Consider the following 115,343-nt stretch of genomic DNA (forward strand, 5'->3'; position numbering starts at 1 on the left):
AAAGAGTCCCTCTAAATAGACACGGTTATCGATGGGTAAATTAAACCACATTAACCAATAAAATCATTACTATTTAATAAGGAGAGAGGAATTTGGAAGGCTGGTGCTGATAGGCGGATTTGAACCGCCGACCTCACCCTTACCAAGGGTGCGCTCTACCAACTGAGCTATATCAGCGTTTGGAGCGGGCAGCGGGAATCGAACCCGCATCATTAGCTTGGAAGGCTAAGGTAATAGCCATTATACGATGCCCGCAGTCCTAAATTCATCTGTCCCATCAGAATTCATTTAGAAAATGGTGGAGGGAGAAGGATTCGAACCTTCGAAGGCTGAGCCAACAGATTTACAGTCTGCCCCCTTTGGCCGCTCGGGAACCCCTCCACGCTAAATGAATACTTGTTTACTAAAGGATGGTGCCGACTACCGGAATCGAACTGGTGACCTACTGATTACAAGTCAGTTGCTCTACCTACTGAGCTAAGTCGGCGTGTTGTAAGCAAGTGAGGCGTATTATATGGAAAATTTTATGCCTGACAAGTTTTTTTTATGAAAAATACGTTTTTTTTAACTATTCGTCTAATTTACAAGCAAAAAACCACATTCTTGATTTAAAACTCACCACTTTTAATAAAAAACGATGATCACAACTCATTTATAGGGTATATTTTGTCCAATTTTTTCACTCTAGATATAAAGCATCGTGGAAATTACCGAACAACTAACGCCCTTTCTAAACTTTAGTCGTCAGCAGTGGGCTGAATTAAGAAAATCTGTTCCGCTAAAATTAACGGAGCAAGATCTCAAACCGCTTTTAGGTTTTAATGAAGAGCTTTCTCTCGATGAAGTGAGCACCATTTACCTGCCACTTGCACGTCTCATCAACTACTATATTGATGAAAACCTTCGTCGCCAAACCGTTTTAAATCGTTTTCTTGGCGGACAAAGCCCTAAAGTTCCTTACATCATTAGTATCGCTGGCAGTGTGGCTGTTGGGAAAAGTACATCAGCACGTATTTTGCAATCGCTACTAACTCATTGGCCTACCGAACGAAAAGTTGATTTAATCACTACCGATGGTTTCCTGTACCCATTAGAAAAACTAAAAAAAGATGATTTGCTACAAAAAAAAGGCTTCCCTATTTCTTATGATACGGCCAAATTAATTCGTTTTTTAGCTGATATCAAATCAGGCAAGCCATCTGTAAAATCGCCTATTTACTCTCATCTGACTTACGATATCGTTCCTGATAAATTTGATATTGTCGATCAACCGGATATTCTAATTTTAGAAGGGTTAAACGTCCTTCAAACAGGTTCAAATAAAGCCAATCAAACCTTCGTGTCTGATTTTGTGGATTTCTCCATTTACGTTGATGCAGACGAAAACTTGCTCAAAGAATGGTACATCAAACGATTCTTAAAATTCCGTCAAAGTGCTTTCACCAATCCGGATTCCTATTTTAAACATTATGCTAATCTCTCGGAGCAAGAAGCTATTGAAACGGCCAGCAACATTTGGGATAACATTAACGGATTGAATTTAAAACAAAACATTCTGCCGACTCGTGAGCGCGCCAATCTGATTCTTAGAAAAGGTGAAAATCACGAAGTTGAATTAGTGAAATTAAGAAAATAAAAAAGAGCGGTCAATTTGATCGCTCTTTTTCTCACCTACCTTACGACATCCTTCCATTCTCAATACCAATCACCTGATCACAAATAGCCATGGTGGATTGGCGATGACTCACGAGAATAATCAATTTTTCTGCTTTCACATTCAACAATGATTTCAAAATCATCGCTTCGTTTAAGCTGTCCAAATTACTGGTCGGTTCATCGAGTAAAATAATCGGTGCCTTGTGTAGGAATGCTCGAGCAATACCGATACGTTGTTTTTCACCATCAGAGAGATTGCCACCCAATTCGGTCATTTTCGTTTGATAGCCTTCTGGCAAACTCAAAATGAAATCATGAATTGAGGCTTTCTTCGCTGCTTCCATAATTTCTTCTAATGTTGCATCACGGCGAGCAAGGCGAATATTTTCCTCGATAGTTTCGTTGAAAATATAGGTTTGCTGGGTAATGTACGCCATATTGTCACGCAAACTACGGGTATTGATATTCGGCAAAGTTTCACCGTTAATTTTAATGCTACCCGATTTAGGATCGTAAAAACGCATCAGCAGTTTTAACAGGGTACTTTTACCACTGCCGCTTCTGCCATGAATCCCTAAGATTTCACCCTTTTTCACAGACAAGCTAACATCCGATAAAATTTGTTCTTCACCGTAGGCAAAGTTTACGTTCTCAACATCAATACGAGAAACCTCTTTCAAATCGATCGCACTTTCTACGTCTTTTAATTCGGGTTCTTCCGCTAGCAAGCTCAATACACGCTCACCAGAAGCCAAGGTTTGTAACAAGTTGCTTGAAAGGTTACTTAACGCAATAACCGGGCCATAGCTCGACATCAATAAAATCACGCCAATTAAAAAGGCAGAAAAATCAATTTTATCTAGGCTAAACAAAATTAAACCCGTGAATAACATAATGATGTTAAACGCCGATACCGCCACTTCAGTGTAAACACGTACTTTCGCTTCTTGGTCTTTAATACGTTCAAAAGCCGTATCAATTTTTTGGCTGCGTTGCTGAATTTCATCTAACCGTTGTTTCGCATAACCGAACAGCTGAATTTCTTTCATACCTCGCACACTGTCGAGGAAGAAATCATTCATTTCGCCTACTAATTCACGATAGCGTCTGCCATCTTCACGCGCCAATTTGGTGGTGATAATGGGTAGAATTACACCCACCGTTAAATACGCAGACAATGCCACAAGTACAAACCAGCCAGAAAGATGCCCAAAGACCAACAATAAAATCGCAGAGGTAAAAAACGCGATCATAATTGGCGCGATAGTATGTGCATAGAATACTTCGAGCAATTCAATATCATTGGTGACTAATGACACTAATTGCCCCGCTTGTTTGTCTTGCAACTTCACAAAAGCCAAGCGACGTAAAGAAGAAAACACTTTATCGCGCAATAATGCCAATAATTTAAAAGCAATATAGTGCCCGGACATTTGCTCTAAATAACGCAACGCACCACGAGCTACCGCCAACACGATAAGTGCGGTCAAAATTCCAGAAAAACTTAAATGGGTGTCAAAGTTGAGAAGGTTCACTAAACCCATCGCACCAAGCACCATAATAAAAATAGCGGCAAGGAAACCGAGCGTTCCCATGGTGATAGTAAACGCCATGATATGCGCCAGTGGAGTCACTAATTTCAACAAATGCCCCATCACAACAAAACCATTTTTACGCATTTGCCACCTCTCTAATTTGTTCTAAATCTTTTTGTTGTTGGAACATTTCAGCATACGCACCTTGTTTTGCCATGAGCTCTTTATGCGTGCCTTGCTCAATCAATTTGCCTTGCTTAAGTACATTAATGCAATCAGCATTCACGGCATTCGCCAAGCGGTGAGAAATCATCACAATGGTTTTTTGTTGTTTAAATTGCTGAATGAACTGCAAAATAATTTCTTCGCTTTCCACGTCAATGTTACTGGTCGCTTCATCAAAAATATAAAGCGCTGCATTATGTAATAACGCGCGTGCTAAAGCTAAACGTTGAATTTGACCGCCAGATAAATTCGCGCCACGGCTTAATAGCTGCATATCTAATCCACCATTATCTCGAACGAATTGCGCCAGATTGACTTGCTCTAAACACGCATAAATTTTCTCATCTGTGGCATCAATTTTCGCCATCTTCATGTTTTCACGTAGCGTACCTTTAAACACATAACTGCTATGGCTCACCAAAGAGACTTTTTCGTAAAACGAATGACGATCAATCTCTTGAATTTCTTGGCCGTTGAATAGAATTTTGCCTTGTTGCGCTTTATTAAAGCCCATTAGCAATGAAACCAAGGTAGATTTACCACAACCACTTTTACCCACAAATACCGTAAGTTGATTTGGTAAGATGCTTAAATCTAAGCCTGTAATCGCTGGTTTCTCTTCGCTGTAAGCAAAATGCAGATCTTGAATATCCACTTGAATGGCATTTTTCGCTGCAAAATCGACCGCTTGAGCTTGAGTTTCCACTGGCGTATCTAACAATGTAAAGATCTTATCTGATGCCGCTTTACCATTCATCGCCACATGGAAGAAAGAACCCAATAAACGAAGCGGAATAAAGAATTCAGAAGAAAGCAGAATAAATAAAATAACACCTAATACGGTTAATTGATCAGCTTGAAATTGCAACAAAGCCGTTAAAATCCCGATTGCCGCACCTCCGTAAGCCAGTAAATCCATCAGTGATACCGAGTTAAGCTGCATGGTAAGTACTCTCATAGTGATTTTGCGGAAATGTTCTGCTTCTTCATCCATCGCTTTCGCTTTATAAGCATCATCTTGGTAAATTTTTAGCGTGATTAAACCTTGTAGGTTATCTAAAAAACTGCTCCCTAACCCCACATAAATGGACCAATATTTTGCCAAGAGTTTTTTCGCAATTTTATTCACTGCAATAATAGACATTGGAATAAGCGGCACGCAAATCAGCAAAATCACGGCTGTTTTAAAGCTGAAAAAGATCAGAAAAGCGAAGAGTGTGAGCGGGGCAAGCAAGCTATAAAAAAGCTGTGGCAAATAACGTCCGAAATAGATTTCAAGTTGTTCTACGCCTTCTGAAGCCACTTGGATAATACTTGAAGTAGATTGTTGATTCACTTGGTTAAGTGGCATGGAAGCCAATTTACGATAGATGAGGCTACGCAGCTCATGTTTTACTTTCGTACTGGCAAAATAAGAGGCCTGCACCGATTTTTTACCCGCAAAGGCACGCAATGCCAAAGCGGCAATTAAAACAATGCCCAAAATGACCGCACTTAGTGGGCCCAATTCGTTAAAATAAGCCGCCTGTAAAATATAAGAAAACACGACGGCACTGATAATCCCGCCAATTAACGCCACCCAGTTCCATAACACCGTAATGCCAATCCATTTTTTACTGTCGGCCACCGTGTTAATTAGGCGTTTATCTATCATCATAATATTGCTCCTAAAAACAAAAAGAAGTACGCACATTACTATGCGTACTTTGCTATAAACAATTTAATAATTAAAAACGAATTTCAACAGATGCTGCGAAGTTACGGCCTGGTGCATAGAAGCGTTCAAGACCAGGATAACCACCATATGTAAAATTAGGGTACAACCCTACAGAGTTTATTTTACCCCCTGTATTATTTAATCCACGCAAAGCATCCCAAGTGTGATATTTACGATTAAATACATTGTAAACACCCGCACGTAGAGTAATATCATCTGTTGGTTTATAGAAACCAAACATATCAAATACAAAGGCCTTCCCATTTAGATGTTTCCATGTTTCGATTGATACATCCTCGGAATATTGCTGACACTCTGTTCCTGTTATTTGAGATCCAGACCAAGGATCAGTAGACACTACTGTTTTTTCTTTCAAACAACGCTGTGTTGAGTCTGCTTTGACATATTTGGCATCCTTCGCTTTTTTTCCGGCAAGATAAGTCAGACGAGAAAAAATTCCCCACTTGCCATCTGGATGTTCATAATCAAGTCCAATAATAACCTTAATTGGTTGAAGCGACATTAAGCTAGCCCCGTTAGACATACTCCCTTTACTGTAACCTAACGAACCAAATAATTTCCAACCATTTGGTATTGGTGTAACTTCATTTAAGTTAAGCTTACCTGTAAATTCAACACCATAAATTTTTGCAGAATCAATATTTTGCATTTGTTGAACTGGACGCCACCAAGGTCTGCCGTAAGATATGTAATTTTCCACTGTTTCTTGTTCATACAAAAAATCTTTGTAATTTGTATGATGTAAATTAACTGTGAGGTAACCTAAGTTACCATTACCTTGCAATATTAAATTTTGGGTTAAACTACGTTCTGCTTTTAAATTAGGATTTGACATCCAAGCACCAGCTGGATTATTTCGATAATCAAAATACATTTCAGATGCATTTGGTATACGGAAACCTGTTCCAAGGTTGTAACCTAATTTCCAATCATCATTGATTGTTTTTTCAATACCAACTGTCCAACTAATATTATGAAATTTAGCATTATCAACTTTTCGGCAAGGCTTACAAGCTAATCCATTCAAACTTTGCTGTTCGTGCTTGGCCCAGTCATATCGTAAACCTAAATGACCTTTCCACTCTGGAGTAAATTCAACATTATCTTTTAAAGACATAAAGTGATGGTGAGTTTTCACTGGCATCATCATCGTTTCAAGAAACTCTTGTCCATAAGACCAAGTTTTTTCATCAAAATAAGAGTCCTTATGTAGCACATCAAATTCTCTTTCTGAAAATGATGTTTTAAACGATAACGTATGAGTTGTATTACGTAAAATTAATGGTTGGCTGTCAATACGAAAATTAATACGCTTAAATTTTGTATTAAATATTCTGATATTTCTATCATTTGGTGTTTTAACATCCTTATAGAATGGCCCTCCATCATCTTTAGATCGAAAACCTTCATCATTAATAGCTGAAGTTTCTGTTTTTTGATAATCTAAGTCCGTTTTGACTAATGCAATAATTTTTGAATCTGGCATATATTCATAAAAAATATTGATGGTATCACGTTTAGCACGATCATCTGCCTCACGCCAAGCTGACGGAGTAGTAGTTGCTGAATCTTCAATAACATAATTTTTATTACGTGAACCACTATAAGAAACCCCAACTCGATGGCTATCATTAAAACGATATGCAAATTTAGCTAAATAACTATGATTATTATGCGTTGAGTCATCTGGAGTTTGTTTACTATAGCCGCGAGAACGCGTATAAAGTGAGTCTTCAGGAATAGTATAGCCACCCGCACTTTTCATCTCATGCCCGTGACGATTGGAATAAAGTAATAATGCTTCCGCTTTTTCGCCTGCATAAGCCATACCTAAAGTATTAGTCCACTCATTATTACGAGATGCATAACCAGTACGATACAACGCACCAAATTTTCGACCGTTTCTTACAATATCAAAGGGTTCAAGAGTACGATAATTAACCCCCCCACCAATATTACCACTCCCCTGGTTGAAAGAATCAGCACCTTTAGCAATATCAATGGTTCGAGCTAATTCAGGGTCGATACTTTGACGAGAAGTATTCAAGTTACCATAACGCTTGTAAAGCGAGTTTTCTTCTGAATCAGGTAACGCAATTCCATCAATACTAATACCTACGCGGTTATCCTCTACACCACGAATAGCGAAACCTTTTTGATGACGACCTTGATCAACAACCCCAACATCAGGACTATAACGTACAAGATCTTTGTTATTTTGAATGAGTTCTTGTTGAATAATCTTTGCCGTTTTCTTTTCAGAATGATTGGCTTTTGTCGAATCATCCAATTCTGTAGAAACATTAATCGTTTCTAATTGTTCCTCAGCAAAGGAAGATTGAGAAATGGATACTGCAGCAACAGGCAAAATCCCGTAAGTCACTGCTAAAAATGTATTCTTTTTCATATTGTTATCCTTAAATACCAAAATTGGCAGAATTATAAAAAAGAATAAAATAAAAAAACAGATACAATTGAGAATTATTTTTATTTTTGTGATCTAACTCAAAAAAATACCGCACTTGGTTTCCCTAAGTGCGGTCATTTTTAGTGATATTTTTGAGTGTTAGACTAAACGTCTAGATTTGCTCTCAATGCATTCATTTCAATGAATTCACGACGTGGCTCAACTTCATCACCCATCAATGTGGTGAAGAGTTGGTCTGCTGCAACTGCATCTTTAATTGATACTTTTAACATACGGCGAGCATTTGGATCCATAGTGGTTTCCCAAAGTTGCTCAGCGTTCATTTCACCTAACCCTTTATAACGTTGGATTTCTAGGCCACGGCGAGATTCTTTCATCAACCATTCAACAGCTTGTTCAAATGATTGAACGGGTTGAGTTTTTTCACCACGAGTAACGTAAGCGCCCTCTTCTAGCAAGCCATTCACTTGCTGACCGAATGCGGTAATCTTTGCAAATTCATTTCCCGTTACAAAATCAAAGTTGATGAAGTAATCGGTATCAATACCATGTTTACGAACAGTAATGACTGCTTCATATACTTGGCGTTCGCTGTTAAATTGCGTTCTTGCTGAATATAAATGTGCTTCCGTTTCTTTTACGGTTAAGTACGCAACAAAAGAATTTGCCCAATTTTCGACTGCACTTTCATTACGCATTAACTCAACGGTTAATTGTGGTTGATAAACCAAACCTTGTAATAATGGCTCAGGATAGTAACGACTTAAACGAGTAATTAATTTCTGAACATTGTTATATTCGCCTACTAATTTCTCAAACACTAAATCATTCATTGCTGGCGCATTAGCACTGATATGCAACGCTGCACCATCTAACGCAAGCATTAACTCATATTGCACCATTTCGTCGTTATCTTTGATGTAACGCTCTTGTTTACCTTTTTTCACTTTATAAAGTGGCGGCTGAGCAATATACACGTAACCACGCTCAATTAATTCCGGCATTTGACGATAGAAGAAGGTCAACAATAAAGTGCGAATGTGTGAACCGTCCACGTCCGCATCAGTCATGATAATGATGTGATGATAACGTAATTTATCCGGATTATATTCATCGCGGCCAATACCACAGCCTAGCGCCGTAATTAATGTACCCACTTCTTGAGAAGAAAGCATTTTGTCAAAACGTGCTTTTTCAACGTTAAGAATCTTCCCTTTTAACGGTAAAATTGCTTGAGTTTTACGATCACGACCAGATTTTGCAGAACCGCCTGCTGAATCCCCCTCCACGAGGTAAAGTTCTGAAAGAGCTGGGTCTTTTTCTTGGCAGTCTGCTAATTTTCCTGGAAGCCCAGCAATATCTAATGCGCCTTTACGACGGGTCATTTCGCGAGCTTTACGTGCGGCTTCACGCGCACGTGCAGCTGTAATAATTTGATTTACAATGATTTTCGCATCGGCTGGATTTTCTAATAGATATTCCTGCATACGCTCATTCATGGCAGATTCAACCGCACTTTTCACTTCAGAAGACACTAATTTGTCTTTTGTTTGTGAAGAGAATTTAGGATCGGGCACTTTCACCGAAATAATCGCCACCAAACCTTCACGTGCATCGTCACCTGAAGTACTTACTTTCTCTTTTTTCAGTAACCCTTCGCTTTCCATATAGTTATTTAAGCTACGCGTTAACGCACCACGGAAACCGGCTAAGTGAGTACCACCATCACGTTGTGGAATGTTATTGGTAAAGCAATAAACATTTTCGTTTACGCCATCATTCCATTGCAATGCAACTTCCACGCCAATGCCGTCTTTTTCCGCTGAAAAATAGAATGGTTTTGGATGAATTGGATTTTTATTTTTATTTAAATATTCAACGAATGCCTGAATACCACCTTCGTAATGGAAGTGATCTTCCGTGCCATCACGTTTATCGATTAAACGAATCGATACACCAGAATTTAAGAATGAAAGCTCACGTAAGCGTTTTGCTAAAATTTTGTAATCGAAAGTTGTAATTGCAAAGATTTCTGGACTTGGCCAGAAACGCACGGTTGTACCCGTTGCTTGAGTTTCACCAATAACGGTTAAAGGTCCTTGAGGCTCACCCAAGTGATAAAATTGCTCATGCACATGACCTTGACGACGAATGGTTAATTGCAATTTATCAGAAAGTGCATTTACTACCGAAACACCCACGCCATGTAAACCACCTGATACTTTATAGGAGTTATCATCGAATTTACCGCCTGCGTGAAGTACTGTCATGATTACTTCTGCTGCAGAAACACCTTCTTCTGGGTGAATATCTACTGGAATGCCACGACCGTCATCTTGTACGGAAACAGAATTATCATCATGAATAGTGACGATAATATCGGAACAATAACCCGCAAGGGCTTCATCGATCGCGTTATCCACCACCTCAAACACCATATGGTGTAGGCCTGTTCCATCATCGGTATCCCCAATATACATGCCTGGACGTTTCCGAACCGCATCAAGCCCTTTTAAGACTTTAATACTTGATGCACCATAAGCATTTTCTGTAACCGGTGTTTCTGACATAGTTTTTCTCTATTTTGTAATGAAAATCGTGCGGAATTATAGCAAAAAACTGACTATTTTGCGAAATAAAAGTGCGGTCAAAATTTTCGTTATTTTTTATTTACTATTTGACATCTCTATTTTTCCCCTTATATTGACCACCTCATTTTGTTGTATAGAAATGAGTTTTGTTGTATTAAAAATTTAAGGACATTCAATGATTTCATTCCTAAAATCTAATCCAGGTACGCCTGTTCCTGATGCGGAAATTAGAGAACGTTATAATCGCTTAAGATGGCATGCATTATTTGGCATCTTTATCGGTTATGCGGCATTCTATATTTTACGTAATAACTTCCTTCTTTCTTCTCCTGAATTAATTAGCGATTTTGGTTTCACCAAAAAAGATATCGGTTTTATTTCCGGTACCATGTTAATTGTTTATGGTTTAAGTAAAGGTTTCATGTCTGCAATCGCAGATAAATCAAATCCGAAACACTTTATGATTTTCGGCTTAATGATGTCGGCAGCAGTAAACTTAATGATGGGCTTTAGTGCATCATTCTGGGCATTCTTATTCCTTTGTGTACTTAATGGTATCTTCCAAGGGATGGGGGCTGGTCCAGCTTACATCGTACTAGCAAGCTGGTTCCCGCGTAAATCTCGTGGTGTAACAACAGCTATCTTCAATATCTCTCACAACGTAGGTGGTGGTTTAGTTGCACCAATTGCGGGTGCAAGTATCGCTTGGTTAGGTCAAGAGCATTGGCAAGCCGCACACTTTGTTGTACCTGTAGCAATTGCTACTATTGTTGCGATTATTTTCTACATTTTCGGTGCGGGTCGTACTTACAACGAAGGTTTACCACCAGTTGGTAAAATTCTTGAAAATGAGAATGAAGAGTTAGTTGTCACAAAAGAAGAAAACGTCAACTTAACCACATGGGAAATCTTCCGTGATTACATTATGAAAGACATTAATGTATGGTTTGTTTCTTTCATTGACGTATTCACTTACATGATCCGTTTTGGTGTATTAACCTGGCTACCACTTTATTTATTAGAAACTAAAGGTTTCACTAAAGCTCAAATGGGGACAGCATTTGCTATCTTTGAATGGGCAGCCATTCCTTCTACGCTATTAGCAGGTTGGTTAACTGATACTTATTTCAAAGGTCGCCGTATGCCACTTGCTATCATCACCTTATTCGGTGTGGGCGCAGCAATGTTTGTTTACTGGGGTGGTAGTGACTTAATAACTGTAACCATCGGTGCAGGTATTATTGGATGCTTAATTTATGTTCCAATGTTCTTATCTTCACTTCAAACTATCGAGCTAGTTCCTTCTTTCGCAGCAGGTTCAGCAACGGGTTTACGTGGTTTATTAAGTTACATTTTAGGTAGTTTCTCTGGTACTGCATTATTTGGTATTTTGGCTGATAAATTCGGTTGGGATGCAGGTTTCTACCTATTATTATTCGCTGTAGCAGGCTGTATTTTTTGTTGCTATATGACACATTTAGGTGTGTTACGTTTAGAGCATAAAAAAGCACAAGCAGCAAACAACGCCTAAAAACTCATTAGATAAAAAAAGACGAGTTTATTATTTAAACTCGTCTTTTTTATTACATTAACACTTATTTCCAAATATGGTTATTTAACCCGAGTTCTTTCACCATATCTGTAAAGCCTTTGATACTCGAAATATAATCACGAATCGTATTGTTTTCTAGCAATGACTTTTCAAAGGACGGTTCAAAACTATTCTTTCCTAAATTAAGTGCAATAATCACTTCTCGGTTACGAAGCACCATCGAAACAGGGCAATTAAATTTCTCTTTCAATCCACAAAAACGTTCCATTAACTTAGGCGATAAGGCATATCTGGCTAAGATTTGATCTTCAGTAAAGACATCAAAGTAACGATTAAAAGACGGATTATCCATCAATGCAATCTCACCTTCTTTTCTTAACCCAGCTTCTTTCTTATCGCAAACATAAACCCAGTGAGCCAGTTCTTTAGGGAAAGTGGCTTTAAATAAAATGCCTTGGAAATTCTGAGCACCTAATGCCTTAACGGATTTCTCTTTCAACGACATATTAAATGCTGAAAAATCACAGATTTCAACTTCAGTTTGATTAAACTCACCAAAGATTAAATCCTCACTACGGAATGTCGCGGGACCACTATCATAAACAGAGAGAAAATCAGCAATACTCAGGCCTCTATCCGCGTTAAAGTGAAAACCAAATTCCTGGACAATCGTATTAATCACGCGAGTTTTAAATTCTGCGATAAAACGCTTATATTTAAAAAATAAATGACGAAAAGAATAAATGAGCACACCAAGGATTAAAGCTGTACTTAATAGATACCCATTCCCTATCGTTCCGATGAGGAAAAATAACCCAACGCATAGCATAATAATCCATTTATTGATGAGCGATTTTATGGCTAAACGTTCCTCATCTAACTTTTCCAATCCAAGAAAACGAATCCCTTCAATCTCTTTCGCTGTATTCATGTTTTTTCCACTTATTGTTTAAATAAATTACCCACATTAGGCACTTGAGCTTCATTCTGAGGAATATCAAAAAATGTTCCTTTCTGGAAATTAAACAAGTTTGCAATTAAATTTGACGGGAACATTTCCACAGCATTGTTATACTCTTCAACTGCTGAATTATAAGTACGTCTTGCTGCAGAAATTTGCTCTTCCACGTCACTAAGTGTGGTCTGAATTTGCAAAAGATTTTGATTGGCTTTCAGATCCGGATAATTTTCTAGACGAACCTGTAAATGACGCAATAAACCCGAAATCTCATTATTGAGTTGGAATTTTTCACTTGTAGAATGGGCTGATTTAGCACTTTCACGTAACGTCACGATACGCTCAAGCAGGCTACGCTCATGCGACATATATTCCTTGGCGGTGGCGACAAGGTTTGGCAATAAATCATAACGACGTTTCAACTGAACATCTACACTGGCTTCAACACTACTCACCTGATTACGTTTTCTAATCAATTTGTTATACATTGAAATAGTGAAAGCTAAACCGAGAAGGACAATACCTACAACTATATTCATCATTATTTCTCCATAGAAAATTTCCCCTACTCAGTATAGGGAAAAGCACAATAAAATCTATTCACTTAGACAATATTTTGTTGATAAAAATCAATAAAACCAAGAATTTAGTTTTATTCACTTCCCCCATTCATATCACCCAAAAGTGCGGTCAATATTCACGAAGTTTTTCTGAGCCCAAATCCTTACTTTATTATTATGATTTAGTGTACAAAAAATGGACTCCAAGTGAAGGTGGCGTCAATAAATAACAATCATTCTCAATAACCAAGTAAAAACAATCACTTACCCACTTATTTTGTAAGGAAAATAAGGGTATTTTTGATTACGATCAAATAAATTTCCCGCATCAAGGCATATCATAGCTAGATTAACCATACAAGTAACGTGCCAATTGGAGTGATTATATGCAACGAAGTGATGGATTATTTTCTGCTTTAGCAGAAGTTTCCCGTCGGGATTTTATGAAGTTATGTACCGCGCTTGCGGCGACTATGGGGTTAAGTTCAAAAGCGGGGGCAGAAATGACCGCTGCTTTAACCGAACCTAAACGTCCACCAGTATTATGGATTGGTGCGCAAGAATGTACGGGTTGTACTGAATCCTTGCTACGCGCGACCCACCCAACAGTAGAAAACTTGGTATTGGAAATGATTTCCTTAGAATACCACGAAACTCTTTCTGCAGCCTTTGGGGAACAAGCTGAAGATAACAAACACAATGCAATTAAACAGTATTATGGAAAATATGTTTTAGTCGTAGATGGATCTATTCCGGTGAAAGACGGCGGCGTCTATTGTATGGTAGCAGGCAAACCGATTGTAGAACACATCCAAGAAGCAGCTAAAGGTGCTGCAGCGATTATTGCAATCGGTTCTTGTGCAGCATGGGGCGGCGTACCTTCTAGCGGTGGCAACCCAACTGGTGCAAGCAGCTTGTCTGAAGTATTACCAAAAGGTACCCCAGTGATTAATATTCCAGGTTGTCCACCAAATCCACACAACTTCCTTGCAACTGTCGCTTATATTCTTACTTATAAGAAACTACCGGCAATGGACAAATTAAATCGTCCATTATTCGCCTACGATCGCTTAATTCACGAAAACTGCTATCGTCGTCCGCACTTTGATGCTGGTCGCTTCGCTAAAGAATACGGTGATTATGGTCACCGCAACGGTTGGTGTTTGTATCATCTTGGTTGTAAAGGACCTGAAACTTACGGCAACTGCTCTACTTTAGAATTCTGTGATGTCGGCGGTAATAACTGGCCGGTCGGTATCGGACATCCTTGCTATGGTTGTAATGAAAAAGGCGTCGGCTTTACCAAAGGTATTTTCCAATTAGCAGGTGTCGAAAACCCAACACCACGCGTTGAAAAACCAGATGTCAACAACACTGAAGGTTCAGGTGCAACCATGACGGCTATTGGTTTATTAGGCGGTGCAGCTGCAATCTTAGCTGGTGTGAGTGTTGTAACCTTACGCGAATTAAGCGCTCAACATAAAGCCCGTTCTGAAGCTAAAGCCGCAGAAAAAGAACAACATACAGGTAAATAACAATGGATAGACGAAAATTTCTAAAAGCGGGTATGCTTGGCGGAATCGCATCTACTTTGCCTGTGCCAAATGTACAGGCATCAGAAGCGGTTGAGCCTATTCCCGGCGCACTAGGAATGCTTTACGACTCTACCCTTTGTGTAGGTTGTCAAGCATGCGTGGCTGAATGTCAAAACGTAAACCATACACCAGTAAATCCGAAAGGTGATCAAACTTGGTCAAATAACGATAAACTCACTCCATTTACTCGTAACATTATTCAAGTATGGAGTGATGGCGACGGCACAAATAAAGACAAAACAGAAAACGGCTATGCTTATGTGAAAAAACAATGTATGCATTGCGTTGATCCTAACTGCGTTGCCGTTTGCCCTGTTCAAGCACTTACCAAAGATCCCAAAACCGGTATCGTAAAATACGATCCGGATATTTGTACCGGTTGCCGTTATTGTATGGTGGGTTGTCCATTTGATGTACCAAAATACGACTACGACAATCCATTCGGTGAAATCAGCAAATGTGAACTCTGTAACCAAAAAGGCGTTGAACGCTTAGATAAAGGTGAATTACCTGGTTGCTGTCATGTTTGTCCGACTGGTGCCATTATTTTTGGTACACGTGAAGAATTATTGGCGGAAGCAAAACGTCGTTTAAGCTTATTACGTGGTACTGAATATGATTACCCACGTCAACACGTCAATAGCACAGATAAATACCGTGCAACCGTGCCGGCATATCAATATCATATCTACGGTGAAAAAGAAGGTGGTGGTACACAGGTGCTCGCCTTAAGTGGTGTACCTTTTGCTAACCTTGGTTTACCAGACTTAGATGAAGTCGCGACAGGTTCTCGTGCGGCGCATTTACAACACTTCTTGTATCGCGGTTTAGCATTGCCATTAGTCGCACTTGCCGGTTTAACCTTTATGACTTACAAAAATATGCATGGCGATAAAATCGCTGAGCGTATTGCAGCACAAAAAGAAGCCATGCGTCAGGCACGCAAGGAAATCGAAGAAGCGGAGGATGAGCATCATGAGTAATCCACGTCCGGTAGGCGGTCGCCTTGTTTCTGCCGCAATTCTCTTTTTTGCACCACTTGCTGTGCTTTGCGTTTTATTAATTTTAAAACGTTTGGTTTTCGGTATTGGTTCTGTGACCGCACTTAATGGCGGTTATCCTTGGGGTTTATGGATTGCCTTTGACTTACTTGTCGGTACAGGATTTGCCTGTGGCGGTTGGGCCCTCGCTTGGACCGTGTATATTTTCAATAAAGGGAAATATCACGCTCTTGTTCGCCCAGCATTGCTTGCAAGTTTATTCGGCTATTCCCTTGGTGGTTTATCTATCACCATTGATATGGGACGTTATTGGCATTTACCGTATTTCTACATTCCAGGCCAGTTCAACACGAATTCCGTTCTATTTGAAACGGCATTTTGTATGACAGTGTATATCATCGTGGTGACCCTAGAATTTGCCCCTGTATGGCTTGGTTTCTTCGGCTTGAAAAAATGGTTTAATAAACTGAATAAAATCATGTTTTTCATTATCGCCTTAGGTGCCTTGTTACCAATGATGCACCAATCTTCAATGGGTTCCTTGATGATTGTAGCTGGTCACAAAGTCCATCCGGTATGGCAAAGCTATGAAGCGCTACCAATTCTCTCCTTGCTGACTGCTTTCATTATGGGCTTCTCTATTGTGATTTTTGAAGGTTCTTTAGTTAAAGCGGGTCTTGCAGGAAAAACACCAGATGAACGTCATTTATTTACTCAATTGGCTCGCGTTACCGCAGGATTAATTTTCTGTTTCTTAGCGGTGCGTTTTGGTGAGTTGATTTATCACGACAAACTGCAAATGGTTGTAGGTTTCGATAAATTAACTAAATTTGAAGCATGGATGTTCTGGATGGAAGTCTGGTTGATGGTATTACCATTACTAACACTCTTCCTTGGGGAGAAAAAATCAGATTCCCGTTGGTTATTTATTTCGGCATTAAGCATGTTACTCGGTGCAGCATTATGGCGTATGAACTACTCGCTTATCATGTATAATCCTGGCAACGGCTATCAATATTTCCCATCTGCGGAAGAATTGCTTATTTCAATCGGTTTCGTTTCGATTGAAGTATGTGCCTATATTTTAATCATTCGTTTATTCCCTGTATTACCGGTATTTAAAGAAAAACATACTGAAGACTCAGAAAAAATTATTGCCGAAAAAGCGGCATTCAGCAAAAAAGTTAGCGGAGCAGAATAATGTCAGAAAAAAAACGTATCTCAATTGACCCAATTACCCGTATTGAGGGGCATTTACGTATTGATTGCGAAATTGAAAACGGTGTTGTCACCAATGCTTGGTCATCAGGTACCATGTGGCGCGGTATGGAAAATATCGTAAAAGGTGCCGACCCACGTGATGCATGGATGATTATGCAACGTATCTGTGGCGTATGTACTACAGTTCACGCGATTATCAGCGTACGAGCCGTAGAAGATGCTATCGGTGCTAAAGTCCCCGTCAATGCACAGTACATTCGTAACATGATTCTTGCTGCACACAGCATTCACGACCATATCGTGCATTTCTATCAACTCTCTGCGATGGACTGGGTGGATATCACCGCTGCGCTAAAAGCTGATCCTGAAAAAGCGGCAGATATGCTAAAAGGTGTCTCTACATGGTCATTAAACAGTGCTAACGAATTCCGCAACGTACAGAAAAAAATCCAAGCATTAGTGGATAGCGGACAACTTGGTATTTTCGCTAACGGTTACTTCGGTCATGCTGCAATGAAACTTCCACCAGAAGTCAACCTCATTGCCGTCGCACACTATTTGCAAGCTCTTGAATGTCAACGTGATGCTAACCGCGTAGTGGCATTACTCGGTAGTAAAACACCACATATTCAAAACTTGGCGATTGGTGGCGTAGCAAACCCAATTAACTTAGATTCCCAAGCGGTACTAAACCAAGAACGTCTCATGTTCGTGAAAGCTTGTATCGATCGCTTAACTGACTTCATTAACCAAGTGTATAAAGTAGATGCGGCAGTATTTGCGGCCTACTATCCTGAATGGTTAAGTCTTGGTAAAACATCAGGTAACTACTTATCTGTGCCAGAATACCCAATTGATGCAGATAACTCTAAATTCATGTTGAAAGGTGGTTATATCGAAAACGGCGATTTATCCATTTTCCGTGCAATCGACCAACAAAAAGATGAGTTCGTTGTAAAAGGTATTAAAGAAAGTGGTAAACACGCTTGGTACGAAGATGATGAGCCATTAGAACCTTGGGCTGGCTTAACTCGTCCGAAATATACCGGCTGGCAAGATGACGGTAAATACTCTTGGGTAAAAGCACCAACCTTCTACGGTAAAGTTGTCGAAGTAGGCCCTCTCGCCTATTTAATGTGTGGTTTGGCTTCGAATGACACACCAACTGTCAACCACTTCAATGAATTAAAAGGCATTTATGAAAAATTGACTGGTAACACGTTAACTACCGATCAATTACATTCTACCCTTGGACGTATTATCGGTCGTACCGTGCATTGCTGTGCGATCAATGATATTTTAAGTGCTCAATGGCAAATGCTCATTGATAATATCGCTAAAGGTGATATGACGGCGTATATCAAAACAGATATTCCAGCAAACGGTGAATTCCGTGGTGTTGGTTTCGGTGAAGTACCACGTGGTATGCTTTCTCACTGGGTTGTCATCAAAGACGGTCGCATTGAAAACTATCAAGCGGTTGTACCATCCACATGGAATGCTGGCCCGCGTAATGAACAAGACCAAATGGGCCCTTATGAGCTTTCCATTATTGGTACACCGGTGGCAGATCCAACTAAACCGTTAGAAGTGGTCAGAACCATTCACTCTTTCGACCCTTGTATGTCCTGTGCCGTGCACGTAGTTAATACCGAAAACGGCGAAGTGACTGAAGTGAAGGTGTTGTAATGAAGCCGTTAATTCTTGGCGTCGGCAATATTTTGTTAAGCGATGAAGGTGTCGGTGTGCGCGTGGTGCAGGAGCTTGAAAAACGCCCTGAAATTCAACCGCACTTTGACATCATCGATGGTGGTACTTGTGGCATGGAATTACTGGATGCGATGGCAAATCGCGAGCATTTGATTATTGTCGATGCCGTGCTTGCTAATAAACAGCCAGGCGAGATTATCGTGTTGCATGACGAGCAAGTGCCCACCTTTTTCTCTCGCAAAATTTCGCCACACCAACTCGGCATTTGTGATGTACTTTCTGCAATGAAATTAACGGACGAATTCCCAAAATACCTTTGTCTCATCGGTATCCAACCAGAATCGCTAGAATCTGGAATTGGCTTGACGGAAACAATACAAAACGTATTGCCAAAGGTTTTTGAAACGTTAAATCAAGTCATTAAGGAATACGGCTTAAATCTAGACTCCCCTCTTTAGAAAAGAGGAGCAGGGGAGATTTGACTTAATTAATAGAGACAAGAGTTAAATCTCCCCTAACCCCTCTTTACGAAAGAGGGGAACTTTCTTTAAGATTTCACCTGCTATGCTTTAATCTTATTAATATTGAAAAATAAACCATGTATCGACACGAAAAAACACCTGAAAACTCTACCGCACTTTTAACCTCTGTCACTGGCTTTGAAGAAAACCCAACGGAGATTTTCCTTGCCGAAATGCAAAATATTGTACCTGAAATGCAAGATCTTCCTTTCTTTCATAAAGGCATCGAGTGTTTCTGCCCTAAATTTGTTTTATTTGAAGACCAATGGATCGGCACAGTATTAACGCCATGGATGATGAGTGTGGTGATTCTACCTGGCCCTCAACAACAATGGGAACCGCGTGAATTAGGTGATAAACTCACCGTACAACTGCCTTATAAGGCGCTCACTTTCACCGTCAGTAGCGTTGAAAATGTACCGCAATATTTAAGTTGTTCCTTACATTCACCACTCGACCCGAACCTAACTAACGAGCAAGCGGTTCAGCTGACGCAAGACTGTTTGCGTATGATTTTATCCATACCAACCGCACAGCCGACATTTAATTCTGATCGCCGCAATCTATTTAAAGCCATGATAAAATAAATGTAGGCCGCAAACAGTTAATAAAAATGGGCAAAGTAAGATAACCTACTTTGCCCATTTTGTGTCCTATCCCACACAAAGTGCGGTCAGTTTTCACTTAATTTTTCAAATTAATACAACACACGTGCTTTAATTGTGCCTTCAATTTCACGAAGTTTAGCCAATAACGGGGATGCATCATCTGTTTCGATATCAACGACGACATAACCAATTTTTGGATCGGTTTGTAAAAATTGCGCCGCAATATTGAGATTAGCTTCAACGAAAATTTGGTTCAATTTGTTTAATACACCCGGACGGTTTTCGTGAATATGAAGTAAACGTTTTGTACCAACGTGTTCTGGTAAAGATACTTCTGGGAAATTCACGGAAGAAAGGGTTGAACCGTTATCAGAATATTTCACAAATTTACCCGCGACTTCAAAACCAATGTTTTCTTGGGCTTCTGCAGTTGAACCACCGATATGCGGGGTTAAAATCACATTATCAAATTTGCGTAGTGGAGAAACAAACTCTTCATTGATTGACGCTGGTTCAACAGGGAATACGTCAACTGCCGCACCACGAACTTTACCTTGTTCAAGCGCTGCTGCTAAAGCATCAATATCCACCACCGTGCCACGTGCTGCATTGATTAAAATAGAATCTTGTTTTAACTGTGCAATACGTTCAGCACTCATTAAATTACGGGTTGAAGGTAAATCAGGTACATGAAGCGAAATCACATCACAAGAACCCAATAACTCTTCAAGTGTGTGTAATTGTTTTGCATTACCTAATGGTAATTTATTTTCAATATCGTAGAAATATACTTCCATCCCTAGAGATTCCGCAATAATACTTAATTGCGAACCGATATGGCCGTACCCCACGATACCGAGTTTTTTGCCGCGCACTTCATGAGAACCCACTGCCGATTTATTCCATAAACCGCGATGCACATCTGCATTCGCTTGAGGAATATTGCGCATTAAGAGCAAAATCTCACCCAACACTAATTCAGCAACAGAACGGGTATTAGAGAACGGTGCATTAAATACTGGAATCCCACGCATTTTGGCTGCATTAAGATCCACTTGGTTGGTTCCGATACAGAAACAGCCAATAGCAATAAGCTTCGGTGCAGCTTCAATCATTTCAGCAGTTAATTGGGTACGCGAACGTAAGCCGATAAAATGCGCATCTTTAATGGCTTCTTTTAGCTCATCACCATCTAAAGCTTTTTTGTAAAAGTCAATGTTGGTGTAGCCCGCCGCATGTAAGGTATCTAATGCACTTTGGTGCACGCCCTCTAATAGCACAAATTTAATTTTTGATTTGTCGAGTGAGACTTTGTTTGTCATGTTTGCTTCCTTATTTTTATTAATCAATAATTTTTGCGCCGTCTGGTGTACCAACAATCACAATATCCGCCCCACGTAAGGCAAAAATACCATTTGTTACTACACCTGCGACATTATTCAGTTCTTTTTCCATTTCCACTGGATTTAAAATAGCGAAGTTATGTACATCTAAAATCACGTTGCCGTTATCAGTCACCACGCCTTCACGATATTCAGGTGCACCACCAAGAGAGACTAATTTACGACCGACTTGTGAGCGAGCCATTGGAATCACTTCTACTGGCAATGGGAATGTGCTGCCTAACACATCCACTTGTTTACTAGAATCCACGATACAAATAAATTTTTTCGCTAAAGCGGCCACAATTTTTTCGCGAGTCAGTGCCGCACCGCCGCCTTTGATCATCATTTTTTGTGGATTGATTTCATCTGCGCCATCCACATAAATATCTAAACTGGATACATCATTAGCACTAAACACTTCAATGCCCTGTTTACGTAATAATTCTTCTGAGGCTTTAGATGCCGCTACCGCGCCTTGAATTTGATCTTTTAATTCTCCTAAGGCTTCAATAAAACAATTCACTGTTGAACCACTTCCCACGCCAACAATGGTATCGGGCTTAACATATTTTAACGCCGCACGTGCCGCTAATTTTTTCATTTCTAATTGGTCCATTTTTCTCTCCCTTTTAAATCGTGGATACAACGTAAACGTTTGCTTTACTTTAATACGACACTATTAAATAAACAAGTGTAAAAATTTATTCATGATGATGAAAAAATTTTATTCATCTAAAAAAAGCGCTAACAGCTCATTCAAAAACAATTTGCCGTGTTCGGTGATCTGCCAATAATCAGGTGTTTCCACGATATAATTTTGTTGAATGGCAAAATCAATTTGATTTTTGACCGCACTTTGCGAAAGCCCCGTGTAATACTCAAACTCTTGTTTAGGCACCGCTTCCAATAAACGAAAACGATTCATAAAGAACTCAAAAGCGCGGTCATTTTTTTCCACATTTTTTTCTTCATAAAGATATTCACCACGCAAGTAGCCTTTTGGATGCTTCGTTTTAGAAAAACGTAAAATATCGCCATCAAGAAAAGTCAGTTTTCCATGTGCACCACAGCCTATCGCCAAATAGTCCCCGAATCGCCAATAATTCAAATTATGCTGACATTGAAAACCCGGTTTTGCATAAGCAGATGTTTCATATTGTTGATAACCGGCTTCGGTTAAAAGCTGGTGGCCTTGCTCAAAAATATCCCAAAGCTCATCATCATCCGGCAATGTAGGCGGACGATAAGCAAACATGGTATTGGGTTCAATGGTGAGCTGATACCAAGAAAGGTGTGGCGGAGCAAGCTCAATGGCTTGTCGCAAATCATCTAGAGCTTCCTCAAGCGTTTGATTTGGCAAGCCGTGCATTAAATCCAGATTGAAACTTTTCAAGCCCGAAACTTTCGCCAAACTGACCGCACTTTTAGCTTCCGCCGCATTATGAATGCGCCCTAAACGTTGTAATTTATCGTCATTAAAACTTTGGATGCCCATGGAAATACGTGTGACACCAGCATCCACATAGCCTTTAAAACGCTCCGCTTCGACAGTGCCAGGATTAGCTTCCATGGTAATTTCAATATTCTCTGAAAAAGGAATGCGACGTTGAATTTCTGCCAATAACAACTTGATACTTTCCGATGAAAATAAACTCGGCGTGCCCCCACCAATAAAAATTGAATGAAGTGGACGATTTTGAATACTAGCCTGATATTTCTCTAAGTCTGCCTCAAGATCGGCTATCAGATGTTGCACATATTCTTGTTCAGGAATTGTGCCTTTTTGTGCATGCGAATTGAAATCACAATAAGGGCATTTCTGCACACACCAAGGAATATGTACATAAAGGGAAAGAGGGGGAAATTTTTGCATAATTAAAAGTCAAAAGGGCTTGTTTTCACAAGCCCTAAAAATGAGTCATTAATTGACCGCTCTTGCTGTTTTAGTCGCAGCTTTACGGCGTGGTGTTTTCGCTTTCGTTTCCACTTTCACGAATTCAATGCCTTCTGGTGGATTTTCTAACGCTAAGCCTAACACTTCATCAATGGTTTCAACCGCATGAATCGCAAGATTTTCTTTTACGTTATCTGGAATTTCTTCCAAATCTTTCACGTTATCTTTTGGAATCAATACGGTTTTAATGCCACCACGATGTGCCGCAAGTAATTTTTCTTTCAATCCGCCAATTGGTAATACTTTACCGCGTAGGCTGATTTCACCAGTCATCGCAACATCGGCACGCACAGGGTTACCTGTTAAGCAAGAAACCAACGCCGTACACATTGCGATACCTGCACTTGGACCATCTTTTGGTGTGGCGCCGTCTGGTACGTGAATGTGAATATCACGTTTTTCATGAAATTCAGAATTGATACCCAATTTCTCCGCACGCGCACGGACTACGGTCATCGCTGCTTGGATAGATTCTTTCATCACATCGCCTAATGAACCAGTGAAGGTTAATTTACCTTTGCCCACCACTGACGCAGTTTCAATAGTCAGTAAGTCACCGCCCACTTCTGTCCACGCAAGGCCAGTTACTTCGCCTACACGGTTTTGGGTATCCGCTTTACCAAATTCAAAACGTTTCACACCAAGATAGTCATGCAAGTTGTCTGAATTAACGGTAATGGATTTCACTTTTGGGTTGATCAATAGATTCTTCACCGCTTTACGACAAATTTTAGAAATTTCGCGCTCTAATCCACGCACACCGGCTTCACGGGTGTAATAACGGATAATATCTAAAATCGCGTTTTCTTCGATGGTTAATTCACCTTTTTTCAATCCATTACGTTCAATTTGTTTTTGTAACAAATGTTGCATCGCAATATTGAGTTTTTCATCTTCGGTATAACCAGAAAGACGAATGACTTCCATACGATCTAGCAATGGACCTGGAATATTCATGGAATTTGAGGTTGCTACAAACATCACGTCAGACAAATCGTAATCTACTTCAAGATAATGATCGTTGAAGGTGGTATTTTGTTCAGGATCAAGCACTTCTAACAAGGCTGATGCTGGATCACCACGCATATCCGAAGACATTTTATCAATTTCATCAAGCAAGAAGAGTGGGTTTTTCACGCCAACTTTTGCCATTTTTTGAATCAATTTACCCGGTAATGCACCAATATAGGTTTTACGGTGGCCACGGATTTCCGCCTCATCACGTACCCCACCTAATGCCATGCGTACATATTTACGACCTGTTGCATTGGCAATAGATTGACCTAGTGAGGTTTTACCTACCCCTGGTGGTCCTACTAAGCAAAGGATTGGACCTTTGATTTTGTTTAAACGCGCTTGCACCGCAAGGTATTCTAAAATACGTTCTTTCACTCGTTCTAAACCGTAGTGATCCGCATCCAAGACTTGTTGTGCTTTTGCGATATCTTTCTTCACTTTGGTACGTTTATGCCATGGCACTTGAAGCATCCACTCAACATAACTGCGCACCACCGTTGCTTCCGCAGACATCGCTGACATCATTTTAAGTTTTTGTAACTCACTCTCTACTTTTTCGCGCACATCTGCCGGCATACCAGCTGCCTCAACCTTTTGACGAAGCTGTTCAACTTCATCAATGGTATCTTCGCTCTCGCCTTCGTCCATTTCTTTGCGAATCGCTTTAATTTGTTCGCTAAGATAATAGTTACGCTGGCTTTTCTCCATTTGTTTTTTCACACGGCCACGGATGCGTTTTTCAACTTGAAGAATATCCGCCTCTGATTCCATCATGCCGAGCAAGTATTCCAAACGCTCTTGCACATCTGCCAGTTCTAACACGCTTTGTTTATGACGAACGGTCACTGGAATATGCGCAGCCATGGTATCCGCTAAACGATCGGCATCATCAATGCGTTGAAGCGCACTTAAAACATCTGCAGGGATTTTTTTATTGAGTTGCAGATAGCTTTCAAATTCATTTAAAACGGCTGCCTTCACCACATCTAATTCTTTTTCATCGCCAAACGTGGTTTCAATCGGCGTGATTTCCGCAGAAAAATGGTCTTCACCATCATTTAATTGATTAATTTTTGCGCGCTGTTGCCCTTCCACCAACACTTTCACTGTGCCGTCTGGCAATTTTAATAATTGAATAATATTCGCAATCGTCCCGACATCGAATACATCATCAACGGTAGGTTCTTCTAAATCAGCTTGCTTTTGTGACACCAATAATAATTGTTTGCCCTCATTCATGGCTTCATCAAGGGCACTAATCGATTTTGCGCGCCCAACAAAAAGTGGCATCACCATATAAGGGAAAACGACAACATCCCGTAATGGCAATACAGGAAGTGTACGTTGTTGAGTTCTTTTGGCGTTCATAATTATCTCTCTTACATCAATTCTATAATTTTATTGAATATGGGGATGAGTTGCATAAATTCAAGGTAGGATTTGGCATATTAAGGAGAAATCGAAAAATAGGCAAGTAAAGAACCTCCTTTATTGTTGCTTAATTGGAAAAACCATGGAATACAGGTACAATAAGTGCGGTCAAAAATCAGCATGATTTTACTTAATAAAAACGTTTGAAAAAATAACCGCACTTTATCCATTATGACAGCAAAACAAACTATTACTTTCGCGACCTTTCAAGAATTACTGCCTGATTCTTGCAATCACCCATTAAAAAAACAATTAAGGGATAAAGCCCGTTATTACGGACGAAAATTTTTATTTAAAAAACAATGTGATGCACTGGTTGATTTCTTGAATACTAATCAAACCTGGATTCCACTTTTTCAACAAAATCCATACCGTTTTAATGCATTGCTCGCCACCTATTGCGACAAACGTTTTTCTGCCACAGAGCGACTCAATGCCATTACCAATAATCTGCTAATGCTTGAAGAAAAAATGGGCGTGGAATTTTGTAAGAAATTGCTACAAGAAAAATCCCTTTTATTAGCGCAATTAACGGATCAACTTGGTATTTATTTCAATATCAATCAGATTGACCCTTTCGAAGGGTATTTTTCTATTAACTTAAAAGATAATAATGGACGTAGTATCTATGATGCTTCTTTTACCTTCTTAAAGCCAAATAAGTTACTTATTGCCTCAATTCAAGGCCCTTCTTATGAAGAAGCGCAAGAAGCGGTAAAACAAGCCACAAAAGAATTACACGGTGTTCGCCCGATGTTTATGTTGATGAATGTTTTCCGCTTGTTAGCTGAAAAATGGCAATGTGATTTAATCGGTATCCCTCACACTTCACAAGGTAAATACCGTTTATCTGCGCGCAGTAAAATCCTATTCAACTACGATGAATTTTGGCAGGAAAACCAAGGGCAATTAAAAGGTCAATATTGGCAATTACCGCTTGAAAGTGCTCGAAAACCACTCGAAGAAATCGCCAGCAAAAAACGCTCCATGTACCGAAAACGTTATGAAATGTTGGATGATTTGAGTGAAAAAATTGCTCAATTTTCCTAAATAAAATAGCCTTAAACCAGGCTTACTCACAACAAGACCTGGTTTAGGTAAACGATTGCTCACCCCGTTATTATTGCATTCTCTCAAAAATCACACTTTGCTTTTTTGCTCATTTTGTGTAGAATACGCGCTCGGCTTATTGATTAATCCGAACACAAGGAGTTCTCCATAATGGAAGCATCAAAGAAAAAGATGAAATTCCCTTCCGCATTTAGCATTCTCTTTATTATTCTTCTTATTGCTATTGGTCTTACTTGGCTTATTCCCTCAGGGTCCTACTCTAAACTTTCCTACGACACCACCGAAAATCATTTTATTGTCAAAACTCACGGAATTCCCGATCAAAGCTATCCAGCAACAGAACAAACCCTTAATCAACTCAATATCAAAATTCAACTTTCTAATTTCACCAACGGCATTATCAAAAAGCCGATTGCTATCCCAAATACCTATCAACGCATTGAACAACACGAAAAAGGCATTACCGATATGATTCACGCCATGGTAGATGGCACCATTGAAGTCGCGGATATTATGATTTTTATCTTCATACTCGGTGGAATGATTGGTGTGATAAACAAAACAGGAGCATTCAATGCCGGATTAATGTCTCTCACCAAAAAAACGAAAGGAAATGAATTCTCCGTTGTCTTTGCTGTCTGTGTGTTAATGCTGTTAGGCGGTACGGCTTGTGGTATTGAGGAAGAAGCGGTAGCCTTCTACCCAATTCTTGTTCCTGTCTTTTTAGCCTTAGGCTATGATTCTATTGTCTGTGTTGGTGCCATATTCCTCGCCGCCTCAATGGGAACGGCATTCTCTACAATCAACCCCTTCTCCGTTGTCATTGCCTCAAATGCTGCGGGCATTCCATTCACGGAAGGAATGGGATTTCGTACACTGGGACTTATTCTTGGTGGAACCTGTGTAATTGCCTATATGTATTGGTACTGTAAAAAACTGCGTGCTAATCCTGAATTTTCTTATACCTATGACGATCGCCAAGCCTTCTATGATCTCTATATGAAAGATATTGATCCGAATGCAACCGTTGAATTTACCTTTAGAAGAAAACTGATTCTGATTCTATTTAGTGGCGCCTTTCCTCTCATGGTATGGGGGGTGATGTTTGGTGGTTGGTGGTTCCCTCAAATGGCGGCTTCCTTCCTAGCTATTACCATCATTATTATGTTTATCAGTGGATTGCCTGAAAAAGATGTCGTAAATGGATTTACTCATGGTGCTTCTGAATTAGTCGGCGTCGCATTGATTATCGGACTTGCTCGAGCAGTTAATATCATTCTAGAGCAAGGAATGATTTCAGACACGATTCTCGATTATATGACTCATCTTGTTGGAGGAATGAATGGCGGCGTCTTTATTATTGGTCAGCTCATTGTCTTCATTTTCTTAGGATTGGTTGTACCTTCCTCTTCAGGCCTTGCCGTACTCGCTATGCCAATTATGGCACCGCTGGCTGATACTGTTGGTATTCCAAGAGATATCGTGGTATCGGCTTACAACTGGGGACAATATATTATGTTATTCCTTGCGCCAACAGGATTGGTCCTTGTCACGCTACAAATGCTTGGTATTCCATTCAACAAATGGTTGAAATTTGTCATGCCAATCGTAGGCTGTCAGTTTGTTATCTCATCGATACTTCTCCTCGTTCAAGTATTTATGTATGCACAATAAGCAATAAAATAAAAAGCCACGCAATCTCTAGCGTGGCTTCTTTTTATCATCTTATGTTATTTGACAAACTCATCAAACTCTAACTCATAATCATCACCATCTCTGGTGTATTTGATATAACGTGGAAATTGTTCACCTGAGAATTTCTTCACCATAATATCTTTATTACCTGTTTTAAATGAATAAGTTATTTCAGTGACAGTTTGCTTGTTATATTGGATCTGTTTTTCCACTTTCTTCACATTCACATTTTCCATTGGGTAAAGTTTTTTACCGTTTGTAATTTGGAAACTGGTTGGCAATTTATCGTAATAGCTCAACTGAAATGCCATGGTGAATAAGTCAAAAGTCGGTAATATTAATGGTTCGGTTTCTAACCCATTTTTCACTTTACCGTATTCAATTGTTGTTGGCGAAATTTTAGAAATGGCATAAGGCTTACCATTACGCACATCTTGATAATTCACCATTTTAAATTGGCTCGCAGTTTGCGAACCACGAGAAGTAAACACAATGTTGTACAACGGAATATTAATTTTCGCATTGACTGAATACTGTGAACCATCAGCTTTAAAATGCACATACGCCGGCATTAAATAATTGGAACTGTATTTAATATTATAATCCACCGCAGACCATGCTGTTGGCACATAAGCAATTAATGCGGCAAAAAGGATTTTAAATAACTTCATTGGTTTTCCTTATATATAAAAATAGGTTGCCCTTTAGAGTATCACAGCGAGAAGAAGTTCCCCATTAAAAAAACCATCTTATCTGCAGACAAGATGGTTTTCATTTATGTTAGCTTAATGGGAGATTATAAAACTGCACCCGCCATTAAGAAACCGAATAATACAGATAAACTGATTGCAATCACACCCGGCACTAAGAATGGGTGGTTGAATACATATTTACCGATACGAGTTGAACCAGTGTCATCCATTTCTACTGCCGCAATTAAGGTTGGGTACGTAGGAAGGATAAATAATGCTGATACTGCGGCAAATGCTGCAATCGCGGCTTCCGGAGAAACACCTAATAAAATTGCAGTTGGATATAATGCTTTTGCAGTTGCAGCTTGTGAGTAAAGTAAGGTACTTGCGAAGAACAAGATTACCGCTAAACTCCAAGGATATTGTTGTAAAAACTCAGCTGATACCGCTTTGATTTGATCGATATGACCTTCAACGAAAGTATTACCTAACCATGCTACGCCAAGCACACAAATTACTGCTGACATACCTGATTTAAAGGTTGCTGCATTGGTAATTTTTGCGGTATCCACTTTACATGCCATAGTGATAATGGCTGCAGTTGCAAGCATGAAAGAGATAATGGCGTTATCACGAGAAAGAATTGGGTTTTGAATTAAACCAACTGTTTTACTGATTGCAGTTGCATAAAGCATGACCACTAAAATCGCGATAAGGAAAATTGCAACAGAACGTTTTGCATAAGGTTTGATCTCAATTTGCATTTCACCACGCATAGTAATTAAACCTTTTGCTAGACGATCTTGGTAAACTTCATCATCTTTCAAATCTTTACCAAGGAAGTTGCAAATCACCGCAGTAATCATACATGCCGCGTAAGTAGTTGGGATCCAAATACCTAATAATTGTAAGTAACTTAAACCAAAGTTTTTCTCTAATTCAGCAGAAAGGAATACCACCGCAGCAGAAATTGGAGACGCTGTAATTGCAATTTGTGAAGCGATAACCGCAATAGAAAGTGGACGTGAAGGACGAATACCTTGTTCTTTTGCCACTTCAGCAATCACTGGAAGTGTTGAGAACGCTGTGTGACCAGTACCCGCAAGTACAGTCATAAAATAAGTCACAGTTGGCGCAAGGAAAGTGATGTATTTTGGATTTTTACGTAGGATTTTTTCAGCCATTTTTACTAAGAAATCCATACCACCCGCAACTTGCATTGCCGCAATCGCCATGATTACAGACATGATAACTGAAATTACATCAAACGGAATGGCACCCGGTTTTAAGCCAAGTAGTGAAAGTGCCACAACACCCATACCACCCATGAAACCGATACCAATACCGCCTAATCTAGCCCCTAGGTAAATAAAGAGTAGGACGACTAAAAGTTGAGCCCAAATCATAATATTTTCTCCATATTAATTTTAAAAATAATTCCGGAACATATATTAACAACAAACTAGTGCATTATCTATATTTATTACTTGGATTAGTCTATTTTATCCGAAAGTGCGGTTAAAATTTGATTCAAATTCTGACCGCACTTTCAATGACTTTCCTAGAAATCCTCAAAGTATTGTTGAATCACTTTTGGATCTTTTGTTTGTGTTAAGGCTAATTGCAATAACACACGTGCTTTTTGTGGATTCAATGTACCTGAAGCCACAAAACCATATTTAGAATCATCTACTTCCGCATCACGTGTGGTGTAACCGGTTGGCACACGAGATGAACGTACTACTACCACACCATCTTTCGCTGCTTTTTCTAAACGTTCTAAATGGGCTGCATTCACGTTACCATTACCCACACCAGCAGAAACAATACCTTGATAACCCGCATCCAGTAATGAATTTAACGGTTCAATTGGTGCATTAGAATAAGCATAAATAATGCCCACTTTCGGTAAGCTATCTAATTTATCTACGTTGAATGGTGTGTTCACCGTATGTTTGCTCTCAGGTGAGCGCTCGTAATCTACTTTACTGTTATGGATGTAACCCAAGGTACCATAGTTTGGAGAATGGAACGTTTGTACTGCAGTAGTACTCATTTTGGTCACATCACGTGCGCCTAATACTTCCCCATTCATCGCTACTAATACGCCACGACCTGATGATTTTTTATCGGTTGCTACGACAACTGCGTTATAAAGGTTTAACGGACCATCCGCACTTTTTTCTGTCGCTGGACGCATTGCACCCACTAATACAATTGGTTTTTCACATTTCGCTGTAAGATCTAAGAAATAAGCAGTTTCCTCCATGGTATCGGTACCATGAGTAATCACAAAACCATCAGTGTCTTTACATTGTGCATTAATCGCTTTCGCTAATTTTAACCACACATCATCACTCATATCTTGTGAACCAATTTTTACAATTTGCTCACCTTTTACATTTGCGAGTTGCTTAATTTCAGGCACCGCATCAATTAATGCGTCAACATTGAGTTGCCCCGCTTTATAAGCAGAAGAAACTGCGGTATCACCGCTTCCGGCAATCGTGCCGCCCGTTGCTAAAATTGTAATATTAGGTAATTCCGCAGCTTGTGCGACCGAAAAACCGAATCCGAGCATCATAAGTGCCGTTAATTTTTTTAATTTCATGTGCGTCTCCTTTCACGTTTAATCATCTAAGTTTGGCTATTCTCTACTTAATTAGGCGTAGAATAAACACAAAGATAATATATTTATGATCCCGATCACATTTTTATTGATCCGATTGTATAAGCTTTCACCAACGTTGCGTTTCCTTGATAATTTTTTTGAAAGATAACCAAAGTGCGGTTATACTTAAAGCCTTATTTCATCTGAAGATAAACTCTTATTCATTATCAAAATTAAGTTGAGAACAACATGCAAGAATTTATGCCTCAAGCAATTGAATTTGCTCAAAAACACACTTTTTTAACGATCGCATGGTTTGCTGTCCTTTTTATGACACTTTTCACCTTTTTTAAAAGTGCGACACAAAAATATCGCGTTATCACCAATCCTGAAGCGGTTCGCTTAATGAATGACGAAGAAGCCGTGGTGATTGATTTACGCCCTATTGATGAATTCCAACGCGGCCATATCATTGGTAGCGTAAACTTGCTTCCAACTGAAATTAAAAATCAAAATGTAGGCAAAATTGAACATCACAAAGAAAAACCGCTTATCATTGTGGATGTTAACGGTGTTTCTTCTGCTACGTCCGCTGAACTTTTAACCAAACAAGGCTTTGAAAAAGTTTATGTGTTAAAAGACGGTTTAGCGGCTTGGGCGGGTGCAAATTTACCATTAGTAAAAAAACATAAGTAAGGATCCTCTATGTCTGAACAAAATCAACAACCTGAAGTAGCAGCTGAAGAGCAACAAGAAGCGGTACTTCAAATTCAACGTATTTATGTAAAAGATGTTTCTTTTGAAGCACCAAATCTTCCTCATATTTTCCACCAAGAATGGAAACCTAAACTCGGCTTCGACTTAAGCACTGAAGCGGTTCAAGTAGGTGAAGATTTATACGAAGTCACTTTAAACATCAACGTAGAAACCACCATGGAAGATTCTGGTGATGTAGCATTTATTTGTGAAGTGAAACAAGCTGGCGTATTTACAATCAGCGGTTTAGAAGATGTTCAAATGGCACACTGCTTAACATCTCAATGCCCAAATATGCTTTTCCCTTATGCACGTGAATTGATTTCTAACTTAGTGAATCGTGGTACATTCCCGGCATTAAACCTTTCTCCGGTAAACTTCGATGCGTTGTTCATTGATTACATGAACAAGCAGCAAGCAGCAGCGGAAGCGGAAGAAAATCAGGAAACCCAACATTAATTGTGATGAGGGCAGGCGATATCGTCTGCCCTTTTATTTTAAAGGTGATTGAAATGAACGCATCCCAATCTCCAATTACCATTCTTGGTTGCGGTTCTTATGGAACAGCGCTCGCTATCTCATTTTCTCGCAATGGTTCTCCAACCTATCTTTGGGGGCACAATCCCGATCACATTCATCAAATGCAACAGGAGCGTCAAAATCGCCGTTTTCTGCCTGATATTGAATTTCCAGAAAGTTTGCATTTAGAATTAGATTTGAAAACTGCACTTGACCACTCGAAAGATATTTTAATTGTGGTGCCAAGCCATGCTTTTGGTGAAATTCTGTTAAAAATTCGACCGCACTTAAAACCAGATCATCGTTTAATTTGGGCAACCAAAGGATTAGAACGCAACACTGGCCGATTACTACAAGAAGTAGTGGAAGAAACCTTAGGCAAAGGAATTCCGACAGCAGTGCTTTCAGGTCCCACTTTTGCGAAAGAATTGGCTCAAGGTTTGCCTACGGCGATTACCCTTGCCTCTCGTAATGAAAAGTTTGCCTTAGAATTTCAAGCTCGGATTCATTGCAGTCAGCATTTTCGGGTGTATGTAAACCAAGATATGATTGGCGTTCAATTAGGAGGCGCCATTAAAAATGTGATTGCAATTGGTGCGGGTATTTCGGATGGTATGGGATTTGGTGCCAATGCAAGAACCGCATTAATTACCCGTGGGATTGCGGAAATTACTCGCTTAGGTGTAGCCATGGGAGCGAATACACAAACCTTTATGGGCATGTCTGGTTTAGGAGATTTAGTGCTCACTTGTACTGATAACCAATCCCGTAACCGTCGATTTGGTTTAATGCTTGGTAAAGGGACTGATAGCCAACAAGCCATGGATGAAATTGGCCAGGTGGTGGAAGGGTTTTATAACACCAAAGAAACTTATTTATTAGCACAACGACAAGGCGTGGAAATGCCGATTACAGAACAGATTTACCAAATGCTCTTTTGTGGTAAAAGTGCACAAGAAGTCGCACTGAGCTTATTAGGTCGTGAACGAAAAGGCGAATAAGGAGAAAAAATGACGTTAGAAGTATGGCAACACATTCGCCAAGAGGCAAAAGAATTAGCAGAATGCGAACCAATGCTCGCAAGCTTTTTCCATTCCACCATTTTAAAACATCAAAATCTTGGCAGTGCCTTGAGTTATTTACTTGCAAATAAACTGGCTAACCCGATCATGCCGGCAATTTCGCTACGTGAAATTATTGAAGAAGCCTATCAGGCCGAGCCCAATATCATTGACTGTGCTGCTTGTGATATTAAAGCTGTGCGCCACCGCGATCCTGCTGTGGAATTGTGGTCCACACCATTGCTTTATCTAAAAGGTTTTCACGCTATTCAGAGCTATCGAATTACCCATTATTTGTGGAACCAAAATCGAAAAGCACTCGCACTTTATTTACAAAATCAAATTTCAGTGGCTTTCGATGTGGATATTCATCCTGCGGCCAAAATTGGGCACGGCATTATGTTTGACCACGCTACCGGTATTGTTGTCGGCGAAACTTCGGTAATTGAAAATGATGTGTCTATCTTACAAGGTGTTACCCTCGGTGGTACAGGTAAAGAATCCGGCGATCGCCATCCAAAAGTACGAGAAGGTGTGATGATTGGAGCAGGGGCAAAAATTCTCGGTAATATCGAAGTGGGCAAATATGCCAAAATTGGTGCCAACTCTGTTGTACTTCAACCTGTGCCTGAATATGCCACCGCTGCAGGTGTGCCTGCTCGTATTGTCGGCAAAGACAAAGCGGCGAAGCCAGCCTTTGAAATGAATCAATATTTTATCGATGATGATATAAATTTGAATATTTAAAAATATTTGCAAAAAGGAAAACATATGACTGAGGAAAAAAAGTATCCACAACTTTCGATGAATGAGTTTTTTTTTACGTATAGCTTCATATTTGTTTTGCTATTATTCATATCTGTAATTATTTTTTTTAACGATGTTCCAATAACTAACTTTGAAATATTTATCGATAAATATTTAGTCAAGGGGAGAGGAGTATATTCTCATATATACTCCTTTCAATCTGAAATAATCTCAAATTTGTCGATGATTATTGCTCCACTGTTTGCTATTTATCTAGCATTAACTTTGAAGCTCACTTACTCGTCGGAAAATGAAATTATTAATAGTGGAAGGGTAATAGAGAAAAGTGTAAAAAAAACTATATTAATGAAATTTTGCTTTATTATATCAGCACTGCTTCTTGTAACGATGTGTATGTTTTTAACATACATATATAATTGGGATCTTGAAGAATCTAAAACTAATACATTATTTGTTAGGGATAATGTAATATGGTTGCTATCCTTAACTTATATAATTTATACAGGGACATTCTTTACACTTTTTGTGCTGTTTAGCGTAATACGTCACCCAGTATCTTCATTAAAGTATCATATATACCGACCAAATTGAAATAAACCAATATCTTATCGATGATTATATAAATTTGAATATTTAAAAGGTTAATATACTTACAAATACTTAAAATTATTGTAATAAATTTTAAAAAATTTCATTTTGACTTTAAATGATGAATTCTTAGACAATTAACATATAAAAATGTAGCATCAAACTAAGTTTAACCGCTTTTAGCAATTTATTGAGGGAAATAATATGTCTAGTTTTGCTATGCGTGTTAATAACGGTAATTTAAGTATAGCAGATTATCTTGAAAAACTTAATAAGATGGGATCTATATGAACGGAGATAAAAAATATCCAAAATTTTTGATAAATGAGGATTTTTTAGTATATGGTAGTGTTTTTATATCAGTATTGTTTGTTCTCGTAGTCATTTTTTTTAATAATATTCCAATAACTGATTTTGAAGTATTCATTGATACGTATTTAATAAAAGGGAATGGAGTATACTCTCATATATACTCCTTTCAATCTGAAGTAATTTCAAATTTATCAATGATAATAGCCCCTTTGTTTGCTATTTATACTGTATTGACTTCAAAGTTTACTTATTTATCTGAACGTGAAATGATTGATTCTGGTATTACAATAGAGAAAAGTATAATAAAAACCATACAGAGAAAACTAGTCTTCATCATATCATTACTGCTTCTTGTAGCAACATTTATATTTTTGACATACATCGATAGCTGGGATCTTCAAGCTGTAGAAACTAATACATTATTTATTACCGATAATGTTGTATGTTTATTGTTCTTAAATTGTGTATTTTGCATCGGAACGCTTTTCGCTCTTACTTTTCTATTTAGTGTAGTATTACACCCTATAACTTTTTTAAGATATCATTACCAATCTAATTAAAGACAAAGCGGCAAAACCAGCTTTTGAAATGAATCAATATTTTATTGATGATGATATAAATTTGAATATTTAAGACCAAAATATGATTAACAAAGACACCCAACTTTGCATGTCTCTTTCTGGCAGACCGGGCAATTTTGGCACAACATTCCATAACTATCTATATCAAAAACTCGGGCTTAATTTTATCTATAAAGCCTTTACTACCACGGATATTGAAAGCGCCGTCAAAGGCATTCGTGCACTTGGTATTCGAGGTTGTGCCGTTTCAATGCCTTTTAAAGAAAGCTGCATGCCATTTTTAGATGAAATCTCCCCTTCTGCACAAGCCATTCAGTCTGTGAATACCATTGTGAATGATCAAGGTTTTCTTCGTGCTTACAACACCGACTATATTGCCATTGTTAAACTTATCGAAGAATATCAATTAGATAAAAAGAGTAGAGTGATTGTACAAGGCAGTGGTGGTATGACAAAAGCCGTCGTCGCAGCCTTTAAAAACAGTGGATTTGAGCATCTTAAGATTTTTGCTCGAAATGAAAAAACAGGTAAAAATTTAGCCGCACTTTATGACTATGAATATATCCCATCTTTAGGCAATCAATCGGCAGACATTTTAGTCAACGTTACGCCAATTGGGATGAAAGGTGGAAAAGAAGAATTTAATCTCGCCTTTCCTGAAAATCTTATTCAACAAGCTCAAACCGCTTTTGATGTGGTGGCGATTCCTGCTGAAACACCATTTATCCAATTTGCTCAACAGCAAGGGAAACAAACGATTTCTGGTGCAGAAGTGATTGTGCTACAAGCTGTTGAACAATTTGAGCTCTACACAGGCATTCGACCTGATGACCAATTAATCGCCGAAGCCGCCGCTTTTGCTCGAAAAAATAGTTAAAAAATAAACCGCACTTCTAAAAAGTGCGGTTCTTTTTATCTGAGTTTTACGCTAACAATTTTCTTGCTGCTTCCACCACCACAGATACTGCTTTATCTTCCGTATCTTTCATGGTGGCTTCATTTGGAATTTCTTGTTGTGTACGGTTTACAATCACACCAGCTACCATACCTGCTCGTAAGCCAAGGGCATTACACATGGTAAATAATGTGGCTGATTCCATCTCATAGTTCATCACATTGAGATCTTGCCATTGTTTTAACAAGCCTTGGTAATCACGATACACTTTGCCGCTGTAGGTATCGTAACGTTCTTGACCTGGATAGAACGTATCTGAAGAAGCTGTAATTCCTACAAATGGCTCAATGCCTTTTTCTTTAGCTGCATTGTAAAGTGCCGTGGTACATTCAAAATTTGCCACTGCTGGATATTCAATTGGCGCAAAGTGACGGCTTGCACCATCAAGGCGGACTGCGCCCGTTGTAACAAGAACATCACCTACATTGATATGTGGTTGAATTGCGCCTGTTGTACCAATACGTAAGAATGTACGCACGCCAAGCTGAGCCAGTTCTTCCACACAGATAGACGTAGAAGGGCCACCAATACCGGTTGAACACACCACCAGCGGTTGACCATTTAAATAGCCTAACCAAGAAGTGAACTCACGTGTACTTGCAAGAAACTCAGGATTATCAAGTTTTTTAGCAATACGCTCACTACGCGCAGGATCACCTGGCACGATAGCTAATGTGGCACCTTTCAGTTGTGCTTTAGTCAGGTTTAAGTGAAATACATCAGACATAACAATCTCCTTTTTATCATTCTTGCCGCAAAGTGCGGTCAAATTTTCGTTATTTTTTCAATGCCCCTAAGATACCACGCATGATTTGTTTGGTCACTTCATTACGAATATTGCGACCCACTGATTTTGCCACGCTATTCACAATTTGTTCTGTCGGAGAAAGTTTATCCCCACGCTTTTGCGTACCAAAAATCATACGACTTAAGCTACCAAATAAACCGCTTTCTTCCTCTTGCTGAGCTTGCTCGGCTTGTTTTTGTTGCACTGCTGCTAAATCCGCTTGAGCATTTAATACTTCGAAAGCGGATTCATTATCCACGTAATCTTTATAGAATGCATAAAGATCATCGTCTTTCACCCAAGCAGCTCGCTCTTCTTCAGTTATCGGGGCAAGTTGGCTTTTCGGCGGGTAAACATACGCCACTTCAACAGGCGTTGGCATACCTTTTTCATCTAAGAATGAAATCAATGCTTGGCCCACACCTAAAGTTGAAATGGTTTCAACCACATTGACAGCAGGGTTAGAACGAAATGTTTCTGCCGCAGATTTCACAGCTTTTTGATCGCGTGGTGTAAAAGCACGTAACGCGTGTTGAACACGGTTACCTAATTGCCCTAACACGGTATCCGGTAAATCTAATGGGTTTTGGGTCACAAAATAAATCCCTACACCTTTAGAACGAATCAAGCGAACCACTTGTTCCACTTTATCCACCAACACACTAGGTGCACCATCAAAGAGTAAATGCGCTTCATCGAAGAACATCACAAATTTTGGTTTATCCGGATCGCCAACTTCCGGCAATTGTTCAAATAATTCAGACATCAACCAAAGCAAGAATGCGCTATACATTCTTGGGGAATTAATTAATTTTTCAGAATTTAAAACATTGATCACGCCACGACCATCACGGGTTTGTAACCAATCTTCAAGATTTAATGCTGGCTCACCAAAAAGATTTGTTGCCCCTTCATTTTCAAGGGTCAATAAAGCACGCTGAATCGCGCCCACACTCGCAGCTGATACGTTGCCATATTCTACTTGGAACGATTTCGCATTCTCTGCTACAAATTTAAGCATGGCACGCAAGTCTTTCAGATCGATAAGCAATAAACCTCTATCATCGGCCACACGGAATACAAGGTTTAATAAGCCTTCTTGGGTTGCATTTAAATTTAATAAACGGGAAAGTAATAATGGTCCCATTTCAGAAATCGTGGTGCGAAGCGGAATACCGGTTTCACCGAATACATCCCAAAATGACACAGGATAGCCATTTAAATAACTCTCGCCACCTAAATCAAATTGTTCAATGCGTTCTGCTACTTTGCCACTAAATGTGCCCGCTTTTACTAAACCGGACAAATCGCCTTTTACATCCACTAAAAAAACCGGCACACCATCATCACTGAACGCCTCTGCCATTTTACGTAATGTCACGGTTTTCCCTGTCCCTGTTGCCCCTGCGATCAGGCCATGACGGTTTGCCATTTTTGCGGTAATACCAAGGGTTTGACCTTGTTCGGTACGCGCGAGAGAATATTGCATAAAGATTCCTTTGTTTTGTTGGTTTTATTTAAACGAATAATAAGGAAAAAACGAAGTGCGGTCAAAATTAAAGTGATTTTACGGTATAATTTATCAAAACTAACTCAAAGCAGGAAAAATAGATGTCAAACGCAAAAATTCTTATTATTAAAACAGGATTGATCGAAACCTTAACATTCCCTGATGGTAGCTCATATGAAAGTGCCATCCGTAAAAAACCAGTACCTATGGTAAAAGTGCACACGCTGGGTGCTGAAGGTAACGATGTGGGTTTAAAAGCCCATCACGGTGGTGTAGATAAAGCATTGTTTTTTATGTCTGATGTGTCTTTCCCTGCTTTAAACGAGCTACTTGGTGAAAAGTTTGATTTTCACGGTAGCGCGATTTATGGTGAAAACTTCGTGGTATCTGGCTTACATGAAGATAATGTCTGCATAGGTGATCGTTACAAAATTGGTTCTACCCTTTTAGAAGTATCTCAGCCACGTAAACCTTGCGAGCGTTTATCTCATAATACCAAGAATGAGAATACAAGAGAGGTAATTCGTCAGTCAGGCTGGACAGGTTGGTATGTTCGCGTGATCGAAGAAGGTGAAATTCATCAAGGCGATGAACTCATCTTGCAACATCGTCCTTATCCAGAATGGACAATTCGTCGTTTAAACACGCTACTTTCTACCCCTTCAAGTGTGGCAGAATTAGAAGAGGCCTTAGCCATTGAGGAATTAGCGCCAGCGTTTAAACGTTCTGTTAACTCACAATTACGTAATTTACAGCAGGCGGCCTAAAATGTCGGCTAAAACGACCGCACTTTGTCCGTGCCAATCTTCGCTTTCTTACGAAGATTGTTGCGGACGCTTTCATTCACGCAATATGTTTCCAAAAACAGCGGAACAACTCATGCGTTCCCGCTATTCAGCGTTTGTGCTCAAAAATATTCCCTATATTGTGCAAACCACGGTACCAAGCCAACAAACCTTATTAGATGAAAAAGCCCTGCAAGATTGGGCTGATGAAACGCAATGGCTTGGTTTAGACATTGTCAAAACAGAAACCTTAACCAAAACACAAAGTGCGGTTGAATTTAAAGCACATTTTCAAGGCAGCGAACAGCCGCAAGTGCATCACGAACATTCTATTTTTGTAAAAATCGATGGTCGTTGGTATTTTGTTGACCCCACTGTGCCACTCCCAAGTAATAAACAACCTTGTGTTTGTGGTTCAGGGAAGAAATTTAAACATTGTTGCGGAGGCTTGCTCTAATGACCTTAACGTCTTTTCTCGCATTATTCTGGCAGCGTTCTCAAGAAAACAAATTAACGCAAGCTGCTGGTTCACTCACCTACAGCACCATGCTCGCCATTGTGCCATTAATTATGGTGGTGTTTTCGATTTTCTCCGCCTTTCCTGTTTTTAACGAAGTAACCGGGGCATTGAAAGAATTCATCTTCACCAATTTTGCCCCTTCCGCAAGTGATGTTGTGGGGCAATATATTGATGAATTCGTCCATAACTCTAAGCAAATGAGCGCCGTGGGGATTGTGAGTTTGATTTTAGTTGCATTAATGCTCATTAACTCCATCGACCGTACACTTAATGGCATTTGGCAAGATACCAGTAATCGCCCAATTTTTACTTCATTTGCTATTTATTGGCTCATTTTAACGCTCGGTCCACTTTTAATCGGTACCAGCATTGCCGCAAGTTCCTATGTCAAAGCCATGTTTGAGCAATCCGAATCGCTTTCTTTTGGCTTAAAACTCCTCAGCTTTGTGCCATTTCTTTCTACTTGGTTTATCTTCACGCTCATTTATATGGTCGTGCCAAATAAGAAAGTCAGCATCAAACACTCTGCAGCAGGCGCATTAATTGCGGCGATTTTCTTTACCTTAGGGAAACAGGCCTTTGCTTGGTACATTACGACATTCCCGTCTTACCAATTAATTTACGGTGCTATGGCAACACTACCCATTATGTTATTGTGGATTCAAATCAGCTGGACAGTGGTGTTATTCGGCGCACAATTAGCCGCAGTACTTGCAGAAGAGCGGTCAATGGAGCAAACGAATTTAGAGGAAGTAAAATGATTGCGTTAATTCAGCGTGTTACGCAGGCTAAAGTGGAAGTTGAAGGTCAAATTGTGGGGCAAATCGGCAAAGGATTATTGGTTTTATTAGGCGTAGAAAAAGAAGATGATCAAGCCAAAGCGGATAAACTCGCCGAGAAAGTCTTAAATTACCGTATTTTCAGCGATGAAAATGACAAAATGAATTTAAACGTGCAGCAAATCGGTGGCGAAGTGCTTGTGGTATCGCAATTTACTTTAGCCGCTGACACGCAAAAAGGCTTACGACCAAGTTTCTCAAAAGGTGCGGCACCTGCATTAGCTAACGAATTGTATGGCTATTTTTCGCAAAAATGTGCAGAAAAAGTCACTGTTGCCAACGGACAATTTGCGGCTGATATGCAAGTGAGCCTCACCAATGATGGTCCAGTTACATTTTGGTTAAATGTCTGAATAAAGACCAAAATCGCTATTTTTTTTCAAAGCAAAGGAAACTCTTTCTTTGATCGCATTGTCGTATTAACGCTCAAACGCATATAACAATTTCAAATCCCATCCATAATTGCATTGGTAATCCCCTTATTTTATAGGTAAACTAAGGCGGTTTGATGTGGATCTTCTTAAAGTTTAGCTTGTAATAAAATGAAAAAAATTTCGTTAAAAACAACCGCTCTTTTGCTTGGATGGATGAGTTTTTCAGCCCTTGCAGAACAAACCGTGGATATTGAGATCCGCGGTATCAAGGGTGAACGTGCCATTCGCAATACTGATATGAATGTCAAACTCATTGATAAAGGTGAGATGGACGGCTCAGATCGGTATAAACAATTAGTTTCAGATGCTGTCGATAAAGGCCTTCGAGTCTTCGGTTATTATGGTTCTTCAGTCACCTTTGAATTGAAAAAACGCAAAGGTCAACGAGATTTGCTCATTGCTAATGTAAAACCCGGTGAACCAAGCAAAATTGCGGGAACAGAAGTTGAAATTACAGGCGAAGCGGCAGAAGACGAAAATTTCACAGCACTCCGTAAAAACTTGCCAAAACAAGGTGAGTTAGTTGAGCATCAAAAATACGATGACTATAAAAGCAGCATTTCAAACCTTGCCCTTGCTCGTGGTTATCTTGACGGAAAATTCCAAATTTCTCGCTTAGAAATCAGCCCTGAAACCCATGAAGCATGGTGGCGTATGCTGTTTGATAGTGGCGTGCGTTATCATTACGGCAACATCACATTCAACCATTCCCAAATTCGCGAAGACTATTTGCAAAATATGCTCAACATTAAATCGGGCGATCCTTATTTAGTCAGCGATTTATCTGAATTAACTAACGATTTTTCTTCTACCAACTGGTTTAGCTCAGTGCTTTTACAGCCTCATGTCCGCGAAGAAGAAAAATTAGTGGATATCGAACTGTTGCTTTATCCACGCAAGAAAAACGCAATGGAGCTCGGGGTCGGTTTTGCAACCGATACGGGTCCTCATGTCCAAATTGGTTGGACAAAACCTTGGATTAATAGTCAAGGCCATAGTTTCCGTACAAATCTTTACGTCTCTGCGCCAAAGCAAAACTTTGAAGCCACCTATAAAATGCCATTGTTGAAAAATCCATTAAATTATTATTATGAATTTTCAACAGGTTATGAAAAAGAAAATAAAAACGATACGGATACCAAAGCCCTCACCTTCGCTGCATTACGTTATTGGAATAATAGAGAGGGTTGGCAATATTTTGCAGGTCTTCGTGTCCGTTATGACAGCTACACACAAGCTGATTTCACCGATAAAACCTTCCTGGTTTACCCAACTGGGGGCTTTAGCCGGACCCGTTTAAGAGGTGGTCAATTCCCAACATGGGGAGATACCCAAAAAATCACGGTTGATTTAGGAAATAAGCTTTGGATGTCAGAAGCCAATTTCTTTAAAGTTCAAGCTTCCACCGCATGGATTCGTACTTATGCAGAAAATCACCGTTTTATTACCCGTGCCGAAATTGGCTATTTGAATACTGCGGATATTCGTAAAATTCCACCAGCATTACGTTTCTTTGCGGGGGGCGATCGCAGCGTGCGAGGTTATGGTTATAAGAAAATTTCGCCGAAAAATAAAGAGGGGAAATTAGTCGGCGGTTCTCGATTAGTAACAGGTAGCCTTGAATATCAATATCAAGTTTACCCAAATTGGTGGGGAGCGGTATTTGCGGATACCGGCTTGGCAGCTAACTCTTACAAAGCCACCGAATTGCGCTATGGTGCGGGTGTCGGTGTGCGTTGGGCATCGCCAGTTGGCGCCATCAAATTTGATATTGCGACGCCAATTCGAGATAAAGATAACAGCAAAAACATTCAATTTTACATTGGCTTAGGGGCTGAAATTTAGGGTATGACTATGTCTGAACAAGAAAAACAACCAGATAACCAAACCACACAACCAATTAAAAAGAAAAAGACCTGCCGTAAAATTTTATGTGTCGGAAGTGCGGTCATTTTTATTCCTGTTTTAGGCTTAGTCACAGCACTTTCTTTTGATAGTGGGCAACGTGCAATTATTCAACTCGCCGATAAAATGCTCGATAGCTTATCTATTGGGCAAGTCAGCGGTGGCTTACAAGATGGTTTAGTCTTAGAAAATTTACGTTTTCAAACAACCGGTGTCGATGTAGCCCTTCCTAAAACGCGCTTACAGCTGAATTTAGCTCGTTTACTTTCGGGTGATATTATTGTTGATGATCTCAGCTTAACACAGCCGAAAATTGCTATTGATACTAGTGTTATGCCGCCTTCTGAAGAGAAACAGACTGAAAGTGGTCCAATGGAAAAAATCCATTTACCGGTTTCTGTGCAAGTAAAAAATGTGGCGATTACTGACTTTGATATGAAACTCGATCAAAGCAATATTACCTTTTCGTCCTTTCAAAGTGCGGTCAGTTTAAACAATGAATCAGGCCTTACTCTTGAGCCCACCACGCTTTCAGATGTGCTTTTCTCAACGGTCTCCCAAACTCAACCGAATCCCCCTCAGCCAGAGCAAAAAGAACCAGCTAAACCCGTTGATTGGGCGCAAATTGAGCAAACACTCACACCCGCTTTTTTAGGTAATTTAAATACGGTGAACTTGCCTTTTGATATGCACATTCCAAGTGTTTTGGGTACAAACTGGCAATATCAATCGCTCAATGAAAAAGGCGAAGAAACACAAAAAATCACCGTGCCTAAAGTAGAATTGCAAGCGGATGCCACCGATCATTTAGTGAAATTACAAAAACTCGACATTAACAGCTCTCTCGGTACACTTTCTAGCCAAGGACAACTCCAGCTCAATGAAGATTTTCCTGTTGATCTCACATTAAAATCTGATCTCCAAGCCTTTAAATCAAAAGATAAAACTATTCTGCCAGCCAGCAAAGTTGATCTCAATTTATCGGGTTCATTGAAAAAAACGACCGCACTTTCGTTAACCACACAAGGCGTACTTGATGCGACCTTAACGGGTGATGTGAAACTGGCTGAAGATAAAATGCCATTAAATCTGCAGTTAAAAGCGAAAAAAGGTCAATACGCTTTTGCAGATAGCCTTGCACCGCTCAAAATTAACGATGTCGATATCAAGCTCACGGGCGATTTATTGAATTATCACGCAGAGGTTGTCGGTGGCTTGGACGGTATGGATCATATCCCTCACACCCATATTGATTTGAATGCAGACGGTAAACTCTATGAAGTTACCCTCAACGAATTAAAACTTGCTGCCCTAGATGGTACGGCTCGTTTAACAGGTTCATCAAACTGGAAAGATGGCGCGCAATGGGATGTAACTGCTGATTTAAACAAAATGAACATTCGCCCTTATGTGCCAGCCATGCCAGCCGTATTATCAGGCAAAGTGAGCTCAAAAGGTTCCGCTGATTCCAATCATTGGAAAGTAGATGTGCCAGCCGTGGATTTAACGGGTAGTCTCTCTTCTCGCCCATTAAGTTTAAAAGGAAGTGCCTTTTTAAGTAATGAAACCTTATTAAACATTCCTGATTTATTGCTGAACTATGGCGAAAACCGCATTGCGGCAAAAGGTATATTAGGTGATAAATCAAACCTAGATTTAGATATCAACGTACCAAGCTTGCGTGGTCTGTGGCAAGATTTAGCGGGCTCCGTCGTCGGCAAAGCACAAATCTTAGGCAAACTTACTGCACCAACCATTAATACCGATTTAACGGCACAGAGCTTGCACTTCCAAGGGTTAAACTTATCTAAAGCCTTAATTAAAGGTAATGTTGTGAGTGAACCGCAAGTGAAAGGTGAACTTACCGTCAAAGCGGAAAACTTCCGCTATGGCGACAGCATCAAATTACATAATATTGATTTGAATGTATCAGGTGATGAAAAACATCATACGCTTAACTTAAAATCCAAAGGTGAACCTGTTGCAGCTGATTTACAAATCACCGGTAATTTTGACCGCACTTCTCAGCAGTGGAAAGGTAATTTAAGCAAAGTGAGCCTAAACTCACCTATCGGTGATTTTAAAGTAAACCAAACCATTCCGGTGACTTATGATAATAAAAAAATCCAAGCCACCATTGGTTCACACTGCTGGATTAACCAAGACTTAGATCTGTGTTTCCCACAACAATTTACGGCAGGAAAAAACGGCGAAGTCCCTTTTGAGCTTAAACGCATTAATTTAGATTTAGTGAATAAATTGATGGGTCAAGATACGCTCAAAGGCCAATTAAAAAGTCGAGGTAAAGTGGCGTGGTTCAGCGATAAACCGTTACAACTGAATGTGGCAGTAGAAGGTAATAACATTAGTGTGGCACAAAAATTAGACTACCGTACCTTTAAACTAGATATTCCTAAATTAAGTGTGAATGCCGATATTCAAAATAACAATTTAACCCTGAAATCAGACATTAACGTTCAGAATCAAGGTCGAATCGGCACAGACTTAAAAATTAATGATTTAAGTAAAGGTCGACAATTAGGCGGTACCTTTACCATTGAAGGGTTACGTTTATCCTTAGCGAATCAACTTTTCTCTAGCGGTGAAAGCATGGATGGTGAAGTGGTTTCTCGCTTAAGTTTCGGTGGCAATTTAGAAAAACCATTATTAAACGGTAATTTCGATATCCGCAATGTAAAAACAAAACTGAAAAGCCTGCCTTTTGATGTAACTGATGGTCAAGTAGCAATCCGCTTTAATGGTACCTCTTCAACCTTAAATGGCCATGTTCAAACACCAGATAGTAAGCTGAATATTAATGGGCAAGCTAACTGGGCTAACATGAATAACTGGACGGCAGAAGTTAGAGCGCAAGCGGATAACTTCAAAGTCGATATTCCGTCTATGGCGAAATTAAAAGTCAGCCCGAATGTGGTTGTCAAAGCCTCGCCAAAACTCTTAGATTTGAGCGGAAACGTGGATATTCCATGGGCAAGAATTGCCATTGAAAGCTTGCCGGATAATGCCGAGCCTGTGAGTGAAGACGAAGTGATTTTAAATGGCCCGAGAAAAAGTAAAGAAGAACTCATCAATCGCCAATTTGCAACCGAAACTAAATCGGGCATGCAAATTCAATCTGATTTAAAAATTAAAATCGGCGACGATGTGCATTTAGATGCCTATGGTTTAAAAACCAATTTGAACGGCTTACTTTCTGTGAAACAGGATAAAGGCAAATTAGGTTTATTTGGTCAAATTAACCTGAAAAATGGTCGTTATGCTTCTTTTGGACAGGATTTATTAATTCGTAAAGGGCAAATCAGCTTCGCTGGTTTACCTTCACAACCGATGTTAAACATTGAAGCAATTCGTAACCCAGAAGCCATGGAAGACAGTAAAGTGACCGCAGGAGTAAAAGTGATTGGTATGGCATCTAGCCCACAAGTCACGATTTTCTCTGACCCAGCCAAATCTCAAGACCAGGCGCTTTCTTATTTATTAACCGGTCGCTCATTAGAAAACAGCGGTGAAGCAGGCTCTAGTGGTTCTGTCGGTGCGGCATTACTTGGCTTAGGTTTAGCGAAAAGTGGTAAAGTCGTCGGCGGTATTGGCGAAGCCTTTGGTATTCAAGACTTAAACTTAGGCACTGCCGGTGTTGGGGATAGCTCCAAAGTACAAGTTAGTGGTAATATTGGTAAACGCTTACAAGTGAAATACGGTGTGGGATTGTTTGATGGATTAGCTGAAGTGACCTTGCGTTACCGCTTGATGCCACAACTTTATTTCCAATCGGTTTCCAGTACAAACCAAGTTTTTGATTTATTGTATCAATTTGAATTTTAGGAAAGGACATGCATAACGACAAGCAACTGGCTCAACTCGCAGAACCTCATCACCGAGGTGAGGCCCGGGAGATTGCCGCCATTGATTTAGGCTCAAACAGCTTCCACATGATTGTGGCGCGGATTATCAATGGCTCGATTCAGGTGCTTTCTCGTTTAAAACAAAAGGTGAGACTCGCTGACGGCTTAGATGAGCACAATGTACTAAGCCAAGAAGCCATTGAGCGCGGTGTAAATTGCCTTGCGCTTTTTGCTGAACGCTTACAAGGCTTTGAGCCGAAAAATGTGAATGTCGTAGGCACTTATACCTTACGAAGAGCGGTCAATAATGACGAATTTTTACGTCAGGCTGCCACTGTCTTTCCTTATCCCATTCATATCATCAGCGGTCAAACGGAAGCCAAAACCATTTATGCTGGTGTTTGCCACACTCAACCTGAAAGCGGACGTAAACTGATCATTGATATTGGTGGTGGCTCGACCGAAATGATCATCGGTGATGATTTCACCCCCTTAGTGGCAGAAAGTCGTCATATGGGTTGTGTGAGCTTTGCCAAAAAATTCTTCCCGAATGGCGAAATTTCAAAAGAAAACTTCGAGCAAGCTCGCCAAAGTGCGGTCAATAAAATTGAAGATTTAAGCTGGGAATATCGCAAGCTCGGGTGGCAATCAGTGTTAGGCTCATCAGGCACCATCAAAACCGTCTATCAAGTGATTACCGCAACGCTTGATCCGAACGGCATCATCACCGCTGAGCGCTTACAAAATTTAATTGAACGAACCTTACAAGCATCCCATTTTGAAGAGCTTAATATTGCGGGATTAAACCCTGATCGCGTGGATGTCTTTGTGCCAGGCTTAGCCATTTTAAGTGCCGTTTTTGACGTTTTTGGCTTAGAAAATATGCGCTATTCTGACGGCGCTTTGCGTGAGGGGGTGATTTACAGCTTGGAACAAAACTTCCAAGTTTCAGATATCCGCACACGCACCGCATTAGGACTTGCCGAACAATTTAACTTAGATTTAGCGCAAGCTGATCGCGTGGCAAATAGTGCGAAAACCTTAATTGAGCAATACACCCATTGGCAAAAACCGCATCTTGCTGATGAAATGAAAAACCTGTTGATTTGGGCAGCTCGTTTATTGGAAGTCGGCATTGTGATCAATCATCGCAATGTGCAAAAACATTCCGCTTATATTCTGCAAAATATGGAATTACCGGGTTTTGATCGTGAGCAGCAACGCTTATTGGTGAATTTGGTTCGTTATCATACGAGTGCATTTAAAAAGAATGATTTACCGATTTTTGCTCGTTATGCGGATGAGGATGTCCTTGTTTTACTGCTTCTTTTACGCATTTCGGTGATTTTAAATAAATCTCGTCAGGCAACAGATAGCACCGATAAAATCAATCTCAGAATTGACCGCTCTTTGCAGACTTGGGAACTGACTTTTGAGAAACATTATTTGGATAACAATCCGTTAGTGTGGAATGAATTGCGCTTAGAAAGCAATTTACTCAAAGATTTAGAACTCAGTTTGATTTTTAACTGATAAAATAGGGGCTTTCGTGCCCTTATTTTTTATCTTGCTCCAACAGCAAGCTATAAATATTAGCGAGATAATAGCTCTGCTCGGCTTCGGGAATTTCTTGCGGAATAAAAGAAAGCAAATCGTGGTGAATTTCCAAAACATCGGGGAAAATGACCGCACTTTGCATTTCATCATAAAAAGGCTGATGAAGCGGAGAAACACAACCGCCTCGTTTTAAGCGAGCAAGGCTGTTGGCAATATGCAATAAGAGTGTGATGACGGTCGGAATCGACACATCAATGCGCCAATGATGCTCTAGGCGACTTTGCAAAGTCAGAATAATATCAATAACGTCCTGATCAATCTGACCGCGAATTTTCCAACGGGTTAATTGTTTGAGTAACGACATAACATTCCTCTTTGAGATAGGATAACTTTACCGCTATTTCATAAAATTACCAGTGCACAGATCACAAAATTGAAACAAAGTGAAAAAATTTACTAAATAGGAAAGCAATAAATGATAGATAACAGACTTTTTGAAAAATATGATGGCCTAATTTTTGATATGGATGGCACCTTAATCGATACCATGCCAGTACACGCCCGTGCGTGGAACATGGTGGGAGAACAATTTGGTTATCGTTTTAACAGCCAAATTATGTATGATTTAGGTGGGGCAACCGTGAGCACAATCGCCTCAGCCATTATGCAAGATGCCGGTATGCCACAAGAACGTTTAAATGAAGTGATACAAGCAAAACGCAAACTTTCCTATGAATTGATTCCAACAGAATCAAAATTACTCCCAACCTTTGACGTGGTGCGTCATTACTATCAACAAAAGCCGATTGCGCTCGGTTCAGGCTCGAACCGCCAAATGATTGATATGTTAATGCAAAAATTAGATATCAAACATTACTTTAACGCCATTGTCAGCGCTGATGATGTGAAAGAACATAAACCGCATCCAGAAACCTTTTTACGTTGCGCAGAACTGGCAAAAGCCGAACCATCACGTTGTATCGTCTTTGAAGATGCCGATCTCGGCGTAAAAGCGGGATTAAATGCAGGGATGGATGTGTTTGATGTCAGAACGCGCGAGATTATTAGAGCCTAATGTGGGACATTTTCTCTTTCAGCTTTTGGGCTGATTTTTGGCAAACCCATGGCTTGTGGCTGATGTTTTTCAGCGCTTTCTTAAGTGCCACCATCTTGCCGGGTAATTCAGAAATTGTGTTTGTCTCCCTGGCTGCGCCAAAAGTATTGGTCGGATCATTATTAAGTGCGGATATTTTCTGGCTTGTTTTTCTGGCAACCGCAGGTAATACGCTCGGTAGTCTCACCACTTACTGGATTGGGCGATGGTTTCCGAAAATTGACAGCAAAAATGACCGCACTTTATGGGCAATAAACAAAATACAACGCTATGGCGCCATCACTCTATTATTGAGCTGGTTGCCTATTATCGGGGATGTGTTTTGTGCGGTAGCCGGTTGGCTTCGATTGAATTGGCTCAGTTGTTTGATTTTTATGACGATTGGAAAAGGACTGCGTTATATTGCCTTGCTCTTTTTCAGTTTACCTTTCGTGTCATAGCCGAGAATAGCCTTTGTACATAATGTGGTTGTGGGCTAGAATAAAGACGAATTGATATTCAACAGATAAAAAAACGCCCCTTATCGAGTAAGGGGCAAATAACCTAAGGAACCAATTTTATTAAAACAACTGCAAGTTGCTTGTTCTATAAGACCGACACTAAAAAGAAAAGTTCAAAGAAATTGTAAAAAAATGTAAAAAAATTTACAAAAACTTGCAATTAATTTACAAATCACTGATTTTCAAGGAAATAAATATGCCATTACTCGACAGTTTTAAAGTAGATCACACCCGAATGAACGCACCTGCCGTGCGCGTTGCCAAAACGATGCGTACCCCAAAGGGCGATGACATCACTGTTTTTGATCTTCGTTTTTGCATTCCAAACAAAGAAATTCTCCCACCAAAAGGGATTCACACCCTTGAGCATTTATTTGCAGGCTTCATGCGTGACCATTTAAACAATGACAATGTAGAAATCATCGATATTTCCCCAATGGGTTGCCGCACAGGTTTTTACATGTCATTAATCGGCACACCCAACGAGCAACAAGTGGCTGATGCATGGCTAGCTTCCATGAAAGATATTTTAACCGTGCAAGATCAAAACCAAATTCCTGAATTGAACGAATACCAATGCGGAACTTACACCGAGCATTCTTTAGAAGAAGCACATGAAATTGCTAAAAATGTGATTGCTCGCGGTGTGGGGATTAATAAAAATGACGATTTAGCGCTTGATGAATCTTTCTTAAAATAAGGACACAACATGACAACCTTAGGTACAGCATTAACCCCGAATGCTATCAAAGTGATGATGCTTGGCTCTGGTGAACTGGGCAAAGAGGTGGTGATTGAATTACAACGTTTAGGCGTGGAAGTGATTGCCGTCGATCGTTATGAAAACGCCCCAGCACAACAAGTGGCACATCGTGCTTATACGATTTCTATGCTAGATGGTGCAGCACTTAAAGCCCTTGTGGAAAAAGAGCGCCCAGATTACATCGTGCCGGAAGTGGAAGCCATCGCGACTGATACGCTGATTGAATTAGAACAAGCGGGTTTTAATGTTGTACCTACCGCCAAAGCCACCAAGCTGACGATGAATCGTGAAGGCATTCGCCGCTTGGCTGCCGAAGAGCTTGGCCTACCAACCTCACCTTATCAATTTATCGATAACTTTGCTGACTTCCAAAGTGCGGTTGAAAAAATCGGTATTCCTTGCGTGGTGAAACCGATTATGTCTTCTTCTGGCCACGGTCAAAGTATTTTAAAATCCCAAGACGACTTACAAAAAGCCTGGGATTACACTCAACAAGGTGGTCGCGCAGGCGCAGGACGCGTGATTGTAGAAGGGTTTGTTAAATTCGATTATGAAATCACCTTACTCACCGTTCGCCACATCAACGGCACGAGCTTCTTAGCGCCAATCGGCCATCGTCAAGAAGATGGCGACTATCGCGAATCTTGGCAACCACAAGCCATGTCTGATGCAGCGTTGAAAAAAGCACAAGAGGTGGCAGAGAAAATTACCACTGCATTAGGTGGTCGCGGTATTTTCGGGGTGGAAATGTTTGTGTGTGGTGATGAAGTTATCTTCAATGAAGTTTCCCCACGCCCACATGATACCGGCATGGTCACACTAATTTCTCAAGAATTATCCGAGTTCGCCTTACACGCCCGTGCGATTTTAGGCTTACCTATTCCAGAAATCACTCTCATTAGCCCATCGGCTTCAAAAGCGATTGTGGTGGAAGGGCAATCGAAAAACGTACAATTTGGCAATATCGCCGAAGTGTTAGCTGAACCAAACACCAATATTCGTATTTTCGGCAAAGGCGAAGTCAATGGTCATCGCCGTTTAGGTGTCTTACTCGCTCGTGATATTTCCGTGGAAAAAGCATTAGAAAAAGTAGAACGTGCTTACGCGAAGTTGAATGTGAAATTATAAGATTTGCTTAACATAAGCATCTTTGAAAATACAAAAAGCGCGGTTAATTTTTGAGAGGTTTTAAAACTCTTTGAAATTGACAGCACTTTATATCTCCAGGCTATAAAAGCAAACTTTCGCTAATTACCATTAAATAAAACCTCCATAAATTCAAAAAAATCTTTTTCTGATACTTCCTCAGGAGAAATCATTTTGTTATATATAATATCTATATCTCTATTTTATATATTTCCAACCCTACCCAATGACTACTCCAGAGCTCAATAGTTGCTGTTTTTTTATTTGAATATAAGTCAAATCTAGTTAAATAACCAAAATCTCCCTCTTTCTCAAAATCAACTTTAACAACTCCGAATTTTTCAATCACCCTAGAGTAAACAATATTTTCAAAAAAATTAAATATATCCATTATTTTCTCATAGCACTCTTATATTATTAATTTACCTATTAAAAATAGACAAAAATTTTGACTTTTATTTCATCTTTGATGATTCCCAGTTGTTTAAAATATCATAAATAAACTCTACATATTCTTTTTCAGGATGTAATTCCAAAAAACGTTCACATGCTTTTTTAAAATACATAAAGCAGGTTTCTTCAGATACATGAACCTGATATCTAGGATCACATAAGCCTCCAATCTCAAACCTTACCCCTTCAAAGTGATCTTCTGGAAACGGACTATTCATATCAGGGTAATAGCAATCTGCTCCCTCCTCACAGAATCCATCCTTTTCTATCAGAACAGAATAAATAGCTTTTAAAAAAAGCTCCCTCATAATAAACAATATTAAAGTAGGTTTTTATACTAAACTCAGGTTCATCTAAGCCACCTGTTCCACCATAAAAAAAATTTAAAGGACTACGAGAATCTTCTCCTTTGGCTGTATATAAGGGAATACTATTCTGGGTGTACATTTGTTACTCCTTTAGTATCTTTATCAATATAATAATGAAATGATACCTTTCTCAAGACTGATAATAAAATAAAAGTGCAGTCAATTTTTGAGAGGTTTTAAAACTCTTTGAAAATTGACCGCACTTTATAGGTTTACGCTATCTTTAAAAAGAAATTCACATACCATTTTAACGTTATTTTGAACACTATCATTTTTTCATGGTGTGCATACAATCCATAACTTTCAAACTTATGACCTCTCGTTCCTCATTTGTCTTATCTGGAAGATTTTTATATTTCTCATAACATAATTCAAAAGTCTTTTGTTCCTCATATGGCCTTTTAGGTATCACATCCCCATTCCAAAAACTAACAAAATAGCTATCAGAAGAAACACATGCAGTCAAAATACTACAAAGCAAAAAGATACAGAGATTTATCTTACTCATGTTTTCATCTCACAATATTACTTTCATCATTCATGTACCATGTCTAGTTTTCTACCTACTATTTTTTAGAAAACGACTAAGATAAAAGCCAACCAATACACAAATAAATGATGCTGGATACCACTTTAATATAGATAAAATTTTAACTTTAGAAAAATCAAAGTTAAATTTATATAGAGAGTATAAAGTTGCCATAATAATTAGAAATATTGACATTTTTATAATCTCAATAAATTCATTTTTTTCATGATTTCTTTTCATCCTTAGATAGTGGTTTATTAGCCAATGAAGGCGCATTTTGATCAAAAATTCAGCCTTAAATCAAAACATTAATTCGAAGATCTAATTCCCCACCTTGTTATTTTACTCTTACATCCTCATCAGTAAGCCATTCATACTTTTTAGGAGAATCTTTATATAACAGCGTTCCATTTACTCTCATACAATGAACAAAAATATCACTCATATTAACTCTATAAGTATCACCATATTTATGTTTTTTCTCATAAAACAATGATTTAGTTAGTTTTTTTCAGTGTTGTTCATTTTTAATCCTCAATAACTTTGTTTCTTGAGGTTCGTTTTCATAAAATATTCGTCTTTCTTTATCAAACTCAGCGGCATTATTCCTTACAGAATAATCTCCATTCCAAAACCTAACTATGGGATCATTGACATCTGAAGTACAAGAAGTCAGTAGTGTAAATAAAGGTATTAGTATATTTTTTTCATTTTCTTACTAATTATTTTATTACTTGAGACTTAACTTCAATTAGTGAAAATAGATTTTACACAATCCTATTTAATCACTAATTAAACCTCTCAACAATCATACCAAAAATTGTTCATTCTTAAACCAATTGAACGAGCCGTTTGAACTTACTAATTTTCCTCATAGTCAAAGCAATCGTAAAAGGAATGCTTTTACACGCCGGATTGCATAAGAGCTTAGGCTGCAATCCCGACAAAAATAGAGGAGTAGATTTATGAAATCTAAATTGATGAAAGGGTTAGTGATTGTTGCATTAGCAGGAAGCTTAACCGCTTGTGAAATGGACAGACAACAACGTCATACTGCAACAGGTGCAGCAATCGGTGGCGTAGCCGGTGGTTTATTAGGTGGTGATATTGCCACAACACTCGGCGGTGCAGCATTAGGTGGCGTAATCGGTAGTCAAGTGAACAAAGGCGGAGACTATGATGACAGAGAATATCGCCATCATAAAAAACATAAAAAACATCACCATCACAGAAGACATCGTGATTGGGATGACGACTGGGATGATTAATTCAAAATACAGATAAAAATGACCGCACTTTTGAGATACAAATCAAAGTGCGGTCGTTTTTTTAGGGATTATTTATGAATTAATAAGGATTACCACCAGCCAAGGAGTTTCATCCATAATCCCCCTACACCAAACCAAATCACTAATGAAAGGATGGAAACAATAAAGCTCACGCCCCACCATTGACCGGTTGAGTTATAACCTGAACCGTATAGAGCAGGGCCAGGACCACCTGCATATTGCGTTAAACTCATGGATAATGTTGAGGTGTAACCTAAACCAATTGCAGCAATGATTGGTGGTGTACCCACAGCAATAGCCGCAGCCACGAAAGCGAGATACATGGCGGAAATATGCGCCATGGCTGAAGCAAAGAAATAGCGGGTATAGAAATACACCAAAACTAAAATAGTAAAGGCAATTGGCCAGCTGAAACCACCCACAGATGAAGAAATGTGGGTAGAAATCCAAGTGATTGCACCGTATTTGTTAAGTGCATTTGCCATCATCACCAATACCGCAAACCAGAACATCGTATCCCATGCGGTGGTTTCTGCTACGATATTTTTCCAGCTCATAATATTGGTTAATAATAAAATCACTAAACCGATAAACGCTGAAATTGTTGCAGGGATATGGAAGACTAAATCACCCACCGTCCAAAGGAATAAAAGAAGGATAAAGTCTAGGGCAAGAATCCATTCCGCTTTGCTCATTGGGCCCATGCTTTTTAATTCTTCACGTGCCATTTCTGCCATTTTAGGCGTATCTTTTAATTCTGGCGGATAAATTAAATACACGAAATAAGGCAAGACGATTAGGCTCACAATACCTGGTACGATCGCCCCTAAGAACCATGTCATCCAAGTGATTTCTACACCTTGGCTTTTCGCGAGTTCTGCAATTAACGGGTTACCCGCCATGGCGGTTAAGAACATGGTACAAATAATGGTATCGATTTGAGAGACAGCAATCGCTAAGAAAGCACCTGCACGACGAGCAGTTGGACCCGGTTTGGACTCATATGCATCAGCAATAGATTGCATAATAGGGTACATAATACCGCCCCCACGCGCAGAAGCCGAAGGAATACCAGGACCGATAACAACATCAGCCAACGCCATACCATAGGCCACGCCCATCATTTTTTTTCCAAAACGACCAACGAAGTACAGCGCGATACGTTTACCTAAACCGGTTTTAATCACCGCTCGAGATAAAAACATAGCAATAGCAATCAACCAAATTGTGCCGTTTGCAAAACCGGATAACATGCCGACATCACCTTGTTTTGGCGAAATTGGCGTAAGCCCAGTCAAGCCACTAATCACTAAGGCAACTAGCGTTGCAGCACCCATAGGCATTGCTTTAGCGATAATAGCCACAATGGTTGCCACAAACAGTGCTAGCATTCCCCATGCTTTTGCGGATAAGCCTTCTGGCGTTGGGATTAACCAAATCCCTAAACCAACGATGACTGCAATCAGCAGCCCTTGCCATTTAAAGCCTAGTTTGACTTCTACTGCTGGAATTTTACTTTCCATAGGATAACTCCTAGATAAATGAACAAAAAATAATTCATCACGTATAACGGCAGTGACGCAATCGATTAAATAAACGAGTACAAAGATACCACTTATTTAGTACGAGTAAAGATTTAAGCGCATTTTTTTAACAGAATTGAGTAAAAATTTGATATAAATAAAAAATAAACCGCACTTTGATGGATAAAATCAAAGTGCGGTCGTTTTTTAGGTTAGAAAGTGAATGATTAATACATGCCTTCGCGCTCTTCACGGGTGCTGATGAAGATATTTTTCACCTGTGTATAAGCGTCAAGCATCATTTTATGGGTTTCACGACCTATACCAGAGGTTTTATAACCACCGAAAGGAGCTCCAGCTGGTAAACGGTTATAACAGTTCACCCAAACTCGACCAGTTTCAAGTGCTCGTGCAACTCGTAGCGCACGGTTAATGTTATATGTCCACACCGCACCACCTAGGCCATAATCACTGTCATTTGCCATTTTAATTACATCTGCTTCATCCTTGAATTTGATTACCACAGCAACCGGACCAAAAATTTCTTCTTGTGCCACGCGTTTTTTGTTATCAGGCGCTAAAATTAAGGTTGGTTGGAAAAATTCGCCTCGAGCCAATGCCGGGTCGGTTGATTTACCTCCACCAACGACGATTTGACACCCTTCTTCTTTAGCAATATCAACATACTTGCTAATAACCTTAACTTGATTTCCGTTTACTTGCGCCCCCATTTGCGTGTCATCTTCCCAAGGTAAGCCGACTTTAACTTTCTTAAATTCTTCTTTTAGTGCCGCGATAAATTTATCGTAAACGCTTTCTTGTACGAAAATACGTGAACCGGCACAACACACTTGCCCTTGGTTGAAGAGAATTCCTTTTTGTGCGCCCTCCAATGCTTTATCAAATGGCATATCGTCAAAGAAAATATTGGCTGATTTACCACCCAATTCCAAGGTGGATGGAATCAACATTTCAGCAGCAGCCACACCAATTTTTCTACCGATTTCGGTGGAACCGGTGAATGCCAGTTTGTTAAATCCAGTATGGTGCAACATGTATTCGCCAGATTTAGAACCCTTACCAGTAATAACATTGAAGACACCTTTCGGTAATAAATGATTAATTTTTTGAGCTAAGGAAAGTAAGCTCAATGAAGTAGAGGAAGATGGGTGAATCACGACGGTACAACCTGCTGCCAATGCAGGTGCTATTTTCCATGCAGCCATTAAGAACGGAAAGTTCCATGGAATAATTTGACCAACAACGCCAATAGGCTCGCGTAAAATCAACGACAAATCTTCGCTATCCAGTTGGTTTGCGACACCTTCTTCGGCGCGAATAACACTGGCAAAATAACGGAAATGATCTGATGCCAACGGAATATCTGCTGCGCGTGTTTCGCGAATCGGTTTACCGTTATCCAACGTTTCTTGTAAAGCGAATAATTCGGTATTTTCGTCAATAATATCTGCAATTTTATTCAAAATTGTAGCTCGTTCCGCTGCGCTCGTATTTTTCCAGGTTTTAAAGGCCTCTTTCGCAGCATTCACTGCAGCATCGACATCTGCATCCGTAGCGTCAATAAAGGTGGCTAAGGCTTCACCATTTGCAGGGTTATATGCTGTTAAGGTATTACCCTCAGAGCCATTTGTCCATTCGCCGTTGATCAATAAACCATAGTGTTTATCAAAGACATTAAGATCTTTTGTCATCTGTTTTCTCCTTTTTTCTACGTTGTGAATCAAAGTAATACCTGATCTTTTTACACCATCAGGTCTTTAATATTTTGTCCGTAAAAGAGGACTATGGGTTGATTTTAGTACAAGACAAGACTTAAAACTGGGAGACAGATCACATTTTGGTGGTCAGAAGGAAAGGTAGAGAAAATTGATTTGATAGGTGAAAAAAAACAAAGTACAGAAAAACTTATTGAAAAAGACCGCACCTGAATGGATAAAATCAAAGTGCGGTCGTTTTTTATTGGTTTTACACAGCGTGTTTCGGTTGTTTAAACACGGTGACTTCAGGTGCATTACCTGTAAATTTTTCAACCTGAACAATACAGGTATTTGGTGAGTTACCTTGTGCAAGTTTTGATGTGCCTTCATCGCGTGTTAATACATTCGGGCAACCATTTTTACACAACGGTTTTTCACTTTCACCTAAATCCATTGGGTCATACCATGCACCTTCATGAAGAGCGACAGTACCTTTGATGATATTTTCTGTCACAACCGCACCTGCAAGCACTTGACCGCGTTTGCTATGAACACGAACAATATCACCATCTTTAATACCGCGAGCAGCCGCATCTTTAGGATGAATCATCACAGGCTCACGATCGTTTATCGCATATTTTTGACGTAATGAAGTATGCGCCAATTGGCTGTGTAAACGATAGTAAGGATGTGGCGTTACTAAAGCTAACGGATATTCTTCTGTCACATTACCCGCAAATTCTTCTGGCTCCATCCAGCTTGGGTGACCTTTACAGTCGTTATAATGCATTTTCTCGATAACATCAGAGAAAATCTCAATTTTGCCTGACGGCGTGCCAAGAGTATTGAGTAATGGATCTTCACGGAATTCACCATAACGTACCCATTTCTTCGCGGCTTCACCCGCTTCAAAGCTTAACGGTTTATTTTCTGCCCAGAATTTATCAAAACGAGGCATTGCAACACGGTTTGCACGTGCGGCAGTAAAGGCTGCATTGTAGAATTCTTCCAGCCATTCCATTTCCGTTTTACCTTCAGTGTATTGTTCTTCCACACCTGCTCGTTTTGCGAGTTCAACGAAAATATCGTAGTCATTTTTCGCTTCAAATTGCGGCGGGACCACTTGTTTCATCGGGTAAATGCTCATCATGGAGTAGTCGCCAGCCATGGTTAAGTCATTACGTTCATAACTGGTAGTTGCGGGCAATACAATATCTGCCATGCGCGCAGTTGGTGTCCAGTTCACTTCATTCACAATCACCACTTCCGGTTGTTGGAAAGCTTTCACTAAGGTATTGGTATCTTGATGGTGAACAAACGGATTACCGCCTGCCCAATATACTGCTTTGATATTTGGGTAAGTAATTTCAGTACCGTTATACTGAATTTTTTTGCCTGGATTGAGCAACACATCTGAAATACGCGCCAATGGGAAAGCAGATTTAGAGGTATCATCTAACCATGTTTTTGCTCCCGCTTTGCCTGATGGACTAGCGGTAATAGAGCCGATAATACCCCCTGTCGCCGTTGGCACCCCACCATTTGAATAGTGATAACTTAAACCGAAACCACCACCTGGCAAGCCAATTTGTCCTAACATTGACGCTAGAGTGACTAACATCCAGTGGGTTTGTTCACCATGGCGTTGGCGTTGCATACCCCAACCACCCATTAACATGGTTCGTTTGCTAGAGAAATCTGCTGCAAGCTGTTTAATCCTTTCTGCCGGTACACCACAAATTTTTGATGCCCATTCTGCTGTTTTTGGTTGGCCATCGGTTTTACCTAATAAATATTCTTCAAACTTAGCGTAACCCGACGTATATTTTTTCAAGAAATCTTTATCGTGCTTACCTTGTTCAACTAAAGTATGCGCAATACCAAGCATTAACGGCACATCCGTTGCTGTATTCACCGGAATCCATTCTGCGTTCAGCATTTGGCAAGTCTCGCTTTTTTGCGGATCGATACAAATAATGCGTTTACCACTCGCTTGGAATTTTTTGAAATATTCAATCCCTTTTTGGTCGGTAGACATCCAAGCAATACGCATGGTTGTGAGTGGGTTTGCAGACCAAAGCACAATAATATCGCTGTTTTCTAACACTGATTCCCAGCTGGTTTGTTGTTCATAGACTTCAATAGTACCGAGTACGTGTGGCATGATGACTTGCGCAGCACCCGTAGAGTAATCCCCTTTATGCCCTACAAAACCACCGGTAGCGTTCATATAGCGCTGTAATAACGTACGAGAAGCATGTAATGAACCACAACTAAACCAACCATAAGAACCAGCAAAAATGCCTGTTGGACCATGTTCGTCACGAACACGTTTAAGTTGATTGTGTACTAAATCTAACGCTTCATCCCAAGAAACACGCACCCATTCATCACGACCACGCATTGTGGTATCACTTTTTCCTGGGTTAGCTAAAAAGCCTTTACGCACCATTGGATATTTCACGCGAGTTTCACTGTATAGCTGATCGGCAACAACTGTTTGTAATTCGTTCGGTACAGCGGGCTCAATAGCTGGACCGGATTTCACAACTTTACCATCTTCCACAACCACACCAAGCGGTCCCCAGTGAGCCGCAGTAACCACTGTTTTCATTTCAGCTTCTTTTGCGACCACACTTTTTGATACAACGCCCACCATACCACCAGAAAGGGCACTACCTGCCACTCCTAAAGATGTTTTTTTCAGAAAATCACGACGTTGTTCATTTACGTTATTCTTTTTCATTTCAGCCTCGTTTTAGATAGTTGGTTATTATTGTTTTGCCATATCTTTGGCATTGCGTTGCAGATAAATAGTTAATGCACGTACTTCATCTTTGTTCATTGATGTTCGGTCTTTCATAGAGTTCACCACACCAATCCATTGGTTAGCCGTGTAATGATCCGCACCAATTGCCGCGTGACAACCACTACATTGAGTTTGATTTAACTGATTGCCATATTGATTAAGTGCGGCCAGATCTGATGACATTTTTTCTTTTGCGACATTCACCACAACATTGATTTCTTTCCAGTCAGAATCCGTTACTGCATCATGTACTATTTTTACGACTTGAACATGGTTACGTGCATCTTCATCCAGTAAAGCAAGCGTGATACGTTTGCCTAATTCTTGATAAACAACCGCTTCAGCTCCTACTTGTTGCCAACCATGTAAAGTACCTTGAACTTGATCACCATTTACTTTCCATTGCATTAATTCTGCATAAGGCATTAAGCGAACCTCACTGCCTTTATCATTGGTCGCTTTCACCATTTCAGTAGCGAAAATAGTAGAACCATCTGATATTGCACCTCCTTTTGCTTCAGAGGATTTTTGTGCATTTTGATCGCCATGCACTTCAGGAAGGAAGTGAACAATACCCTTATGACAATCAATACAGGTTTGGCCATTTGTTTGAGCATCTGTATGAGTTTGTTTTGCTAATTTAGTTTGTTTTGAAAGCTCCATTGCATCAAAACTGTGACAGCTACGACAGGTTTCTGAATCGTTGGCTTTCATATCATTCCATACCATTTGAGCAAGCTCTGCACGGTGGACTTCATATTTTTCTTTATTCTCAATCTTGCCTTGTGCTTCATACCACAAGTCTTTTAAAGCAATAAATTTAGCTTTGACATAATGCCAACCTTCTTTTGGAATATGGCAGTCTGAACATTGTGCTCGCACACCTTTTGCATTAGCAAAGTGACTAGAGCCTTCCCATTCTTCTTTTGGATAGCTCATTGAATGACAACTGACACAAAACTCCGGTGTACTGGTTTTATGCATAACCCACTGCGTTCCCCACAATGCCACAGCGCCGACACCAGCCAAGTAAAGTGTGGTCACGATTTTCTTCATTTTTGACATAGACACTCCAACGATACAAACGACAAAAATATAACTATAAATAAGTATTATGAATTGTAGGGATATAGTGAGAAAGAAACTATGATCTTGCTCAATAAAAGGTTAAACACTCATGAGATAAAAATAAAAAACATTATATAAATCAATATATAATACTTTGTATTTAATCTAATTAGGAAAATTTAAGAATGAAGAAATTGATTCACGCGTTCAAGCACGGCTTTTCTCACGTTATCTTTTTCAAAAAGAATTTCATGTTTTGCTTGAGGTACAAGCATAGATTCTGCATGCGGAAAAAGTGCGGTCAATTTTTCAAGGTTTTTGTTATCCACAATTTTTTCCTTTTCCGCTTGTAGGATAAGTACAGGTGTTTCTACTCTTGGAATAATTTTAGGGAGCGCTTTGATTGCATTTAAACACAAATGTACCCAACGGAATGTCGGGCCGCCTAAGTGAATAGCAGCGCGTTTTCGATTAACTCGGTTCATCCATTTCATTCGCGTTTTAGAATGGCTAAGTTCATTAAGGTCTAAATCTGCCGGTTTGTAATGTCCTTTACCAAAAACATAGCGATGACCTTGACCAAATGCCATCATCGTTGCAATGATAACTTCATCTCGTAACGGATGTTTCATGGGAACACCAAAGAAAGGCGAAGAAAGTACGGCCTTTTTAATATGATGATCATAATTGGCCAGGTAATAGGTGGAAATCAAAGCACCGAGGGAGTGTGCGAGAATATATTGCGCTTGATAAGCATAAAGTGCGGTCGTTTTTTCAATGATTTTTGCCATATCATCAATATAAAAACGAAACTCATCTAAATGCCCTTTTTGAGGAATAATACGCTGTGAATAGCCTTGTCCTCGGTGATCGAAAAGTAAAACATCATAACCTTGTTGATAAAAATCATAAGCCAACTCAGTCCATTTCAGCATATTTTCTGCTCGACCATTCACCAAAATCATCAATTTTCTGACCGCACTTTCAGGCTGAACCAAATGACGATAAGCTAATTTAATATTTCGTTCGCCAGAAAGATATTGCGTCGGAAATTGCTCAAAAAAAGGCAATAACTCTGCAAGAGCAAATTGATGAAAATGAGGTTCTCTGATCATAATTTTTTAACAAAAAATAGTGTAGGGATAGTAATAACAGATATGATGATATAAGGTATTTTTAATTCGATCCAAGCATAGTGAAATAAGCTTGAAAGCTCAAGTGTATTTCCTAAATCAGTACTATCAAAGGTGATAAAAACTGAACCCAATAGCCATAAAAGCCCAAGCCACAAACAACCGATAATAAAGTAAGATAATTTCTGAGAAAAAATAAAAGGAAACAATGCTAAAAACGCAACAGTTATCGTTGTAAATAATATATTAAACGTATATTCACAACGTGCTTCATACAAAAATTCACCCGTGTAATTTTGGCATGTTGTTGCAAAGGTTTCAGGATAACCAAGGCGTGAGACAAACCAATATTGCAAAAGAAATGTCATTAAAGAAATTGTAATAAAAACAAAGATAGATCGTAGCATATTATCTTTTTTAGTAATGAAAAGGGCGTAGTAAATACGCCCTTTGTAGTGAAAGTAAACTTATGCCACCAATTGTTTTAAGATACGACGAACTGGCTCTGCAGCACCCCATAATAATTGGTCACCTACAGTGAATGCTGCTAAGTATTCTGGACCCATTGCCAATTTACGTAAACGACCAACCGGTACGCTTAATGTACCTGTTACTTTAGCTGGGGTTAATTCACGTAATGTGGTTTCTTTGTCATTTGGAATCACTTTCACCCATTCGTTGTGAGACGCTAAAATTTGTTCAATTTCTTCTAATGGTAAGTCTTTTTTCAGTTTGATAGTAAATGCTTGGCTGTGGCAACGTAATGCACCGATACGTACGCATAAACCATCCACAGGAATTGGATTGTCGCTTAAACCTAAGATTTTATTGGTTTCTGCATAGCCTTTCCATTCTTCTTTAGTTTGTCCTGTTTCAGGGAGAAGTTTGTCAATCCAAGGGATTAAGCTACCACCTAATGCTGCGCCGAAGTTATCCGTTGGGAAACTATCAGAACGCATTTCTGCTGTCACTTTACGTTCAATATCTAAAATTGACGAAGCAGGGTCTTTTAATTCGCTTGAAACCGCTTGTTCTAACAAGCCCATTTGTGAAATCAATTCACGCATATTTTTTGCGCCCGCACCTGAAGCCGCTTGGTAAGTTGCGACAGATACCCATTCCACTAAATCTTTTTCAAATAAACCACCGATAGCCATTAACATTAAGCTCACGGTACAGTTACCACCCACGAAAGTTTTAATGCCTTTTTTCAAGCCTTCAGAAATCACGTGTTGGTTTACCGGATCAAGCACGATAATTGCATCATCTTTCATACGTAGCGCAGAAGCGGCATCAACCCAATAACCATCCCAACCTGTTGCTTTTAATTTTGGATAAACTTCATTGGTATAGTCGCCACCTTGACAGGTCACGATAATGTCTAATTTTTTAAGTTCTTCAATGTCGAATGCACTTTTAAGTTCACCCGCCTTTTTGCCTGCGAATACAGGGGCTTTTTGACCTGCTTGAGAAGTGGTGAAGAAAACTGGATTAATATTGGCAAAATCTTGCTCTTGCACCATACGATCCATTAATACGGAACCGACCATTCCGCGCCAACCGATAAAACCGACGTTTTTCATGAGTTTTTCCTTATTTTATGTTGTGTTGAATGGGTCTATTAATTACAGGCTTTATGCTACAAAATCAAGTTTTTTTAAAAAAAATGAGACTTTGTTTAATTTTTCTCAATAAAAAATCCCCTTTCGGGGATTTATTGATTATTTATCTGCTTTTTTCGTGGTTTTCTTTACCGTTTTTTTTGGCTCAGATTTACCTTCAGATTTGACCGCACTTTTCTTTGTCGTAGTAGACTTTGTAGTCTTCTCTTTTGTTGTTGCGGATTTAGTTGCTTTTTTCTTTGGCTTTTCAGCTAAATTTGCCGCTTTCCATTCTTCAAATTTTTCAAGTAACACTTTACCCATTGGGCTTGGATCACCAGTAAATAAGGTTTGTAAGCCATTATTCTCAATGATATGACGACGAAGTTCTAAACGTTCTTGATGGTTTTCTGCTAAACGAATTGCACGTTCAACATATTCATCTACCGTATTCGCAATTAACCATTCCGGTAAACCTAAACGTTTAAACAAACCTTCATCAATATGTTCGTGGACTTCTGCACCCGTTTTACATACGCCCACTAAACCTAATGTCACCATATCAATAATGCCGTTGGTGTTACCAAATGGGAATGGGTTTACCATCATATCGCAGTTATGCAAAATACGAAGATATTGATCATAAGGCGCATGTGGATGAGCTGTCGCATCATTGCCTAAATAAGATTTAATAAAACGCTCAACATAAGGATGAGTCACACCACTAGATTGGCCTAATGCAAAGTGGAAATGCACTTTCACCTTAGCACGATCACGAATAGCCTTTAATGCAGCCAAGAAATAGGGATTAAGCTTCATTGTAGTAGAAGCAATACCAATATTCACCACTTCAGGATTTTCACGTAAGCGATATTCTACGTGTTGCGGTGCAAGCGCTGAAGGCACATAAGGTAAGGCATCTTTTGGTAAACGCAATAATTGCTCACTGAAGCATTTTTCAGACCCCACATAATCATCTTCTACAATCACATATTCAATAAAATCAGAATGTGTCGTAGCAGGGTGGCCTAAAGCAATCACTTGAACCGGTGCAAGACGCGTGTTACTTGCAAAAATAGTGGTTAAATCCATCCCAATACTTGGCATATAAAGAACGGCTGCACCATTTTTTTCACAAATCTCTTTTAATTCATTCAATTTACCAAAAATATTATCACCTTTTAATAAATGGAATTCATCAAACACCGCTTGACCTGCTGCATCTACAGCTTCATTACCCACACCAATTAAATGAAAACGCTCACGCGCAGCAATCATTGAGGTGGAATGCGTACGGTAAATTGAATGAGATGAATGGAAATGCTCCAATAATACGACCATGACTGGTTTGCCATCACGTTCACCTAATTTAGTAACATCGCGATCAGTCCATCCACCTTGCAATAAATGACGGCGAATAACTTGGTTTAATGCTTTTTTCACCCAGTGTTTATTTTCAGCAATATCGTAGCTGCAATGCATATACACATCGTGTGAAATTGCACTTGGCACATTATTTAAGTTTTCAATCGTCGCTAATTTTTCAGGGAACCATTGTAAAAGCGTACCACGCTTAGAAAACGATTGTTCTGTACCAATAAAACGTGGTGATTGCAACGCAAAACAAAGCGATGCGCATAACTCTGGATCTAAATTCCATAAAGCATCAAGATTAACATTCACATTAGATTCTGGCAGATAGAAAATACAGAATTTAATTAATGATGATCTCGTATTATCTAAATGGAAATCGGATAAATTGGTTTTATCTGGATTGCGGTTATAAGCTTGTAAAACATGATCCGCATTCACAAATGGTGATGACGCAAAAATCATATTAATCCAACGTTGTAAGGTAAAGAAACGTTGTGCACCACCTTCAGAAATATCTAATTTAGGATCAGAAAATAGCTCGCTCATTGCTACCGCTACACGGGTACAAAAATGCTTAATTTTATCTTGTACTAATTCATCATTTAATTGACTGGGATAATCAATTTCAATGCCTTCAACGCCACCAAAATTAGTATCTATTTTGCTTAAAATATCGAGCAATTCTACGCAAGCTGCTTCATAATTTTTTGCTGCAACTTCTTGTTCAAAACGGATAACACTTGGTTGTTTTTGTGTTTCTGCCATTTCTAAATTCCTTTGGTAAAAAATAAATAAGATTAATAATTAACAGGTTCCCCACAGATCATATTCATCTGAATGGGTAATGGTTACTTTAATAAACTCGCCTACTTTCACAGGCGTGCCACTTAGATTTTCAATATAAACTAAGCCATCAACTTCTGGTGCATCAGCTTTTGTACGCCCGATAATACCTTCGTCATCAATTTCATCCACAATTACATCAAGCGTTTGGCCAATTTTTTGTTTTAATCGTTCAGCCGAAATTTCTTGTTGTAACTGCATAAAGCGATGGAAACGTTCTTCTTTTACATCTTCAGGCACTTGGTCAGCCATTTCAGTTGCAGGAGCGCCTTCTACTGGGCTAAATTTGAAACAGCCCACACGATCAAGTTGTGCTTCTTTTAAGAAATCCAATAACATTTGGAAATCTTCTTCTGTTTCACCTGGGAAACCTACAATGAAAGTTGAACGCAAGGTTAAATCCGGACAAATCTCACGCCATTGCTTGATACGCTCTAAAGTGCGGTCAATTTTTCCTGGTCTTTTCATCGCTTTTAAAATTTTTGGACTCGCGTGTTGCAATGGAATATCCAAATAAGGCAACAATAAACCTTCCGCCATTAATGGAATTAAATCATCCACGTGCGGATAAGGATAAACGTAATGTAAACGCACCCAAATGCCTAATTTTCCAAGCTGTTTGCACAAGGTTATTAAGTCATTCTTAATTGGCATACCATTCCAGAAAGCGGTTTTAACCCCACCTTCTTTGCGTTGTGTATCCATCGCATAAGCAGAAGTATCTTGTGAAACAACCAATAACTCTTTCACACCCGCATCAGCAAGACGTTTTGCTTCATCCAATACTTGCGTGATAGAGCGGCTTTCTAAATCCCCACGTAATGAAGGGATTATACAGAATGTACAACGATGATCACAGCCTTCTGAGATTTTCAAATAAGCATAGTGTTTTGGTGTTAATTTCACCCCTTGTTTTGGTACAAGGCTGGTGTAAGGATTATGCTCTGGTTTTGGTACATATTTATGTACTTGTGCCATGACTGTTTCATAACTGTGCGGACCGCTCACTTCCAATACTTTCGGGTGAACTTGGCGAATTTGATCTTCTTTCGCCCCTAAACAGCCGGTCACAATCACACGTCCGTTTTCTTCCAACGCCTCTCCAATGGCTTCTAGGGATTCCTGCACGGCACTATCAATAAAGCCGCAAGTATTCACAATGACCAAGTCCACATTTTCATAACTTGGCACAATGTTATACCCGTCAGTACGTAATTCAGTCAGAATACGTTCGGAATCCACTAAATTTTTAGGACACCCTAAACTTACAAAGCCAATATTCGGCGTTGATTTTTGCATAAATTTATTCTCAGCTATCATCATCTTTCAAGACTTTAGATTTTACTCAATTTCAAGCAGAAAGGCGATAAATTAAAGGTAAATTGATTGTAAATTTGCCCATTAAAGTCCTTTTTTCAGGTAGAATAACGCCCGTTTTTTTATTTACTTATATTCATTATTAACATGGAAAATTCTTTTCTTTTTTCGACCGCTCTTGAACAGACGGCTTACTTACTTATACTAGGGAAAATGCTACTCGCACTTGTACTTGGCGGGATTATTGGCTTAGAGCGTGAACTTAAACACAAACCGGTTGGCGTTAAAACCTGTGCCATTATTGCGGTGACAACTTGTGTGCTGACGATTGTATCTATTCAAGCTGCAGAACATTACGCGCAAGTTTCAGATAATATTCGAACGGACCCTATGCGACTTGCCGCACAAGTAATCAGTGGCATTGGTTTCTTAGGTGCGGGTGTTATTTTACATAAGAAAAATGATGCCATTTCAGGCTTAACCACAGCTGCCATTATTTGGGCTGCGGCGGCTATCGGTGTGGCAACAGGTGCAGGCTTTATTTTTGATGCCATTATTGCCACTTTAATGATTTTAATCGCCATCCGTATTAGCCCGATTGTACAACGTTATGTTCGTCGTAAAACCTATAAAAAACGTACTCGCTTGGCTATTCAACTAAGTTCTGCGAACGGCATCAGTAAAGTGACAGATTTATTACTGAAACATAATTACCGCATTGAAAATATTTCGGTAAAAGACCAAGCAAGTGGCGAAGTTCGCTTGCAAGTACGATGCTACAACATTGATAATGAAATGCTAAAAGATGTCTATACGCTATTAAAAACAGAAGATGAAGTACTGAGTGTGGATGTAGAAAATTAAAATCAGCTTAAAATAACACATTACTTCTATCGTAAAACCTATACTTGCTAGACAAAAAGTTAAACACTTAAACTGGATAACGTCATGAATTTACAAGATAATTTCGAGCAGCATACGCCGATGATGCAGCAATATCTCAAGTTAAAAGCAGAAAATCCTGACATTTTGTTATTTTATCGAATGGGGGATTTTTATGAGCTTTTTTATGATGATGCAAAAAAAGCGGCGGCGCTGTTAGATATTTCTTTAACGAAACGTGGACAATCAGCAGGTAATCCAATTCCCATGGCTGGCGTGCCTTATCATGCGGTAGAAGGTTATTTAGCAAAATTAGTGCAATTAGGTGAACCTGTAGCCATTTGTGAGCAAGTGGGTGATCCCGCCACGTCAAAAGGGCCGGTTGAACGCAAAATTGTACGAATTGTGACACCAGGTACAGTGAGTGATGAAGCCCTTTTGCCAGAACGCCAAGATAACTTAATTGTGGCGGTTTATCAGGAAAAAGAAAAATTTGGTCTAGCCACATTAGACATGACATCTGGACGTTTTCAGCTTTGTGAACCTCATTCAAAAGAAGCCTTGCAAGCTGAATTACAGCGTATTAATCCTGTAGAATTACTTTATTGTGAAGATTTTGCTGAAATGGCCATTATCGAACATTATAAAGGATTACGTCGTCGTCCAATTTGGGAATTTGAACTCAGTACGGCGATTTCAGAACTTAATCGTCAATTTGGTACAAAAGATTTACGTGCATTTGATGTAGAAAAATCACCTCTTGGCTTGGCAGCAGCAGGTTGTTTATTGCAATATGCAAAAGAAACACAACGAGCTTCTCTGCCACATATTCAAAGTATTAGTGTTATTCAAAATAACGATAATATTCAATTAGATGCCGCAACACGCCGAAATTTAGAACTCACTCAAAATCTTGCGGGTGGTACAGAAAACACACTGGCTTCGGTATTAGATAAATGTGTTACCCCAATGGGTAGCCGTTTGTTAAAACGTTGGATTCATCAGCCTATCCGTCAAACAGACATTCTATTAAAACGCCAAAAAACCATTGGTGAAATTATTGAGCAAGATTTATATCACGAATTGCAGCCTTATTTGCAACAAGTGGGGGATATGGAACGGATTCTTGCTCGTGTAGCACTGCGTTCTGCGCGTCCTCGAGATCTCACGCGTTTACGTACTGCATTAGAACAAATTGAACCGATAAAATCGCTAATTCATACAAAAACATCGTCAAATTTGACCGTACTTTCCGCACAAATTGATGATTTTTCCACGCAAATAGTGTTACTTCAAAAAGCAATTATTGAAACTCCTCCGTTATTAATTCGCGATGGTGGCGTTATTGCTGAAGGCTATAATGCAGAATTAGATGAATGGCGAACCCTTTCCGCTGGCGCAACACAATATTTAGAAAATTTAGAACAACGTGAACGAGAAAGTACTGGCATTGATACCTTAAAAATAGGCTTTAATGCGGTGCATGGTTATTACATTCAAATTAGCCAAGGGCAAGCTCATAAAGCACCGATTCATTATGTTCGCCGTCAAACTTTAAAAAATGCCGAGCGCTATATTATTCCTGAATTAAAAGAATACGAAGATAAGGTTTTAAAATCAAAAGGGGCGGCGCTTGCTTTAGAAAAGCAACTTTATGATGAATTATTTGATTTATTATTGCCACATTTAGGTAAATTGCAGTTAGCGAGCTTGGCATTATCTGAATTGGATGTGTTGGTTAATTTAGCAGAGCGAGCAGAAACCTTAAATTATGTTGCACCGCAATTTAGCGATGAAATTGGCGTAAAAATTGAAAATGGTCGTCATCCTGTGGTGGAACAAGTCTTAAAAGACCCCTTTATTGCTAACCCTGTTAATCTCAATCAGCAGCGTCATTTACTGATTATTACTGGCCCCAATATGGGCGGTAAAAGTACCTATATGCGTCAAACGGCTTTAATTACGTTAATGGCCTATATAGGAAGTTTTGTGCCGGCTGATAGCGCGATTATCGGGCAAATTGATCGTATTTTTACTCGAATTGGTGCCTCTGATGATTTAGCCTCGGGTCGTTCTACATTTATGGTAGAAATGACCGAAATGGCCAATATTCTTCATCAAGCCACTTCACAAAGTTTAGTTCTGATTGATGAAATTGGACGAGGGACGTCTACTTATGATGGGCTTTCTTTAGCTTGGGCTTGTGCTGAATGGTTGGCGAAGAAAATTCGTTCACTTACGTTATTTGCGACCCATTATTTTGAACTCACCGCACTGCCAGAACAAATTGAAGGCATTGCTAATATTCATTTAGATGCATTAGAACATAACAATACCATCGCCTTTATGCATGCGGTTCAAGACGGGGCTGCAAGTAAAAGTTATGGTCTTGCTGTTGCAGCGCTGGCAGGTGTACCTCAATCTGTCATTAAACTAGCGAAGCAAAAATTACATCAATTAGAAAAATTGTCGGCACAAAATGGTGATCAACAAATTCAACATTTAAGAGCGTTAAATCAACATCAAGGTGAATTGGCTTTTGAAGCGGAACCAGATGCTTTACGCGAAGCCATTGAGCAGCTTGATCCAGATGAATTAAGTCCAAAACAAGCCTTAGCTTATCTGTATCAATTGAAGAAAATGCTGTAAGAAATAAAAAGAGCGGTCAAAAAATTCGTTGTTTTTTATGACCGCTCTTTTATTTTCACTAATTTCTTAAAATTTCATAGATTTCAGAATCTTTTCTATCAAGATAATGGATGGATTGAATTTTACGGATAGTGCGTGATTTACCACGGATTAATAAGGTTTCAGTGGTAGCTAAGTTGCCACGACGAGAAATCCCTTTGAGTAATTCACCGTGCGTAATTCCCGTTGCGGCAAAAACAAGGTTATCATCACGCACTAAATCTTCTAATTTTAAGACTTCATTGACCTTCACACCTAAGGCTTCACAACGTTGAACTTCTTCAGCGGCAATTTTACGATTTTCTTCCGTATCGCCTTTCACTTTATTGCGTGGAATAAGACGAGCTTGCATATCTCCACCTAATGCTCGAATTGCAGCGGCGGCTGCCACACCTTCAGGTGCACCGCCAATGCCATAAACCATATCCACTTCAGCATCAGGTAAGCAACATAAAACCGAAGCCGCCACATCACCATCCGGAATAGCCATCACGCGAATACCAAGATTATGCATTTGTTTAATCACTTCATCATGACGTGGTTTAGCGAGCACCATCACGGTTAAATCCGATAAGGATTTACCTAAACGAGAAGCCACACGGCGAAGGTTTTGTTCAATCGGTAAACTTAAATCGATCATGCCTTTCACTTCAGGGCCGACGACCAATTTTTCCATATACATATCGGGTGCTTTTAAGAAGGTACGTTTACCACCAGCTGCCAACACAGAAATGGCATTTGATTGACCCATTGCAGTCATTCTTGTGCCATCAATCGGATCAACCGCAATAGAAACGAGCTCACCATTACCTGAGCCCACTTTTTCGCCAATATAAAGCATTGGTGCTTCGTCAATTTCTCCTTCACCAATCACAATTTCACCGTCCATATGGATTAAATTCAGCATATAACGCATGGCTTTGACCGCCGCCTCATCTGCCGCATTTTTATTACCACGTCCAAGCCAAGTATAAGCCGCTAATGCAGCTGCTTCAGTTACTCTTGAAAATTCAATAGCTAATGCACGATTCATTTTTCTCTCCCAATGCAAAAAGTCTCGCTATTTTATCACTAAGCAAACGTTTGCATAATAAATTTTGACAAGAGGCTTTTAAAAATAGGATTAAGTGGGTAGAATAAAGCCGTTTCGGACTTATTTTAAAAAAGGAAATCACTATGTCTTTAGAAATTTTAGATCAGCTTGAAGAAAAAATTAGACAAGCAGTAGAAACCATTCAATTACTTCAACTTGAAGTAGAAGAGTTAAAAGAACAAAAAAATCAATCTCAACAAGCGGTAGAAGCGTTGCAACATGAAAACGAGCAACTTAGAAATGAACACCGCAACTGGCAAGAACACATTCGTTCATTGTTAGGTAAATTCGACAACGTATAATGACTATAAAGGCTTAGAAAATCTAAGCCTTTTTTCTTATTAGGAAACAATATGAATATTTGCGTGATTTCAGGCAGCACATTAGGTAGCGCTGAATATGTGGCGGAGCATTTAGAAGATGTGTTAAAAAAACAAGATTTTTCTACCGCACTTTTCCACGGACCAGAACTTGATGATGTGATTGATGAAAATATTTGGTTGATTGTCACTTCAACACATGGTGCAGGTGAATTGCCTGATAATTTGAAACCACTCTTTGAACAAATTGCAGCATCAGATAAAGATTTATCTTCTCTCCGCTTTGCCGTTGTAGGCTTAGGCAATTCAGATTACGATACATTCTGTCATGCCGTGAATAAAGTTGAAACACAATTAAATGAAAAAAGTGCGGTCAAAATTTGCGACAGTTTAAAAATCGATGTCTTACATGTTGATGATCAAGAACAATTTGCGGAAGATTGGCTACCACAATTTATAAATGCACTTTAGTCATAATAAAGCGATAATTTGAGTTATCGCTTTTTCTTTATCCATTATCAAAAAAAACACCTGTGGATAACTTTAATAAAACCTGTCAAAAACTTGTTCTTTTCCACTGAGTAAATATGATGATTGTTTTATCTGTGGATAAAATTGAAGGTTATCCACAAGAAAACACCTCCAAACAGACGACATTTCAACACAGTCTAAAATGATCTAACTTCTTCATTTAAAAAAGGAAAAGGATCTTATTCACAAGGTAAAAGGATCCTAATAGTAACAATAATAAGATCTTTATATATAAATAGATCTTATCTTTATTACCTCTCACTCTTATCTCATCACTGATTGAATTCTTGCTTTCAAGCACACGTAATTTTCAGTAGAATAGCGCCTATTTTTAGATCGAAGATCAAATTGAATACGAAGAGAGAGATATGTTTTACACCGAAAATTATGATGTGATCGTTGTGGGTGGCGGTCATGCCGGTACAGAAGCCGCATTGGCTCCGGCACGCATGGGATTAAAAACCCTATTATTGACACATAATGTTGATACCCTTGGACAAATGTCATGTAACCCCGCTATTGGTGGTATTGGTAAAGGCCATTTAGTGAAAGAAGTGGATGCGATGGGCGGCTTAATGGCGCATGCTGCAGATAAGGCGGGTATTCAATTTCGTACTTTAAACAGCAGTAAAGGGCCTGCTGTACGTGCAACTCGTGCTCAAGCTGACCGCGTGTTATATCGCCAAGCCGTACGCATCGCACTTGAAAACCAACCAAATTTAGATATTTTCCAACAAGAAGTAACCGATATTTTAATTGAGCAAGATCGCGTTTGTGGTGTGGAAACCAAAATGGGGCTTAAATTCCGTGCTAAATCGGTCATTTTAACTGCCGGTACTTTCTTAGCGGGTAAGATCCATATTGGTTTAGAACATTATGAAGGTGGCCGAGCTGGTGATCCGGCATCTGTTACACTTTCTCATCGTTTACGTGATCTGAATTTACGTGTTGATCGTTTAAAAACGGGTACGCCACCGCGTATTGATGCACGCACGATCAATTTTGATATATTGGCTAAACAACATGGTGATGCTGTATTACCTGTATTTTCTTTTATGGGATCGATATCTGATCACCCGCAACAAATTCCTTGTTATATCACCCATACCAATGAGCAAACCCATGAAGTGATCCGTAATAACTTGGATCGCAGTCCAATGTATACCGGAGTAATTGAAGGGATTGGTCCACGTTATTGCCCATCCATTGAAGATAAAGTGATGCGTTTTGCGGATCGTAATTCACATCAAATTTATTTGGAACCAGAAGGCTTAACCAGTAATGAAGTGTATCCAAACGGGATCTCTACTAGTTTGCCGTTTGACGTACAAATGGGCATTGTGAATTCCATGAAAGGTTTGGAAAAAGCTCGCATCATTAAACCAGGTTATGCCATTGAATACGATTATTTTGATCCACGTGATTTAAAACCAACATTAGAAACTAAATCAATTTCAGGTTTATTCTTTGCGGGTCAAATTAACGGTACAACCGGTTATGAAGAAGCGGCGGCACAAGGCTTATTGGCGGGAATTAACGCAGGTCTTTACGTACAAGAGAAAGAGGTATGGTATCCACGTCGCGATCAATCTTATACTGGCGTATTGGTGGATGACCTTTGTACACTTGGTACCAAAGAACCATATCGCGTATTTACTTCTCGTGCAGAATACCGTTTGTTATTACGTGAAGATAATGCGGATATTCGTTTAACGCCAATTGCCCATGAATTAGGTTTGATTGATGAGGCTCGTTGGGCGCGCTTTAATCAAAAAATGGAAAATATTGAACAGGAACGCCAACGCTTACGCAGTATTTGGTTGCATCCACGTTCTGAATATTTAGAAGAAGCGAATAAAGTACTTGGTAGCCCGCTTGTGCGTGAAGCCAGCGGTGAAGATTTATTGCGCCGTCCAGAAATGACCTACGATATTTTAACTTCTTTAACGCCATACAAACCGGCAATGGAAGATAGAGAAGCCGTAGAACAAGTGGAAATTGCTATTAAGTATCAAGGCTATATTGAGCATCAACAAGAAGAAATTGAGAAACAAAAACGCCACGAAAATACGGCTATTCCGGCTAACTTTGATTACAGCAAAGTGTCTGGTTTATCTAATGAAGTACGTGCGAAGTTGGAACAGCATCGTCCAGTTTCCATTGGCCAAGCAAGCCGAATTTCAGGCGTTACTCCTGCAGCAATTTCAATTATTCTGGTGAATTTGAAAAAACAAGGTATGCTAAAACGTGGGGAGTAAACTTCTCAGGTATTGAAAGCAAAAGTGCGGTGAATTTTCATCGCACTTTTTTATATTACAAATTAAAAAGATGTAATTAGTGGGCTAAATTTTTGCTGAAATAAAAACACTAAGGATTTTAACCGCACTTTCAAGTAGAATGACGACAAACAGACAAGATAGATAGAAAAATGAAAGCAAAACTCGAAAATTTACTGGCTCAAGCAGAAATTCAATTAACCGATCTACAAAAAGATCAGCTGATTCAGTTGGTACAATTACTCCATAAATGGAACAAGGCTTATAATTTAACCTCTGTACGTGACCCACAAGAAATGTTAGTAAAACATATCTTGGATAGTATTGTTGTTAGCCCTTATTTACAAGGGGATCGTTTTATTGATGTAGGAACAGGCCCAGGCTTACCAGGACTGCCTTTGGCAATTATTAACCCCACTAAGCAATTTGTCTTGTTAGATAGCTTAGGCAAGCGCATTAGCTTCATTCGAAATGCAGTACGTGAGTTAGGACTAACAAATGTAGAACCTGTTCTTAGCCGCGTTGAGGAATACCAACCTGAACAAAAATTCGACGGTGTATTAAGTCGTGCATTTGCTTCGTTAAAAGATATGACAGATTGGTGTCATCATTTGCCAAAACAGGATGGATATTTTTATGCTTTAAAAGGTATTTATCACGAAGATGAAGTTCAAGAATTAGACAAAAAATTCGAAGTAAAAGACGTGATAACTTTGCATGTACCAGAGCTTATAGGTGAGCGACATTTAATCGTTTTACGATAAAACACACTTTTTTTATGACTATTTTGTTAATTATTTTTTAAAAGTGTGATTTGTTTAACATTTTTTAGTGGTTTAAAAGTTGAAACTCTTTGTAGCACGGGTATAATTAGGTAGTTTTTGTATTTTAAAAAATAAGATAATGTCTAAGGTTTTAACGCAGGCCAAAAATCGATATCAAAAAGCGATGATCATTGAATCAGTTTGTCTTGTTGTTTTTGGTTTGTTAGTTGCGCTTTGGCAAGGTGAAAGTGCGGTAGATTTTAGTTTAGGATTTATCTGTGCTTTTGTGCCATTTTGTGCTTTTGCTTATATTGTTTTTTTTCGCAAACAAGATTTCTCAACAAAATTAACGGCATTTTATCGTGGTGAAGCATTGAAATTTATGCTGACGATTGTGCTTGTGGGTGTGTCCTTTAAATGGCTTGCTATCTCACATTTTATTTTGTTTTTTGTTGGTTTTTTTACAGCATTAGCGTTGAATAATATTATTCCGTTTTTGTTAAATAGATCTTAATTTTTCTACAAAGGGTTGACTATGTCTGGACAAACAACTTCCGAATATATTAGTCACCACTTGTCTTTCTTGAAGACAGGTGATGGTTTCTGGAACGTTCACTTCGATACGCTTTTTTTCTCAATTGTATCGGCAGTGATTTTCTTGTTTATCTTTTCTCGTGTTGCAAAAAATGCTACGACAGGCGTACCAGGCAAAATGCAATGTTTGGTTGAAATTGTTGTAGGTTGGGTTGATGGCATTGTGAAAGAAAACTTTCATGGTCCGCGTAATGTGGTCGCACCAATTGCTTTAACCATTTTCTGCTGGGTATTCATTATGAATGCTATTGACTTAATCCCAGTTGATTTTCTTCCTCAATTTGCCGGTCTTTTTGGTATTCATTATTTAAGAGCAGTACCAACAGCAGATATCAGTGCAACATTAGGTATGTCAATCTGCGTATTCTTCCTTATTCTTTTCTATACAGTTAAATCAAAAGGTTTTGGTGGTTTAGTTAAAGAATATACACTCCACCCTTTTAATCATTGGGCGTTTATTCCTGTAAACTTTATTCTTGAAACCGTAACTTTATTAGCTAAACCTATTTCTCTTGCTTTCCGTCTTTTCGGTAATATGTATGCAGGGGAATTAATCTTTATTCTTATCGCTGTGATGTACTCTGCAAATGTGGCTATTGCAGCATTGGGAATTCCATTACACCTAGCTTGGGCTATTTTCCATATTTTGGTTATTACGTTACAAGCATTCATCTTTATGATGTTAACGGTGGTTTATTTAAGTATTGCTTATAACAAAGCAGAACATTAATTTTTTATTAACCGGCTCTAGGGCTAAACTTAACTTCTATCTATTGGAGAACATTATGGAAACTGTAATTACAGCGACAATCATTGGTGCATCAATTCTTCTTGCATTTGCTGCATTAGGTACTGCAATCGGCTTTGCGATCTTAGGTGGTAAATTCTTAGAATCATCTGCTCGCCAACCTGAATTAGCATCTAGCCTACAAACTAAAATGTTTATCGTGGCTGGTCTTTTGGATGCGATTGCAATGATTGCTGTTGGTATTTCATTACTTTTCATTTTCGCAAACCCATTCATCGGTTTATTACAATAATCACCTTATTTGCTTATCAACGTAAAACAAGCATAGTAAGGAGGACGTTGTGAATTTAAATGCAACATTGATTGGTCAACTTATTGCGTTCGCACTTTTCGTGTGGTTCTGCATGAAGTTTGTTTGGCCACCAATTATTAATGCGATTGAAACACGTCAAAGCCAAATTGCGAACGCGTTAGCGTCAGCTGAAGCAGCGAAAAAAGAGCAAGCAGATACTAAAAATCTTGTGGAACAAGAACTTCTATCTGCCAAAGTACAAGCTCAAGAAATTTTAGATGCTGCGAATAAACGTCGCAATGAAGTGTTAGACGAAGTGAAGGCAGAAGCCGAAGAACTGAAAGCAAAAATTATTGCTCAAGGTTATGCTGAAGTAGAAGCAGAACGTAAACGTGTTCAAGAAGAATTACGTGTTAAAGTAGCTTCATTAGCAGTGGCTGGTGCTGAGAAAATTGTGGGTCGTTCTATTGATGAAGCGGCAAACAATGACATTATTGATAAATTAGTTGCAGAGTTATAAGAGGCTTAGCTTATGTCAGAATTAACTACAATAGCTCGCCCTTATGCAAAAGCTGCATTCGACTTTGCCATTGAACAAAGTGCGGTTGAAAAATGGACTGAAATGTTAGGTTTTGCTGCAGCCGTAGCTGAAGATGAAACGGTAAAAGCTTACTTAAGTAGTTCTCTTTCTGCACAGAAATTAGCTGATACAGTAATTTCTATTTGTGGCGAACAATTGGATCAATATGGGCAAAATCTTATTCGGTTAATGGCTGAAAATAAGCGTTTGAGTGCGATTCCTACCGTGTTTGAAGAATTTAAACATTATGTGGAAGAACATCAAGCTATTGCAGAAGTTGAAGTAACTTCAGCACAACCATTGAATGCAACACAAATCGAAAAAATTGCAGCTGCAATGGAAAAAAGATTAGCTCGCAAAGTGAAATTAAATTGCAATGTAGATAGCTCACTGATTGCCGGTGTAGTGATTCGTACAGAAGATTTTGTGATTGATGGAAGTAGTCGTGGACAACTTGCTCGTCTCGCAAATGAGTTGCAATTATAAGAGGAATACAAGATGCAACTAAATTCAACTGAAATTAGTGAATTGATTAAAAAACGCATCGCTCAATTTGACGTGGTGAGCGAAGCCCGTAATACAGGGACTATTGTTTCTGTAAGTGACGGGATTATTCGTATTCATGGCTTAAGCGATGTGATGCAAGGCGAAATGATCGCCTTACCAGGCAACCGTTACGCAATGGCACTTAACCTTGAACGTGATTCTGTTGGTGCGGTAGTAATGGGCCCTTACGCAGATTTAGCTGAAGGTATGGAAGTACAATGTACTGGCCGTATTCTTGAAGTACCAGTTGGTCGTGGTTTATTAGGTCGTGTGGTAAATACACTTGGTCAACCAATCGATGGTAAAGGTGAAATTGAAAACGATGGTTTCTCTCCTGTTGAAGTGATTGCACCAGGTGTTATCGATCGTAAATCTGTTGATCAGCCTGTACAAACCGGTTATAAAGCGGTTGACTCCATGGTTCCAATCGGTCGTGGTCAACGTGAGTTAATCATCGGTGACCGTCAAACGGGTAAAACAGCATTAGCAATCGACGCAATTATTAACCAACGTGATTCAGGTATTAAATGTATCTATGTCGCGATCGGTCAAAAAGCGTCGACTATTGCAAACGTCGTACGTAAATTAGAAGAGCACGGTGCACTTGAAAACACTATCGTTGTTGCGGCATCTGCATCTGAATCAGCTGCTTTACAATATTTAGCACCTTATGCTGGTTGTGCAATGGGTGAATATTTCCGTGATCGCGGTGAAGATGCGTTAATCGTTTACGATGACTTATCAAAACAAGCCGTTGCTTATCGTCAAATTTCATTATTATTACGTCGTCCACCAGGTCGTGAAGCCTATCCAGGTGACGTATTCTATCTACACTCACGTTTACTTGAACGTGCAGCACGTGTAAATGAAGAATACGTAGAAAAATTCACTCAAGGTGCAGTAAAAGGAAAAACTGGTTCTTTAACCGCTCTTCCAATTATTGAAACTCAAGCAGGTGATGTTTCAGCATTCGTTCCAACGAACGTAATTTCGATTACCGATGGTCAGATTTTCTTAGAATCTAACTTATTTAACTCTGGTATTCGTCCAGCGGTAAACCCTGGTATTTCGGTATCTCGTGTGGGTGGTTCTGCACAAACTAAAGTAGTGAAAAAATTAGCTGGTGGTATCCGTACTGCATTAGCTCAATATCGTGAATTAGCGGCGTTTGCTCAGTTCGCATCTGACCTTGATGATGCTACCCGCAAACAACTTTCTCACGGTGAAAAAGTCACTGAATTATTGAAACAAAAACAATATGTACCGCTTAGCGTAGCAGAGCAATCTGTGTTGCTTTTCGCGGTTGAGTTTGGCTATTTAGAAGATGTGGAATTGCAAAAAATTGCAAGTTTTGAAGCCGCACTTTTAGATTACGCTCGCCGTAACCACAGCGAGTTTATGGCTGAATTGACCAAAACCGGTAATTACAATGATGAAGTTAAAGCATCATTGAAAGCGATTTTGGATAACTTTAAAGCCAACAGCGCGTGGTAAAAGTAACGGAGAAATAAGATGGCAGGTGCAAAAGAGATAAAAACCAAAATTGCCAGTGTACAAAGTACGCAAAAAATTACAAAGGCAATGGAAATGGTGGCGACCTCGAAAATGCGTAAAACGCAGGATCGTATGTCGGCTTCTCGTCCGTATTCTGAAACAATACGAAATGTTATCAGCCACGTCTCTAAAGCAAGTGTTGGTTATAAACACCCATTTTTAATTCAACGCGAAGTGAAAAAAGTCGGGATCTTAGTGGTCTCGACTGACCGTGGAATGTGTGGTGGTTTGAACATTAACTTGTTTAAAACCGTCATGACAGAAATCAAACAATGGAAAGATAAAGGTGTTAATGTTGAATTGGGTTTAATTGGCTCAAAAGGCATTAGCTTTTTCCGTTCATTAGGATTACCTGTTCGTGCACAACTTTCCGGTTTGGGTGATAATCCGACAATGGAAGACTTAATTGGTGTTGCAAACGGTATGTTTGATAGCTATAAAGACGAAGAAGTAGATGCAGTTTATATTGCCTACAATAAATTTGTTAATACAATGGCGCAAAAACCTGTTTATCAACAATTAATACCATTACCGGCATTAGAAACCGATAATTTAGAGCAAAGACAAAGCACCTGGGATTACCTTTACGAGCCAGAGCCAAAAGTCTTATTAGACAGTTTGCTTACTCGTTATTTGGAATCACAAGTGTATCAATCTGTGGTAGATAACCTTGCTTCCGAGCAAGCTGCTAGAATGGTAGCAATGAAAGCGGCAACTGATAATGCAGGTAATTTAATCAATGACTTGCGATTAGTTTACAATAAAGCCCGTCAAGCAAGTATTACAAATGAATTAAACGAAATCGTCGCTGGCGCGGCAGCGATTTAATGAAAGAGGAACGGTAATGTCAGCAGGAAAAATTGTACAAATCATCGGTGCGGTGATTGACGTTGAATTCCCACAAGATGCAGTACCAAAAGTTTACGATGCATTAAAAGTTGAATCAGGTTTAACCCTTGAAGTTCAACAACAATTAGGTGGCGGTGTAGTTCGCTGTATCGCATTAGGTACATCTGACGGCTTAAAACGTGGCTTAAAAGTAGAAAATACGGGTAACCCGATTCAAGTTCCAGTAGGGACTAAAACGTTAGGCCGTATTATGAACGTATTAGGTGAACCAATCGATGAGCAAGGTGAAATTGGCGCGGAAGAAAATTGGTCTATTCATCGTCCAGCACCAAGCTACGAAGAACAATCTAACAGTACGGAATTATTAGAAACTGGTATCAAAGTTATCGACTTAATTTGTCCATTCGCAAAAGGTGGTAAAGTAGGTCTATTCGGTGGTGCGGGTGTAGGTAAAACCGTTAACATGATGGAATTAATCCGTAATATCGCGATTGAGCACTCAGGTTACTCCGTATTTGCGGGTGTAGGTGAACGTACTCGTGAAGGTAACGACTTCTATCATGAAATGAAAGATTCTAACGTATTAGATAAAGTATCATTAGTTTACGGACAAATGAATGAGCCACCAGGTAACCGTTTACGTGTTGCGTTAACCGGTTTAACTATGGCAGAGAAATTCCGTGACGAAGGTCGTGATGTATTATTCTTCGTGGATAATATCTATCGTTATACCCTTGCTGGTACTGAAGTATCTGCGTTATTAGGTCGTATGCCATCTGCGGTAGGTTACCAACCAACCTTAGCAGAAGAAATGGGTGTGTTACAAGAACGTATCACTTCAACCAAAACAGGTTCTATCACCTCTGTACAAGCGGTATACGTACCTGCAGATGACTTAACTGACCCATCTCCGGCAACAACCTTTGCGCACTTAGACTCAACAGTTGTATTAAGTCGTCAAATTGCGTCTTTAGGTATTTACCCTGCGGTTGACCCATTAGATTCAACTTCACGCCAATTAGATCCACTCGTTGTTGGTCAAGAGCACTATGATGTAGCGCGTGGCGTACAAGGTATCTTACAACGTTATAAAGAATTAAAAGATATTATTGCAATTCTTGGTATGGACGAGTTATCTGAAGATGACAAACTTGTGGTAGCACGTGCACGTAAAATTGAACGTTTCTTATCACAACCGTTCTTCGTTGCTGAGGTATTTAACGGTACTCCAGGTAAATACGTTTCTTTAAAAGAAACTATCCGCGGCTTTAAAGGTATTTTAAACGGCGAATACGACCATATTCCAGAACAAGCGTTCTACATGGTCGGTACAATCGACGAAGCGCTAGAAAAAGCCAAAAATATGTAATCACTTCAAGTCATTTGAAGGAGAACAAAAATGGCGACATTTAACCTAATAATAGTCAGCGCAGAGCGAAAAATCTTTGAAGGTGCTGTTAAACAAATCCAAGCAACAGGTGTGGAAGGTGAACTTGGTATTTTACCAAACCACACCCCTTTGATGACGGCGATTAAGCCAGGGATTGTTAAATTCACCCTTGAAGATGGCAATGAAGAAGTTATCTATGTTTCAGGCGGCTTCTTAGAAGTTCAACCTAAAGTAGTAACGGTACTTGCCGATGTTGCAATTCGCGGTAGCGAGTTAGATGCAGATCGTATTCGTGAAGCAAAACGTAAAGCGGAAGAAAATATTGTGAATCACGCAGTTGATGTGGATCATGATTTACTTGTAGCTAAACTTTCTAAAGAGTTAGCGAAACTTCGTGCTTACGAACTTACTGAAAAACTCGTTAAATCAAAACGATAAGTTAATGATAATAAAAAAGAGCGGTTATTTTGACCGCTCTTTTTATTTTTCTATCGTAAGAAATATCGATATGCTTTACTTTCACTCACATCTTCATAAACATAACCGAGTTCTGCTAAAGCTTGTTTAAATTCTACGTTATCTTTTTCGCCTAATTGGAAAGCCGCAAGAATATTACCGTAATCGGCTCCATGTGCACGATAATGGAATAATGAAATATTCCAACGTTTACCCAAAATTTCTAAGAATTTAAGTAAAGCGCCTTTTTGCTCTGGAAATTCAAAGCTATAAAGTCGTTCATGATGATTGGATACTCGTCCACCCATTAAATAACGTACGTGAGTTTTCGCAATATCATCATCAGACATATCTTCTACATCAAAACCATTTTTCGTTAAATCAGCAATAATTTCCGATTTTTCAGCTTCATTAGCCGTGCGCACACCAACGAAAATACAGGCTTTTTGATTATCTGCATAACGATAACTGAATTCTGTTACCGCACGGTTGCCGATGACATGAGCAAATTTTAAGAAGCTGCCAGGCTGTTCCGGCATGGTTACCGCCAGTAAAGCTTCACGGTTTTCACCAATTTCGCAACGTTCTGAAACATAACGCAATGTATGGAAGTTAAGATTGGCACCAGATAAAATTGCCGCCATATTTTTGCCTTCCAGATTGTTTTGTTTTACATATTTCTTCAAACCAGCTAATCCTAAGGCACCAGATGGCTCAGCAACAGCACGCACATTTTCGAATAAATCTTTCATTGCCGCACAAACTTCATCGCTGTCTACCAATACCATACCGTCTAAATATTTTTGACATAAACGGAATGTTTCGTCACCAATACGTTTTACTGCTACACCATCAGCAAATAAGCCAACGTGTGCTAAATCGGTAGGTTCACCTTTTTTTAAGGCCGCATTCAAACAAGCTGAATCTTTGGATTCGACACCAATGACTTTAATTTCCGGCATAAATTGTTTGAGTAAAATGGCTACGCCAGCGGCGAGACCACCACCTCCGACTTGTACAAAGACATAATCCAAATCGGCAACTTGTTGCAACATTTCCATCGCCAATGTACCTTGCCCAGCGATAACCAATGGATGATCAAACGGCGGGATAAATGTCATATGTTTAGATTTTGAAAGCTCAATAGCTTTAGCTTTGGCTTCATCAAAATTTGCTCCGTGTAGCAACACTTCACCACCAAAACCGCGAACTGCATCCACTTTAATGCTTGGCGTGTTTTGTGGCATAACGATCAATGCTTTTAGCCCAAGTTGTTTCGCTGATAATGCTACGCCTTGCGCATGATTGCCCGCAGAAGCAGCAATAACACCAGCCTGTTTTTGTTCATCAGAAAGGCTAGAAATCATTGCATAAGCACCACGAAGCTTAAAGCTATTTACTGGCTGGCGGTCTTCACGCTTAATCCAAATATTATTATGTAGGCGATCAGACAATTTGCCCATTTTTTGTAGTGGAGTTACGGTAGCGGCTTCATATACTCTGGAGCCAAGTTTGACAATAGCGTTAATGTAATCCGATTGAGAGGGTTGAGGATTGGTGAGTAGGTTTTTCATTGTATTTTTTGTTTATGATGAAGTGCGGGTAATTTTTTCTTTGTTTTATTTCTCCCTCTCATAAAAGAGAGGGAGAATCAGACACTATTTTAAAAGTGTTTTATCACGAACGGCACCTTTATCCGCAGAAGTAGCGAAGTGACCAAATACTTTTAATGCAAAAGACACTTCACGTTCACGGTTAGCTGGTTGCCAGCCTTTGGCATCTTGCTCGGTACGGCGTTTTGCTAATTCTTCATCGCTGATTTTGAGATTAATCGCGCGATTTGGAATATCAATTTCGATAATATCGTCATTATGTACTAAACCGATGGCACCGCCAGATGCCGCTTCAGGCGAGGCATGACCAATAGATAATCCAGAGGTACCGCCAGAGAAACGACCATCCGTTAATAAAGCACATTTTTTACCTAAGCCCATAGATTTTAAGTAGCTGGTTGGATACAACATTTCTTGCATACCCGGGCCGCCTTTTGGACCTTCGTAACGGATAATCACAACGTGACCTTCTTTGACTTTACCACCTAAAATACCAGATACAGCATCTTCTTGGCTTTCAAATACGATAGCACGACCGGTGAATTTCCAGATAGACTCATCTACACCCGCGGTTTTTACGATACAACCATCTTTAGCGATGTTACCAAACAATACCGCTAGACCGCCTTCTTGAGAAATCGCATTTTCTTTGTTACGGATACATCCACTTACACGGTCATCATCTACGCTATCCCAACGACAATCTTGTGAGAAGGCTTGCGTGGTGCGAATACCGGCAGGGCCGGCACGGAAGAATTTATGTAATTCTTCGTCTTTGTTACGAATAATATCGTATTGATTTAATTGTTCTTCTAGTGTTGTTCCTAACACGGTTTTGGTATTACGGTGGATTAATCCTGCGCGATCTAATTCACCCAATAAGCCCATAATGCCACCTGCACGGTGCACATCTTCCATGTGGTATTTATTGGTGTTTGGTGCGATTTTGCTTAAGCAAGGGACAACACGGGATAAGCGGTCGATATCAGCCATTTGGAAATCTACGCCAGCTTCTTGAGCTGCCGCTAATAAGTGTAAAACGGTATTACTTGAACCACCCATCGCAATATCTAAACTCATGGCATTTTCAAAGGCCTCAAAGGTGCCAATTGAACGTGGCAATACGCTTTCATCATCTTGTTCATAATAGCGTTTGCAAAGCTCAACAATTTGACGACCTGCTTGTAAGAATAATTCTTTACGGTCAGCATGGGTCGCTAACATCGAGCCATTACCTGGTAAAGATAAACCTAACGCTTCGGTTAAGCAGTTCATTGAGTTAGCGGTAAACATCCCTGAGCAAGAACCACAGGTAGGGCAAGCACTGCGTTCAATCACATCAATACGCTCATCACTTACATTCGGATCAGCAGCTTCAATCATCGCATCAACTAAGTCTAAGCGAATAAGTTGATCTGATAATTTCGTTTTACCTGCTTCCATTGGGCCGCCTGAAACGAAAATAGTTGGAATGTTTAAACGCATTGCTGCCATCAACATTCCTGGGGTGATTTTGTCACAGTTAGAAATACACACCATAGCATCAGCACAGTGAGCATTAACCATATATTCCACGCTATCTGCGATTAAATCACGGCTTGGTAAGGAATAAAGCATCCCGCCGTGGCCCATTGCGATTCCATCATCCACCGCAATTGTATTGAATTCTTTTGCCACGCCGCCTGCTTTTTCAATTTCAGCTGCGACTAGTTGTCCCATATCTTTTAAATGAACATGTCCTGGTACAAATTGGGTGAATGAGTTCACTACCGCAATAATCGGTTTACCAAAGTCATTTTCTTTCATCCCTGTTGCACGCCATAAGGCACGTGCACCCGCCATATTACGACCCTGAGTACTGGTCGCTGAACGTAGTTTTGGCATTGTTATAAATTCTCCAAGTAAATTTTTAGGGTTTGTTTTTATTTTCCAGATAAAGACTGAATTGCATAAAAAGGTAATGAGATAATTGCTAACGGTACAAAAACAATCATTGCCGTTGATGCTCGTCCAGCAATTGTAATGTTATCCTCTGTTGCAGCTGCACTGAATCTTTTTTCTTGACGATATTCTAAGTACTTAGTTTCTAAAGGTTTAATCAATTTAGCTTTTTTCAAAATCTCATTTTTATTTTTAATATCAACAATTTCACCATCTTCCATTATAAAAAATATATTATGCTCATGCATATAGTAATATTTTTGTCCATAGAGCTCATTAGATTGCTTTTGAGTAAGCTCTTTATCATTAAAATATAGTGTTAATGTAGCTTTCACTTTGTTTTTTTCAACATCTTTAGCGATAGAATGAATTTTCACAGATGATATGTTTTTTACGTAAGGTGATCGTAAGATACGAATTAAATCTCCAGTTTGACTATATTTTGAACCGGCAAAGTGATAACTATTAAGTTGCCCTATAGCATAAATGTTGTCTTCTGCTATAAAGAAAGAGTGAATTACTTCTTTTTGAGAAGATAGTTCTTTATCTTGTAATGAAGTGCATCCAAATAGCACGAAAGTAATAAGTAACCCTAATAACAAACGTATATTTTTCATTATTTTATTCCTAATACATCCGGCAGTTTCGCCAATTGATTCACCAACAAATCAAAAGTGCGGTCAGATTTTACAGTGATTTTTAACTGCACTTTGGTTTCTACCAATGCCATCTCCATATTAGTCACAGTGAAGCCGCGTAAACGAATAACGCGTAATACACGTTCTAAAACCTCTGGGCGGTGTTGAGCGATCAAGTCAAAAGTATATTGGTTCATCTTAAATTTCCTCCAACATATCTGTGTTGCATGCACCCGGTGGCACTAATGGCCATACACATTCTTCAGGTGGAATGCATACTTGCAATAAATAGGCTGTTTCACTATTTAATAAGCGATTAAGTGCTGCATCTACTTCATCAGCACGCTCAATGCGTTCAGCTGGAATATTAAAGGCTTTTGCCAACATCACGAAATCAGGGTTATCTTCTAAGATGGTTTCAGAACGGCGTTTATTCCAGAAAAGGTCTTGCCATTGACGCACCATACCAAGGCGTTGGTTATCTAACAGCAAAATTTTCACTGGTAATTTGCCGCGTTTGATTGAACCCAATTCTTGAATGTTCATCATCAATGAACCATCGCCTGTCACCAAAATCACTTCATCATGAGGGCGTGCTTTTTTCGCACCTACCGCTGCAGGCAAACCAAATCCCATGGTGCCGAAGCCCGCAGAGGTAATATAGTTTTCTGGTGCGAAATGACGCATATGTTGTGCAGACCACATTTGGTGTTGGCCCACATCAGTACAAATCACGGCATTTTGAGGTTTACGCTGTGAAAGTGTGTTGAGTAATGACCAAGGGTCAATCGGTCGGTTGCCTGCATTGTCGATATAAGTGAAGTCGAGTTTGGCTTTCAGCGCTTGAATATGCGCACGCCAATCATCAATCGCAAGCGGGATACTTAAAGCTTCTAAGGCTTGAATTAAATCACCTTGAAGGGCGACATTTGCCACACGGAGTTTGTTGATTTCCGCCGCATCAATATCACAATGAATCACTTTAGCTTGTGGCGCAAAACTGTCTAATTTACCCGTCACGCGGTCGTCAAAACGTGCACCGCACACTAACAATAAATCACATTCGTGCACGGCAATGTTTGCCGGTCTCGTGCCGTGCATACCAATCATGCCCATATAAACGGGATCTGTTGGGTCAATTGAGCCTAAACCTTTCAATGTTGAAACAGATGGCATTTTGGTGATTTGTAGGAATTTTTTGACCGCTTGTGTGGCTTTCGCCATGCCTACACCACCACCCACATAAAGCACGGGTTTTTTCGCTTGTGCCAATAATGCTTTGGCTTCAGTTAATTTTAATTCTGAAAGTGCGGTTGGTTTTACGGTCGGTTTGACAATAGGTTTTACATGTTCAGGTACATCGCTCACTTGGATGTTACGAGGCACATCAATTAACACAGGGCCTGGTCTGTCACTTTGTGCAATTTGGAAAGCAGAGGCAATAATTTCGGGGAGTTCTTCAATGGATTGCACAATGTAGCTGTGCTTGGTGCAAGCAAGAGATAAACCTAAAACATCGGCTTCTTGGAAAGCATCGGTACCGATAAGAGGAGCAGCCACTTGGCCAGTAAATGCTACGAGTGGCACAGAATCAGCAAAGGCATCGCCTAAACCTGTAATTAAATTGGTGGCGCCAGGGCCTGACGTTGCGACACAAACGCCGACTTTGCCTGTGGAGCGAGCATAACCAATTGCGGCTATAGCGGCACCTTGTTCGTTACGGCAAAGAAGATGGTCAAGACCTGAGTCATAGATGGCATCGTAGGTTGGCATGATTGCCCCGCCTGGGTAGCCGAAAAGATCGGTTACACCGTGCGCTTTTAAACATTCGATAATGAGTTGTGCGCCTGTCATGTTGCTTCCCGTTTTTATGATTATTAAATAATTTTATGAATATTGAAGTTCAGCATTGTAGCGGAATTTTTCGCCTTTGGTTAGGTTTTCGCGAAAAAACAAATGAAAAAAACACGATAACTAAGATTATCGTGTTTTTTGATAAGAAGTGCGGTCAGAAAACATAATGTTTTCTACACAAAATTAGAAGCCTGCTTGTTTTTCTAATTGTTCAACAAGCGCATCATCTAAACCTAACGCTTGAGCTAAATCTGCTAAGAAAATAATTTCTTTGCGAGATAAATCTTTGCTTACTAAACGAGCTGCTAAATATACATTGCTTGCAAGTGCAGTATCATTACCTACAAGACGAGCAATCTCGTTGATAGAAATTGGGTTTTGGATTTCTTGTTCAAGCCATTGCGCTAATTCAGGATTGTTACCTGCTTCATTTGCGATAGTTTGTTTTTCATCTTCAGTGATTTCACCATCTGCAGCCGCTGCAGCAATCATAGTACGTAAAATCAACTCACTCGCATCAACATGGTTTGATGAATTTAATACATCAAACGCATTTTCTGAGATGTTTGGTTGGCTGCTTTGTTGGGATTTTTGATAGTTTTGGTACGCTTGGTAAGCAAGGTTACCTAAAACGGCAAGTGAGCCTAATTTTGCTAAGCTTGCACCGCCGCTACGGCCTAAAATCATTGATAAAAGACCGCCTAATGCTGCACCACCGCCTACTTTGGTGAGAGAGTCGATAGTTTGATTGCCTGTTTCAAGTTTACTTGCAGAGTTTTTAGCAACATCTAAAACTTGATTTAAAATGCTGTTGAGATCCATAAATGTTTCCTTTTGGTTATTAATAGAGATTAAATTTGGCCTTTAGACAGTGATTTTTAAAAAAAATTCATTGTTTTTAACCGTACTTTAAATCAAATTCTTGACTAGGTTTTAGAATTCATTATATTGAAATCTTTCTTCATTCAAAAGGAACTTAATATGACGCAGTCAAACGCAAAGCGTGAGACCTTTTCTGGTCGGAAAGCATTTATTATGGCGGCGATTGGATCCGCTGTTGGCTTAGGAAACATCTGGCGTTTCCCTTATACCACTTATGAAAACGGTGGCGGTGCATTTATTATCCCTTATCTTATTGCACTTTTAACCGCCGGTATTCCATTGCTTTTCTTAGATTACGCAATCGGTCATCGCCATCGTGGTGGTGCACCACTTTCTTATCGTCGTTTCAACCCGCACTTTGAAGTGTTTGGTTGGTGGCAGGTGATGGTGAACGTCATCATCGGTCTTTACTACGCAGTAGTATTAGGTTGGGCGGCAAGCTACACCTACTTCTCACTTAATTCTGCCTGGGGCGATAAACCAATTGATTTCTTCCTACACGAATTCTTAAAAATGGGCGATATCAGCAATGGTGTGAGCTTTGAGTTTGTTGGCATGGTGACAGGCCCATTAATCGCAGTATGGTTAGTAGCATTAGGCGTACTTTCTTTAGGTATTAAAAAAGGGATTTCTAAATCTTCAGACATCTTAATGCCTGTTTTAGTGGTGATGTTTGTGGCGTTGGTTGTTTATTCTTTATTTCTACCGGGTGCAGAAAAAGGCTTGAATGCGTTATTTACACCAGATTGGTCAAAATTGTCTAACCCAAGTGTGTGGATTGCGGCTTACGGTCAAATCTTCTTCTCTCTTTCTATTTGTTTCGGGATTATGATCACTTATGCGTCTTACCTGAAAAAAGATTCTGATTTAACAGGAAGTGGTTTAGTTGTTGGCTTTGCGAACTCAAGCTTTGAAGTACTTGCAGGTATCGGTGTATTTGCGGCATTAGGCTTTATTGCCGCTGCACAAGGTGTGGAAGTGAGTGAAGTGGCAAAAGGCGGTATTGGTTTAGCTTTCTTTGCATTCCCAACCATCATTAATAAAGCACCATTTGGTGAAGTGTTAGGGGTATTGTTCTTCGGTTCATTAACCTTCGCGGCATTAACTTCATTTATCTCTGTTATTGAAGTAATCATTTCAGCGATTCAAGATAAACTCCGTTTACGTCGAGCAAAAGCGACCTTTATTGTGGGTTTACCAATGATGGTGGTTTCAGTGATTTTATTCGGTACCACAACCGGTCTACCAATGCTTGATGTGTTGGATAAATTCGTAAACTACTTTGGTATTGTAGCGGTAGCATTTGTTTCATTAATTGTGATTGTAGCAAATGAAAAACTTGGCTTATTAGGTAAGCACTTAAATGAAAGCTCTTCATTCAAAGTCGGTTTCCTATGGCGTTTATGCATTGTAATCACCACGGGTATTCTTGCCTTTATGTTATTGAGTGAAGGTGCGAAGGTATTTACAGAAGGTTATGAAGGTTATCCAAGTTGGTTCGTAAATACCTTTGGTTGGGGTATGGCAATTTTGCTTGTAGTCGTTTCGTTCATTCTTTCTCGCTTAAAATGGAAAAATGAAGAGAATCTCAATCTTGAAGAAAAAGGAGAATAAAGATGACAGGTATTGCACTTACAATGATGATTGTGTCGCTTTTGATTATTTGGGGCGGCTTGATCTTTGCTTTAATTAGACTTCCAAAAGAAGAAAAATAAGGTCAAAATTGACCGCACTTTAAAATAAGTAGGGCGTGCTGAGCACGCCCTTTTTTGTTATTTCGATAAATCGATTTGATATACCGCAAAGCCAACTTCATCAGTGCCGACTTTTTTCATTGGATATTGTGCATTGTCTTGAATGAATTTAGCTGCTTGTTCGCTTGGTGAGGTTTCAAAACGCACATCTAGTTTATCGTTACCTTTAATCGGTGCAAAACGCCAATTTTTATCCGCACTTGGGTTTACATGGCCATGTTTTTCACTCTCTGCTTTGATGTAATCCGCAAGGATTTGACGGTTTTCATCAGGAGAAGCGTAAACAATGTGTGCATCGCCTGTGCCTGGGAATTTATTACCGTAAGCACGATAGTTGTTAGTTGCAATTAAGAATTCTGCTTTTGGATCAACCGGTTTACCTTGGTAAGTTAAATTCACCACACGGTGTGAGTTCGGGTTAATCAATTTACATTCGCCGTCATAACGCGCTGGTTGAGTAAGGTCGAATTCATAATTTACGCCGTCAATTACATCATAGTTATAGGTACGGAAACCTTCCCAATCAAGTAAAGATTGTGGTTTGTCACTTGTTGGATCGATTTGTTTAAACATACCTGCGCTACATTCTAACCATTCTTTCAATTCTTCACCGGTTGCTTTTACCACAACTAATGTGTTTGGATAGAGGTATAAGTCTGCTGCGTTACGGAAGGTTAATTCACCTTTGTTCACTTCAGTATAGCCTGTTGGGTCATTTTTACGTCCACCTGCTTTAAATGGTGCGCCCGCACTTAAAATTGGTAACCCCGCCATTGCCGCAACACTTGGTGCTACTTTTTCAACGTAAGCTTTTTGTGCTTGGTTCACAATTTGAATTGTTGGGTCATCTTGTACTAACGCTAAGTAGCTGTACATGTTATCGGTCGCTTTACCGATTGGTTGTGCTACGAATTCACGGGTGGTTTCATGCACAGGTTTTAAAAGTGCGGTCAATTCTGCATCACTTTCTGTGGTCGCTTTTTTGTTTTCGGCATCATAAATTGGACGAAGTACCGCTTTACCATCAGTTACTAACCATTTGCCGTTGTGTTGAGCAAGGGTTAAGTCGATTACACTGATGTTGTTTGCCCAGTAGCCTGCCATACTTTCAGGCACGCCTTTTACGGTACCTTTAGCAATATCTGCATTTGGTGATTTAGCGAACTCTTTGTTCGGGAATAAACGGTGAGAGTGACCAAAAACAATCGCATCAATGTGTGGTACATCAGCAAGATAGAATGCTGAGTTTTCTGCACCTTCTTGATATGGCTCGTCAGATGGGCCAGTGTGTGCAAGTGCTACAATAATATCGGCGCCTTTTTGTTTCATTTCTGGCACATATTTTTGTGCAGTTTTCACGATATCGCGCGTTTCTACTTTGCCTTGTAAGTTCGCTTTATCCCACACCATAATTTGTGGTGGCACAAAACCGATATAACCAATGTTTAGTTTATGGGTTTTGCCTTGGCTATCCACCACTTCTTTGGTTTGAATCACATAAGGCGTGAAATAGGGCTCTTCAGTACCGACTTTCACTACGTTGGCATTGATGATAGGGAATTTCGCTTGTTTAATCGCATCGGCTAAATAACCTAAGCCATAGTTAAACTCATGGTTACCTAATGTTCCCACTTCATAGTGCATTGCATTTAAGCAATCTACAGCTGGGTTTGGTTTGCCTTCTTTGTAACCTTTAGCCGCTTGATAGTCAGCGATGGGGTTACCTTGGATTAAGTCACCGTTATCAACTAAAACGCTGTTTTTCACTTCTTGACGAGCTTGACGAATCAAGCTTGCTGCACGGGTAAAACCGAATTTCTCAGTAGGTGCATCTTTGTAGTAATCGAAGTCAGTCAAAAAACTGTGAATATCGGTTGTTGCCACAATACGTAAATCGACTTGTGTGTCGCTTTTTGCAAAAGCAAAACGGCTCGCACTCAACGCTAAAATGCTGCTTGCGCCAAGCTGGATGAAATCTCTTCTGTTGATCATATGTGCTCCTGTTGTGTGAGAATCGACGGGATTTTAAATCTCTTTTACATATAAAGAAAGCGCAATATAAAGTTCTGAGATGAAGTGTGATACACATCACAAAATAACGGATTGAATTCAGTTGCAAAACTTCACGTTTGGGACAAAAATAGGCTATCCAATCCGTTAAAAATTAAGTCATTCATAGTAAGGTGGCCTGCATTTGATGGCATCTGATAAGGAGATCGTTATGGCTTTTAATCTTAAAAATAGACACCTATTGAGTCTTGTTCATCATTCAGAACGCGAAATTAATTATTTGTTAGATTTATCACGTGATTTGAAACGTGCTAAATATGCCGGAACAGAGCAACCTCAGCTTAAAGGTAAAAATATCGCACTCATTTTTGAAAAGACCTCAACACGTACTCGTTGTGCCTTTGAGGTAGCGGCTCATGATCAAGGTGCACAAGTGACTTACATTGATCCAAATTCCTCTCAGATTGGGCATAAAGAAAGCATGAAGGATACGGCTCGTGTTCTTGGGAGGATGTATGATGCGATTGAATATCGGGGCTTTAAACAAAGTACTGTGCAAGAGCTTGCAGATCATGCTGGTGTGCCGGTATTTAATGGTTTAACGGATGAGTTTCATCCTACACAAATGCTTGCGGATGTTCTCACGATGATTGAACATTGTGACAAGCCACTTCGTCAAATTAGTTATGTGTATATTGGTGATGCACGCAATAACATGGGGAATTCTCTTTTACTGATTGGAGCAAAACTGGGGATGGATGTGCGTATTTGCGGCCCAAAAGCCTTATTACCTGAAGCAAGTTTTGTTGAGATGTGTGAAAGTTTTGCTAAAGAAAGCGGTGCGCGGATTACTGTAACGGAAGATATCGATAAAGCTGTAAGCGGTGTTGATTTTGTGCATACGGATGTTTGGGTTTCAATGGGTGAACCATTAGAAGCTTGGGGAGAGCGCATTAAGCTATTGCTTCCTTATCAAGTAACGCCTGAACTCATGATGCGTACAGGTAATCCAAAAGTAAAATTCATGCACTGTTTGCCTGCATTCCACAATAGTGAAACTAAAGTGGGTCGCCAAATTGCTGAAAAGTATCCTGAATTAGCAAACGGTATTGAAGTGACTGAAGAGGTGTTTGAATCACCGATGAATATTGCCTTTGAGCAAGCAGAAAACCGTATGCATACGATTAAAGCAGTCATGGTGGCGAGTTTAGCTTAATATAATTTTTAATCTCTAAACAGAGTTATTTTCTCTGTTTAGAGAGTCTCCAGATAAATTTATAAATATTTTTTGTATTACGTATAACAGGTAAGAAGTATATTTTAAAACTAGCTCAGTTAAAATAAATTATCACTTTATTTTTTATAATTAAAAATTATATATTGTTATTTTATTGCACTTTAAGGGGTATAAATTATGAGTGCTAAAAGTAATAAAATTGGAGTGGTTAAAATTACCATTCTTACCATGGTTAATATGATGGGTTCCAGTATCATTATGTTACCGAGCAAATTAGCCGAAATTGGGACTGTTTCCATTGTTTCTTGGCTCGTAACCGCAGTTGGTTCAACAGCCTTAGCTTATGCATTCGCACAATGCGGTATGTTTAGTAGAAAATACCGGTGGTATGGGCGGCTATGCTGAATACTCTTTCGGTAAAGCTGGTAACTTCATGGCAAACTATACTTATGGTGTGTCGTTAGTTATTGTGAATACTGCGATTGCGATTTCTGCTGTAAGTTATGGTTCTGAGTTCCTCGGTGCAACCCTTTCTCCACTTTCTATCGCATTATGGACAATCTTCACTCTTTGGCTTGCTACTATTCTTAACTTCGGTGGCGCAAGAATTACGGGTAACATCAGTTCATTCACTATTTGAGGTGTAATTATTCCTGTGGTAGGTATTTCAATCATTGGTATGGTAACCATTACTGCGTTACAAACATTACTATCATTAATGACAATCAGCCCATCATTAAATAAACAATTCAATGTGTTGGTGGACCTCGCGGTAGTAACAAACGTTATTCCATACTTGCTCTCAATGGCAGCACTTGCTGTGTTATTGAAAGCAGAGAATGTTGCGTCACAAAAATATAAAACAACCGTCTTTGTTGCCTTTATTGGTTCACTCTATAGTATCTATGCGCTTTATGCAGCAGGTGAACAAGCGATGTTATATGGTTCAATTGTGACCTTTATCGGTTGGACATTGTATGGTTTTGTTTCTTACAAATTTGACCTTAAAAAATCACAAGCTTAATTAAAAAAGAAAAGCCTACATTTTCATGTAGGCCTTTCGAGTTGCAATAAGCTTAAAGTATAAAAGCGCAGTTGAAAATTTAATTGTTTTCAACCGTTCTTTTTATTTAGGACAATACTCTCAACAAAACAGGCTGAAATTCTGTTTGTTGATCAAGTTTTCGGGTGTAACGTTTAACCATCACAAAGGAAAGTGCGGTCAAAATAAAGATTAAAATCGCACGGATGAGCTCATTTTCACTGATATAGCTAGAAAGTAATGTTGCAACTAATAGAGTGAAAAGTGGCGCGATATACATTAATAGTACGGAGAGAAGCATGGATTTTTCTTTTAGACCGATTTCTACCATTTGACCTGCACGGAGTGGTGTGATGGTTTCTAGCGTGAAAATATGCTCGCCTCGCTTTCCGTTAAGTTCAGAAAGGGAAGCTGTTCCACAGGCTTCTCTAGCCGAACAAGCTCCACAGGCGCTTTGTGATTGACATTTTACTTTAGCAAGGCCTGTTTCCGCATCATAGCTCATCACAACGGCACTTTCTTTTAGCATTGTGCTTCTCCCATATAAATATCAAAGCGGTGATTTTTGGTTTCACGACTGACATGGGGCGCTTTTTGCGCTAAAAATTCCGCATAATCAGGACGTTTTACCACTACGCGTTTACGGGCTAATTGTAACGCAGGTGTCAAGAGCTCATCAGCATCCAAGTCCGCACCAACCAAATGCTGGAATACGCGCATTTCTTTTTTAACTAGGGCGGATTTTTGCTTATGTGGATACATTGGATCCAAATACACCACATCGGCACTCTCGGTTTGTGGATTGAGTTCGGCAATATGATGAACATCTAGTAAACGCATATTTTGTTGCATCATTTCGCCTATTTCTGCATCCTGATAGGCACGGTTGAGCCCATCCTGTAAAAGCAAATATACCACTGGATGGCGTTCTACTAAGCGCACTTGGCAACCGATAGAAGCTAAAACAAAAGCATCTCGACCAAGTCCTGCTGTGGCATCAATCACGCTCGGCAATTCTGCGCCCTTAATGCCTACAGCTTTGGCAATAGCTTCGCCACGTCCACCGCCAAATTTACGACGATGGGCCATTGCACCGGCTACGAAATCCACAAATACATCGCCAAATTTCGGCTCGTCTAGTTTACGCAGGGCAAGATGGGTTTCAGTTTGCACCAATGCAAGCGGACTTTCAGTACAATGCTCGATACTAAAAGGGGAACAAAGTGCGGTCAATTCTGACAATGTTCCCTCTTCAGCAAGCAGTTGAATTTTTATTTTCTCACCAGCCATACGCCGCTTTCCATATGATCCGTGTAAGGGAATTGGTCAAACAGTGCCGCTTTTTCAATGCGGTGTGTTTGGCTTAGGGTCTGTAAGTTCTCGCAAAGGGTATGAGGATTACAGGAAATATACAAAATACGATCGTAATTCTGCACCAGTTTTACCGTGTCAGGATCAAGCCCTGCTCGTGGTGGATCAACAAAAATCGTATTGCATTGATAGGTTTTTAAATCAATACCTTTTAAGCGATTAAACTCACGTACGCCATTCATTGCTTGGGTAAACTCTTCTGCGGACATACGGATAATTTGCAGATTATTTATCTTATTTTCCGCAATATTAAATTGTGCGGCAGCAACGGATGGCTTAGCGATTTCGGTAGCAAGAACTTTGCGGAAGTTTTGTGCAAGGGCGATAGAGAAATTGCCGTTACCGCAGTACAGCTCTAATAAATCCCCTTGAGAACCTTGAGTGCAATCAATCGCCCATTCCAACATCTTGCAATTTACAGCTGCATTAGGCTGGGTAAAGCTGTTTTCCACTTGGCGATAAACATAATTACGCCCTTTCACCGGTAATACTTCATCGACAAAATCCTGCGCTAAACAGATTTTTTGTTTACTCGCACGACCAATCAGCTGCACATCAAAACTAAGTTGTTGTAATTCTTCTTTTAAGCGTGTAGCAGCGCTTTGCCATTCTTCTGTGAGTTGCTTGTGGTAAAGCAGGCTTACAATAATCTTATTGCTGAGCGTGCTCAAATAATCAATTTGGAACAGTTTTTTATGTAATACTTCCTGCATTTTTAACAATGGCAGTAAGGTTTTCATCATGCGATTGATCAGTTCGCTGGCAATTGGGAATTCATCCACTCGATAACGCTGCAAAGTGCTTTGATCAAACATGATGTGATAAAAATCGCCTTTATCATGCCAAATACGAAATTCTGCACGCATCCGATAATGGCTGGTCGGCGAATCAAACACGGCTATTTCTGGGGCGTTAAAGGGCTGCAAAAGTGCGGTCAGCTTTTCGGTCTTTTTTTGCAGGAGTTCGGTATATTGGGAAATGGGTAGTTGCATTGATGTTTACGTTTGAATGATAAATATCCCACAGCCCTTGGCAAGCATGGGGATTGGTAAAAAAACAAAAGGCAAGCTTCTGCCTGCCTTTTAAAATGTATTATTCGCCAGAATAATCTTCGCCGCCAGAAGCCGCTTCGCTCACATCACCTGATAAGGTGTAAACACGTTTTGTTGTGTTAATGCGAGTACGATATTTATTCCACGTTTTTTCGAAGAAAGTTTCCGGTGCACGTTCACCACGGCAAAAAGCAACAAATTCTTTTTCTTCTTTTGTCGTTGGCTTGCGCTCGCCTGAATCTAATGCTTTAAACGCTTGGCCATATTGCTCCAATACTTGGGATTCTTTGATTGTATAATCACCGTGACGGGAAAATCCGCGTGGGTAGTTTTTGTCGTCAAAAAAACGACGAGTAACACTGAAACTAGCAGCCATAATATCATCTCTCTTCTTTATATTTAAAAACGGCAGGCATTAAACCAATTTTTTTTTATTTTTGCAATAAACCTTTCACGGTTTCTACGTAATCTTTGACGAAATCATCGTAATTTAAGCCTTCAGGGTTCACACGATATTTGCCATTTACATAAAAATCAGGTACACCACGTACTTGAAACTGTTCCGCTGCATTTACTTGTTTATTCACTAAACCGTTTACAGCAAAGCTGTTGATGTTGTTATCAAATTGTTCAGCTGTAACCCCGTTATCAATGAAGATTTTGCGAATATCATCCATTGAGCTTAATTTATCTTGCTGTGCGGCTTCAAATAAAGGCGCTTTCACTTTGCTTTCTGCACCAAGAGCCATCGCTAATGCCCATGCACGAGTGAGGTTTTCAGATTGACGACCTAAGAAGTTAACATGATATTGTTTAAATTCAGTGCCTTGTGGCAAGCCTTCTGCAACTTGTTTTGGAATGTGGTATTCCATTTCAAAGGCATAGCAATGTGGGCAGTAGAATGAGAAAAATTCAATCACTTCTGGTTGTGCGGAAGCTGTTTGACTCACTTGAACGTATTGTTTGCCTTCTTCTAGGTTGGCTGCGAATGCATTAAATGAAAATAAAGCACCGAGTAAAAATAAAACTTTTTTCATTTGTTTTCCTTATTTAATAATTCCACGCGCTTTTAACAAGGCGGTTTTAAAATCTTCTTCATAATCTTTTTTGATGCCAGGAATTGGCTCAAGTTTATCTGTGCCGTGCATTTTTAAATGATAAATAATCACTTCATCAGATAATTCTGCTACGGGTTTATCAAAACCTGCTTCATCAGCAATTTTTTGCAGAATTTGTAGCAAGCTCAGATCTGGGTCTTTAGACCAATAAGGTTGTAAAAGTTCCAATACTTCATTTAAACGCTTACATTTCATTGCTATTTCCTTTTAAATGGAGAAAAATAAGGCTAGATCATACTTCAAATAAGGCAATAAGAAAATATGAAATACACAATAAGTGCGGTTATTTTAGCGGGTGGAAAAGCACGGAGGATGAATGGTGCGGATAAAGGCTTGCAGCTTTTACAAAATAAACCATTAATTAGCCATGTGATTGATCGCTTACAACCTCAAGTGGTTGATATTTCGATTAATGCTAATCGTCACCATGCGGAATATGCACAATGGGGTTTTCCCGTATTTTCAGATGAATTGCCTGATTTTCAGGGGCCGTTGAGCGGTATGTTAACAGCACTCGAAAAAGCTAAAACGGATTTTGTACTTTTTGTGCCTTGTGATAGCCCGTATTTTCCACAAAACTTATTAGAAAAACTAAAAAGTGCGGTTAAAAATGACTGCGCTTTAATGGCTTATGCAAAAGATAAAGAGCGTGAACACCCGACATTTTGTTTGATGTCCGTTCAGCTTAAAGAGACGTTACGCGCTTATTTAAACGAAGGCGAACGTCGTTTATTACAATTTATGAACAAAAATGGCGCGGTTGCTGTCCAATTTGACGAACAAGAAGGACGATTTGTAAATTTTAATACCTTAGAAGATTTACAATAAATTATTTGTTTAACCTTGAATTTTGCAAAAAATTCTCCATTATTGCAGTGTTTACTTTCTATTTTATTGAGGAACTTTATTATGATGCGAATCCTTTTATTTTTAGCCACTAACTTTGCTGTGATGCTTGTGTTAGGGATTATTTTAAATGTGACCGGTATTGCAGGAAATAGTACAGGTGGCATTTTAATTATGGCAATGCTTTTCGGTTTTGCCGGATCATTGATTTCGTTATTTTTATCAAAAACCATGGCATTGCGCTCTGTGGGCGCGGAAGTGATTACTGAACCGAGTAATCAAGCTGAGCGTTGGTTAGTGGAAACTGTACGTCGTCAAGCACAGCAAGCAGGCATCCCAATGCCAGATGTGGCGATCTACCATTCTAATGATGCGAATGCTTTTGCTACGGGGGCAACGAAAAACAATTCTTTAGTGGCGATTAGTACAGGCTTATTAAACTCCATGACGGAAGAAGAAGCAGAAGCGGTACTGGCTCATGAGGTATCACACATTGCGAACGGTGATATGGTGACCATGACTTTATTACAGGGCGTATTGAATACCTTCGTGATTTTCTTATCTCGTGTAATTGCCAATGTGGTGGCAAGTTCTCGTAATGGCGATGAAGAAAGCCGCAGCTCAGGCATTTATTTCTTAGTCTCAATGGTGCTAGAAATCTTGTTTGGTATTTTAGCTAGCATTATCGCGATGTGGTTCTCACGCTATCGCGAATATCGCGCAGATGCAGGTTCTGCACAGCTTGTGGGTAAAGAAAAAATGATTGCGGCATTGCAACGTTTACAACAAATTCATGAGCCGCAAGAGATGGAAGGTTCACTTAATGCCTTTATGATTAACGGCAAACGTAGCGAACTCTTTATGAGCCATCCTCCACTTGAAAAACGTATCGAAGCATTACGTAGTTTATAAAAGATAAAAAAATAAAGGGCTAAATGTAATATTTAGCCCTTTTATTTGTAGATTATTTAATATCCGCTAAGACTTTAGTGAGTAACTCCCAGTACGTTTGTACTGTTGAAATTTGGACTTTTTCATCAGGCGAATGCGCATTGCGAATAGTTGGCCCCACAGAAATCATCTCAATATTCGGATAATGTTCTTTCAACAAGCCACATTCAAGCCCTGCATGAATCACTTTAATCTCAGGCTCTTTGCCAAGCACTTCTGCATAATGTTTTTTCATTAATGTCAAAATTGCCGTGTCATTTACTGGTTTCCAACCAGGGTAAGAACCTGAAAATTCAACTGTTGCACCAGTGAGTTCAGCGAGTGAGGTTAAGGTTTCTTCTACATACTCTTTACCACTTTCAATAAGCGAGCGAATAAGAATGGTACCTTTGATTTTATCTTCAAGGGGTTTTAATACACCAATGCTCAACGAGCTTTCCACCACGTTTTTGATGACATCACTGTTGCGGATCACGCCATTTGGTAAGACGTTCAGCAAATTAATCACTTTTTTGGTGGTTTCAAGCGTGAAGGTTTGTTGTGGATTTTCAACTTGCTCAGCGGTTAAGGTTAAGTTTGGCTCAGCGATAGCAAGCTCTTCTTTCAATAAAACTTCAAAATTTTTGACTGCACTTTTTACGCTTTCTACATCATGATTGAAACAAATAGTTGCGGCGGCTTCACGTGGAATCGCATTACGAATTGAGCCACCACGAATTTCTGCAAGGGCAAAGTGCGGTTGATTTTGTGAAAGTTTTGCTAATAAACGCGCCAATACTTTAATTGCATTCGCACGTGTGGTGTGAATATCACAACCAGAGTGACCGCCTCGCAAACCTTTTAAGTTAATTTGTAAGGTGTGGCTGAATGGATTGTTTTCACGGTGAACAGGTAGCTCAACATTCGCATTTACCCCACCAGCACAACCAATATAGATTTCACCGATTTCTTCGGTATCGGTATTAATTAGGATTTCTGATTTTAACCAGTTGCGGCGAAGGTGTACGGCACCATCCATGCCGGTTTCTTCAGTCATGGTGAGTAACACTTCAAGTGGTGGATGTGCAATATCGGTACTTTCCAATACCGCTAAGGTTGAGGCTAAACCAATACCGTTATCCGCGCCAAGTGTCGTACCTTGTGCTTTTACCCAATCACCGTCGATATAAGGGCGAATCGGGTCTTGGGTAAAATTATGAGGATTGCCTTCATTGGCTTGTGGCACCATATCTAAATGTGCTTGTAAGACAACGGGTTGGCTGTTTTCCATTCCTACTGTGGCTGGTTTACGGATTAATACATTACCGGCTTCATCACGCTCAGCAAAAAATTGTTTTTCTTTCGCCCAGTTAACAATAAAGGTCGCGAGTGCATCTTCGTGATGAGATGGATGTGGAATCGCACAAATTTGATCAAACCATTTCCAAAGTAATTGCGGTTGTAATGTGATAATTTCTGACATAATGAACTCCTTTTTTCATTAAAATTTTTGCGGAAATCATAGCATAAAACGCCATTTCAGGTTAAAATTCCGCAATTTTTTTATTTAGCGACAAAGTTTAAGGTATTTGTTATGAGCGAAAAATATGTTGTGACTTGGGATATGTTCCAAATGCATGCCCGCAAATTAGCGGAACGTTTACTTCCTGCCACTCAGTGGAAAGGTATCATTGCAGTAAGCCGTGGTGGTTTATTCCCAGCAGCGGTACTTGCTCGCGAATTAAATATTCGTTTCGTAGAAACTGTGTGTATTGCCAGTTATGATCACGATGAACAAGGTGCATTAAAAGTATTACACCGCGCAGATGGTGATGGTGAAGGAATGATCGTGGTAGACGATTTGGTAGATACCGGCAATACCGCTCGTGCAATTCGTGAAATGTATCCAAAAGCAAAATTCGTCACGGTATTCGCAAAACCTGCAGGTGCTGAGTTAGTGGATGATTACGTGATTGATATTCCACAAAACACTTGGATTGAACAACCTTGGGATTTAGGTTTAACTTTCGTGCCACCATTGGCAAGAAAATAATAAAACCTGAATATAAAATTTCGTTACGCCGGTGCTTTCATAGTTCCGGCGTAATAATTATGACCAATTTATTTTGATTATGAATAATATCGACGCACAAAAAGCGCTAGAGCGATCTTACGTTTCTTCACTTGAAAATAAAGAATATGATGAAGCAGTCAAGCTGGCTGAAACGCTTTGCTTGCTTGATCCCAATAATCCCGAATACCCTCATAAAATTGCTTATGTTTATTTGCAACAATTAAAATGGGAAGAGGCGATTGAAGCAGAATTAAAAACATTAAAATTAGATGCACAATATATTCCGGCTTTAGATTTATTGGCACATGCTTATGGTGCCGTAGACAATTGGGAGCGTTCAGGCTTTTATGGCAGTTTAGCTCTTGAGTTGAAAGATAAAGCTATTCCCGTTCCGACACAGGAAATGCTCCCAGCTCCTGCACCTAAAAATGGTAAACGAATTATTGCATTTTCTTTATTTGGTAATAACTCTAAATATATTGAACCGGCTGTATTAAATACACAGGTTTCTCCGATGTTATTCCCTGGTTGGGTATGCCGTTTTTATGTAGATGATTCAGTTTCTACTGGAGCAATTCAGCGATTAAAAAATAATGGTGCAGAAGTGGTTTATGTTACTTCACCAGTGAATAAATGGCCTGGTGCAATGTGGCGTTTTCTCGCCATTAATGATCCTGAAGCTGAGTATGTGATCTTCCGTGATGCTGACTCCGTGGTTTCTCACCGAGAGAGTGAAGCCGTGGCTGAATGGATTGAAAATGGTCGCTCATTCCATACGATGCGTGATTCAGGTTCTCATACCGCACTTATTTTAGCGGGGATGTGGGGCGCTAAAGCTGGCGCTGTGCCTGATATGGAAGTAAGAATTCAACGTTTTGTTGATAAGGGTTACGACTCTCGTCATTTTGCCGATCAGGATTTCCTTGCTGAAGAGTTGTGGGGCTATATTCGCCAAGATGTATTCGCTCATGATAGAGTATTTAATTTCTGTGATGCAAAACCTTTCCCTGGAGAGTTTTATCCTAATTACCAAATTGCGCATTGCGAAGGAGCAAGCGTTTTTGATGCGAAAACCTCTTTTGAAGAAGGGTGCAAAGTCAGATGGACGTTATACTCAAAAATATCGCCTATGGTGAATGTTGATTATTCCTTTATTCGTGTGCCTGAATTTAAAGTTTGCAGCTATGAAACTACAGTAGAGAATGGTCGATTTGAAGCGTCAATACCAAGACGTTATGGATTCGCTTTTAAAGAAGGCTTAGCTAGAATAGATATTAAAAAAGCCTAAGTTATCTGTTTTAACTATCAAAATAAGGATTATTGATGTCAACTCAACCGCGTTTTGTACACCTTCGTACACACACCGATTTTTCAATGATTGATGGTATCGTAAAAGTGAAACCATTGGTCAAAGCGTGTGCAGCAAATAATATGGTCGCATTGGCATTAACCGATTTTACTAATTTTTGTGGCGTGGTGCGTTTTTATGGTGAAACCCTTTCTTCGGGGATTAAACCGATTATTGGTGCCGATGTTCATGTTAAAAGCGAGTTATGCGGTGAGGAATTATTTACGCTTACTTTACTTGCTAAGAACAATGAAGGCTATAAAAACATCACCTTATTGCTTTCAAAAGCCTATCAACGCGGCTATGTGGACTTGCCTTATATCGACCAGGAATGGTTGATTGAACACCGTGAGGGTGTAATTGTTTTATCGGGTGGCACACAAGGCGATATTGCAAAAAAACTCCTTAAAGAAAATAGCTCTGAGGCGGAAAGTGCGGTCAGTTTTTATCAAGAATTTTTTCCTGACCATTTCTACCTTTCTCTTTCCCGAACGGGTCGTCCTGATGAAGAACGTTATATTCAAGCTGCATTAAAACTTGCTGAAGCACATGATTTACCGCTTGTGGCGACCAATGATGTGGTTTTTCTTGAGCCTGATGATTTTGAGGCGCACGAAATTCGTGTCGCTATTCATGATGGCTATACCCTTGACGATCCGAAACGTCCAAAACGTTATACCGAGCAACAATATTTCCGCTCAGAAGAAGAGATGTGCGACTTATTTGCGGACATTCCTTCTGCACTTGAAAATACGGTATTAATAGCGCAACGCTGTAATGTGACTTTGCGTTTGGGGCAATATTTCCTCCCTCAATTTCCAACTGGCGAGCTGAGCACGGAAGATTATTTGGTGATGAAATCCAAAGAAGGCTTGGAAGAGCGTTTGGCATTTTTATTCCCCGATGAAAAAGTACGGGCAGAAAGACGACCGGAATATGATGAGCGTCTTCAAGTCGAACTCGATGTGATCAACCAAATGGGCTTTCCAGGTTACTTCTTAATCGTCATGGAGTTTATTCAGTGGTCAAAGGACAATGATATTCCGGTAGGGCCTGGGCGTGGTTCTGGTGCGGGTTCATTGGTCGCTTATGCACTAAAAATTACTGATTTGGACCCCCTTGAATTCGATCTTCTTTTTGAGCGTTTCCTCAATCCAGAGCGTGTTTCCATGCCCGATTTCGACGTGGATTTCTGTATGGATGGACGGGATCGTGTTATCGATCATGTGGCAGAAACCTATGGTCGTGGTGCGGTATCACAAATTATTACCTTCGGTACCATGGCAGCCAAAGCGGTAATTCGAGATGTGGGGCGTGTATTAGGCTATCCTTATGGCTTTGTGGATCGTATTTCGAAAATGATTCCACCTGACCCAGGCATGACTTTAGCCAAGGCTTTTGAGGCTGAACCACAGTTACAAGTGGCATATGATTCAGATGAAGAAGTCAAGGCCCTAATTGATATGGCGCGTAAGCTAGAGGGTGTCACGAGAAATGCGGGTAAACACGCAGGTGGTGTGGTGATTTCGCCTTCTTTGATTACAGACTTTGCACCACTTTATTGCGACAACGAGGGACTTCATCCTGTTACCCACTTCGATAAAAATGATGTGGAATATGCCGGTTTAGTGAAGTTTGACTTCTTAGGTTTGCGTACACTCACCATTATCAAATGGGCACTAGATATGATTAATGCCCGCCTTACTCGTGAAGGCAAACCGTTAGTCGATATTGCCGCTATTCCATTAGATGATCCTGAATCTTTTGAGTTGCTGAAGCGATCTGAAACGACTGCCGTATTCCAGTTGGAGTCGCGCGGGATGAAAGATTTGATTAAACGCCTGCAGCCAGACTGTTTTGAAGATATTATCGCGTTGGTGGCACTATTCCGACCAGGTCCATTACAATCGGGCATGGTGGATAACTTTATTGACCGTAAACATGGTCGTGAAGAAGTGTCTTATCCTGACGCAAACTATCAACATGAAAGCCTTAAACCGATTTTAGAGCCAACTTACGGTATTATTTTGTATCAAGAGCAAGTCATGCAAATTGCTCAGGTGTTAGCAGGTTATACTCTTGGTGGTGCGGACTTATTACGTCGTGCGATGGGTAAGAAAAAACCGGAAGAAATGGCGAAACAGCGCTCTGTGTTTAAAGAAGGTGCTGAGAAAAATGGTGTTGATGGCGAGCTTTCCATGAAGATTTTCGACTTAGTGGAAAAATTTGCCGGCTATGGTTTCAATAAATCGCACTCTGCTGCTTACGCATTGGTATCTTACCAAACCCTTTGGCTGAAAACCCATTTCCCTGCTGAGTTTATGGCCTCGGTAATGACCTCGGAAATGGATAATACGGATAAAATTGTTGGCTTGTACGATGAATGTTTACGTATGGGCTTAAAAGTTACCCCACCGGATATCAATGTAGGGAAACATCATTTTAGTGTGAATGAAAATGGTGAGATTGTTTACGGTATCGGCGCCATTAAAGGTGTGGGGGAAGGTCCGATTGATGCATTGATTACCGCTCGTAATGAAGGTGGCATTTTCAGAGATTTATTTGATTTATGTGCTCGCGTTGATTTGAAGAAAATTAATCGTCGTACCTTTGAAAGTCTGATTATGTCGGGTGCGTTTGATAAGTTAGGGCCACATCGTGCGGCGTTATCTAAGAATCTAGAAGATGCACTCAAGGCCTCTGATCAGCATGCAAAAGATGAGGCCATGGGGCAAACCGATATGTTCGGTGTGCTAACAGAAACACACGAAGAAGTGGAAAATGCTTACGCTCATACGCCACCTTACACAGAAAAACAAATTTTAGATGGTGAACGTGAAACCCTTGGTTTGTATTTAAGCAGCCATCCGGTAAGTCGTTATTTAAAAGAGCTTTCTCATTACAGTTCTACTCGATTAAAAGATCTTACTCCGAATCGCCGTGGGCAAATTAGCACAGCAGCTGGTTTGTTAGTCTCAACTCGTTTTGCAACAACGAAAAAAGGCAATCGGATTGGTATCGCAACCATTGATGACCGTTCTGGACGTTTGGATTTAACCCTATTTGGAGAAAGTTTAGACCAATTTGGTGAAAAACTGCAAAAAGATACGGTTGTGGTGGTATCTGGCCAGGTAAGTTTTGACGATTTTTCAGGCGGATTAAAAATGTCTGTACGGGATTTGATGACTTTAGATGAGGCGCGTTCCCGTTATGCGAAATCTTTGGCCATTAGCTTGTCCGAGGAGCAGATTAGCCCAAGTTTTATTAAGAAACTGAAAGAAATGTTAGAACCTGTTAGTGGCGGCACTTTACCAATTAACGTATATTATCAAAGTGCAAAAGGCCGTGCGTTATTGCGTTTAGGGATTCAATGGTCGATTACACCAACGGATGAGATTCTAACAGAATTGGTGAATTTGCTCGGTGAAAATGCGGTAGAGCTAGAATTCGGTTAATATTCCAGTAAGAGTGCGGTCAAAAAAATCAGTGTTTTTTAACCGCACTTTAGGCGATATAAACAAAGCGAGAGATAAAATGGAAAAAATCATTATTGATGCAGACAGATTTTTACGCACCATTTCACGTATTTCCCATGAAATTATTGAAAAGCACCAAGATTTCAATAATGTGATTTTAGTTGGGGTAAAACGTCGTGGAGCAGAAATTGCAGAATTGATTCAACGTCGCATTGAAGAATTGAATGGTGTAAGTCTTCCAATGATGGAATTGGATATCACGTTTTACCGTGATGACTTAGAGTATGTTGAACCTGAAAATCCAACTCCTGTGTATAGTGGTGCCTCCAGTTATATGAATATTCAGGGTAAAGAAGTCATTTTAATCGATGATGTACTATTCACTGGAAGAACCATTCGTGCTGCAATGGATGCGTTAACGGATTTTGGTCGAGCAGCTAAAATTGAATTGGTGATTTTAGTGGATCGCGGACATCGTGAATTGCCGATTCGGGCAGACTATGTAGGTAAAAATGTGCCGACTTCCCGTGATGAACAAGTTCAGGTGCGTACATTAAAATATGATGGTTGTTATGAAGTGGCATTATTGCCTAAATAACGATCAGCCTATTGTGAACCTTTGATAAAATTGATAATCTAACGAGCATTATCCTATTATTTTTTAAGACAACTAAAATGAAAAAATCAATGTTAAAATCTCTTTTATTTGCCATGATCGGTCTGTTTACTTTTTCTCAAGTACAAGCAGAAGAACGCGTTGTGGCGACCGTAAATGGTACACCAATTTTACAAAGCCAAGTGAATGCTGTGATGGGTAAAAAAGGTAGCCAACGTGCAGCATTAGATAAGATTATTGATGATATGCTGACAGAGAAAGCGATCAAAGAATCAGGTGTAAAAGTAAACCAAGCGGAAGTAAACCGTATCGTAGAAGATATTGCAGCGAAAAACGGTTTAACTTATGGTCAATTCTTAGATGCGCTCGATTATCAAGGCATTTCCTTAAATGCATTTAAGCAACAAATTTCTCGCCAAATGTTAATGGCGGGTGTGCGTAACCATGCTATTCAAAATAGCGTAGATGTGACTCGCGAGCAAGTGGATGCATTGGGTAAACAAATGCTTGATGAAGCAAAAGCAAAAGGCACGGCGCAAAAAGTGATGGGCAAAGAGTATGAAGTTCGTCATATTTTATTAAAATTAAACCCATTGCTGAATGATGCGCAAGCAAAAGCAGAATTAGAGCGTATTCGTAGTGAGATTATTTCTGGCAAAATGACATTTGCTGATGCCGCATTAAAATATTCTAAAGATTATTTATCAGGCGCGAATGGCGGTAGCTTAGGTTATGCCTTCCCAGAAGCTTATGTGGGCCCATTTGCAAAAATGGTTGAAACAACCCCACAAGGTACCATTTCTGCACCGTTTAAATCTGAATTTGGTTGGCATATTCTCGAAGTAACTGGCAGTCGTGATGGCGATAAAACAGAAGATGCCTATCGTCAAAAAGCTTATGAACAAATTGTTAATAGCCAATTACAAGATGCAACCAAAGACTGGGTGAAAGCATTACGTAAAAATGCTGATATTCAATATTTCGATAAATAACAGAAACCGTTAGAATAAGGGGGCATTTTGCCCCTTTTGTCGTTTTTATAAAATGAGTGACGCATGAAAAAATTTTTTGTCTTTTTACTGATTCTTCTGCTTATTCTTAGCGGTGTTGGTTTTTTGGGTTATCAAAAACTAACGGAGTTTGTTCATACGCCGGTGAATGTCACGCAAGATCAATTGCTGACAATTGAGCGAGGAACCACAGGCAGTAAACTTGCCGCTTTATTAGAGCAAGAAAAAATTCTTGAACATGCCGATTTATTACCTTGGTTATTGAAATTACAACCGCAACTCAACAAAGTGAAAGCGGGGACTTATTCTTTAACGGGCGTGAAAACGTTACAAGATTTATTGGATATGCTCAATTCCGGCAAGGAAGCGCAATTTAGCGTGAAGTTTATTGAAGGGAAAACGTTCAAGGAATGGCGTAAAAACCTTGAAAGCGCACCGCACTTAAAACAAACCTTGCAAGGTAAAAGTGATAAAGAAATTATGGCGTTATTAGATATTCCAGCCGTTGCAAAAGCCGTTTACGAATGGAATAACATGGATGGGTGGTTGTATCCAGATACCTATAATTATACGCCAAATTCGACTGATCTTGAATTATTAAAACGTTCAACGACTCGTCTACAAAAAGCCTTGGATAAAGCATGGAGTGAACGCGATGAAAATCTCCCATTAGCGGATCCGTATCAAATGTTGATTTTGGCTTCTATTGTGGAGAAAGAAACGGGTATTGCGGCGGAGCGCCCACAAGTGGCTTCCGTATTTATTAATCGCTTAAGAGCCAATATGAAACTACAAACTGACCCAACCGTGATTTATGGAATGGGTGAGAGTTATACCGGTAATATTCGTAAGAAAGATTTGGAAACGATAACCCCGTACAATACCTATATGATTGAGGGGCTACCACCAACCCCAATTGCGATGGTGAGTGAAAGTGCTTTGCAGGCCGTGGCGCATCCAGCAAAAACAGATTTTTATTATTTTGTTGCCGATGGAAGTGGTGGTCATAAATTTACTCGTAATCTGAACGAGCATAATAAAGCAGTGCAAGAATATTTACATTGGTATCGTAACCAACAAAAAGGAGCCCACTAATGCAAGGCAAATTTATCGTGATTGAAGGGCTAGAAGGTGCAGGTAAAAGTACCGCCATGCAAACGGTGGTGGATACATTAAAATCCCTTGGTGTAAATGATATCGTGTTTACTCGTGAGCCAGGCGGTACACCGTTAGCAGAGAAATTACGCCATTTAATCAAACATGAAACAGAAGAGCCAGTTACGGATAAAGCCGAATTATTGATGCTTTATGCGGCACGAATTCAATTGGTAGAAAATGTGATTAAGCCAGCATTGGCAGAAGGTAAAATTGTGCTAGGTGATCGACATGATATGTCTTCACAGGCCTATCAAGGCGGTGGGCGTCAGTTTGACCAAACGCTTATGGCGAATTTAAAAAATATGGTATTAGGCGATTTTGAGCCTGATTTTGTACTGTATTTAGACATTGATCCTGCAGAAGGGCTTGCTCGTGCTAGAGGTCGTGGTGAATTAGACCGCATTGAACAACAAGGACTCGATTTCTTCCATCGTACCCGCCAACGTTATTTGGAATTGGTGCAGAACAACCCGAAAACCGCCATTATTAATGCGGGTCAGCCTTTGGAACAAGTACAAGCAGACATACAAAGTGCGGTCAAAAATTGGTGGGTTTCACAAGCAAAATGAGCGAACTTTATCCTTGGTTAGTGCCTACTTATCACAAAATTAGCCAAACTTTTAGCGAAGGTTTGGGGCATCATGCATTATTGATTAAAGCTGATCAAGGTCTCGGTGCTGAAGGTTTGTTTGAGGCTTTAACAAAACGCATTATGTGTCAAACGCCAGATAATGTACCTTGTGGCCATTGTCATGCTTGCCATTTAATGGCAGCGCACAGTCACCCTGATTTTCATGTTTTAGCCTCTCAAGAAGGCAAAGATATTGGTGTTGATCAGGTAAGGGCAATTAATGAGGTTGTCAGCCAACACGCGCAACAAAACGGCAATAAATTAGTATATATTCAAGATGCAGAACGTCTTACGGAAGCGGCAGCTAATGCATTGCTCAAAACCTTGGAAGAGCCACGTCCGAACACGTATTTCTTATTGCAAACAGAACCTTCCTCTTCGTTGTTAGCGACTATTTACAGCCGTTGCCAAGTGTGGAATGTGCCTTTGCCAACGGAAGCAGAAGCCTTAACTTGGCTTTCTTCTCAATTTCAGGCAGAAACATCCGAATTATTGACCGCACTTGCGATGAATTTGGGTCGTCCACTGTTAGCATTGGAAACACTTCAACAAGGATTAATTGAACAACGGAAGAATTTCCTACGTCAATTTTGGCTGTTTTATCGTCGTCGTTCGCCTTTGGAAATTTTGCCTTTCTTTGAAAAAGAACGCACCGTACAGCAAGTAGATTGGATCTTAGCGTTTTTAAGCGATGCCATTAAATACAAACTCGAAATACAAAGTGGCTGGCAAACACTTGATCTTAAAACAGGTGTAACTCAATTTGCAGACGAGCAAACAGCGCTTGGGTTATTAACCGCAAATAAAATTATGCAAAAAGTACGCTCGGATTTACTCACTATCAACGGCGTTAACACAGAATTAATGTTATTAGATGGTTTGACGAAGTTAATTACCGACGTATTTAAGGACATAAATAAATTATGTTTATCGTAGATTCCCATTGCCATTTAGATGCATTGGATTATGAAAATTTACACAAAGATATTGCTGATGTTGTGGCCAAAGCCCAAGCACGAGATGTGAAGCATTTATTGGCGATTGGCGTAACATTAAGCCGTTTTGAAAAAGCTTACCCTGAGTTAGCAAAATTTCCGAATGTGTCTTTGGCTTGCGGTGTACATCCACTAGATCTTGAAGAAGAACCTTACGATGCCGATCGTTTATTACGTTTATCCCAAGATAAAAAAGTGATCGCAATTGGCGAAATTGGTTTGGATTATTATTACAGTGCAGATAATAAGGCATTGCAGCAAACGGTTTTTGCGGATCAAATCAGAATTGCTAATGAAGTGGATAAACCCGTGATTATTCATACGCGTTCAGCGCCAGAAGATACTATTGCCATGTTGCGTGAACATCATGCTGAAAAGTGCGGTGGATTAATTCATTGTTTTACGGAAACCTTAGATTTTGCGAAAAAGGCACTTGATTTAGGGTTTTATATTTCTTGTTCGGGTATTATTACCTTTAAAAATGCGGAAAGTATTCGCGAGGCAATTCGTTATGTACCGGCAGATCGTTTGTTAGTTGAAACGGATTCGCCTTACTTAGCGCCCGTGCCTTATCGTGGCAAAGAGAACCAACCTGCCTATACGCGAGAGGTGTGTGAATATGTGGCTGCGTTAAAAGGGCTTTCAATGGAAGAATTTGCGCAAATTAGTACACAAAACTTCGAGCGTTTATTTAAAATTAATGTACAATAAATCATCGATTTAAATGAGAGAGTTTTATGCGTAAGTTTTTTAAATACTTTTTATTTTTAGTGGTCTTTGTTTTTCACGGCTTTATGTTTGCCGTGGTGGACTACGTTTTCCCACACTATGATGTAACGCGAGTAACCGGTGTGGAAGTGAAACGTGTGGATAAAGATGGTCCGATTACAAAATCGAATCCGGCTGATGGTCCAACGCGCGATGTGTATTTTATCAATACACAAAATGATGATGGCAAAATCATGGTGTATCGTAATGAAGATACCCGTTGGGGTTTCCCGTTCTACTTTAAATTTGGTTCAGCGAACTTACAGGCCCAAGTGCAAGCTTTAGGTAATGAAAACAAATTAGTACAAATCAAGTATTACGGTTGGCGGATGACTATGTTCGATGAATATCGTAATGCGGTTTCGGTGAAAGA

At 39.6% G+C, this 115,343-nt stretch carries 101 protein-coding genes, 4 tRNA genes and 1 pseudogene (1 of these 106 running past the window's edge); 59 read left to right on the forward strand and 47 right to left on the reverse strand.

All coding sequences use genetic code 11. From position 1 onward, the window contains the following. Positions 1–101 precede the first annotated feature (101 nt). The 4 genes from DPV85_RS05875 to DPV85_RS05890 form a co-directional block, all read right to left on the reverse strand. Positions 102–177: transfer RNA gene (locus DPV85_RS05875), tRNA-Thr, on the reverse strand. 3 nt (positions 178–180) lie between these two features. Continuing rightward, positions 181–255, reverse strand: a tRNA-Gly gene (locus DPV85_RS05880). Between the two features lie 41 nt (positions 256–296). After that, a tRNA-Tyr gene (locus tag DPV85_RS05885) sits at positions 297–381 on the reverse strand. Positions 382–411: 30 nt separating this feature from the next. Continuing rightward, positions 412–487: transfer RNA gene (locus tag DPV85_RS05890), tRNA-Thr, on the reverse strand. A gap of 213 nt (positions 488–700) precedes the next feature. Here DPV85_RS05890 and coaA point away from each other — a divergent pair. Next, the gene (gene coaA, locus DPV85_RS05895; protein ID WP_005695046.1) at positions 701–1,636 is read left to right on the forward strand and encodes a type I pantothenate kinase; all 936 of its coding nucleotides are present in this window, start codon (positions 701–703) and stop codon (positions 1,634–1,636) included. A gap of 40 nt (positions 1,637–1,676) precedes the next feature. Here the strand turns inward: coaA and DPV85_RS05900 are convergent, their stop codons facing one another. The 4 genes from DPV85_RS05900 to gyrB all read right to left on the reverse strand — a co-directional run bounded on the left by DPV85_RS05900 (position 1,677) and on the right by gyrB (position 10,152). After that, the gene (locus DPV85_RS05900; protein WP_111327390.1) at positions 1,677–3,335 is read right to left on the reverse strand and encodes an ABC transporter ATP-binding protein; all 1,659 of its coding nucleotides are present in this window, start codon (positions 3,333–3,335) and stop codon (positions 1,677–1,679) included. After that, complete coding sequence (locus tag DPV85_RS05905) at positions 3,328–5,073, reverse strand: ABC transporter ATP-binding protein/permease (protein WP_111327391.1); 1,746 nt, start codon at positions 5,071–5,073, stop codon at positions 3,328–3,330. The genes DPV85_RS05900 and DPV85_RS05905 overlap by 8 nt, the downstream gene beginning before the upstream one ends. Positions 5,074–5,143: 70 nt before the next feature. Then, entirely contained in the window at positions 5,144–7,561 is a 2,418-nt protein-coding gene (locus DPV85_RS05910; protein WP_111327392.1) for a TonB-dependent hemoglobin/transferrin/lactoferrin family receptor, read from the reverse strand. A 164-nt stretch (positions 7,562–7,725) separates the two neighbouring features. Then, complete coding sequence (gene gyrB, locus DPV85_RS05915) at positions 7,726–10,152, reverse strand: DNA topoisomerase (ATP-hydrolyzing) subunit B (protein ID WP_111327393.1); 2,427 nt, start codon at positions 10,150–10,152, stop codon at positions 7,726–7,728. Between the two features lie 196 nt (positions 10,153–10,348). Between gyrB and DPV85_RS05920 the strand changes: the two genes are divergently transcribed. After that, positions 10,349–11,704 carry an MFS transporter gene (locus DPV85_RS05920; RefSeq protein ID WP_111327394.1) on the forward strand — a complete coding sequence of 452 codons (1,356 nt, stop codon included), beginning with the start codon at positions 10,349–10,351 and terminating at the stop codon, positions 11,702–11,704. Between the two features lie 64 nt (positions 11,705–11,768). On the opposite strand, the gene DPV85_RS05925 is transcribed toward DPV85_RS05920, so the two are convergent. Together DPV85_RS05925 and DPV85_RS05930 are read right to left on the reverse strand one after the other, a co-directional pair. Continuing rightward, on the reverse strand, positions 11,769–12,656 hold the full coding sequence (locus DPV85_RS05925) for a DUF3137 domain-containing protein (RefSeq protein ID WP_111327395.1): 888 nt from the start codon (positions 12,654–12,656) through the stop codon (positions 11,769–11,771). 11 nt (positions 12,657–12,667) lie between these two features. Next, entirely contained in the window at positions 12,668–13,225 is a 558-nt protein-coding gene (locus DPV85_RS05930) for a LemA family protein (protein WP_243584664.1), read from the reverse strand. Positions 13,226–13,629: 404 nt separating this feature from the next. Here DPV85_RS05930 and hybO point away from each other — a divergent pair, with 404 nt between their 5' ends. From hybO to hybE, 6 genes are all read left to right on the forward strand, one after another. Next, complete coding sequence (gene hybO, locus DPV85_RS05935) at positions 13,630–14,778, forward strand: hydrogenase 2 small subunit (protein ID WP_005697985.1); 1,149 nt, start codon at positions 13,630–13,632, stop codon at positions 14,776–14,778. A 2-nt stretch (positions 14,779–14,780) separates the two neighbouring features. Continuing rightward, positions 14,781–15,821, forward strand: a complete 1,041-nt coding sequence (hybA, locus tag DPV85_RS05940) for a hydrogenase 2 operon protein HybA (RefSeq protein ID WP_070713205.1) — start codon at positions 14,781–14,783, stop codon at positions 15,819–15,821. Further along, the gene (gene hybB, locus DPV85_RS05945) at positions 15,814–17,040 is read left to right on the forward strand and encodes a Ni/Fe-hydrogenase cytochrome b subunit (RefSeq protein ID WP_005695037.1); all 1,227 of its coding nucleotides are present in this window, start codon (positions 15,814–15,816) and stop codon (positions 17,038–17,040) included. The genes hybA and hybB overlap by 8 nt, the downstream gene beginning before the upstream one ends. Further along, positions 17,040–18,749, forward strand: coding sequence for a hydrogenase 2 large subunit (gene hybC / locus DPV85_RS05950; RefSeq protein ID WP_111327396.1), 1,710 nt, complete (start codon positions 17,040–17,042; stop codon positions 18,747–18,749). Before hybB ends, hybC begins: the two co-directional genes overlap by 1 nt. After that, positions 18,749–19,228, forward strand: a complete 480-nt coding sequence (locus DPV85_RS05955; RefSeq protein ID WP_111327397.1) for a HyaD/HybD family hydrogenase maturation endopeptidase — start codon at positions 18,749–18,751, stop codon at positions 19,226–19,228. Before hybC ends, DPV85_RS05955 begins: the two co-directional genes overlap by 1 nt. Before the next feature lie 140 nt (positions 19,229–19,368). Beyond that, a complete protein-coding gene (hybE, locus tag DPV85_RS05960; protein WP_111327398.1) occupies positions 19,369–19,878 on the forward strand; it encodes a hydrogenase-2 assembly chaperone in 510 nt (169 codons plus the stop codon). Between the two features lie 110 nt (positions 19,879–19,988). On the opposite strand, the gene serA is transcribed toward hybE, so the two are convergent. From serA to lon, 4 genes are all read right to left on the reverse strand, one after another. Further along, on the reverse strand, positions 19,989–21,221 hold the full coding sequence (serA, locus tag DPV85_RS05965) for a phosphoglycerate dehydrogenase (protein WP_049369724.1): 1,233 nt from the start codon (positions 21,219–21,221) through the stop codon (positions 19,989–19,991). Between the two features lie 19 nt (positions 21,222–21,240). Continuing rightward, positions 21,241–21,900 carry a ribose-5-phosphate isomerase RpiA gene (gene rpiA / locus DPV85_RS05970; RefSeq protein ID WP_049364295.1) on the reverse strand — a complete coding sequence of 220 codons (660 nt, stop codon included), beginning with the start codon at positions 21,898–21,900 and terminating at the stop codon, positions 21,241–21,243. Positions 21,901–22,008: 108 nt separating this feature from the next. After that, positions 22,009–23,157, reverse strand: a complete 1,149-nt coding sequence (gene hemW, locus DPV85_RS05975; protein ID WP_111327399.1) for a radical SAM family heme chaperone HemW — start codon at positions 23,155–23,157, stop codon at positions 22,009–22,011. Positions 23,158–23,205: 48 nt separating this feature from the next. Further along, positions 23,206–25,623, reverse strand: coding sequence for an endopeptidase La (gene lon / locus DPV85_RS05980; RefSeq protein ID WP_111327400.1), 2,418 nt, complete (start codon positions 25,621–25,623; stop codon positions 23,206–23,208). Positions 25,624–25,857: 234 nt separating this feature from the next. On the opposite strand from lon, the gene DPV85_RS05985 reads away from it, so the two are divergent. Next, on the forward strand, positions 25,858–26,736 hold the full coding sequence (locus tag DPV85_RS05985; protein WP_111327401.1) for a VirK/YbjX family protein: 879 nt from the start codon (positions 25,858–25,860) through the stop codon (positions 26,734–26,736). A gap of 171 nt (positions 26,737–26,907) precedes the next feature. Beyond that, a complete protein-coding gene (locus tag DPV85_RS05990; RefSeq protein WP_111327402.1) occupies positions 26,908–28,431 on the forward strand; it encodes a YfcC family protein in 1,524 nt (507 codons plus the stop codon). 56 nt (positions 28,432–28,487) lie between these two features. On the opposite strand, the gene DPV85_RS05995 is transcribed toward DPV85_RS05990, so the two are convergent. From DPV85_RS05995 to ansB, 3 genes are all read right to left on the reverse strand, one after another. Then, a complete protein-coding gene (locus DPV85_RS05995) occupies positions 28,488–29,123 on the reverse strand; it encodes a hypothetical protein (protein WP_111327403.1) in 636 nt (211 codons plus the stop codon). A gap of 125 nt (positions 29,124–29,248) precedes the next feature. Continuing rightward, complete coding sequence (locus DPV85_RS06000; protein ID WP_049365060.1) at positions 29,249–30,550, reverse strand: anaerobic C4-dicarboxylate transporter; 1,302 nt, start codon at positions 30,548–30,550, stop codon at positions 29,249–29,251. 155 nt (positions 30,551–30,705) lie between these two features. Continuing rightward, the gene (gene ansB / locus DPV85_RS06005; protein WP_111327404.1) at positions 30,706–31,755 is read right to left on the reverse strand and encodes an L-asparaginase 2; all 1,050 of its coding nucleotides are present in this window, start codon (positions 31,753–31,755) and stop codon (positions 30,706–30,708) included. A gap of 249 nt (positions 31,756–32,004) precedes the next feature. Here ansB and DPV85_RS06010 point away from each other — a divergent pair, with 249 nt between their 5' ends. The 6 genes from DPV85_RS06010 (at position 32,005) to DPV85_RS06040 (ending at position 37,217) form a co-directional block, all read left to right on the forward strand. After that, a complete protein-coding gene (locus DPV85_RS06010; protein ID WP_014064512.1) occupies positions 32,005–32,451 on the forward strand; it encodes a rhodanese-like domain-containing protein in 447 nt (148 codons plus the stop codon). 9 nt (positions 32,452–32,460) lie between these two features. Then, complete coding sequence (gene secB / locus DPV85_RS06015) at positions 32,461–32,970, forward strand: protein-export chaperone SecB (RefSeq protein ID WP_005695013.1); 510 nt, start codon at positions 32,461–32,463, stop codon at positions 32,968–32,970. A 53-nt stretch (positions 32,971–33,023) separates the two neighbouring features. Then, complete coding sequence (gene gpsA, locus DPV85_RS06020; RefSeq protein WP_111327405.1) at positions 33,024–34,031, forward strand: NAD(P)H-dependent glycerol-3-phosphate dehydrogenase; 1,008 nt, start codon at positions 33,024–33,026, stop codon at positions 34,029–34,031. A 9-nt stretch (positions 34,032–34,040) separates the two neighbouring features. Beyond that, the gene (gene cysE, locus DPV85_RS06025) at positions 34,041–34,838 is read left to right on the forward strand and encodes a serine O-acetyltransferase (protein WP_005695011.1); all 798 of its coding nucleotides are present in this window, start codon (positions 34,041–34,043) and stop codon (positions 34,836–34,838) included. A gap of 896 nt (positions 34,839–35,734) precedes the next feature. After that, complete coding sequence (locus DPV85_RS06035) at positions 35,735–36,319, forward strand: hypothetical protein (protein ID WP_070713261.1); 585 nt, start codon at positions 35,735–35,737, stop codon at positions 36,317–36,319. A gap of 82 nt (positions 36,320–36,401) precedes the next feature. After that, entirely contained in the window at positions 36,402–37,217 is an 816-nt protein-coding gene (locus DPV85_RS06040; RefSeq protein ID WP_070713266.1) for a shikimate 5-dehydrogenase, read from the forward strand. Between the two features lie 46 nt (positions 37,218–37,263). Here DPV85_RS06040 and udp read toward each other — a convergent pair whose 3' ends face one another. Further along, entirely contained in the window at positions 37,264–38,022 is a 759-nt protein-coding gene (gene udp / locus DPV85_RS06045; protein ID WP_111327406.1) for a uridine phosphorylase, read from the reverse strand. Positions 38,023–38,071: 49 nt separating this feature from the next. After that, complete coding sequence (locus DPV85_RS06050; protein WP_070868165.1) at positions 38,072–39,571, reverse strand: helicase HerA-like C-terminal domain-containing protein; 1,500 nt, start codon at positions 39,569–39,571, stop codon at positions 38,072–38,074. A gap of 122 nt (positions 39,572–39,693) precedes the next feature. On the opposite strand from DPV85_RS06050, the gene DPV85_RS06055 reads away from it, so the two are divergent. From DPV85_RS06055 to ppx, 7 genes are all read left to right on the forward strand, one after another. Then, positions 39,694–40,359 (forward strand): MOSC domain-containing protein, encoded by a 666-nt coding sequence (locus DPV85_RS06055; RefSeq protein ID WP_111327407.1) that lies wholly within the window; start codon positions 39,694–39,696, stop codon positions 40,357–40,359. A gap of 1 nt (position 40,360) precedes the next feature. After that, the gene (locus DPV85_RS06060; protein WP_111327408.1) at positions 40,361–40,834 is read left to right on the forward strand and encodes a YchJ family protein; all 474 of its coding nucleotides are present in this window, start codon (positions 40,361–40,363) and stop codon (positions 40,832–40,834) included. Then, complete coding sequence (locus DPV85_RS06065) at positions 40,834–41,658, forward strand: virulence factor BrkB family protein (protein WP_111327409.1); 825 nt, start codon at positions 40,834–40,836, stop codon at positions 41,656–41,658. The genes DPV85_RS06060 and DPV85_RS06065 overlap by 1 nt, the downstream gene beginning before the upstream one ends. Next, positions 41,655–42,089 (forward strand): D-aminoacyl-tRNA deacylase, encoded by a 435-nt coding sequence (gene dtd, locus DPV85_RS06070; RefSeq protein WP_049369691.1) that lies wholly within the window; start codon positions 41,655–41,657, stop codon positions 42,087–42,089. The genes DPV85_RS06065 and dtd overlap by 4 nt, the downstream gene beginning before the upstream one ends. A gap of 189 nt (positions 42,090–42,278) precedes the next feature. Beyond that, entirely contained in the window at positions 42,279–44,015 is a 1,737-nt protein-coding gene (tamA, locus tag DPV85_RS06075) for an autotransporter assembly complex protein TamA (RefSeq protein ID WP_111327410.1), read from the forward strand. A gap of 3 nt (positions 44,016–44,018) precedes the next feature. After that, positions 44,019–47,918 carry an autotransporter assembly complex protein TamB gene (gene tamB, locus DPV85_RS06080; RefSeq protein ID WP_431830606.1) on the forward strand — a complete coding sequence of 1,300 codons (3,900 nt, stop codon included), beginning with the start codon at positions 44,019–44,021 and terminating at the stop codon, positions 47,916–47,918. An 8-nt stretch (positions 47,919–47,926) separates the two neighbouring features. Then, positions 47,927–49,471 carry an exopolyphosphatase gene (gene ppx / locus DPV85_RS06085; protein WP_111327412.1) on the forward strand — a complete coding sequence of 515 codons (1,545 nt, stop codon included), beginning with the start codon at positions 47,927–47,929 and terminating at the stop codon, positions 49,469–49,471. A 22-nt stretch (positions 49,472–49,493) separates the two neighbouring features. Here ppx and DPV85_RS06090 read toward each other — a convergent pair whose 3' ends face one another. Next, positions 49,494–49,859 carry a PRD domain-containing protein gene (locus tag DPV85_RS06090; RefSeq protein WP_070868171.1) on the reverse strand — a complete coding sequence of 122 codons (366 nt, stop codon included), beginning with the start codon at positions 49,857–49,859 and terminating at the stop codon, positions 49,494–49,496. A gap of 111 nt (positions 49,860–49,970) precedes the next feature. Between DPV85_RS06090 and DPV85_RS06095 the strand changes: the two genes are divergently transcribed. From DPV85_RS06095 to purT, 4 genes are all read left to right on the forward strand, one after another. Beyond that, positions 49,971–50,570: a beta-phosphoglucomutase family hydrolase gene (locus DPV85_RS06095; protein WP_014064499.1), complete on the forward strand. Its 600-nt coding sequence runs from the start codon at positions 49,971–49,973 to the stop codon at positions 50,568–50,570. Further along, positions 50,570–51,049, forward strand: coding sequence for a YqaA family protein (locus tag DPV85_RS06100; protein ID WP_070853235.1), 480 nt, complete (start codon positions 50,570–50,572; stop codon positions 51,047–51,049). Before DPV85_RS06095 ends, DPV85_RS06100 begins: the two co-directional genes overlap by 1 nt. 256 nt (positions 51,050–51,305) lie before the next feature. Continuing rightward, positions 51,306–51,809, forward strand: coding sequence for an S-ribosylhomocysteine lyase (gene luxS, locus DPV85_RS06105; protein WP_049365080.1), 504 nt, complete (start codon positions 51,306–51,308; stop codon positions 51,807–51,809). A 9-nt stretch (positions 51,810–51,818) separates the two neighbouring features. Beyond that, the gene (gene purT / locus DPV85_RS06110) at positions 51,819–53,000 is read left to right on the forward strand and encodes a formate-dependent phosphoribosylglycinamide formyltransferase (protein ID WP_111327413.1); all 1,182 of its coding nucleotides are present in this window, start codon (positions 51,819–51,821) and stop codon (positions 52,998–53,000) included. A 208-nt stretch (positions 53,001–53,208) separates the two neighbouring features. Here the strand turns inward: purT and DPV85_RS06115 are convergent, their stop codons facing one another. From DPV85_RS06115 to DPV85_RS09960, 3 genes are all read right to left on the reverse strand, one after another. Continuing rightward, on the reverse strand, positions 53,209–53,409 hold the full coding sequence (locus DPV85_RS06115) for a hypothetical protein (RefSeq protein ID WP_111327414.1): 201 nt from the start codon (positions 53,407–53,409) through the stop codon (positions 53,209–53,211). Between the two features lie 64 nt (positions 53,410–53,473). After that, a complete protein-coding gene (gene cdiI, locus DPV85_RS06120; RefSeq protein ID WP_207798036.1) occupies positions 53,474–53,779 on the reverse strand; it encodes a ribonuclease toxin immunity protein CdiI in 306 nt (101 codons plus the stop codon). Next, a complete protein-coding gene (locus tag DPV85_RS09960; protein ID WP_207798037.1) occupies positions 53,718–53,918 on the reverse strand; it encodes a hypothetical protein in 201 nt (66 codons plus the stop codon). Before DPV85_RS09960 ends, cdiI begins: the two co-directional genes overlap by 62 nt. A gap of 1,415 nt (positions 53,919–55,333) precedes the next feature. Between DPV85_RS09960 and DPV85_RS06140 the strand changes: the two genes are divergently transcribed. After that, positions 55,334–55,636 carry a YMGG-like glycine zipper-containing protein gene (locus tag DPV85_RS06140; RefSeq protein ID WP_111327416.1) on the forward strand — a complete coding sequence of 101 codons (303 nt, stop codon included), beginning with the start codon at positions 55,334–55,336 and terminating at the stop codon, positions 55,634–55,636. An 89-nt stretch (positions 55,637–55,725) separates the two neighbouring features. Here the strand turns inward: DPV85_RS06140 and DPV85_RS06145 are convergent, their stop codons facing one another. The 9 genes from DPV85_RS06145 to rimO form a co-directional block, all read right to left on the reverse strand. Continuing rightward, positions 55,726–57,180 (reverse strand): DASS family sodium-coupled anion symporter, encoded by a 1,455-nt coding sequence (locus DPV85_RS06145; protein WP_065242610.1) that lies wholly within the window; start codon positions 57,178–57,180, stop codon positions 55,726–55,728. 227 nt (positions 57,181–57,407) lie between these two features. Beyond that, entirely contained in the window at positions 57,408–58,892 is a 1,485-nt protein-coding gene (locus DPV85_RS06150; RefSeq protein WP_111327417.1) for an aldehyde dehydrogenase family protein, read from the reverse strand. Between the two features lie 274 nt (positions 58,893–59,166). Continuing rightward, entirely contained in the window at positions 59,167–61,644 is a 2,478-nt protein-coding gene (torA, locus tag DPV85_RS06155; protein WP_111327418.1) for a trimethylamine-N-oxide reductase TorA, read from the reverse strand. A gap of 27 nt (positions 61,645–61,671) precedes the next feature. Continuing rightward, positions 61,672–62,772: a NapC/NirT family cytochrome c gene (locus DPV85_RS06160; protein WP_111327419.1), complete on the reverse strand. Its 1,101-nt coding sequence runs from the start codon at positions 62,770–62,772 to the stop codon at positions 61,672–61,674. A gap of 182 nt (positions 62,773–62,954) precedes the next feature. Continuing rightward, entirely contained in the window at positions 62,955–63,890 is a 936-nt protein-coding gene (locus DPV85_RS06165; RefSeq protein ID WP_111327420.1) for an alpha/beta fold hydrolase, read from the reverse strand. Then, entirely contained in the window at positions 63,887–64,264 is a 378-nt protein-coding gene (locus DPV85_RS06170; RefSeq protein ID WP_243584666.1) for a hypothetical protein, read from the reverse strand. The genes DPV85_RS06165 and DPV85_RS06170 overlap by 4 nt, the downstream gene beginning before the upstream one ends. 111 nt (positions 64,265–64,375) lie before the next feature. Beyond that, a complete protein-coding gene (gene asd / locus DPV85_RS06175) occupies positions 64,376–65,491 on the reverse strand; it encodes an aspartate-semialdehyde dehydrogenase (RefSeq protein ID WP_111327421.1) in 1,116 nt (371 codons plus the stop codon). Between the two features lie 138 nt (positions 65,492–65,629). After that, the gene (locus tag DPV85_RS06180) at positions 65,630–67,648 is read right to left on the reverse strand and encodes a UDP-glucose:protein N-beta-glucosyltransferase (protein ID WP_111327422.1); all 2,019 of its coding nucleotides are present in this window, start codon (positions 67,646–67,648) and stop codon (positions 65,630–65,632) included. Between the two features lie 39 nt (positions 67,649–67,687). Then, positions 67,688–69,025, reverse strand: a complete 1,338-nt coding sequence (gene rimO / locus DPV85_RS06185) for a 30S ribosomal protein S12 methylthiotransferase RimO (RefSeq protein WP_111327423.1) — start codon at positions 69,023–69,025, stop codon at positions 67,688–67,690. A gap of 165 nt (positions 69,026–69,190) precedes the next feature. On the opposite strand from rimO, the gene DPV85_RS06190 reads away from it, so the two are divergent. Further along, positions 69,191–69,907 (forward strand): MgtC/SapB family protein, encoded by a 717-nt coding sequence (locus DPV85_RS06190; RefSeq protein WP_111327424.1) that lies wholly within the window; start codon positions 69,191–69,193, stop codon positions 69,905–69,907. A gap of 84 nt (positions 69,908–69,991) precedes the next feature. Beyond that, a complete protein-coding gene (mutS, locus tag DPV85_RS06195; protein ID WP_111327425.1) occupies positions 69,992–72,574 on the forward strand; it encodes a DNA mismatch repair protein MutS in 2,583 nt (860 codons plus the stop codon). 58 nt (positions 72,575–72,632) lie between these two features. Here mutS and glpX read toward each other — a convergent pair whose 3' ends face one another. Further along, positions 72,633–73,646, reverse strand: coding sequence for a class II fructose-bisphosphatase (gene glpX / locus DPV85_RS06200; RefSeq protein ID WP_111327426.1), 1,014 nt, complete (start codon positions 73,644–73,646; stop codon positions 72,633–72,635). Between the two features lie 143 nt (positions 73,647–73,789). Between glpX and DPV85_RS06205 the strand changes: the two genes are divergently transcribed. The 13 genes from DPV85_RS06205 (at position 73,790) to DPV85_RS06265 (ending at position 84,588) form a co-directional block, all read left to right on the forward strand. After that, on the forward strand, positions 73,790–74,008 hold the full coding sequence (locus DPV85_RS06205) for a cell division protein ZapB (RefSeq protein ID WP_014064476.1): 219 nt from the start codon (positions 73,790–73,792) through the stop codon (positions 74,006–74,008). A 51-nt stretch (positions 74,009–74,059) separates the two neighbouring features. Next, the gene (mioC, locus tag DPV85_RS06210) at positions 74,060–74,497 is read left to right on the forward strand and encodes an FMN-binding protein MioC (protein ID WP_111327427.1); all 438 of its coding nucleotides are present in this window, start codon (positions 74,060–74,062) and stop codon (positions 74,495–74,497) included. A 428-nt stretch (positions 74,498–74,925) separates the two neighbouring features. Further along, on the forward strand, positions 74,926–76,815 hold the full coding sequence (mnmG, locus tag DPV85_RS06215; RefSeq protein WP_111327428.1) for a tRNA uridine-5-carboxymethylaminomethyl(34) synthesis enzyme MnmG: 1,890 nt from the start codon (positions 74,926–74,928) through the stop codon (positions 76,813–76,815). Between the two features lie 170 nt (positions 76,816–76,985). After that, positions 76,986–77,597: a 16S rRNA (guanine(527)-N(7))-methyltransferase RsmG gene (rsmG, locus tag DPV85_RS06220; RefSeq protein ID WP_111327429.1), complete on the forward strand. Its 612-nt coding sequence runs from the start codon at positions 76,986–76,988 to the stop codon at positions 77,595–77,597. 139 nt (positions 77,598–77,736) lie between these two features. Continuing rightward, positions 77,737–78,111, forward strand: coding sequence for an ATP synthase subunit I (locus tag DPV85_RS06225; RefSeq protein WP_111327430.1), 375 nt, complete (start codon positions 77,737–77,739; stop codon positions 78,109–78,111). 21 nt (positions 78,112–78,132) lie between these two features. Continuing rightward, positions 78,133–78,921 carry a F0F1 ATP synthase subunit A gene (atpB, locus tag DPV85_RS06230; protein WP_111327431.1) on the forward strand — a complete coding sequence of 263 codons (789 nt, stop codon included), beginning with the start codon at positions 78,133–78,135 and terminating at the stop codon, positions 78,919–78,921. Between the two features lie 55 nt (positions 78,922–78,976). Further along, positions 78,977–79,231 carry a F0F1 ATP synthase subunit C gene (gene atpE, locus DPV85_RS06235; protein WP_005539567.1) on the forward strand — a complete coding sequence of 85 codons (255 nt, stop codon included), beginning with the start codon at positions 78,977–78,979 and terminating at the stop codon, positions 79,229–79,231. A gap of 49 nt (positions 79,232–79,280) precedes the next feature. Beyond that, positions 79,281–79,751: a F0F1 ATP synthase subunit B gene (gene atpF / locus DPV85_RS06240; protein WP_005699161.1), complete on the forward strand. Its 471-nt coding sequence runs from the start codon at positions 79,281–79,283 to the stop codon at positions 79,749–79,751. A gap of 12 nt (positions 79,752–79,763) precedes the next feature. Continuing rightward, a complete protein-coding gene (gene atpH, locus DPV85_RS06245) occupies positions 79,764–80,297 on the forward strand; it encodes a F0F1 ATP synthase subunit delta (RefSeq protein WP_014064468.1) in 534 nt (177 codons plus the stop codon). A gap of 12 nt (positions 80,298–80,309) precedes the next feature. Next, entirely contained in the window at positions 80,310–81,851 is a 1,542-nt protein-coding gene (gene atpA / locus DPV85_RS06250) for a F0F1 ATP synthase subunit alpha (RefSeq protein ID WP_005699265.1), read from the forward strand. 18 nt (positions 81,852–81,869) lie between these two features. Further along, a complete protein-coding gene (atpG, locus tag DPV85_RS06255) occupies positions 81,870–82,739 on the forward strand; it encodes a F0F1 ATP synthase subunit gamma (protein ID WP_111327432.1) in 870 nt (289 codons plus the stop codon). Positions 82,740–82,755: 16 nt separating this feature from the next. Next, positions 82,756–84,129 carry a F0F1 ATP synthase subunit beta gene (atpD, locus tag DPV85_RS06260; protein ID WP_005694944.1) on the forward strand — a complete coding sequence of 458 codons (1,374 nt, stop codon included), beginning with the start codon at positions 82,756–82,758 and terminating at the stop codon, positions 84,127–84,129. 30 nt (positions 84,130–84,159) lie between these two features. After that, a complete protein-coding gene (locus DPV85_RS06265) occupies positions 84,160–84,588 on the forward strand; it encodes a F0F1 ATP synthase subunit epsilon (protein ID WP_005699104.1) in 429 nt (142 codons plus the stop codon). Positions 84,589–84,638: 50 nt separating this feature from the next. Here the strand turns inward: DPV85_RS06265 and ilvA are convergent, their stop codons facing one another. The 6 genes from ilvA to DPV85_RS06295 all read right to left on the reverse strand — a co-directional run bounded on the left by ilvA (position 84,639) and on the right by DPV85_RS06295 (position 91,474). Continuing rightward, positions 84,639–86,180, reverse strand: coding sequence for a threonine ammonia-lyase, biosynthetic (gene ilvA, locus DPV85_RS06270; RefSeq protein ID WP_111327433.1), 1,542 nt, complete (start codon positions 86,178–86,180; stop codon positions 84,639–84,641). Positions 86,181–86,264: 84 nt separating this feature from the next. Next, positions 86,265–88,103, reverse strand: a complete 1,839-nt coding sequence (ilvD, locus tag DPV85_RS06275) for a dihydroxy-acid dehydratase (protein WP_111327434.1) — start codon at positions 88,101–88,103, stop codon at positions 86,265–86,267. 38 nt (positions 88,104–88,141) lie between these two features. Continuing rightward, on the reverse strand, positions 88,142–88,777 hold the full coding sequence (locus DPV85_RS06280; RefSeq protein ID WP_111327435.1) for a hypothetical protein: 636 nt from the start codon (positions 88,775–88,777) through the stop codon (positions 88,142–88,144). Further along, the gene (gene ilvM, locus DPV85_RS06285; RefSeq protein WP_111327436.1) at positions 88,777–88,995 is read right to left on the reverse strand and encodes an acetolactate synthase 2 small subunit; all 219 of its coding nucleotides are present in this window, start codon (positions 88,993–88,995) and stop codon (positions 88,777–88,779) included. The genes DPV85_RS06280 and ilvM overlap by 1 nt, the downstream gene beginning before the upstream one ends. A gap of 1 nt (position 88,996) precedes the next feature. Further along, a complete protein-coding gene (gene ilvG, locus DPV85_RS06290) occupies positions 88,997–90,652 on the reverse strand; it encodes an acetolactate synthase 2 catalytic subunit (RefSeq protein ID WP_111327437.1) in 1,656 nt (551 codons plus the stop codon). A 183-nt stretch (positions 90,653–90,835) separates the two neighbouring features. Then, entirely contained in the window at positions 90,836–91,474 is a 639-nt protein-coding gene (locus tag DPV85_RS06295; RefSeq protein ID WP_111327438.1) for a tellurite resistance TerB family protein, read from the reverse strand. A gap of 159 nt (positions 91,475–91,633) precedes the next feature. Between DPV85_RS06295 and DPV85_RS06300 the strand changes: the two genes are divergently transcribed. Together DPV85_RS06300 and DPV85_RS06305 are read left to right on the forward strand one after the other, a co-directional pair. Next, the gene (locus tag DPV85_RS06300; RefSeq protein ID WP_111327439.1) at positions 91,634–93,148 is read left to right on the forward strand and encodes a sodium-dependent transporter; all 1,515 of its coding nucleotides are present in this window, start codon (positions 91,634–91,636) and stop codon (positions 93,146–93,148) included. 2 nt (positions 93,149–93,150) lie between these two features. Beyond that, positions 93,151–93,249: a methionine/alanine import family NSS transporter small subunit gene (locus DPV85_RS06305; protein WP_111327440.1), complete on the forward strand. Its 99-nt coding sequence runs from the start codon at positions 93,151–93,153 to the stop codon at positions 93,247–93,249. Positions 93,250–93,306: 57 nt separating this feature from the next. On the opposite strand, the gene cpdB is transcribed toward DPV85_RS06305, so the two are convergent. Then, the gene (cpdB, locus tag DPV85_RS06310) at positions 93,307–95,280 is read right to left on the reverse strand and encodes a 2',3'-cyclic-nucleotide 2'-phosphodiesterase (protein ID WP_111327441.1); all 1,974 of its coding nucleotides are present in this window, start codon (positions 95,278–95,280) and stop codon (positions 93,307–93,309) included. Positions 95,281–95,509: 229 nt separating this feature from the next. Here cpdB and DPV85_RS06315 point away from each other — a divergent pair, with 229 nt between their 5' ends. After that, positions 95,510–96,514, forward strand: a complete 1,005-nt coding sequence (locus DPV85_RS06315) for an ornithine carbamoyltransferase (RefSeq protein WP_111327442.1) — start codon at positions 95,510–95,512, stop codon at positions 96,512–96,514. A gap of 198 nt (positions 96,515–96,712) precedes the next feature. Then, positions 96,713–97,559: pseudogene (locus DPV85_RS06320) on the forward strand (amino acid permease). A gap of 106 nt (positions 97,560–97,665) precedes the next feature. On the opposite strand, the gene DPV85_RS06325 reads toward DPV85_RS06320, so the two are convergent. From DPV85_RS06325 to DPV85_RS06350, 6 genes are all read right to left on the reverse strand, one after another. Then, on the reverse strand, positions 97,666–98,106 hold the full coding sequence (locus DPV85_RS06325) for a SoxR reducing system RseC family protein (RefSeq protein ID WP_165816485.1): 441 nt from the start codon (positions 98,104–98,106) through the stop codon (positions 97,666–97,668). Beyond that, positions 98,100–98,867 carry a class I SAM-dependent methyltransferase gene (locus DPV85_RS06330; RefSeq protein WP_111327443.1) on the reverse strand — a complete coding sequence of 256 codons (768 nt, stop codon included), beginning with the start codon at positions 98,865–98,867 and terminating at the stop codon, positions 98,100–98,102. The genes DPV85_RS06325 and DPV85_RS06330 overlap by 7 nt, the downstream gene beginning before the upstream one ends. Further along, entirely contained in the window at positions 98,849–99,940 is a 1,092-nt protein-coding gene (gene trmA / locus DPV85_RS06335; protein WP_111327444.1) for a tRNA (uridine(54)-C5)-methyltransferase TrmA, read from the reverse strand. Before trmA ends, DPV85_RS06330 begins: the two co-directional genes overlap by 19 nt. A 100-nt stretch (positions 99,941–100,040) precedes the next feature. Next, positions 100,041–100,376, reverse strand: a complete 336-nt coding sequence (locus DPV85_RS06340) for a MaoP family protein (RefSeq protein WP_049364310.1) — start codon at positions 100,374–100,376, stop codon at positions 100,041–100,043. A 55-nt stretch (positions 100,377–100,431) separates the two neighbouring features. Continuing rightward, on the reverse strand, positions 100,432–101,037 hold the full coding sequence (dsbA, locus tag DPV85_RS06345; RefSeq protein ID WP_049364231.1) for a thiol:disulfide interchange protein DsbA: 606 nt from the start codon (positions 101,035–101,037) through the stop codon (positions 100,432–100,434). A gap of 9 nt (positions 101,038–101,046) precedes the next feature. Further along, positions 101,047–101,313 (reverse strand): YihD family protein, encoded by a 267-nt coding sequence (locus tag DPV85_RS06350; RefSeq protein WP_005694923.1) that lies wholly within the window; start codon positions 101,311–101,313, stop codon positions 101,047–101,049. Between the two features lie 66 nt (positions 101,314–101,379). Between DPV85_RS06350 and mobA the strand changes: the two genes are divergently transcribed. Both mobA and htpX read left to right on the forward strand, forming a co-directional pair. Continuing rightward, a complete protein-coding gene (mobA, locus tag DPV85_RS06355) occupies positions 101,380–101,946 on the forward strand; it encodes a molybdenum cofactor guanylyltransferase MobA (protein ID WP_111327445.1) in 567 nt (188 codons plus the stop codon). A gap of 78 nt (positions 101,947–102,024) precedes the next feature. Beyond that, positions 102,025–102,876: a protease HtpX gene (htpX, locus tag DPV85_RS06360; RefSeq protein WP_197560098.1), complete on the forward strand. Its 852-nt coding sequence runs from the start codon at positions 102,025–102,027 to the stop codon at positions 102,874–102,876. 52 nt (positions 102,877–102,928) lie between these two features. On the opposite strand, the gene DPV85_RS06365 is transcribed toward htpX, so the two are convergent. Then, the gene (locus DPV85_RS06365; protein ID WP_049373755.1) at positions 102,929–104,377 is read right to left on the reverse strand and encodes an aminoacyl-histidine dipeptidase; all 1,449 of its coding nucleotides are present in this window, start codon (positions 104,375–104,377) and stop codon (positions 102,929–102,931) included. Positions 104,378–104,488: 111 nt separating this feature from the next. Between DPV85_RS06365 and gpt the strand changes: the two genes are divergently transcribed. The 10 genes from gpt to DPV85_RS06415 all read left to right on the forward strand — a co-directional run. Beyond that, positions 104,489–104,947 (forward strand): xanthine phosphoribosyltransferase, encoded by a 459-nt coding sequence (gene gpt, locus DPV85_RS06370; protein WP_049364228.1) that lies wholly within the window; start codon positions 104,489–104,491, stop codon positions 104,945–104,947. Positions 104,948–105,026: 79 nt separating this feature from the next. Beyond that, on the forward strand, positions 105,027–106,256 hold the full coding sequence (locus DPV85_RS06375) for a phosphoribosyltransferase (RefSeq protein ID WP_049373754.1): 1,230 nt from the start codon (positions 105,027–105,029) through the stop codon (positions 106,254–106,256). A 35-nt stretch (positions 106,257–106,291) separates the two neighbouring features. After that, the gene (dnaE, locus tag DPV85_RS06380) at positions 106,292–109,771 is read left to right on the forward strand and encodes a DNA polymerase III subunit alpha (RefSeq protein WP_049373753.1); all 3,480 of its coding nucleotides are present in this window, start codon (positions 106,292–106,294) and stop codon (positions 109,769–109,771) included. A 79-nt stretch (positions 109,772–109,850) separates the two neighbouring features. Continuing rightward, positions 109,851–110,390: a bifunctional pyr operon transcriptional regulator/uracil phosphoribosyltransferase PyrR gene (pyrR, locus tag DPV85_RS06385; protein ID WP_041918208.1), complete on the forward strand. Its 540-nt coding sequence runs from the start codon at positions 109,851–109,853 to the stop codon at positions 110,388–110,390. A gap of 77 nt (positions 110,391–110,467) precedes the next feature. Further along, positions 110,468–111,400, forward strand: coding sequence for a peptidylprolyl isomerase (locus tag DPV85_RS06390; RefSeq protein ID WP_049373752.1), 933 nt, complete (start codon positions 110,468–110,470; stop codon positions 111,398–111,400). Positions 111,401–111,463: 63 nt separating this feature from the next. Next, positions 111,464–112,513 (forward strand): endolytic transglycosylase MltG, encoded by a 1,050-nt coding sequence (gene mltG, locus DPV85_RS06395; RefSeq protein WP_049373751.1) that lies wholly within the window; start codon positions 111,464–111,466, stop codon positions 112,511–112,513. Continuing rightward, positions 112,513–113,145, forward strand: coding sequence for a dTMP kinase (gene tmk / locus DPV85_RS06400; protein ID WP_049373750.1), 633 nt, complete (start codon positions 112,513–112,515; stop codon positions 113,143–113,145). Before mltG ends, tmk begins: the two co-directional genes overlap by 1 nt. Next, positions 113,142–114,143, forward strand: coding sequence for a DNA polymerase III subunit delta' (locus DPV85_RS06405; protein WP_111327447.1), 1,002 nt, complete (start codon positions 113,142–113,144; stop codon positions 114,141–114,143). Before tmk ends, DPV85_RS06405 begins: the two co-directional genes overlap by 4 nt. Continuing rightward, a complete protein-coding gene (locus tag DPV85_RS06410; protein WP_111327448.1) occupies positions 114,131–114,913 on the forward strand; it encodes a YchF/TatD family DNA exonuclease in 783 nt (260 codons plus the stop codon). Before DPV85_RS06405 ends, DPV85_RS06410 begins: the two co-directional genes overlap by 13 nt. 26 nt (positions 114,914–114,939) lie before the next feature. Then, positions 114,940–115,343 carry the 5' portion of a DUF1523 family protein gene (locus DPV85_RS06415; protein WP_111327449.1) on the forward strand. It continues 121 nt past the right edge of the window, so the window shows 404 of its 525 coding nt (coding positions 1–404); its start codon is at positions 114,940–114,942; its stop codon lies off the right edge, out of view.

Source organism: Haemophilus parainfluenzae, from assembly GCF_003252725.1.
GTDB lineage: Bacteria > Pseudomonadota > Gammaproteobacteria > Enterobacterales > Pasteurellaceae > Haemophilus_D > Haemophilus_D parainfluenzae_L.

What these genes read in the sequence shown, in the direction of transcription:
- DPV85_RS06040 (WP_070713266.1), top strand. Translation starts at nt 36,402, where the DNA reads ATGATTAACAAAGACACCCAACTTTGCATGTCTCTTTCTGGCAGACCG.
- DPV85_RS06300 (WP_111327439.1), top strand. Translation starts at nt 91,634, where the DNA reads ATGACGCAGTCAAACGCAAAGCGTGAGACCTTTTCTGGTCGGAAAGCA.
- DPV85_RS06055 (WP_111327407.1), top strand. Translation starts at nt 39,694, where the DNA reads ATGTCAAACGCAAAAATTCTTATTATTAAAACAGGATTGATCGAAACC.
- secB (WP_005695013.1), top strand. Translation starts at nt 32,461, where the DNA reads ATGTCTGAACAAAATCAACAACCTGAAGTAGCAGCTGAAGAGCAACAA.
- DPV85_RS05905 (WP_111327391.1), bottom strand. Translation starts at nt 5,073, where the DNA reads ATGATGATAGATAAACGCCTAATTAACACGGTGGCCGACAGTAAAAAA.
- DPV85_RS06305 (WP_111327440.1), top strand. Translation starts at nt 93,151, where the DNA reads ATGACAGGTATTGCACTTACAATGATGATTGTGTCGCTTTTGATTATT.
- DPV85_RS06145 (WP_065242610.1), bottom strand. Translation starts at nt 57,180, where the DNA reads ATGGAAAGTAAAATTCCAGCAGTAGAAGTCAAACTAGGCTTTAAATGG.
- glpX (WP_111327426.1), bottom strand. Translation starts at nt 73,646, where the DNA reads ATGAATCGTGCATTAGCTATTGAATTTTCAAGAGTAACTGAAGCAGCT.
- DPV85_RS06180 (WP_111327422.1), bottom strand. Translation starts at nt 67,648, where the DNA reads ATGGCAGAAACACAAAAACAACCAAGTGTTATCCGTTTTGAACAAGAA.
- lon (WP_111327400.1), bottom strand. Translation starts at nt 25,623, where the DNA reads ATGAACGCCAAAAGAACTCAACAACGTACACTTCCTGTATTGCCATTA.
- udp (WP_111327406.1), bottom strand. Translation starts at nt 38,022, where the DNA reads ATGTCTGATGTATTTCACTTAAACCTGACTAAAGCACAACTGAAAGGT.
- atpH (WP_014064468.1), top strand. Translation starts at nt 79,764, where the DNA reads ATGTCAGAATTAACTACAATAGCTCGCCCTTATGCAAAAGCTGCATTC.
- ilvA (WP_111327433.1), bottom strand. Translation starts at nt 86,180, where the DNA reads ATGAAAAACCTACTCACCAATCCTCAACCCTCTCAATCGGATTACATT.
- purT (WP_111327413.1), top strand. Translation starts at nt 51,819, where the DNA reads ATGACAACCTTAGGTACAGCATTAACCCCGAATGCTATCAAAGTGATG.
- DPV85_RS05910 (WP_111327392.1), bottom strand. Translation starts at nt 7,561, where the DNA reads ATGAAAAAGAATACATTTTTAGCAGTGACTTACGGGATTTTGCCTGTT.
- DPV85_RS05920 (WP_111327394.1), top strand. Translation starts at nt 10,349, where the DNA reads ATGATTTCATTCCTAAAATCTAATCCAGGTACGCCTGTTCCTGATGCG.
- DPV85_RS06315 (WP_111327442.1), top strand. Translation starts at nt 95,510, where the DNA reads ATGGCTTTTAATCTTAAAAATAGACACCTATTGAGTCTTGTTCATCAT.
- hemW (WP_111327399.1), bottom strand. Translation starts at nt 23,157, where the DNA reads ATGCAAAAATTTCCCCCTCTTTCCCTTTATGTACATATTCCTTGGTGT.
- hybB (WP_005695037.1), top strand. Translation starts at nt 15,814, where the DNA reads ATGAGTAATCCACGTCCGGTAGGCGGTCGCCTTGTTTCTGCCGCAATT.
- DPV85_RS06100 (WP_070853235.1), top strand. Translation starts at nt 50,570, where the DNA reads ATGTGGGACATTTTCTCTTTCAGCTTTTGGGCTGATTTTTGGCAAACC.
- atpG (WP_111327432.1), top strand. Translation starts at nt 81,870, where the DNA reads ATGGCAGGTGCAAAAGAGATAAAAACCAAAATTGCCAGTGTACAAAGT.
- DPV85_RS05925 (WP_111327395.1), bottom strand. Translation starts at nt 12,656, where the DNA reads ATGAATACAGCGAAAGAGATTGAAGGGATTCGTTTTCTTGGATTGGAA.
- DPV85_RS06150 (WP_111327417.1), bottom strand. Translation starts at nt 58,892, where the DNA reads ATGACAAAAGATCTTAATGTCTTTGATAAACACTATGGTTTATTGATC.
- DPV85_RS05930 (WP_243584664.1), bottom strand. Translation starts at nt 13,225, where the DNA reads ATGATGAATATAGTTGTAGGTATTGTCCTTCTCGGTTTAGCTTTCACT.
- ppx (WP_111327412.1), top strand. Translation starts at nt 47,927, where the DNA reads ATGCATAACGACAAGCAACTGGCTCAACTCGCAGAACCTCATCACCGA.
- DPV85_RS06160 (WP_111327419.1), bottom strand. Translation starts at nt 62,772, where the DNA reads ATGTCAAAAATGAAGAAAATCGTGACCACACTTTACTTGGCTGGTGTC.
- DPV85_RS05995 (WP_111327403.1), bottom strand. Translation starts at nt 29,123, where the DNA reads ATGAAGTTATTTAAAATCCTTTTTGCCGCATTAATTGCTTATGTGCCA.
- cdiI (WP_207798036.1), bottom strand. Translation starts at nt 53,779, where the DNA reads ATGAGGGAGCTTTTTTTAAAAGCTATTTATTCTGTTCTGATAGAAAAG.
- hybA (WP_070713205.1), top strand. Translation starts at nt 14,781, where the DNA reads ATGGATAGACGAAAATTTCTAAAAGCGGGTATGCTTGGCGGAATCGCA.
- DPV85_RS06205 (WP_014064476.1), top strand. Translation starts at nt 73,790, where the DNA reads ATGTCTTTAGAAATTTTAGATCAGCTTGAAGAAAAAATTAGACAAGCA.
- luxS (WP_049365080.1), top strand. Translation starts at nt 51,306, where the DNA reads ATGCCATTACTCGACAGTTTTAAAGTAGATCACACCCGAATGAACGCA.
- gpsA (WP_111327405.1), top strand. Translation starts at nt 33,024, where the DNA reads ATGAACGCATCCCAATCTCCAATTACCATTCTTGGTTGCGGTTCTTAT.
- DPV85_RS06295 (WP_111327438.1), bottom strand. Translation starts at nt 91,474, where the DNA reads ATGGATCTCAACAGCATTTTAAATCAAGTTTTAGATGTTGCTAAAAAC.
- rimO (WP_111327423.1), bottom strand. Translation starts at nt 69,025, where the DNA reads ATGCAAAAATCAACGCCGAATATTGGCTTTGTAAGTTTAGGGTGTCCT.
- DPV85_RS09960 (WP_207798037.1), bottom strand. Translation starts at nt 53,918, where the DNA reads ATGTACACCCAGAATAGTATTCCCTTATATACAGCCAAAGGAGAAGAT.
- DPV85_RS06365 (WP_049373755.1), bottom strand. Translation starts at nt 104,377, where the DNA reads ATGTCAGAAATTATCACATTACAACCGCAATTACTTTGGAAATGGTTT.
- DPV85_RS06140 (WP_111327416.1), top strand. Translation starts at nt 55,334, where the DNA reads ATGAAATCTAAATTGATGAAAGGGTTAGTGATTGTTGCATTAGCAGGA.
- DPV85_RS06050 (WP_070868165.1), bottom strand. Translation starts at nt 39,571, where the DNA reads ATGCAATATTCTCTCGCGCGTACCGAACAAGGTCAAACCCTTGGTATT.
- DPV85_RS06405 (WP_111327447.1), top strand. Translation starts at nt 113,142, where the DNA reads ATGAGCGAACTTTATCCTTGGTTAGTGCCTACTTATCACAAAATTAGC.
- ilvD (WP_111327434.1), bottom strand. Translation starts at nt 88,103, where the DNA reads ATGCCAAAACTACGTTCAGCGACCAGTACTCAGGGTCGTAATATGGCG.
- dtd (WP_049369691.1), top strand. Translation starts at nt 41,655, where the DNA reads ATGATTGCGTTAATTCAGCGTGTTACGCAGGCTAAAGTGGAAGTTGAA.
- mioC (WP_111327427.1), top strand. Translation starts at nt 74,060, where the DNA reads ATGAATATTTGCGTGATTTCAGGCAGCACATTAGGTAGCGCTGAATAT.
- rpiA (WP_049364295.1), bottom strand. Translation starts at nt 21,900, where the DNA reads ATGGACCAATTAGAAATGAAAAAATTAGCGGCACGTGCGGCGTTAAAA.
- DPV85_RS06330 (WP_111327443.1), bottom strand. Translation starts at nt 98,867, where the DNA reads ATGGCTGGTGAGAAAATAAAAATTCAACTGCTTGCTGAAGAGGGAACA.
- atpE (WP_005539567.1), top strand. Translation starts at nt 78,977, where the DNA reads ATGGAAACTGTAATTACAGCGACAATCATTGGTGCATCAATTCTTCTT.
- DPV85_RS06090 (WP_070868171.1), bottom strand. Translation starts at nt 49,859, where the DNA reads ATGTCGTTACTCAAACAATTAACCCGTTGGAAAATTCGCGGTCAGATT.
- DPV85_RS06060 (WP_111327408.1), top strand. Translation starts at nt 40,361, where the DNA reads ATGTCGGCTAAAACGACCGCACTTTGTCCGTGCCAATCTTCGCTTTCT.
- cpdB (WP_111327441.1), bottom strand. Translation starts at nt 95,280, where the DNA reads ATGATCAACAGAAGAGATTTCATCCAGCTTGGCGCAAGCAGCATTTTA.
- mltG (WP_049373751.1), top strand. Translation starts at nt 111,464, where the DNA reads ATGAAAAAATTTTTTGTCTTTTTACTGATTCTTCTGCTTATTCTTAGC.
- mnmG (WP_111327428.1), top strand. Translation starts at nt 74,926, where the DNA reads ATGTTTTACACCGAAAATTATGATGTGATCGTTGTGGGTGGCGGTCAT.
- DPV85_RS06095 (WP_014064499.1), top strand. Translation starts at nt 49,971, where the DNA reads ATGATAGATAACAGACTTTTTGAAAAATATGATGGCCTAATTTTTGAT.
- DPV85_RS06265 (WP_005699104.1), top strand. Translation starts at nt 84,160, where the DNA reads ATGGCGACATTTAACCTAATAATAGTCAGCGCAGAGCGAAAAATCTTT.
- dsbA (WP_049364231.1), bottom strand. Translation starts at nt 101,037, where the DNA reads ATGAAAAAAGTTTTATTTTTACTCGGTGCTTTATTTTCATTTAATGCA.
- gpt (WP_049364228.1), top strand. Translation starts at nt 104,489, where the DNA reads ATGAGCGAAAAATATGTTGTGACTTGGGATATGTTCCAAATGCATGCC.
- DPV85_RS05985 (WP_111327401.1), top strand. Translation starts at nt 25,858, where the DNA reads ATGACAGCAAAACAAACTATTACTTTCGCGACCTTTCAAGAATTACTG.
- tamA (WP_111327410.1), top strand. Translation starts at nt 42,279, where the DNA reads ATGAAAAAAATTTCGTTAAAAACAACCGCTCTTTTGCTTGGATGGATG.
- DPV85_RS06010 (WP_014064512.1), top strand. Translation starts at nt 32,005, where the DNA reads ATGCAAGAATTTATGCCTCAAGCAATTGAATTTGCTCAAAAACACACT.
- tmk (WP_049373750.1), top strand. Translation starts at nt 112,513, where the DNA reads ATGCAAGGCAAATTTATCGTGATTGAAGGGCTAGAAGGTGCAGGTAAA.
- atpA (WP_005699265.1), top strand. Translation starts at nt 80,310, where the DNA reads ATGCAACTAAATTCAACTGAAATTAGTGAATTGATTAAAAAACGCATC.
- torA (WP_111327418.1), bottom strand. Translation starts at nt 61,644, where the DNA reads ATGAAAAAGAATAACGTAAATGAACAACGTCGTGATTTTCTGAAAAAA.
- DPV85_RS05955 (WP_111327397.1), top strand. Translation starts at nt 18,749, where the DNA reads ATGAAGCCGTTAATTCTTGGCGTCGGCAATATTTTGTTAAGCGATGAA.
- DPV85_RS06340 (WP_049364310.1), bottom strand. Translation starts at nt 100,376, where the DNA reads ATGGCTGCTAGTTTCAGTGTTACTCGTCGTTTTTTTGACGACAAAAAC.
- DPV85_RS06000 (WP_049365060.1), bottom strand. Translation starts at nt 30,550, where the DNA reads ATGATTTGGGCTCAACTTTTAGTCGTCCTACTCTTTATTTACCTAGGG.
- hybC (WP_111327396.1), top strand. Translation starts at nt 17,040, where the DNA reads ATGTCAGAAAAAAAACGTATCTCAATTGACCCAATTACCCGTATTGAG.
- trmA (WP_111327444.1), bottom strand. Translation starts at nt 99,940, where the DNA reads ATGCAACTACCCATTTCCCAATATACCGAACTCCTGCAAAAAAAGACC.
- dnaE (WP_049373753.1), top strand. Translation starts at nt 106,292, where the DNA reads ATGTCAACTCAACCGCGTTTTGTACACCTTCGTACACACACCGATTTT.
- mutS (WP_111327425.1), top strand. Translation starts at nt 69,992, where the DNA reads ATGAATTTACAAGATAATTTCGAGCAGCATACGCCGATGATGCAGCAA.
- rsmG (WP_111327429.1), top strand. Translation starts at nt 76,986, where the DNA reads ATGAAAGCAAAACTCGAAAATTTACTGGCTCAAGCAGAAATTCAATTA.
- DPV85_RS06190 (WP_111327424.1), top strand. Translation starts at nt 69,191, where the DNA reads ATGGAAAATTCTTTTCTTTTTTCGACCGCTCTTGAACAGACGGCTTAC.
- DPV85_RS06225 (WP_111327430.1), top strand. Translation starts at nt 77,737, where the DNA reads ATGTCTAAGGTTTTAACGCAGGCCAAAAATCGATATCAAAAAGCGATG.
- atpD (WP_005694944.1), top strand. Translation starts at nt 82,756, where the DNA reads ATGTCAGCAGGAAAAATTGTACAAATCATCGGTGCGGTGATTGACGTT.
- DPV85_RS06035 (WP_070713261.1), top strand. Translation starts at nt 35,735, where the DNA reads ATGAACGGAGATAAAAAATATCCAAAATTTTTGATAAATGAGGATTTT.
- DPV85_RS06410 (WP_111327448.1), top strand. Translation starts at nt 114,131, where the DNA reads ATGTTTATCGTAGATTCCCATTGCCATTTAGATGCATTGGATTATGAA.
- DPV85_RS06065 (WP_111327409.1), top strand. Translation starts at nt 40,834, where the DNA reads ATGACCTTAACGTCTTTTCTCGCATTATTCTGGCAGCGTTCTCAAGAA.
- DPV85_RS06390 (WP_049373752.1), top strand. Translation starts at nt 110,468, where the DNA reads ATGAAAAAATCAATGTTAAAATCTCTTTTATTTGCCATGATCGGTCTG.
- DPV85_RS06350 (WP_005694923.1), bottom strand. Translation starts at nt 101,313, where the DNA reads ATGAAATGTAAGCGTTTAAATGAAGTATTGGAACTTTTACAACCTTAT.
- DPV85_RS06280 (WP_111327435.1), bottom strand. Translation starts at nt 88,777, where the DNA reads ATGAAAAATATACGTTTGTTATTAGGGTTACTTATTACTTTCGTGCTA.
- tamB (WP_431830606.1), top strand. Translation starts at nt 44,019, where the DNA reads ATGACTATGTCTGAACAAGAAAAACAACCAGATAACCAAACCACACAA.
- ansB (WP_111327404.1), bottom strand. Translation starts at nt 31,755, where the DNA reads ATGAAATTAAAAAAATTAACGGCACTTATGATGCTCGGATTCGGTTTT.
- hybE (WP_111327398.1), top strand. Translation starts at nt 19,369, where the DNA reads ATGTATCGACACGAAAAAACACCTGAAAACTCTACCGCACTTTTAACC.
- atpB (WP_111327431.1), top strand. Translation starts at nt 78,133, where the DNA reads ATGTCTGGACAAACAACTTCCGAATATATTAGTCACCACTTGTCTTTC.
- DPV85_RS06325 (WP_165816485.1), bottom strand. Translation starts at nt 98,106, where the DNA reads ATGCTAAAAGAAAGTGCCGTTGTGATGAGCTATGATGCGGAAACAGGC.
- DPV85_RS06115 (WP_111327414.1), bottom strand. Translation starts at nt 53,409, where the DNA reads ATGGATATATTTAATTTTTTTGAAAATATTGTTTACTCTAGGGTGATT.
- mobA (WP_111327445.1), top strand. Translation starts at nt 101,380, where the DNA reads ATGAAATACACAATAAGTGCGGTTATTTTAGCGGGTGGAAAAGCACGG.
- DPV85_RS05990 (WP_111327402.1), top strand. Translation starts at nt 26,908, where the DNA reads ATGGAAGCATCAAAGAAAAAGATGAAATTCCCTTCCGCATTTAGCATT.
- pyrR (WP_041918208.1), top strand. Translation starts at nt 109,851, where the DNA reads ATGGAAAAAATCATTATTGATGCAGACAGATTTTTACGCACCATTTCA.
- asd (WP_111327421.1), bottom strand. Translation starts at nt 65,491, where the DNA reads ATGAAAAACGTCGGTTTTATCGGTTGGCGCGGAATGGTCGGTTCCGTA.
- DPV85_RS06375 (WP_049373754.1), top strand. Translation starts at nt 105,027, where the DNA reads ATGAATAATATCGACGCACAAAAAGCGCTAGAGCGATCTTACGTTTCT.
- DPV85_RS05900 (WP_111327390.1), bottom strand. Translation starts at nt 3,335, where the DNA reads ATGCGTAAAAATGGTTTTGTTGTGATGGGGCATTTGTTGAAATTAGTG.
- ilvG (WP_111327437.1), bottom strand. Translation starts at nt 90,652, where the DNA reads ATGACAGGCGCACAACTCATTATCGAATGTTTAAAAGCGCACGGTGTA.
- ilvM (WP_111327436.1), bottom strand. Translation starts at nt 88,995, where the DNA reads ATGAACCAATATACTTTTGACTTGATCGCTCAACACCGCCCAGAGGTT.
- cysE (WP_005695011.1), top strand. Translation starts at nt 34,041, where the DNA reads ATGACGTTAGAAGTATGGCAACACATTCGCCAAGAGGCAAAAGAATTA.
- DPV85_RS06165 (WP_111327420.1), bottom strand. Translation starts at nt 63,890, where the DNA reads ATGATCAGAGAACCTCATTTTCATCAATTTGCTCTTGCAGAGTTATTG.
- hybO (WP_005697985.1), top strand. Translation starts at nt 13,630, where the DNA reads ATGCAACGAAGTGATGGATTATTTTCTGCTTTAGCAGAAGTTTCCCGT.
- serA (WP_049369724.1), bottom strand. Translation starts at nt 21,221, where the DNA reads ATGACAAACAAAGTCTCACTCGACAAATCAAAAATTAAATTTGTGCTA.
- gyrB (WP_111327393.1), bottom strand. Translation starts at nt 10,152, where the DNA reads ATGTCAGAAACACCGGTTACAGAAAATGCTTATGGTGCATCAAGTATT.